We start from the raw sequence: 115,343 nt of genomic DNA, 5'->3' as shown, positions 1-115,343 counted from the left end.
GCACCTCTCTCTCAAATGAGCATTTCAGCGTTGTATCTGACGGCTCAGGCGTCACTAGTCTGAAAAAAGTCGGCGATCCTCACGCTCCCAATTTCATCGCTGAAGGAGCTTCTCTTGGAAGTGCTATGATGCGTTATCGAATCGGTTCGGGACAGTGGATAGATTATGACAGCACATCCGCTGAAAAAAAGATCGACGTGACAAGCGACTTTAAGATCGTCGGCGATACCTTAACCCAAAAGATTACTGTATCGAACAATTCTGACAGCGAAATCGAAGTTGGCGATCTTGCCATTGCTCTGCCCATGAATACAGAGTACAAAAATCAAGATGTGGTCAACACTTTTAACAATGCCCTTTTCAGGCACAGTTTTATATCCGGCCATGGCTCTTTCGTATTCTGGTTGCCGGTTGGCGGCACAGGAACCCATCTTGTTATGACCCCCGAAGCCGATACTCACCTGGAATTTTTTAAAGAACAGAGAGCAAGTTACTCAACCGGAGGTGTCGGATACATGGCTTACATACATTCTCTTGCGGAATCCGAACTTCAGCCAGCTGGCACATGGCGACAGAAGCATACAAGCCTAAATATAAAACCAGGCCAGAAAGCTTCATACGCTTTCAATTACCGCTGGGCAGATGATTATCAGGGCGTTCGGGATGTGCTGTATGAAAATGGCGGAATTGATGTTCGCATCGCTCCCGGAATGGTAGTGCCTGAAAATCTTTTCGTAAAGGTGGCTCTTAGAACCAAAAATAAAATCGACTCGCTTAATCCTGAATACCCAAAACAGACTAAAGTTGAATATCTCGGTGAAAAGAGCAGGGATACGCATATTTACAAGATCGAGTTTGCAAAGCTTGGTGAGAATTTGGTAACTGTTGAGTATTCTGGCAGCAAGCATATGGTTCTTGAGTTCTTTGTTATTCAGCCGCTTGAGACGCTGGTTAAGAAAAGGGCTGCTTTCATTGCTGAAAAACAGCAGTACCGCGACACCTCTCTCTGGTATGATGGCCTTTACAGCTTGTGGGATGTTCGCAATGAAGAGGGCAAGAACCTGCTCGGTCCTGACAACCTCTCTGGTCAGCATGAATACGCCGTCAGCGGTTCGGACGATCCTTCAAACAGTAAATGCATGTATCTCTCCGAGGCAAATGTTGCCTTCCCTAATGCTGAACAAATTGAATCTCTTGAGTATTTCATCGAAAATTTCGTATGGGGGAAACACCAGCGAACCGATAAGGAGATCCCATATCCATACGGGATCTATGGCTCTGAGAACTGGAAGGAAAATCGAGAGGCGACGCGAGACCCTATCGAAGAGGGAAAGAGCAGACCCGGGCAGGGAGGCAGTCAGTGCAGAATGTGGCGGACGTTTGACTATACTACATATTTTGCATTATACTATAATATGTACCTCATTGCTAAAAAGAATCCCGAAATGGTGAAATATCTTGATGCCGATGAATATCTCGAGAGAGCTTATGGGACAGTTAAAGCGTTCTTTGAAGTTCCGTATAATATCTATATGGAAGGCGGCTGGGCTTTTACCGGCTGGACGGATTGGGCCTATACCCTTGGCAATTTCCATGAGAAGTATATGTTAAAGATAATTGATGCACTTGAAAAATCTGGCCAGCAGGAAAAGGCCGATTATATCCGCGGCGAATGGGAAAAGAAAGTTAAGTACTTTATCTATGACGATCCTTACCCCTTCACTTCCGAGATGCCCGTTGATTCTACTGCCTATGAGTCCACCTACGCTATCGCCAAATACGCGATGAACAATGAGTTAAATCCAGACAAAAAACTCTGGAAGAACAAAAACACCGGCCAGTGGTATTCTCATCCGGTTATCGACAAGACCAAGCACGCCGAATTTATGGAGCGACAACTTATGGCCAATCTCGCTTGCAGAGGCTGGCTTGAGGCGAGCTATTATTTTCTCGGCAGTGATTTTCGCGGTCTTGGAAGCAGCGGATATACGCTTAGTTATATGTCTCAGATGGGCGGATGGTCCGTACTGGATTATTCGTTATATTTCGCTGAAAAGCCTGAAGAGTATTTGCGGCTTGGTTATGCTTCTATGCTGAGCTCATGGGCACTTGTAAATGCAGGCGAAAAAGAGAGCGGGTATGGTTTCTGGTATCCAGGTAAGATGCATGATGGTTCTGTTGGCTGGGGATTTTGTCCGCAAAAGGTTGGCCAAGAGTGGAATCATGGCTGTTGGGACAAAGACGCTGGCGGCGTTAAGCGAGGCCCATGGCCGGTTTGTGGCGAGATCGACCATGGCTTGACAGCAGGTGTCGAAGTTGCTTGTACGGTTCTTCTTGATGATCCTCTGTTCGGACTTTTCGCATATGGCGGTGAACTTGATGAAAAGGCCGGTAATGTAAATGTCATACCAAGAGATGGCGTAAGACGCAGACTTCATGTGCTCGTCGGTGACACTCGTATGCATATGCGTTTTGATAGAGATGGCTTTGCTAAAGACAAGGCCATTATTTTTGACAAAGATTTTTCGGAAATCAGTTTCAATGTTGAAAGCAGATCAAAAAACAGACATTTGACGAGCCTTATCATCACCGGCCTGAAAGACGGAGAGTATAAGCTTCTCGTAGACGGTAAAAAGACTGGAGCCAAGTCTGTGTCTAACGGCAATAAGGTTGTTTTTGATATTCCTGTTGAGGCCGCTGGCAAAGATGCTTCGGTAATTATTCAAAAATTGTAGAGTTTTTCTTCGTATAACTTATCATTCAAAGGAGTTTGAATGTTAAAAAAGGCGACAGGGTTAACAGCAGTCTTAATAGCGATTCATTTTAGGCAACCTCAGGTGACAGTATGTAGATAAAGGTCTGATAGATATCAAATAATAACAAAAGAATCGTATTAGTGTAGAATAATATTGATATCAAAGCCAAAGATTTGAAATGAGAAGTTATCTGACATTTTTATTGCTCAGCATTTTTTTATTGCTTAGTAGCTGTTCTGCTAAGGTAGAGCCTTCCCGCACTGACTATTGCAAAATGCTCGGTCGGGATATTCAGGGCAAACAGCATGGCTTTCTTGCAGGTCGCCACATGTATTATATTGGCGGTAATGCTAACACCGAATGGCAAATGCGGGAGCATGAGACCATTGGCTTTACGCATCCGATGTTCCGGGATGGCAGGGCACGCGGCTATGGCATAGTAACCGATCCCGAAAGCGGCACAGGCCATGATAAATGGGGCTGGAATTTCTGGACTGATGTTCGTTGCGCATATGGTACCGTTATCGTCGACGGTAAACGCTACGAGTATCCAAAGCCTGTCAAAATGATCTGGCGTCCTGATCGGCAGATTTGCAAATACAAAATCGCAGGTGTCAATATTGAAGAGGTCAAGTTCATAAATCTCGACGATGTACTCTGTTCGATAATTACCGCATCTAAGCCCATAAAGTTAGAATTTGACGGCAGGAGCTTTTACAAAAAGGGTACAGTCCCAACTTTTGACGGCGACAAGCCCGGTCCTCACCAGATAAGCTCAACCGCTAAAGCAGAATATGATAGGGACAAAGGTGTTTTGCATATTGCAGAGGGCGGCACTATCATGACCAAGGCGAGATGGGGCAAACCCGTTAAAGAAGGCAAAATCATGTATGACGGCATGCATGGAGTTATTGGTGCAAGCGTTGATTTTGCTAACAGCTGCAAAATACGCAAGGACGAAAAGGGCGTTTGTCATTACAACTTGAAGCTTGAATGTAACGGCAAAACCGCAGTCGTTTTGACATATGCTCTCGGCGATGACTATGACGAAACCGTCAAAAACACCAAGAGCCTGCTCAAAGATGCCAAAGGTGGGTTAGCTGCCAAGACAGAATTTATTAATGACCTACTTAATGAACAGGTTCCTTATTTTAGGTGCAGTAATGAAGATGTCGTAAAGACATACTATTATCTCTGGTCATTGTATTTTATGTATTTTACCGATACACCAAAAGGCTGGGAGACATATCCGCATACACAGACAGCTGTGAATAATTTTATGGGTTTGCATTTGTGGGACTCATGGGCCTATGCTGCTATGGGCAAGCATATCGCCGATAAATGGGAGTGGAGCTATGGCAATATTCTTTCATGGAAACATATGGTGCCATATAAAAATCATCAAAATGCCTTGCCCGATAATTTTGGCATTGGATGGTATTCGCCCGGCGTTTTCATGAATTTTGTTGGAGTCACAGAGTTTGCATGGCAGCAATATGAGCAGTCCGGTGATAAGAAGTTTTTGCAGGAGGCTTACGACGATCTTTTTAAAAAACTTTATTGGTCCGGCCCTCAAGATGTTGCCGGCATAGAGCTTAATGCGGCAATTACTCTAAGGCGAATGGCAGAGGAGCTTGGCAGAGACAAAGATGCTAAACATTGGATTAACTGGCTTGAAGGTAGAGTGCAGAAATATCAGGCTAAGCAGAGAAAAATAGCCAACGATGAAAATTTCTTCTGGAAGGACATTTGGCTTCCTGCCGCTCTTATGAGTTATGAAATGCCGAGTTATGCAGCGAAGAAACTTGTTGATCGGGCTGTCATGGATACCGAAAAGGGTTTTGTAGGCCCGGTCGCGCTGGATGTTCGTCCTCCTACTCAGCCAGAAAATGGCGTTTTTGCAGTCTCGACTATAAGTACCTGGCAGGTTATTGAAGGTATGTTCCGCCATGGTTGTGATGCTGAGGCGATCTATTGTACCCTGAGCCACCTAAAAGGTATGATACGAGATTATGGCTACCCAATCGCCCCTGAGTGCTGGGATCCGGACTATAAACCCTGGGGCTCAATGTATTACAATTGGGACGGGCCTATGGTTTGCCTGCTGATACAGAGACTTGCTGGTGTAAGCTATAATTTAGTAGATGGCATGCAAACAAAGTTTACTGTAAGTGATCACTTGCCCGATGAGTGGGATTTTATTGAAATTGGAGTCCCGGTGGTATTGGATGGCAAGAAAAGCTGGACAATGGTTAAGATTGAGCGTAAAGATCTCAAAGATGGGCGATTCAGGAAAAATGTCAGTGTAAAGAATAATATCCTCGACAAACTTATTATCTGCCCTTGGGATGAGGATAGAAAGGTTGAAAAAGCAGAAGGTATTAACAGGGCAAAGAGAATTGGTGGGATTACCAATCGTTTTTATAGCGGTGCCGCAACTGATAAGTCAGTTGAATTCACCCTTGGCCAGCGCAATCGCAAGTTCAAAACACTTGCATATCTTCTGCCGCACAGTTGTGATTTTGCCAATTCGATTTCTGTCAAGATCGACAATTTAATCGACAATACCACCTTACGTTATACTACTGACGGCAGTGAACCGTCAGATAAATCCCCGATCTGTACCGAAGTTTTGAAATTCGATAAAAGTGTTGATTTGCGTATAAGGGCATTTGGCCACGATGGTACGGTCTACAAGCCGATGCAAGCCCAATATTCCAGAGTAAAGCTTAGCGATTCCGTGAAAATTAAAAATCTGAGCCCCGGACTTTATTACGAATATTATGAAGGTTCATGGAGTAAATTGCCGCATTTTGACAGCCTAAAGCCTGTCGCCACCGGTGTCGCCCCTGACCTCGAAGTCAGCAATTACGCAAAACGCAAAGATAACTTCGCAATGCGTTTGAAAGGTTATGTCAATATTCCCGCTGACGATGTCTACAACATAAAACTTCGCTGCAACGATGGCGCTAGGCTCTTTATTGATGGCCAAAAAATCGCCGAATTAGATGGCACCCGATTTGAGGCAAGATTTAGGGATGGGAAAATAGGCTTGGAAAAAGGCCTCCATTCCATAGAAATAGAGTATTTCCAACTTAAAAAAAGATTTACTCTTCAACTTTCTTACAGAAGTGTTACTCAAAACTGGAAGAAGCTTGGAGAAAAAGATTTCCTAGTCGAGTCAAACTAAAGACATTTGTATTTAAGTTGTTTTTTAATATAATACGCTAAATATGTTGGACTGGATTTTTGATTTAAGCGATCGGCGAGTATTTGATGGCTAAGAATGAACAAAAAGAAAAATTAAATGAAATACTTCGGATCGGCGATCAGTGCCAGGAGAAATTTCTGCCAATTTCCTCGTCAAAACTTGAGTTTATTAAAAGTCATGGTATATGTTTTGCGGGTACAAGCATTTTAAAGGGAGATTACGAAATTCGCCGAAAGACCAACAATGCCCATTTAATCCATTATACCCTTTCAGGCACCGGCTGGCTGGAAATTAACGGCAAACAAAGAACACTTAGTCCCGGCGATATTTGGATTTCTCCCGATGGTACTCAGCAGCACTATGGCTTAAAAGGCCCTAAATGGCAAGTTGTCTGGTTCGACCTTAAGGATCAGGGACCGTGGGCGATTTTGAAGAATATCGGGACTTGTGTTAGAAAGTCAGTGATGGGCGCCCGATTCAAGCAGCTTCTGGAAATGCTAATATGGGAGTTCCAAGACAATAGACTCCATTCCGAGAATGTGATCCAGCACGGCTCCGAATTGCTTTTAGCTTATCTTGAGCGAGAATTTAAAGTTGAATATGACTCTAAGAATTTCGATGTTGTAAATAAACTTCATAAACTCTTTTATGAGAAGGTGAAATCACGTCTGCGGTATTCATGGACAGTTGATTCTCTTGCCGATGAATCAGAGATGTTTATATCTGCCGACTATTTCAGCAAATTGTGCCTTAAGCATATGTCAATGTCTCCTATGAAGATAGTAACACGTTTGCGTATGGAAAGTGCAAGGGATCTTCTGCACAGCACATATTATTCGATAAACAAAATATCAGAACTTGTCGGCTATACGAATTATTTTGCTTTTTCAACAGCGTTTAAAAAACGTTATGGATTAAGCCCACGCGCATTTCGGTACAAGTATTCTATTTGACCGGACATTTATTCTTAAATTTTTTCCGAAAGTAACCCATGTCAAGAGTTTTGCTCGAAAATATTGTTAAGGTATATCAGGGAGGCTTTGAAGCAGTCAAAGATGCCTGTCTGGATATTGCTGACAGAGAGTTTGTGGTCATTGTTGGTCCTTCAGGGTGCGGCAAAACAACCACACTCCGCATGATAGCGGGTCTCGAAGAGATAACTTCCGGTCAGATATCAATCGGCGACCGCATCGTAAATGACATCGCGCCTAAGAACCGTGATATAGCGATGGTTTTTCAAAATTACGCTCTCTATCCGCACATGACAGTTTTTGATAATATGGCATTTGGTCTTAAGCTCCGTAAAAACTCAAAAGCAGAAGTGGCCAGTCGTGTAAAAGATGCCGCCGAAATACTCGGGATAGAAAAGCTGCTCAAACGTAAACCAAAGGCTCTTTCAGGCGGCCAACGCCAGAGAGTTGCACTCGGCAGGGCGATAGTCAGAAAACCGAAGGCCTTTTTATATGACGAACCGCTTAGCAATCTTGATGCTAAACTTCGCGTGACGATGCGTACAGAGCTTAAGTCTTTGCATCAAAGGCTAGAAACAACCAGCATTTATGTTACCCATGACCAGGCCGAGGCAATGACACTTGGCGACAGAATATGCGTTATGCATGAAGGCATCATCCAGCAAGTAGATCAGCCTATGGAAGTATATAACAGGCCTGTAAATAGATTTGTCGCAGGCTTTCTTGGTACTCCTCATATGAACTTTGTCGAGGGTAAAATCGAAACAGTTGGCAATTCGGTGTTTTTCAATTTTTCTGCTGGAAAAATTGAATTGCCTGCCCGAATGAATGAATGTTTAAATGCAAAAAATGGCAGGGATGTTGTTTTTGGATTCAGAGCCGAGAATGTTAGCATTGCAAGTAAGGATGATAAGAAAAGTTCAATAAATGCAAAAGTTGAAGTGGTCGAGCCACTTGGAGACAGATTAAATGTGTATTTTAACATCAAATGTATGACTTCAGAAAAATGGCTGGTCGCCAATCTTGACCCGCATGTTCGATTAACTCCCGGCCAGACTCTCCGATTTAAATTAAACATGGATAAGACGCATGTTTTTGATAAGGGTGATACAGGCAAGAATTTAACACTGCAGGAACGAGCAGAGATGTAAAATGAATAGTTCCAGACGTCAATTTTTAACAACATATGCGAGTCTCGCTGCAGGTGCAACCTTTGGCAGCAGCTTGTTTTTGTCTGGCTGCAGAACCAAAAAAACAAAAAAAAGATCGTTGAAATTAGGTGTTACCGGCTGGTCAGCTCAAGGTTATAGGAAAGTCATTGAAGAACTCGGTTTTACTGAACAAACCGGCATCGAAGTCGAGGTGATCGTTCGGCCAAACGCCACAAATGAACTGCTTACTCAGATGGCAAGTTCTGTCCTCGCAGGGACTAGTCCTTATGATCTGATCGATCTCGAAGACAGTGCCGCAATGAGCTTGAGCCGCTCCAGATGGCTAATGGGGCTGGATAATCTTATCGATCAGTCAGTCTGGGATGACTTTACGCCCCAGCTTATGGAGATGACAAAGGTTTGGGACCAGTACGAGGGGCAGACTTTTCGTGTGCATCATAATTTTGAGATGTGCTACTGGTGGTACCGAAAAGACTGGTTCGAGCAGAAAGGGATAGCCTTACCTAAGACTTGGGATGAGGTTAAGGAGATGGGAGAAATTTTCACTGATAAAAATAGAGGCATCTGGGCAAGTGAAGAGGCCCTTATGAAAAACAGCTATCTTTCAGTTTATCTTGAATGGCTGGGCTGCCAAGCCGGTTCAAGCCCTTATGAACTTGATGACAATTTTCGCGATTGCCTCAAGTATGCCCATGATCTTATTTTTAAACATAGAGTGATGAATCCGGCATGTACCCAGAAAAATTACGATCAGCAGAACAATGACTATATTGCTGACAGGGTGGCATTTATGAGGCAGTGGCCTTTCTTTTATGACGTCTGCAAACAACATAAAGATTGGTACAGCGATGAAAAGGTCGCCTGCGGCTTGCCTCCGGTCGGCCCGGGCGGAAAAACTGTTAGTACTTTCGCAGCTGGCTGGGGTTGGGCAATACCAAATACCTCTTTGATGAAAGAGGAAGCTTGCCAGCTTTTGAAGTTTTTTATTAATACTGAAAACGCCTCAAAGATGCCTCAGTATAGTGATTGGTTTTTAAATGCCAGAAAATCTGTTCTGGCATCAACCAAAGGCAGTAAACTCGCCGAGTACTTGAAAATGTATCTTGACGCAGGCGTTGTCGGCACTCGCCCGTTTCATCAAAGTCGCTACACTGAGGCACTTGCAAAAGTCGAAAACGTTGCCTCAGCCTACCTGACAAACCAGATCAACCTTGACCAGGCGATGGCATCAAGGAAATTAAAATTGGAAAGGCTTTAATTTTCATGAAAGCATTGTACGGCTCAAAAAGAAAGGCACTTACGATCTTTGCCTTGCTCGTTACGCCTGTACTTTTGCTCCGCCTGGCAACTGCTGCGTATCCGATATGCAGAACCATCTGGTTAAGTATGACCGATACTCACCTCTTTGACAGCGAGCATTCGTTCGTGGGCATGGAAAATTTCAGGCTATTGTTTACTGATCCTGCTTTCCTAATGATTCTCTCCTTTTCAATAGTGTTTATTATAATTTCTACTATCCTTGAGCTTGTTTTCGGGCTTTTGATTGCATCACTTCTAAACTGCAGTTTCAAGGGGCGTTTTCTTGCACGAACAATAAATCTTATACCCTGGGTGATACCAACTATCGTTGCAGCTTATGCTTTCCAGTGGCTCCTTGACGAGCAGTTTGGGATGTTTAGTCATTGGATATCCGATATATTTGATGTGTCCCCTGCGGTCCTCAATACAGCCTTAGGTGCAAGGATCACTCTCATACTTGTAAACGTCTGGAAGAATTCATCATTTATGGCGATCATCTTCCTTGCTGGTCTCCAGGGAGTGCCTGAAGAATTCTATGAAGCTGCCAGAGTCGACGGAGCAGGGCTCGTAAGGCGTTTCTTTACAATCACGCTGCCAATGCTCATGCCCCTTATGATAACGATGGGCATGTACTTTTTGATCTGGCAGCTTGCAAATTTCGACCTTGTCTATGGTCTCACAAGGGGCGGCCCCGGCATAGCTACAACAATACTTCCCTTAAATGTTTACCACGAGGGTCTGATATTTTTCAAGTTCGGCTACGGCTCTGCCGTCAGCGTAATTCTAATGCTAATAGTCTCAGCCTTAGGACTTTTCGGAATGCTGCAGTTTAAGAAATGGAGTTATTGATTTTAGTGAGATCTTCAAAAGTAAAATTGGATAACAGGTTTTTGTTTACAAAGCGTTCTTTGCTGCTGTATCTTGCTCTGGCAGTTTTTGTACTCATCGTCCTCATTCCATTCTATTGGCTGATGAAAGCAGCAGTCTCAACTCCCGATCAGCTTGTAAAGATACCTCCGATATATTTCCCTGAGGTCGGGCTTAATAATTTTTATGAACTGGCAAAACAGATCCCTTTGGGAAATTACATTTTCAATTCGCTCATCTTTTCTACATCTACAGCAATTGCGACAGTGTTCTTTTCCTTTTTAGCTGCCTATGCATTTGCCCGGATAAAATTTAGAGGCAGCGCCTTAGTCCTGTGGGCGCTGGTCGTTACAATGGCACTTCCGGAAATCGCTACCATTATCCCGCTTTATAAAATGCTCGGAGCCGTCGGCCTGCTGGACAAGCTCTCAGGCCTAATATTTGTTATGACAAGCGCTCTAGCTCCGTTTACGGTTTGGGTTTTTGTTCCCTTTATTCAGCAGGTTCCTGAATCAATGGAAGAAGCAGCCGTCATCGACGGTGCAAAACTCTGGACAATTCTATGGAAAATATTCCTGCCGATCTGTAAGCCAGCCATTGTAACAATGCTGATAATCAACTTTGTAAACGCCTGGAACAACCTCCTCTACCCGCTTGCATTTTCGGTAACCGCAAGCTCAAAGTGCCTGAGCGTCGCTATCACTGAAGTCTTCCAGGCCCAAGTCCCTTGGGGCAAGCCATGGCACCTTATAAGCGCATTGGGGGTAATAATGGTAATCCCAGTGATAATACTAATATTGTCATCACAGAAGGCGGTAGTGAAAGGTCTGACCAAAGGAGCTGTAAAATAAAAGTCTTGATTTCGTTTTTTTGTTTATCGGATTTATTTTTAAACCTGGATTAAGGCTTTTAATCCTTCCGCCGTAATTCTGCAGGTGTAAAATTGTAGACGAAAGACCCGCTGTTTTCGATTATAATAACCTTATCTAGTCGTTCCTGAAAAGTCAAAGTTTTCGGGGAAAAGTACAAGAGAGTACTTATGAAAATCATAAGGAGCTTGCATAAATAGAATATACTCTACTTTTTTATTATCACTATTTTGAATGCTAAATGAAAAATTGGGGTTAATTCAAACTAGCCAATTTGCCGCATCACCTTCTTGGCTTGTTTTATTTCCTCCTCGATTATTGCATCCCGCGTGTATCTATCGGTTATTCCCGCAGGGTTGGAGTGCCCTAAGATTATCCTCGCAGCATCAGCACCGAATTTTTTGCGTACTCTCGTGCCGCAGGAATGTCTCAACTGGTTTGGCGACCAGTGGGGGACATCCTCGTCTTCAGATTGATTGATTTTGTCTATTGCCTTCCTTATCGCATAAGAGATAGCGGTCCTGCTGTAATACCCTCCTTTTTTGCCTGGAAACAGAAACTCTTCTGATTTCTTTTTGTATTGCAGCATAAATGGCTTGATAATCCTAATCGCTCTTGGCCCTAAAACAATGAACCTGTGCCGGTTTTTATGTTTGTTCTTATGCTGAAAAGGCCAATAAACCCAGCACTTGGCAGAAAGCCTTTTGATGTCGCAGGGGCGGACAATAATAGCTTCCCCTGGTCTCGCCCCCGTCAATTCTATAAATTGCACGAGAGCCTTCATATTTTCGCTGAGATAAGGTAAAACCTTCTTAACCGCCCAGTGAGGGGCAGGGTGTACTGGAGAGCTTTCAGCGGCCACACAGCGGTTCTTTTTGAGCGAGCCGATTGCCCATACTTCTGATTTTACGGAGGCGGAGCAGTATCGGTTTTCCAGTGCCCAGGCAAACATCCTTTTCCAAATGCCTACTCGCTGATTTATGTAATTCCTGTTGTATTTACGGTCTATTAAAAGTTTTCTTGCCGCTAAGATGTCGTGATAGGTTATGCTGTCAATATCTTTAGCTCCATACAGCATTTGCAAGTCTCTAAGGGCTATGTTGCAATTTTCAGCCTCTCTGGTTGGTTCGCCGGCAGCATTGATGTAATAGCCTTTCGCCCATTCGAGGAACAAGCCAATCACTTCATCAACGCTAAGGCTCTCGCTTTGCTTTGGGCCTGCCTTCCGCTTAGCTTGTCTGTAAATCTGCCAAGCGATGTTTTGGGCTAAGCTGATATCCTTCTCAGCAGAGAGGGCTTTATCCTCTCCAGGCGGACAGATCTTAATCATCTTCCTTTTTTCTTTTCCGGGAAGTTTGACCATCCAGTAGTAACGCCCTCGCTTAACTTGAATTGTCCCTGGAAGTTTGTTTTTAGCCTTCATAGATAGCCTCTTATTTGTTCTACGCTTTGTTCTACAATTGCCTCATTGTATTTCATTTTAACGCATTTAATCTCATATTCAAGTGCGAGATGGAGTAGAGCGGTTGAGAGTTGTAAGTGCTTGCTATAAAAGAAGAAACCCTGCCAGAGAAGCTCTCGGACGGGGTTTCTTGTATAATGCGGGTAGAGGGAATCGAACCCTCATCTCCAGCTTGGGAAGCTGGCATTCTACCACTGAACCATACCCGCTGAACAGTGAAACAGGAATTATAGCTCAACGCAGCAAATTTTCAAGCGGATAGAACCCTCTTTTATATTTTTATACACAGCCATCCCATAGGTCCATAGATTTATCGTTGAGGGCTTGTTTATTGTATTAAAACGCCCTTTTCCTGAAGGATTTCAATCACCCCAGTTTGCATTTTTTTGGCTATTGTTCAATTGTCAGTTTTTTGCTCAATACTGCCCACTCTTTTTTCACCTCTTTCTTTGCGTAAAATCTTGCTACATATTAAAACCTGGCAAATAAGCCTGCTGAGGGCTTGCAACCATACGCGGTGAACCACGTGCTGACCCACAGGCAGCCATAACGCTAAAAACATCCAGCCGGCTGAATAATACACCCCTCAGCAAAGTAAACAATCGACTGAATGTTCCTTTCCATTTGCCGAGGAAACCTATATACCGTATTAAAATATAAGCAAGCATTGCCGTCCATACTTGCCATAGAATCGCTTCTTGGCTATGCCCTAGGAAATCGCTTAGCTGCAAAGTCTGCTTTATTTGCTTGAAAAACACCTCTATGCCCCATCGGCATTTATATAGGCCGCAGATACTGCTCGGCGCCCACTGAGTATTGTTAGTGATAAATTTCATAAGCTTTTTCTCGCCGTTAACTTCCACATAAGCCTTAACCAAACGGAGCTGCTTCGGGTAGGCCTCATAGCTTTTCGGCATTTCAAGTTCAATTAATGCATCGTATTGGATATCACCTTTTGGTTCTGTATTCTGTTTAACAAAACGATATTTCATATTGTCTTTGGCTCTGGTAACCCAGAATAATTCTCGCCTGTCAAGATCAGCCAGATGCTTAAAATCCACGTAAGCCTTGTCAAAAACCGCTATTTCGCCGCTTTTAAGGTTCTGACAGAGCTGATAAGCCTCTGTCGAATCATGGGTTGAGGCTTCTTTTACAATAGCAAATTGAGGCAGGAATGTCTGGAGATTAAGCTGCATGTGGCACTTTGCAGCGGCTTTGCGTCTGCGATGTTTAGCCCAGTCAATACAGTTGGCTACAAGCTGAATCGTTGTTGAATCAACCGCATATATTGCTCTCTTAAAACGCCTTGGAAGGCCGGAGTATTTATGACCTCTGCCAAAATTAGGATGCTGGGCTTGGATATGGGACAGCACCTCCCAGAAGAGAGTCTCTGCCATACGAGGATCTCGAACCCTGTTTGCATGAGAAAGCCCATTCCTGCTTGGTGGGGTTGCACGGCGAATAGGAATCAAAGCTCCGGAATGATTACGCAATGTGTCGGCAACGTCGTTCAGCGAGAGGCTGTGAGCAATCTGGACATGAAGCATAGATACAATGTGAGACCAGCAAGAAAATGTTCGTGATTGCTTGTCAATACCGTAAAGCCGGGATAATTTTGAAACAAGATAAGCAGGAATATATTGGCATATCTGCTTGAGAACTGTATATTGATGCTTAGCGGGTGTCATGAGTTACTCCTAATTTTTGGTTAGTTTGTTGAAATTAGTGTAACTCATACCCCGCTATTTTCAAAGAAACATCTTATATTTTGTTCTTCTATGGGATGGCTGTGATTTTTATAACAAAATGACAACTTTTTTGTTTTTTGCTATTCTATGCAGTCAATTTGCTTTGACAGCCGGCGAGGCTTTCATATAAATATATGTTCACCCGAATTTCAATGTCCCCGTGGCTCAATTGGATAGAGCGTTGGCCTCCGGAGCCAAAGGTTGCAGGTTCGAATCCTGCCGGGGACGGTTCGCTTTCATCCTCTCTCAACGGCTGCAAAAAGCCGTTTCGGCTTTTCTGAATATTCGCTGCATTCGCTTTTTACCGTTCGCACTGTGCCGCCGAAAGACGTTTTCGGGCGGAGAAACTGCGTGGAAATCTGCGGAATGCGCATCGGCTCAAGGAATTACTGATTTGAACCTGTATAAGGCTTGCTTGCGGACGATTTAATAAAAAATAATTTACGGTTAAAATCATAGCAGCAGTATGTTATAATAACCCTGCATTGTAAAGAAGGGCTTCTAAGCCTTTGCTTTTAAAATGAAATGTCTTTGATTTGCCAAGTATCTATTTTTCGAAGGGGGAGTAATTTATGAAATTACCTTCTATATATTCGGGTTTGTTCTTTAGAACGAACCGTTCATTCGTCCTTTTTTCGGCGGCATTGATTTGCTTATTGCCGTTTGCGGCCGTCTTTGATAAGTCCGTTTCAAATCTCCGTGCCGCAGAAAGCAATCCCGGCAGCGAGGCTTCCCCCCAAGGCGGCCAGCCCTCAGAAAAGCCCGCCGGCCCCACCTTGAAAATGAGCTACAGCAATAAACCGATAGATAACCCGATAGCCTCTTTTATGTATTTTGTCCCGCTGATATCGCCTACGCCTGTTGATAATATATCCAGCGCCGGCAATGAGCAGCAGGTGGATATAATCTCGCGTGAGATAAAGAAAAATTCGAATTCTTTTCATGTTACCAGCGGATTTGAAATTTCAGGCAGCGGCTTTCATATGAACACATTTGAACCTTCCGAGATGATAGCAGAGAATTCAGACGGGCTCAAAAAAGGCAAAAACCTCGAAAAAATCTTGGATTATATCAAGCTTGAAGGAAATGGTTTTGGCACTATTGAGGCTAAGGGGAGAATAACCGGCACTGGCCCTGCTGTTACTGAGGTAAATTTGAGGTTCAATAACAGGGGGAAGAAGAGCCCCGTAACAATTGGTCTTTATGATGTTGTACCTGAGGGCGGCAAATACAAATATCAAAACCGCAAAAATGAGATAGTTGCCAGAGTTAATACGCTCAGTTTTGAGAAAACTGACAAGACCCCCAAAATGGGCATAACAATAGCATCTGTCTCTGAGAAAAACAAATCTGCCGGCCTGTTCGGTTGGATTAAGGGAGCGATAGCAAATCTCTTCATAAAGCCCTTGAAGATAACAAAGCTTGGCAACAATACGATGCTCGATTTTGGAGAAACTTTGCTTCACAAAGAGCCCGCCTTCACTTTCCCAAAGGCTGAGAATATTATGGAGCGTAAAGAAATAGATGCCTCGAAGCAATAAAATCCAGTGGCGGAGGTTCCGCTGCAGACTGTATTCAGGAATTGCCATCTCTCTAAAGGGCAAACTAAAGGTTCCATTTTTTAAGGTGTTTTGCGTGCATCCAATAGCTATATTTTCAAAAAGATTGTGCCGAAAAGGTTAGAGAGTAAACGGCCGTTGGATTTGCAAAGCTTATAAGAATAAATGCGGTTTTTCAAAGGTTAAAGGTTAAAATATGGTAAAGCGTAAGTTTGTATTATTTCTTTTATCTGCGGCGGCGTTTTTTGCCTCAGATGTACAAGGCGGCAGACAGGCTGTTGACTGCGTTAACCCGCTCATTGGCACCCCATTTGCCGGCTTTGAAGATGGCCTTGAAGGCGGCGGGACAATGCCCTGCGTGAATGCTCCCTTCGCCATGACCAACTTCGTCCCCCAGACCTGCCAAAACCGCATTGGCCGTATGCCTTACGTTTACGAGGATGATAAGATTATCGGCTTTTTGGCAACCCATCAGCCTACTGTTTGGATGGGCGATTATGGATACGTATCTGTTATGCCGCAAATCGGAGATCTGGAGGTCCAGCAGGACAGGCGGGCTCTTTCATTTTCCCATGAGAATGAGCAGTCATCGCCGTATCGTTATTCTGTTGAAATGCAAAAGGCCGGCAAGGTTATAAAAGGCGAAATTGCCGCTGCTTCCCGCTGCGCTCTTTTTAGGTTTACCTTTCCCCGTTCAGACAAGTCTCATTTGGTTATTCAGGCTATAAATGCCGAAAAAGACAAACCCTTTAAGGGTTATGTTAATATCAGCCCCGACAAAAAGGAAATTGTAGGTTACAACCCAGATCAGAAATGTTCCCACCTTGTCCGAACTCTGAAAAACTTCAAAGGCTGGTTTGTTATTCAGTTTGACAAACCGTTTGAAACTTATGGAACTTGGACAGAAGGCCAGATCAATGAGGGATCAGCCGAAGAGCGGGGATCTTGTATGGGGGCCTATATTACTTTCCCAACTTCCGAAAAAGAACAGGTGAACGCTCGTATTGCAACGTCATTTATAAGTTTAGAGCAGGCACGCCAAAATCTTGAAAATGAGGTGCCCCATTGGAATTTCGACAAGCTCTCCCAAAGCACTCGCAAGCTGTGGCAGGATAATTTGAGCCGTATTGAGGTTGGCGGAGTGAGCGAGGAGCAGAAAGAAATCTTCTATACTGCAATGTTCCATACGATGCTGTTTCCGCGGGAGTTTTCCGAATACGGTCGGTACTACAGCGCATTTGATGACAAAATACACAAAGGCGTTTCTTACAATGATTTCTCGCTTTGGGATACGTTTCGCGCAGTGCATCCGCTTTTTCATTTCATCCAGCCCGAGCGAGTGAACCCGATGATACAGTCTCTAGTGCAGATGTACGAACAGGGCGGCTGGATACCGAAATGGCCCAACCCCACATACACAAACATAATGATAGGCACGCATGCAGATTCAGTTATTGCTGATGCCTATATTAAGGGATTCCGCTCGTATGATGTTCATAAAGCTTATCAGGCAATTCGTAAAAATGCCTTCCAGCCTCCCGATTGCGACACCAAGCGGGGGTGGGGCGACCGAGAAGAGATTCCGCATTACGAGGCTCGCGGCGGGTCATCTTATTATAATTCGCTCGGCTATGTACCCTTCGACCGAACTCAGGAATCTGTTTCGCGCACAGTCGAATTCAGTTATGGAGATTTCTGCGCAGCTCAGATGGCCGGGGAACTTGGAAAAAATGATGAGTATCGCCGCCTGATGCGGCGAAGCAGTAACTACAAAAATCTGTACAACCCCGAAACTGGTTTTTTAGCCCCTCGGCTTTTCAATGGCGAATGGGCTGGTCATCCCAACTGGGGCTTCACAGAGGGCTCCCCGTGGACGTATCGATTTGGGGCGATGCATGATATAGAAGGTATGATAGAAATGATGGGCGGCGATGAGAAGTTTGCAGCTTTGCTCACCAAAAACTTTGAAGACGGCCATTATCGCCACGATAACGAGCCCGGCCATCATTACATTTATCTGTTCAATTACTGCGGCAAACCATGGAAGACTCAGCAGCTTGTTCGCAAACACACTTCTGAGGAGAATTATCGCAATGTGCCCCTCGGAATCAACGGCAATGATGACTGCGGCCAGATGTCTGCGTGGTATATATTCAGCGTTATGGGTTTTTATCCTGTTTCGCCCGGTACAGACCATTTCACATTCGGTGCTCCGCAATTTCCAAGATTCAAGCTGCACCTTACTCATAATGGCCGCCCAAAAACTTTTGAGATAATTGCAAGGAACCTCAGCGATGAAAATAAATATGTTCGCTCAATTACTCTCGACGGCAAAACTATAAACAAACCGTATATCACATATTCGCAAATTATGAATAGCCGGAGGCTCGTTTTCGAGATGACCGATTCGCACGGGTATAAAAACCGCTGATTTTCTGTTTTAGATGAATTTTTTGCTGTTCATAATGTTATTTTAAGTATAAAATTATCTGCTTGAAATATGTTTGTTTTATAATGAAAATTGCTTAATAAACAAGGCTCAAAAATGGAATTAGGGAAATACTCATTCGGTGTTGGAGACCGCTTTGGCTGTCAGGGTAAATGGCAGCTCAAAGCAGTTATGCAGGCAAAAGAGGCGGGGATTGATATTGTGCCGGTGTGGAATAAATCGCACCGTGAACACAAGGCAATCGGCAGCCGCCCTGAGGATGTAAGGCTTGAGGCGGATAAAAGCGTAGAATCTCTCGGCTGGCAGGGGGCTTATCACGTGGATGCAGACCATATCAATATGGGCAGCGTATCGGAGTTTATCGGATGCAGCGACTTCTTCACGCTCGACATTGGCGACTATATCGGAGCGGCCCCGCAAAAGCAGGCAAAGGAGAAATTCACCGAAATCGCCTTTGAGTATGCCGGCAAACTGACAATCCCTATGCTCGAAGAAGAATATCAGATTACGCCGCAAGATATAGAAGCAATTGCAGATAAGTATCTCTACGCGGTAAAAGAGGCTGGGAAAATCTATCGCACAATAGAGAAGGCCAAGGGCAGAGACAGCTTTATCACCGAGGTTTCTATGGATGAAACCAAATCCCCTCAAACCCCCGCAGAGCTGTTTTTCATAATGCTTATGATTTCTCAAGAGGGCATCCCTGCGCAAACGATAGCCCCGAAATTTACCGGACGCTTCAACAAGGGAGTTGACTACGTGGGAGATGCCTCAGACTTTGAGAAAGAATTCAATCAGGATATAGCCGTAGTTCAGTTTGCGGCTGAGGAATTTGGCCTGCCGAAAGATATCAAGCTCAGCGTTCATTCCGGCAGTGATAAATTTTCGATTTACAAACCAATCAATAAGGCATTGAAGAAATTTAATGCTGGCGTTCACGTTAAAACTGCCGGCACAACTTGGCTTGAAGAGCTTATTGGCCTTGCTGAAGCCGGCGGAGGCGGCCTTGAAATTGCAAAACGCATTTATAAGGAGTCTCTGGAGAGATTTGATGAGCTAACTGCCCCATACTGGTCTGTTATCGATATAAGCAAAGAACGCCTGCCTACCGCAGAAGAGATTCAACGCTGGAGCTCGGATAAATTCGCTGATGCTATCCGCCATGAGCCCGATTCGAAGGGTTTCAATCCAGATATGCGTCAATTGCTGCATGTTGGCTATAAGATTGCTGCTGAAATGGGAGAAGAATATACTCTTGCGCTGGATCAATACGAAAACTGCATTTCCAGAAATGTTACGAACAACATATATAATCGCCATATTCTTCCGCTGTTTGGCTGATTATAGCAATTATGGCCTGATTTTTTCGCTGTATGCGAAAAAAATCCAAAAAATTTTATTTTTTTCTTCTTAGGTGTGAAAAATAGCCCTCCTTAAGATATTAACCTATTTCTGTATTTGAAAATAGGGATTGAAAGTATTTTTTGCGGGTTGAGATACTCGCTAAATGGCTTTTTTAAGTTGGTTCCAATGCGGTATTAGGAATCAGTTTTAAGATTTATTTTTAATTTTAAGGAGTTTTTTATGAAAAAGTATTTATTTGTACTACTCATGGCCATGTTTGCGGCTGGCCCGGCTTGGGCGGACAGTGTAAACGGCCCCGGAAATCTGGAGTGGGACGACCCTCTAACTTGGGGCAGCGGCACTGTTCCGGATATCACCACCGAAATCTGGTACAATGTCAGCGATGATAACCTGACTACCATTCATGTTAGAGACGGCGTTGATGCGGTTTGTAATCACCTTTATATGTCTAACGGTGGAAACAGCAATGTGTCGGCAACGTCGTTCAGCGAGAGGCTGTGAGCAATCTGGACATGAAGCATAGATACAATGTGAGACCAGCACGAAAATGTTCGTGATTGCTTGTCAATACCGAAAGACCGAGACAATTTTTTGAAACAAGATTAGTAGGAATATGTTGGCATATCTGCTTGAGAACTGTATATTGATGCTTAGCGGGTGTCATGAGTTACTCCTAATTTTTACTTAGTTTGTTGAAATTAGTGTAACTCATACCCCGTTAATTTTAAAGAAACATCTTATATTTTGTTCTTCTATGGGATGGCTGTGATTAATTTTTTAAGGATACAAGTCAATGAATATTAATAAAAATTTGTCACGACGCGATTTTGTAAAAATGGCAGGTTTAGGTGGTATTACTGCAGCTTATGGATTCAACAGTATGGATTCGGTTTTGTTTGGCATGGAATCAGCGTCTGATGCTGTTTTGACATATCGTAAGATTATCAAAACAAAAGATGTTAAAATCTATTCATACGCTGCAAGGTCTTTGCGGCAATGGTTTCTGAAAAACGATCCATATCGTCCCATTTACCATTTTACCGGGCCGGAGAGTTGGATCAACGACCCGAATGGTCCCATTTATCATAAAGGGAAATATCATCTGTTTTATCAGTTTGACCCGCAGGTTCTGGATGAGAGGGGCCACTGGAAGCGCAGCAAACGCTGCTGGGGACATGCTGTCAGCGATGATCTGGTTTACTGGGAAGATTGGCCGGTGGCTTTATGGCCAGACACGCAATATGATTACAATGGCATTTATTCTGGAAATACGTTAATCCATAAGGGTAAAATCTATGGTTTATACACAGGCAATTGTGGTAAAAGAGAAACTTATGGTATGCTCACGTGGAGCGACGATGGTGGTGTGACATTCAAAAAGAAGATGGTCATGCACAACGATCAGCGCCCTAATAAACACTCACCGGTTCACTGGGATGCACAGGTCTGGAAAGAGGGCGATACATGGTGCCAACTCATCGGAGGCTGCACAAATGAGGAACCAAGACAGGGGGCGGCATGGCTATGGAAATCTAAGGATTTAGCAAACTGGACGCTCCAGAAAAACATCGCGCCGTCTATCAAGCATGGTGATTACTGGGAACTGCCGTACCTGGTGCCGCTTGGTGGCAGATATGTCTTCATGGTTGGCGCCGGTAATCCGTACTGGATCGGTCACTATGATGCAGAAAACATGGAATTTACACCTGAGACACCGAGGCGTGATGTGGATACGGGCCACTATTACTCATTCAATCCGCAGATGGTTGATGACAAGGGACCCAACGGATCGGAACGTCGTATCATGCATGGCTGGGCAAAAATCGGCAAACCACCATCGGTTGACGGTGTACCCTATTGGGAATCCGCACATTCGATCCCACGCGTGATTTCGATTAAAGATAACCGCCTTTGGCAAGATCCGATCCCGGAGTTACAGTGCCTGCGTTATGGGAATAAGAAGATTGAAAAACAGTTTTTACTTGTGGACAAGGCTGTACATTTGCAATCAATCCGGGGTGATGCCTTGGAGATTATCGCCTCTTTTGACAGGCAAGCTTCTACGCGTTGCGGTCTGATTGTCCGTGCAAATGCTGAGAAGGAAGGAATGAGGATATGGGCTGATTCCGGTAATCGCTTCGGAATCGAAGGACGTGCCAATACTCATTTTTTGAATCCTAAAGATCCGGTCGACTTGCATGTTTTTGTTGACCGGGGTATCCTTGAGGTTTACTGTAACGGAGTGGCGGTTACGCATAAATGCTTTGTTCCAGCTGACCGGATCGAGCTATTCGCGTTTGGCGAGGGGACAGAGGCTACGCTGAAAGGCTTGGAGGCCTGGACGATGAGATCCATGTGGGGCTAAAAAAGGGAAAAGGCATGAAACGCAGAGGCTTGTTTGTATGGTCGATTACAGCAGCGATGGCAGGATTTCTGTTTGGATTTGATGCGATTGTCATTTCAGGTGCCGAACAAAAAATTCAATTGCTCTGGAATCTGAGACCAGGCATGCATGGATTGTGTACGAGTGCCGCCTTGCAGATTACCAGAACCTATGGAGACAAAGATGTTTCCACTTTCATACAAAAGGTATCTTTGGATTGCAGCAGCTCTGATGGGCAGGTAAATGTTGAAAATGTTATTGACTGGAGAACATCAGGGACGCTTCTAAAAGCATCCTTCCCCCTTGCAGTATCGAATTCTTATGCTTCTTATGATCTGGGAATGGGAGTTATAGAGAGAGTAAATAATCACGGCAGCAGCGACAAACGTGGCCGGATACCGGAGAGAGCTCCGATCAGTGAACGTCCGGCAGTTGTTGATAAACGCAGCCGCATTGGCGACTGGGAAGGTGATACCGTAAGCGGCAAGGGGCACGGTTCGTTTGTTGCCACCCATGTAGAGCGGAAAACCCGCTACCTGCTGGTCGGTAAAATGGACGACAAGAGTGCAGCCAGTATGAACGTTACTACCAAGAGAATATTCAGGAAAATTCCTAAGTTCAAACGAAAGACGCTAACGGTTGATAACGGCAAGGAATTTGGCGGATTTAAGGAGATCGAAAGAATGGTTGGTCTATGCTGCTACTTTGCTGATCCGTACTGCTCATATCAGCGTGGTACGAACGAAAATACCAACGGACTGCTGCGTCAGTTTTTCCCAAAAGGTACTGATTTTAAGAAAGTAAGCAAAGCAGAAATTGACAAAGCCGTCTCCTTAATCAATAATAGGCCAAGGAAATGCTTAAACTATCGGACACCAAATGAGATGCTCTCGAGCGGATGAAAATGTTGCGCTTCAGATTATATTCTAAGTAGCAATTATGGCCTGATTTTTTCGCTGTATGCGAAAAAAATCCAAAAAATTTTAATTTTTTTCTTCTTAGGAGTGAAAAATAGCACTCCTTAAGATATTAACCTATGACTGTATTTGAAAATAGGGATTGATAGTATTTTTGCGGGTTGAGATACTCGCTAAATGGCTTTTTTAAGTTGGTTCCAATGCGGTATTAGGAATCAGTTTTAAGATTTATTTTTAATTTTAAGGAGTTTTTTATGAAAAAGTATTTATTTGTACTACTCATGGCCATGTTTGCAGCTGGCCCGGCTTGGGCGGACAGTGTAAACGGCCCCGGAAATCTCGAGTGGGACGACCCTCTAACATGGGGCAGCGGCACAGTTCCGGATATCGGCACCAATATTTGGTACAATGTCGGCGATGATAACCAGACCACCATCCACGTTAGAGATGGCGTTGATGCGGTTTGTAATCACCTTTACATGTCTAACGGTGGAAACAGCAATGAAGAGGTTATCGTTTATGAAGGCGGCACCCTTACTATAGACAAGTATAGCTGGCTTGGTCGATGGGGCGACAATGCCGGCAACCACACCAACCACGACCTCAAGATCTTCGGAGGCGAGGTAACTATCAACAATGCGAACGGTGATACCTACGGTCTCCGTGTTCCCGAGCCGAACAAAGGCGGCAGCTGGGATAACGATTTAGTTATCGACGGCGGTTCACTCGAAATCCTCAACGGCGGCGGAATTATCCTCGGTAATGACGCTCAGAACCTCAAGGAGTCATTGGATCTTGATGTATCGACGTTGTCGGTAACCAACGGCTATATTGATGCAGAAGGTGCGATTTACTGCGAAGAGAGCAACGCCTCAATTGCATTGAATTACGGCTACGTCACATCAGGCGGCAGGTTCACATTTGACGATCAGGGCACAAATTCCCCTGCGACAGTCGATGTTACATACGGCCTTATTCAGGGCAGCCCTGTTGAATTCGGCGGAAACGGCGCTTCCACAGTAAACTTAAACAGCGGCTACATTATTTCCGAAGGCGAATTGCTCACTACAAACTATGGGACATCAGTTGCTAACTTGAATGGCGGTATGCTATGGTCTAAGGGCGGAATTGATCTTATTAATTCCAGCCAGAACACCTTCAATATCGGCGAAGGTTTTATGGTTATTGATGCTCTTACTGAGTCTCAGAAACTCATTCTTGACAGCTGCATTACAGAGGGCTACATCTCTGCATCAGACGGCGTGAGCGATGTTTACTATGTGGAGTATCCTGAAACATCAGCAGGCGCCGAAGACGGCTTCCATGCGGTTTCAGTTGTAGAGCCGAGCTTCGCCCTTCCCGATACAGTCGAAGACGGGCAGACAGGCGTTTCAATCGACGGCACGCTCACTTGGCAGACAGGACGCGATATCGGAGCACCCTCTACAGACGGCTCTATGATCACAGCTTCCTACGCTTCAGCAAACCCAGACATCACAAATCATACGCTCTACCTCTCAGAATCTTTCGGGAAGCTTGCAGCCTGCGAGCCGAACGATGCTTCTGTAGGCGAGGTTGATACTGGAATCGTGCAGGGAACTTTCCCCGCCTCTACAACAAGCTATTCGCTTGACGGCGTTGTCGAGAGAGACAAAACCTACTACTGGAGAGTTGATGAAACACTCAGCACAGGCGAGGTTATCCCGAGCAAGATCTACTCATTCGAAACAGAGAAGAGCTTCCCGTCTTTCGTTGAAGGCGAAGAGCTTGAAGACGTATGGGTTGACGCGGGAACAAATGTGGAGTTCAGCGTTGCCGTGGATTCTATATCCCCTGAGACATATCAGTGGTATAAAGACGGCGCAGAGCTTACAGGCGAAACCTCAGCAACTCTGTCTCTGCCGGCAGTTAGTTTGGCAGATGAAGCAGTTTACAAGTGCGAGGTTACAAACGCAGCGGGAACTGTTTCTCAGGAGGCAATGCTTACTGTGAAGCGTCAGGTTCTTGACCTCCCATTTGAGGGAAGCCTTTCAGAGCTTGCAAGCGGATACGATGCATTCGTAAACGGCAATGAAGGCGAAACAGGAAGCGCAGCTTACGATACTGGTAAAGTTGGTCAGGCATACGACTTCCAGAGAGTTGACACGGCCGGCGACCCGAACAATCCGCAGTTTGTTTACAACGCCCTCGAGCTTGCAGACAGCAACGACCTGAACTTCTACAAATACGGCTATACCATTAACTACTGGGTTAAGGCTGATTCTGTTGTGCCGTATGAGCAGGATGTAACCGGCTGGTGGCAGACAATTTTTGCCAAAGAATGGAGATTCGACGGCGAAGGCGAAGGTTCAGGAAGATTCGGTCTTGTTAATCAAATCAATAGTTTCGAGTTATACCATCAGAGGAGAGATACTTCAGCATGGACTTTTGCAGACATTGATGATCTCTACGATAACTGGCATATGGTAACCTTTGTGTTTGACGGCGATCCCTACGCAGACGATCCTGAGGATCCTGAAAGCGAACCGGTGAAACACGCGTACCTATATGTTAACGGAGAGCTGGTCAGCACAGATACTGAGCCGGCTGATGAATACACCGAGACCCATCCAATTCCGTTTGTGCTTGGGCAGGAGATACACCTGAATTCCAATGATGAATTCGACAGAGAATACACGAGCGAGTTCTTCGGTGCCCTCGATGAATTCCAGGCTTGGAACTATCCGAAGAGCAGGGAAGAGATAGCCCAGATGTATGTGGATATCGAAGGCGGAAATATCTGTACAGAGCAGCTCGAATACGACTTCGACGACGACTGCAAAGTCGGTCTGAGCGATCTGGCTGTATTTGCTGCGGACTGGATGAGATGTAACCTCGTACCGCTGTGCGAATAAGCTGCGGTTAGAGTTTTAGTGATTTGATAATTAAATAATGGAGCATAAATTATGAAAAAATATGCATTAATGATACTTGCCTTAGGGTTTGTTGCTGCCGGAGCGTTTGCTCTTGGCTGGACAGGCGATAATACCGATGAGAACCGCGAGGCTCTATGGAACGACCCCAACAACTGGGGCGGCACTTTGCCGACAATCAATAGCAATCTTTGGATTACCAATAATGCCCCTGTTAACATCATTATTGAGGACGGCGTGGATGCTGTTGGGCAAAGAATTATGCTCGGTAACGGCGGCGGCGACTGGGTTGCTACTGTTGAGAGCGGGGCATCTCTTACCATTAAAGAGCACGGCTGGGCCGGCAAATGGTGGAATGAACAGCACAATGGTCTCAGAGTAAACGGCGGCGATGTGAACTTTATGGGCACAAATCCGTTGGATGGCTATGTCTTTCAAGTAAACCCGCATGGAAACAGCTCTGGAAATTTCCTCGAGATTAACGGTGGGTATTCATTCTTCAACGGCAGCGTAAGGTCTGCTGCTTGGGGGAATTCCACTACTTTGTTTACAATGACCGGCGGAGAGCTGGAAGTGAATGGGGATTTCTATGGTCAGTCCGGCGTTATGACAACCGATATCAGCGGCGGACATATGGATGTTCAGGGCTCGTTCTGGATAAAACAATGGGATGGCGACGGCAGGACAGGCGTTGCTAATTTTACAGGCGGGCTAACCGAGGCATACGACTTTCAGCTTGCCCCTAACGACGCAAATGTAGATGCTGTTGTTGACGGAGCCTATCTTCTCGGGTCCGATACTTTTAAGGTTACAAGCGGCGGCGACTGCACTCTTGATCTTCTGAGCGGCGTTATAGATGCGAGCATCTTCAGGTATGATGAGGCAGGCGAGAGCAGCACCTTCACCACCTCGCTTGGCGAAGGGATTATCTATGCAGACCGCTTCGGCTACGACAGCGAAGAATATCCAAGCTACGATGCTGAGCTTACAGACGACTACACTGATGTAGTTGGCGATATCGTTGACGGCGACATCTCAGCAGGGGCCGCTGGAGATGATGTTTACTTTGCATACTACCCCGAAAGCGCAGAAGGCAGGAGCGACGATTTCTACGTACTCAGCGGCAAAGAGCCGGCAGTTGCTCAGGCTGTTTCGCCTTACGACGAACAGAAATATGTAAGCACTGCTATGACCACGGTTCAGTGGTCTAACGCTCCGGCAGTATCGCCGGTTGGCGCAGGCGGTGAGGCAGTTACTGTTGACACCTCTTCTCAGAGCGCAAACGTTATCAGCTATGAGGTTTACCTCGGAACTGACAAGATGGCGGTTGCAACAGACAGCGGATCAGGCTCATCTACCTATCAGAACAACGTTATGGGCTCTACAAGCCTTGACATCAGCTCTGTTACCCTCGAAGATAATACTGTTTACTTCTGGAGAGTGGACAGCGTTATGTCAGATGCCTCTGTGGTTAAAGGCAGGCTCAACAAATTCGTTACAGGCACCGAGCCTGCAGGCGAGCTGGCCTACCACTGGAAGTTTGACGGCTCTACAACAGATGAGATTGAAAGCGTTACAGCAGCCCCGTTCGGCGGCGGCGCTCCTCAGTTTGTTGACGGCTTCGACGGACAGGCATATAAGTTCGAGCCGGACTTCTCTGACCCTGAGAACCCGCTGTACAACTTCCTTACTGTTGGCGGAACTTCAGATGATAATCTGTTCAGATTCGGCTACACAGTTACCGCTTGGGTTAATAAGCTCCCGGGCAACTGGAGCGCGATTTTCCAGAAGCAGGATAGAGTTGAAGGCGAGCCTTGGAAGGGCTGGGTATGCTCTTTGAACGGTTCAGATGTGCCGGTAACAGCAGTCAGAGATTACGGCGAGATTACAGCTGAAACCGCTGTGAACGACGGCGAATGGCACTTTGTTGCATGGTCGTACGATGCTGTTAAGAATCAGATTGCTGTTTATGTTGACGGCCAGATTGAGAATAAGGCTCAGGTGAGCGACAGCTATGCCGACCCTTCAGAGTCTAACTTCTTCATAGGTGCTGCAATCAATGATGGCGAACCTGCATCTCTGTTTACCGGTAAGCTTGATGATCTCAAGATCTACCACAACGCCTTAGACGTTGTGGAAGTAGCTCAGGTGTACACTGAGGCCAAGCCGGGCGAGACAATCTGCCTCGGTCCTGTTGGCCCGATGGACTTCAACGAGGACTGTCAGGTGAATCTGGAAGACTACGCCATGATGGCTATGGATTGGCAGCTCTGCAACCTTATACCGGTTGAAGACTGCGAATAACCGAATAATCTAAAATTCAATGCGGGGCTGAAATCTCGGCCCCGCCTTAATTTTTATTTGGTTTTACAGATTTTTATGGTAAAGTAAAATTAGGCATTTTGAGGCATTCGGGTATTAAGCCGGATGGAGAGAGTTATTAAAGTAAAGGAAAGATGAAATGAGAAACAAATTTATTACAGTTGTTATACTGGCCTCGCTTGTTTGTATGCCGGCATTTGCTCAGATTGAGCTCAGGGTTGATTTAGGCAACAGCTCAGCAGATCCGTCCGAAGCGGGCTGGAACACTCTAAGCCTCGCACAGCTTGAGGCCGGAGCAGGGCTTATAGATTTCAACACAGAGCTCAACACAGGAGTTTCTGTTTCAGCAGACGACTTCGATTATAAGCAGGCCGGCGGCTGGAACGACAGCACCATTGACTGGGTTGATCAGGCGGCAGCAGAGGATTTTGTGTATTCAATAAGCAGCTCCTCACAGATAGATTTCGACGGGCTCGACAGCGAGAAGGTGTATCAGGTGGAAGTGCTTTCATCATGGGTGTCTCAGTATTCTGTTGCCGGTATAACCGTGCAGGGAGAATACGCGGACGACAACTACAACTCCGGCGCAACACAGCAGGAGCTGGAAAGCTGGAGCTCCAAACAGGCCTACGATAATTCTGACTGGCTTGTATGGGAGGCTGTTTCACCGGAGCAGAACGGCCAAATTTCTGCTGCGTTTACGGTGGATTCCGGAGCAGGGGCGTTCTATTCTAATGCCAATGCTGTTAGGATTACTGAGATCCCTGAGCCGGCAAGTATGATTATGCTTGGTGCAGGCGGTATTGGCTTGCTTGCAAGAAGGAGAAAAACACATAATTAAATTAGGAGTTTTACAATGAATGTAAATTTAAAATTGGTTTTGGTTGCCGTTTTGCTTGCCTCGGTGTGCGGCTTTGCGGCAAACATTGAGATCTGGTCTGACGATATGTCGAGCTTGGACGACTGGACAGTAAGCAGCCCCGATAATGTCGGCCTGATTGATGGCAATACCAAAGTTCAGTTGAACAGCTGGTGGGGTGCTAACGGGAATACTGGTTATTTATCCCGCGGTACCGGCGAATTAATACAAGATGAGACTGAATATGTGGCCATCTTCCTTGTTGATTCGTTCAGTGATGGTAAAGACATAACTATTTCAGTTACTGATGTGGATAACGGCGGCGCAGATATCGCCACAGCTGCTGCAACCCTTAATGGGAATGGGGCAGAGTATACTTTGGATTTTTCCACCGTTGGGACTGAAAACGATGCTGTCGTTGGCAATGAGATGGGAGTTTATGTCAATGGCGGCTGGTGGAAAAACTTTGCTGTTGACAACATCAAGATTGAAGAAGTTCCTGAGCCGGCCAGTATGATTATGCTTGGTGCAGGCGGTATTGGATTGCTTGCAAGAAGAAGAAAATCTTAAAAAATAAAAAACACTTTTTCCAATAAAGCGGCTTTACGGCCGCTTTTTTTTGGCTTTATATTATTGAGAATTGGGCTGACGTGCAGAATTTGAGCCGTCGGAGCTGTATTTTGCAAGCTCTGCAAGGCGGAGGATCATCTCGGCTTTTTTGATTTCATGGCTTCTTATCTGCTGGGTAAACTTATCACCCTCAAGCAGATTTTTCGCCTTCTCAACCATCTCATCCACCTTCTCCATCGGGATCTCATCGAATCCTGTTACATCGTAAGCTATTACAGCCACGTTATTATCTGCAATGCGAACGAATCCGCCGTCAAGCAGGAAGTGCCTGTCTTCCAGCGGGTTATAATCGAAATCCGAGAGCCCTTTGGCAGTCATTATTCCAAGGCCTATCTCGCAGAGCATCGGGCAATGCCCACGCATTATACCCATCTGTCCTTCAACACCCGGCACAACGACAGAGTTAGCCATACATTCCAGCAGGGTTCTTTTTCTCGTTTGCAGAACGCATTTGAATCTCGAGAGAGACGCCATTACATCCCCTTTGCCTTTTCTGCGGCATCTTCCACATCACCAACATACATAAATGCCTGCTCGGGGAGGTGGTCCCATTTGCCTGAGCATATCTGTTTGCAGCTTTCCACGGTTTCCTGGGCGGTAACGTACTTACCCTCCATGCCGGTAAACTGCACTGTAACCATAAACGGCTGGGAGAAGAATCTCTCGAGCCTTCTTGCTCTTGAAACCACCTGCTGATCCTCACGGCTGAGCTCGTCCACACCGAGGATTGCTATAATATCCTGCAGGTCGTTATATCTCTGAAGAATCTCAAGAACCCTCTGAGCGGTTTTGTAATGCTCTTTGCCCACTATATTCTCATCGAGAATTCGAGAAGAGCTCTCAAGCGGGTCAACAGCGGGGTAAATTCCCTTCTCTGAAATCGCCCTTTTCAGCACTACTGATGAATCAAGGTGGGTGAATGTGGTGGAAGGGGCGGGGTCTGTCAGATCGTCCGCAGGCACATAAACAGCCTGAACGGATGTGATAGCCCCGTTTGAGGTGGAGGCTATGCGTTCCTGAAGCTGTCCCATTTCCGTGGCGAGGTTCGGCTGATAGCCCACCGCCGAGGGGATCCTCCCAAGCAGCGCCGAAACCTCCGAACCCGCCTGCGAGAAGCGGAAAATATTATCAATGAAAAGCAGAGTATCCCCGCCGCCGAGTTCGCATAGGTTCTCTGCCATTGTCATAGCGCTCAATGCCACCCTCAGCCTCGCCCCGGGAGGTTCATTCATCTGCCCGAATACAAGGCAGGTCTGATCAAGTACGCTCTTATCACTGCTGCCGATCTTCGTTTCCTTCATCTCACGCCAGAGGTCGTTTCCCTCTCTGGTCCTCTCGCCCACACCAGCGAACACCGAATATCCGCCGTGTTTTGTGGCGATTCGGGCTATCAGTTCCTGTATGAGAACGGTTTTTCCAACGCCTGCACCGCCGAAAAGGCCGGTTTTCCCGCCTTTAACGAATGGGCACAGCAGATCAACCACCTTAATCCCCGTTTCGAACATCTCGCTCTTGGCCGAGAGATCAGTAAATTCCGGCGGCTTTCTGTGTATTGAATGCTGCTGGGCGTTTTTTAAAGGTTCTAACCCGTCCACTGGCTCCCCGAGCAGATTAAACACCCTCCCTAGCGTTTCTTCGCCCACCGGTACAGTAACCGGTTTGCCGGTATCTATCACCTCTTCGCCGCGTTTGAGCCCTAGCGTTGAGCCGAGGGCTATCGCACGCACTTTCCCGCCGCCGAGGTGCTGCTGCACTTCGCCTATCAGCTTGTGTTTTGTGTCATTGCATTCGAAATTCACCTCAAGGGCGCTGTACACCCCGGGGATGCGGTTTACATCAAACTCAGCATCAAATGTGCTTCCGATAACCTGAGTAACTTTTCCTGTATTCATAACGTTCGTGCTCATTAAAGTTATTATTTAGCCCAGCGCCTCAACGCCGCTGACTATATCGGTTAGTTCTGTTGTAATCTTATTCTGTCGTGCGCTGTTGTATTGAGAATTAAGTGCTTGAATCATATCTTCTGCGTTGTCTGTTGCGCTCTTCATCGCCACCACTCTCGCTAAATATTCGCTCAGCACCGAATCCACAAAGCACCCTGAAACTGCTGTTCTCAGCATCATCTGAACCATGCCCTCGAACATCTGGTTTAAGTCTGGTTCGAGCTCGAATTCCCCAGCCTCGCAAGACCACGGCCATATGACTGTTGAACGAGTTGTTAAATCGTCTATCAGCTCGGAAACGGGAAGTATTGTCAGCGTTTGCGGCTTTTGGCTCGCAACCGAGAAGAATCTTGTATGTACAATGCCGAAGTAGTCAATTTCGCCGTTGATATAGAGATTCATAAACTCATCAGCCATATCGTCGCTCTGCCTGCCGGAGGGCATCTCCTCAAAATCGGAGAATTCCTTCTTCACTTTAACGCCCTTATGCCTGAGAAACGCAGCAGCTTTCTTCCCGGATACATATACAACAAGCTTCTTCCGCAAACGCTTCGCACGCTTGATATGCACCTCAATCATATGGTTCAGAGCGCTGTTGAAGCCGCCGCAGAGGCCTCTGTTTGCCCCGATAACGAGGATCGCTAAGTTCCCCGATTCGTTTTCCTGCATAAGCGGATGTTCGATTTTCTTCTCGCTTGTGAGCATAAGGTAGGCAAGCTCAGCGAGGTAGTTGTAAAACTTCTGCCCGCTCTGCCACATTTCGAAATACTGGCGGTAACGCGAGGTTGAGATCATCTCCATGGTCTTTGTAACCTTGCGTATATTCGCTACAGCTCGTTTCCTTTGTAGTATTTGCCTTATACTCGCCATTTACTTGTCTAATATCCCTTTTATGACCCACGGATTACACAGATTTCACGGATTATATTTTCCTTATTCTGCTGTTATCTGTGAATCTAATTTATCCTATTAATATATCAATCTTTTACTCTGAAGACTTGATGAACCAAAATTCAAGATTAATCCTAATTTTATTTTAGCAGCCTTAAAGTAATTTATTATTTGGGCTTCTTCTAATTCTGTTATATTTTTTGAAGAGCCTTGAATTCAGTCAAAATCTTATTTAAAAAATCTGTGTCATTTGTGTAATCTGTGGGTTATATATCATTAAAACGTTATCCGCCGAAGGAGAAGCGGTAAACATTTTTGTACATCTCTATAACGCTCATTAGTCCTTCAGCGAGCTCATCGGAGATCTTTCCGGTGTCTTCAATTTCCTTTACATACTCATTCGCTTCAAGACGCATCCAGGCGAGAAGCTCGGTTAGAAAATCGGATACCCTGTTAGCCTCAATATCATCGAGAGCTCCTTTCGAGCCTGCGAAAATTGAAATCACCTGATCAGCGCAGCTCATCGGAGAGAACTGCGGCTGCTTGAGCAGCTCCACCATCCTGTAGCCTCTGTCGAGCTGAGCCTGCGAGGCATCATCAAGCTCGGTGCCAAGGCGGGCGAAGTCTTCCAATTCTCGGAACGAGGCAAGATCGAGCCTGAGCCTTCCGGCCACCTTCTTCATCGCCGGAACCTGAGCATCTCCTCCAACCCTCGAAACGCTTATCCCCACATCAACAGCGGGGCGCACGCCCGAGAGGAAAAGATCTCTCTGAAGGTATATCTGGCCGTCTGTGATGGAGATTATATTCGTTGGGATATAGGCTGAAACCTGTCCTTCGAGAGTTTCCACAATCGGCAGGGCGGTAAGCGAGCCGCCTCCGAGTTTGTCGCTGAGCTTAACCCCTCTTTCAAGCAGCCTGCTGTGCAGATAGAAGATATCCCCCGGAAAGGCCTCTCTTCCCGGCGGCCTTCTCAAAAGAAGACTCATCTCACGATATGCCACGGCGTGCTTTGATAGATCGTCGTAAACGCAGAGGGTGTCTCTGCCGCTCTTATACATAAAATGCTCCGCTATTGCGCAGCCGGTGTAAGGAGCGATATACTGAAGCGGTGCGCTGTCTGAGGCGTTCGCCGCAACAACCACTGTATGCTCCATAGCGCCTTGTCTTTCGAGCATATCAACTACTTCTGCAACTGTGGATTCCTTCTGACCGATTGCCACGTAAACGCAGACAACATCCCCGCCTTTCTGATTAACTATCGCATCCAGAGCTATTGCTGTTTTGCCGGTTTTTCTGTCTCCGATAATCAGCTCTCTCTGTCCTCGTCCAATCGGGATCATCGCATCCACGCTCTTAAGGCCTGTCATCAGCGGCTGATTAACCGGCTGCCTGTCTGCAATCCCGGGAGCAGAAGAGTCCACAAGCCGCATACTTTCAGATTCAATCTCACCCTTGCCGTCCAGCGGCTTGCATAGCGGATCTACTACGCGTCCGAGCAGTTTCTGCCCTGTAGGCACTGTAAGCACCCGTCCTGTCGCTTTTACGGCGCTTCCTTCGCTTATCTTGCTGTAGTCGCCGTAGATCACTGCTCCGATGCTGTTCTCGTTCAGGTTGAAAACCTCGCCCGGGACGCCGCCCTCAAACTCAAGGATTTCTCCTGCCATCGCATTCTCGAGCCCGTAAACGTGAGCAATACCGTCGCCCACTTCAGTTACTCTTCCGACAGTAGAAACATCGATCTCTTTATTGTACTGGCTGATCTCTTTTTTGATCAGCGAACTTATTTCCTGAACGTCAAGTTTCATATTACTTCCTGCATTACTGATTAACCCGACTTTAGCTTTCGGCTGCGAATGCTGCCGGTAATCTTGTTTACGGCCTTGTTTAAATTATTTCGAACTGAGTTGTCCACAACTTTCCCGTTGTGCTCTATCACAACCCCGCCTATCAGATCCGGGTCGAACTGGTATTCGAATCTCGTTTCTTTACCTATTGCCTCTTTGAGCCTTTTTTCAATATGCTCTCTGATATCTTCGCTCGGCTCTGAGGCGAGAGTGAGCTTAACGAATTCAACGCCTCTGCTCTTCGCCTCCAGCACCTCGAATGCCTTTATAATTTCCGGTAAAAGGCCGATTCGCCCTCTTCTGGCAAGGCTTACTATAAGACCAGTTGTGAAATTATCTGCCTTCCCCGCCAACGCGCTTTCGGCAGCTTTTATCTTCTCGCTGGTTTGAACGAAAGGGCTGTCGAAAAAGCTTAGCACGTCTTTCTGCCGCGAAAAACTGTCTGCGCAAACCTCAAGCTCGCTGAAAAGCAGCTGGATTTTGCCGTTTTCCTCTGCTATTTCAAAGAAAGGCTTGGCGTAAATCTCTGCTGTTGCTGAAAAATCCTTCATACAAGACCGCCGTTTCAGCTGTTTCCGGAGATATAAGACTTCTTAAATTCATCCACGGCCTGATCAATAAGCTGCTTATTGTCTTCCGGCGTAATCACTCTTCCGATAATCCTGCTTCCAAGCGAGCAGACAATCGTGCCGGCCTCATCCACAAACGAACCCTTTGCAGATTCCGCAGCTTTTTTGGCATCTTCTCTTGCCCTTGCCTTGATCTCGTCCGCTTCAGACATAGCCTTGGAAAGGATCTCCTGACTTTTCTTTTCAGCCTCGCTAATATGTTTCTGAGCGGCCTTTTTGCCATCTTTCTCTGCGTTTTCAAGTTTGCTTTGATACTGCTCAAGCTTCTGGCCGGCCTCTTTTTTCATCTCTTCGGCGCTGTTTATCTCGCCGCTGATATGGTCTTCACGGGCCTTCAGCCCTGCGAGCATAGGCTTCCATACAAATTTCCCGAGCATAAATACCAGCACAGCGAACCATACAAGCGTCCAGATGGATTCGCTGAGGTATCCGCTGAAGATATTAACCTTCTCGGATTCGCCTTCTGCCCCGCCAGCTGCTGTCTCAGAAGCCAGCAGTACAGCATTCACGGAAAAACAGAGAAGCAGGTATCTGATTTTTTCGAATAAAGCCAATTTTGCAGCCCCTTTTTAATCTTACATAAAGAAAAGAGGAAGCAGGCAGATAATAAGCCCGATAAGAGTAACGCCTTCAATCAGTGATGCTGCAATGAGCATACACGTGAAGATTCTGCCTCCGGCTTCCGGCTGTCTTGCAATAGCTTCGGTAGCCCTGCCGGCAAGATTCCCAATGCCGAGCCCTGCGCCGATTACTATAAGCCCGCAGCCCAGAAGGCCGCCAAGCATTACAATACCCTTATCGTCAATATCAATGTTGACTGTGGAGAGTATTGCCGGCAAAACTGTAAGTAGTTTTGTCATCACTTAGTTCCTTTCAATATTAGTGGTCCTGATGGATTGCCATTCCAATGTAAATAGTAGTAAGAAAAGCGAATATGTACGCCTGCAAGAACGCAACGAACAGCTCCAGCATACTTATCAAAGCTGCGAAAGAGATTGAAACTGTTGCCGCGAGTATATTCTTGAAAAAGAAGATGAATCCGAGTATTACAGCGAGCATCATATGTCCTGCAAAGAGGTTCGCAAAAAGCCTCACAGCAAGCGAAAACATCCTGATGAATGAACTCAGCACCTCAAGCAGGAATATAAGCGGATATATAGGCCCGGGCACTTTAGGGCAGAAATTGCGAATGTAGTTGCCAACGCCGTTTTCGAGGATTCCCGCTGCATGGAAAAATATGAAAGAGAAAAGTGCAAGAGCACCTGTAACGAATATATTGCCGGTAGCAGCACCGACTATGTGGTTCTTCTCGCCTGTAAATATATATATAATCTTATCAAGAGGTATCATCCCCAGAAGATTCATCGAGAGAATAAAGAAAAACAGTGTCCATATAACAGGTACGTATTTGTCTGTCTGCTCCTTGAGAAAAGGCCTTACAACTTCATTGCGGAAGAATACGCAGATTGTTTCGATTGCGTTGCCGAATCCATGCCTTACCAGCCGCACTTTCCGGCAGCTCAGCGGCAGAACAATAAGCAAAACAGAGGCAGCTAGCGCCACCATAACCATATGATTAGTGAAAACGAACCCGCCGAAGCTGAAGAGCTTCTTAGAGAGCACCTCTTCGAGGGGATTCATTGTCGCTAATGCAAATTTCATTTTCTTCCTTTTCAAATGGGTTTTCAGGGGCAAAATTTAGCCGCCTGATACGCTTTACGCACTTAAATGTCTCGAACGCCAAAAACATTATATACAGCAATCCTACCCAGAAGATAAAGTAAAGTTTATGTTCGATTACAAAAAGCGAAAGTATAACCGCACCGCCCAATATTAGCAAGAGGCGAATGAAAAATCCGATGAGAAAAAGCGTGAGAAAGAAACCTGTTTTCTTCGGTCTTGCTATCCAGATGGGAATCTGCGATATAATAATGCACCCTGAAACAAGCCCAAGGGCGTAGAGGTATTCAGTTTCTGTCCCGCCCTTAAACTGCTCGCTGACGCGGTAGAATACAGCAAGCAAAGCTGCAATCAATGCTAATTTGACAAGATTAAGCGGGGATAAGATGTTTGGTAAGCTGTTCAATATTAAGGAAAATCCTTTTTCTAATGTATATCAGACTGCAATGCCTGCTCAAGGTCTATATATTGATAATCAAGCCCGTGTTTATCGCAGATTTCTCGAAATCTCTTAACTGCAAACTCGCTTATCTCAGACTGAAGCTCTTCGCTCATCATACAGTTGAAGACACGGCATCCTGCAAAACGGTACTTATGTACGCTGCATTTGCTGTCTTTAAGGTACGGGCATTTTCCGTTTACTAGTTCAGTCTTAGCCGGCACATAATGCCTGAAATACATGATCTCAGGCGTAGAAACATACAGCCTGTGTCCGAATCTTGCGAAATTGCAGCAGCTCCCGCATTGCCTGCAGGGCGGGATATTTTCGCTGGAGAGCCTCCGTTCGATCGAGGCGTACACCTTTACAACCTCCTCTAATACCTTACGCTTATCTGTCATACAGCAATCCCCTCGTTGTTTCGTATGCTTTCAATCTCTTCGAAGGTGTAAAGACGCCCGCGGTTGATTCCCGGGCACCTTTTTGCCGCGAGATTCCATGTCTCAGGGCTCTCGAGATTGCAGTCCCAGAATGGCCATGTCCGGCATTGAAGCGGGCGAACGCTGTATATACTGCAGCCGTTTTTGGTGAGAAATTCACAGTCTTTTGTGAGCTCGTCTTCCAGAAGGCTCATACCTCCCTGTGCCTTGCGGGAATGGAATTTCTTAACCTTATCAAAGCTTTTGCCAAGCTTCTCAGCTATTTTGGCAAGCTCCTCTTCGCTTACCCATACGTAACCTTCACCCGGCCCCGAGCAGCAGTTTCTGCATTGCATGCATTCAAAGTGCAGACCCGCCGCATACCAAGGATAATTGCTCATTTCTTATGCTCCCCGCCGGCTTACCGACGCATTACTGTATAATTTGACCCGACCGCCTGAAAGATTATACCACATTAAATCCCGATTTTCAATTCTTGTAACCCCGAGCTTGAGATAATCTCCAGATGACGCAGATTACACAGGATTTTATCGTTTTTTACGGAGCCATCCCGCCGCATGCAGTAAGCGGGAAATCTTCTCGCCACTTGCCAAAATATCTCCGTGTAATATGCGGATTAGATTTATCTGCCTCTCTTCGTAGCCTCCAAAACCGTTCGCCAAGCGGCGAGTTTTTTTTCGTATGGTATTGATGCGTTTGCGGGGCTTGTTGAGGGCAGGGTGATTTGCTCAATTCTTTGGGTTTGAGGGAATTTGCAGGCTGCGAGTTTCCTGAAAAGTTCTGCTGCTTTCCGGCCGTTAAAAAAGATGCTATGGATATTCGGAGCAGCTCTCAGAAGGCAGTCAAAATCATTCGGCTGTGCATTTTTGATATTGTTATCGAGGCTGCCTTCCCGTAAGCAGCTCCGGGCAGCATCCCACAAAGCCACGCCGCTGCTTTTGAGCTTTTCAAGCCTGTCTTGGTATGAAAGCTCCCTGCCAGCACCAAAAAACTCACCCATAAAGTGCCAAAACAGGTTTTGCGGGTGGGCATAATACTGCTGCTGCCTGAGCGATTCGCCTCCAGGCATAGACCCGAGAATAAGAACTCGGCTGCGGGCGTCTGCCGAGAACGGAAAGCTTCGAAGGGTGTATTCAGCGATTCTTTGCTTTGTGCTGCTTGATTTGCAATCCATCTGCCTAACTTATGAATCCCTGCCGGGCAGTTTGCACGTTCCTATCCAGTACTTCTCGAGCGTTGAGATCACTTCCAGAAATCCCTTCAGCGAAACCGGTTTTTTAATGTATCCGGCGGCCTGAAGCTTATAGCTCTCAACTATATCTATATCCGAGTCGGAAGTGGTGAGCACAACTACCGGAATATCATTAAATTCCTCCATATTTTTGAAATGCTTCAAGAAGGCCTTCCCACCCATACCGGGCATATTCAAATCGAGGATGATAAGATCCGGCCGGATGAAATTTTTGTCTTCATTTGCTGCTTTGAAATACTCCACAGCCTCCTCGCCGGTATCTGCTGTTACAACCTGCGAATCAATCTCCTTCATCTGCAAAGACTTGCTGAAAAGCTTCTGATCGCCCGGATTGTCTTCTACAAGCAGGATTGTTGTATTAATTTTTCCGGCTTCTGCCATTTCACTTCTCCAAATGTTACCATTGCTTTTTCTAAAGTCCCTATTTTCGCTAAATCTCGCATGAGGGCAAGTAGAATTACTAACTGAAGTACGTTTGTTTTTGTGAAATGTGCTTTTCAGGCTTATTTTCCGCCGATTTTGTACTCTTTCGGCGGCTGAACACCTCTTAGATGCTCGGTGAAGTAATCCCATCTCCGGCGTTCATAATACAGTTCAGGGCAGCCGTGGCCGGAATTAACTGCCGCTATGAGGTCGAAGTCTTTATTCGCTTTAATCAGAGCCTCAGCGAGTTGTAAGCTTGCGCTTATATGCACGTTTTTATCCATATCCCCGTGAATCAGCAGCAAATCGCCTTCAAGATTTTCCGCTGCTGTTACGTTGGACTGTGCCTTGTAATGCCCTTCATCCGGATAGCCCATCCATGCCTCTGTCCACCAGGCTTTGTCGTTGCGGTGGTCGTGATTTCCGGATACCGCTACTGCGGCGGAGTAAAATTTCGGCCTGATAAGAAGGGATCTTGCCGCATCGTACCCGCCGGCGCTCCCGCCGAAACACCCCACCTTCGAGGCATCAATGCAGGGGTATTTTTCCGCCATATGCTTTATTGCGGCTATACGGTCGTCAATGCCGCTCCCGCCCAGATTCTTGTAAGAGTAGTCGTGGAATTTTTTGCTCCTGCAGCCTGTTCCGCGCGGGTCAACCCGAATCACAGCAAAACCCAGCTTCGTGTAAACCTCTTCCCAGCACCATGGGCGGAAATGTTTCCTTGTATAGTAGCTGTGCGGCCCGGTATAAACGTGCTCCAGCACCGGATAGGCCTTCTTGGGGTCTTTATCTTTGGGCAGAAAGAGATTTCCGTAGATATCAGTTTCCCCGTTTGCCGCTTTTGTCTTGAATTTGATTGGAGGCTCCCAGCCGGTTTCAAGCAGCTTGCTGGTATCTGCCTTTTCGAGCCCCAAGACTTTTTCTCCGTCCATATTCCGCAGGCAGATTTCTGGAGGATTTTGCACAGTGCTTGATGAATCAATGAAAAATTTGTGCTGAGGCCCGAACTTCACCTTATGATTTCCCGGCTTGGGCGTCAGCTGCTTCATTCCCTTCCCGTCCAGGTCCACTTTGTATATGTACCTGTAATACGGATCGCCCTCTTCGTGCGCCGCTGCCCCTACTACTGCAAAACGCTCCTTTTCATTCACGAAGTAGATTTTCTTCGTGAAAAAAGGGGCAGGGGTGAGAAGGGTAACCTCGCCGGAGTTTCTGCTTACGCTGTAAAGCTGATTCCAGCCGTTCTGCTCGCTTGTCCAAAGGATTTCCGCTTTAGTTTTGAGCTTGTAAACCTGCCGGTACATCGGCGGCAGGGTGGTATCTGTCTTCTCAGAGATGATTATTCGGGGCTCAGCGGTTTCTGCATTTACCTCAATGTACCTTGCCTCTTTATAGCCTCTTGCCCTCCAGAGATAGGTGAAAGTTTCTGAATTCCTGTCCCAGTTTATCCCCGCTGCGCCGCCGTAGTAGAGCCTGTAAACAGGTTTAACGCTGCATTTTTTCGCTGTTTTTTCGGAGGGGCAGAATACATAAGGGCTGCATTCCGGAACGTTTTCATCCGCTCCCATCGGATACACAAACGAATAGAGCTCAGGCCTCGCTGAATCCTTAGGGGCATTCTTAACTATGTGCAGCCAGCCGCAGTCTTCAAGATTTACCCTGTAGCAGGCGAAATATTTGGAATCGGGGCTCCAGCTGCCGGTAAAATTTGTTTTTATTGCTTCCCCGCCTCTTAGAAAATCTTCATCCGTGATTTTTTGAGGAGCAGGAACGCTTGAGGCGTATGCATTGAGAAGCTTTCCATCTTCGCTGGCGGCGAATTTTTCCCCCGTTTCCATATTTTCGAACCAGAGATTGTGATTCCTCCTGAACGCCCGCCACTTGCCGTTTGGAGAAACCTTTCCTGCCGATTTGCGGTGTTTCTTCTTTGTATTCTTCTGTTTCTGTTCCGCCTTGTTATCTTCGCTCTCAACCTTTTTCAGAACGGAAGTCTCAAGGTTGTAGGCGAACTTTTCGCCCTCAGCCCTGAAGCTTATCTGCTTGAAGTCCTTGGAAAGCGAAATCTGGTTGAAGGGAAGTTTGAGAGGTGAATATTCCTTGCCTGTTTCTTTGCTGAGCTTCTCAGCGAGGTCTTTATGGTTGAAGGCCTTCTTTCGGAGCTCCTTATCAGGACGCACCAAGATATATTCATTTCCATCAGGCAGATTCCTTTTATACCAGAAATTACTTGTCCCGCGTATCCAGTTAGGATTCACCGAATCTGTGAAAGAAAGCCCTCTGTTGCGTTTAGTAATGCTTTCATCCGCCTTTTTGTACATTTCAAGAACATCGCCTGCGATGCAGACAGCCGTCAGCAAAAGCAGGAAATTAAAAATTATTCTCATAAAAGATACCTTAAAAGAGTGTTGTAAATTGCGGTAAACAGAAACTAAATGCTTTATTGTGATATAGAAAGGCGAATTCTACAGCTATTCAGCGAAAAGTAAAGAAGTGTGATTGCTGAGTTGTTTGAATTTAATAGGACAGCTGCCATTTTATTATACAAAAAACGTGTGCGACAATATTGGCAAAGCTTTTTAAAGCCGAATCTATCCGCGTGTTCTTAGTGGCTGAAAAATATATCTCTCCGTTTCCTCCGATAGCTCTCCGCCGAAGGCGGAGAGAAATCGGAGCAATCGGAGGGAGGCAAGAAATTAGACAGGATTAACAAGATTTACAGGATGAGATAAAGATAGTGGCCTGTGGCTCGTGGCAAGCAGCTCCTGGCAAAATCATTAGCGAGAAATTAGTGCCGATTAGCGGCTTAAAATCTTTCTCATATTCAATAATCCTGTAGATCCTGTAAATCCTGTCTAAAAAAATAAAACTTCGTCTCCTCCAAATCATTAGCGAAAAATTAGTGGGGATCAGTGGCTAATAAATCTCGCATTAAAAAAACCTTAGTGAATCTTAGAGTTGCTCAGTGGCTGAAATATCTCAGCGCAGATTAGTGGCTGCCTCTCATATTCAATAATCCTGTAGATCCTTGCCCCGCAGCCAAAGCGGTTCGGGGCTGTAAATCCTGTCTAAAAAATAAAACTCCGTCTCCTCCAAATCATTAGCGAAAAATTAGCGGGGATTAGTGGCTAAAAACCCCTCTCTGCCTTTTCCTTATTAAATATTTATCCTGTGAATCCTGTAAATCCTGTCAAAAAAAATAAAAAAATCGGCGAAAATTTTATTTTTACCCTTGAATCAAACCTCTTATCCGCTATTTTAGATTTATATAAACACAATACGGTTGGCAAATGAAATTTCAATAATATTTATGAGGAGAAAAATGAATACTTTTAGGCTTCCCATTCTCGCAGCGATGTTTGCAGCAAGCTTTGCTTTCGCCTTCTCAGGCGGCGACGGCAGTGCAAGCAATCCCTACCAGATTTCCACCCCCGACCACCTTGAAGCGGTGAACGACGACCTCTCAGCCCATTACGTCCTGACGAATGACATCGACCTCTCCGGCAGAACATACGACAGCGCTGTTATCGCTCCTGATACTGATTACAGCGACAATGGTTCATATGAACCTATATTTACTGGCACTCCCTTTTCCGGCTCATTTGACGGGGCTGGCTATAAGATTTTGAATCTCACCGTTGACACATCAGATTTAACAGATGACAATATCGGATATCTCTCCCTTTTGGGAAAAATAGATGGCGGCGATGTTCGCAATCTTGGAGTTGAAAATGTCCAGATTATTGGCGGCAATGATTCAGGAGGTCTCGGAGGCCTGTGCGGATATAATGAAGAAGGCACAATCGAGAACTGCTATGCGACCGGCTCTGTTTCGGGAGATAAACGTGTCGGCGGCCTGTGCGGATATAATGGCGGCACAATCACAAACTGCTTTGCGGAAGGCTCTGTTTCGGGAGATGAACGTCTCGGCGGCCTGTGCGGAGATAATGATGGCGGCACAATCGAGAACTGCTATGCGACCGGCTCCGTTTCCGGAGATGATTATCTCGGCGGCCTGTGCGGAGATAATGATGGCGGCACAATCGAGAACTGCTATGCGACCGGCTCCGTTTCCGGAGATGATTATCTCGGCGGCCTGTGCGGATATAATGATCACGGAACAATCACGAACTGCTATGCCACCAGCGATGTTTCAGGGAACAATAATTCATATCGTCTTGGCGGCCTGTGCGGAATAAATCTAGGAGGCACAATCCAGAACTGTTATTCCACGGGCTCTGTTTCAGGCGGCAATGATTCTTATTATCTCGGCGGCCTGTGCGGAAAGATTGAAGGAGGCAAAATTACAAACTGCTATGCGACAGGCTCCGTTTCCGGAGATGGTTATCTCGGCGGTTTGTGCGGATATAACAGAGATGCTACAATCGAAAACTGCTATGCTACTGGCTCTGTTTCAGGCGGCGATGATGCTGATTATCTCGGCGGTTTCTGCGGCGAAAACTCGGGAACAATCAAACACTGCTACTCTACCTCTTGGGTAGGGGCTGGCAATAATTCCCATGGTGGATTTTGTGGTAGAAAGATATACAGCACAGAATCGGAGTGTTTCTGGGATATTGAAACATCAATGATGGATATCGGGTATGGCAAAATCAACGGATTAGACGGCACCGACGATATCTACTGGATTTTGCTCAATATGGAGGAATTTCCGGGCGTTCGAGGCAAAACCACCGCTCAAATGCAGGATATAAACACGTTCCTCGATGCCGGCTGGGATTTTGCAGGCGAGAGCGCAAACGGCGATGAGGATATCTGGGTTATGCAGGAAAACGGATACCCCAAGCTCGCCGGCAATGCAGGCAGCACCACGGGGAGCAATCCTGCCGATATGAACGAAGACGGCATTGTTGATATTCTCGATTTTGCGGTATTCTCGGAGAACTGGCTTATTGCGGAGTGAGGGGATTTGGCTGGGCAGAGAGCCTCTCCTTCTCCGCCGCAGGCGGACTAATCTCTGATTTAAAAGAGAGTTATACCGAGCCTGTCCGCCGAAGGCGGAGAGGAAGCGGAGACAGCGGAGAGGATGTGATAAATTAGACAGGATTAACAAGATTTACAGGATGAGATAAAGATTTCATATTAATTTTAAATTGGCTTTCTCCATCAAAAAAACTTATCTTAAATCATTAGTGAAAAATTAGCGGGGATTAGCGGTTGAAAATTTCGCATTAAAAAACCTTAGTGAATCTTAGAGCTTCTCAGTGGCTGAAATATCTCAGTTCTGCTTAGCGGCTGAAATGTTTTGCTTGAAAGTTTGTTTTTGACAGAAGACTCAGATTGCCTTACAATTACAATGCCGGAATTATGGGATCACTTAAAAATGATTCCATAAATTTAATCGAACAAACAGCGGGGCGGTGCGAAAAGGGTTACTAAAAGTAACAAAAAGCCGATTGCTTGTTTGTTCGCTGTTATACTTGCGGAGAACAGCTATGCGTTCGGGTTTTAAAAAATACTATGCCCAGCAGCGTTCGAAGAATGCGAATGCTGAAGAAGGCCACTTTCTGACAATCTCGCGGGAATACGGCTGCTGCGGAATTGACCTTGCAGAAAAGGTGGTTGATTTAATTGAGCAGAGGTGCTCGGTTAATTGGAAAATATACCACAAAGACCTTCTTCAAAGGCTTGCCAAGGAAGCAGGCGTGGATTTTGAGACAATCGAAAAACAGAGACTGGCAAAGCCCGGGATAGTAAATGAATTTTTGAGCAATCTCAAACAGACAAATATCCCGGACGGATACGAGATTCGCAAGCGTGTTGCCTTTATGGTGAGAGATATTGCCGGAAAGGGGAATGCAGTGATCGTCGGGCAGGGCGGAGCTGCCGCTACAGGCGATATGGCCGGTGGACTGAACGTACGCGTGGAGGCCCCGAGGCAGTGGCGGGTTTTAAGAGTCCGCAATCAGGAAGGACTGAGCGATAAAGAAGCTGAAAAAAGGCTTGATGAACTGGAAAAGTCTAGAATACATCTGCACAGGGCTTACGAGGCGATGTGCCCAAGGCGGCCTGCTTTTCATCTGCTGTTCGATAACAGCAGGTTTACAGCAGAGCAGATATCAGAACAGATATTTTACGCCATGAAGCTTTGCGGGATGATTAAAATATAATGAGCTTTCTGATAAGCTTTTAATGTGAGGATATAGACAATGGAGCTCATAAAGAAAATCAAGGATGCTGAAAAGAAGGCTGAAGAGATTGAATCAAAGGCAAGAGCCGATGCTGAGGCCGAAATGAAGAAGGCTGAATCTGAGCGTAAGAAAAAACTCAGTGATGCAGAGTCTTCAAGGAAGCAGAAGATTGATAAGGCTGTAAAAGATGCTCGCAGCGAAGGTTACGTTGAGGCGGATGCCATAGAAAAAAACTCCAAGTCTCAATGCAGTGAGCTGGAGAATGTGAGTCAGTCGAGCGTGGAGGCTGCTTCCGATATGATTGTAAATAGAGTTCTCTCAATGGCGGATAAGCAGGAGTAGAGGCTTATGGCCGTTGTAGATATGACAAAAATTTTGATTGCCTCGCACAAGAGTGAGGCAGACAAACTCCTCGCAGAGCTTCAGGAAACAGGGCTCCTTCATCTGCTCTCAAGCAAGGATTCTGCTGTATGCAGAAATTACGACCAGCTTGCCTGCAGAGCCGAAAAGCCGAGAAAGCTTGAGGAGAAGATAAGCGAGCTTCAGAAAGATATTAGTTTCCTTGAGGAGTTCAGCGAAACCCCCACATCTCTGATGCAGCCGAAAGTGCCTGTATCCAGAAAGCAGTATCGCGAAGTAGCTGAGAACAGCGAGCTTGAAGAGGCAGCAGAAAAGGTTAATTCAGCGAGAAAACAGATAGACAAGCTCAGGGCAGAAGATTACGAGCTCAAGCTCAAATACGATGATCTGGTGAAATGGAAGGATATTGATATCCCTCTTGATGAGCTTGAGAAATTTGAAAATGTAAAATTTTTCATCGGCACTCTTCCTCCCCGCAATTTCGGGACTGTACAGAAACAGCTTGAAGAATACGACGTTGTTTTGGATGTTGTATGCAGTGATAAAAAGTGCGTCAGGTTTGCTGCAGCAGCGGATAAATCGCAGGCGGCAGACGTGCAGAAAATCCTCAGAGCTTCGGAGTTTGAGGCATTCGTTCACACTGACTATCGAGGAACGATAGCCGAGAATCTTGAGTATATTGAACAGAAGAGAAGCACGATCTCAGACCGCATTAAGGCGGAGCGGAGAAAAGCCGAAGACCTAGCAGATAAAAATACAGATTTCCAGATCCTTCACGACTATCTTAGAAACAAGGCCGATGCTATGTATGCACGCTCAGATGCTCCCGGGTCTGATTCTGTAAGCTTTTTTGAGGGATGGATAAAGACAAATCAGCTTCATTGCCTTGATGCAATGCTCGAGAAGTTTGAAAGCACCGGCTACACAAAAATTGAGCCGGAAGAGGGCGAACAGGTGCCTGTGGCGATAGAGAATTCCAAGTGGGCAAGGCCTTTCGAGGCGATTCTCGGCCTCTACGGCAGCCCCCAATACAAAGACGTAGACCCAACAGCATTTATGGCACCGTTTTTCGCTGTGTTTTTCGGGCTATGTCTCACAGACGCCGCTTACGGCATAATTATGATTCTCGCCAGCGTTTTCTTTATCAAAAAATTCCAAGGCGATAAAAAATTCTTCAGAGCTCTGGCTATATGCTCTGTCTGCACGGTAGTTGCAGGTGCGATGACAGGCGGCTGGTTTGGAACTCTGATATACGATTTTGCGGTGAAAAATGATGTAGGCTGGCTCAGCGGTGCGATAGACAGTATGACGTGGTTCGATCCTCTCGTAGAACCGATGACATTCCTGTATCTCTCGCTTGCAATGGGCTACATCCAGCTTATGTTCGGCCTCGGCGTTGGCTGCTGGGATTATCTGCGAAAAGGAGATGTGGCAAGTGCAGTGATAAACAAGCTCTGCTGGATACTCCTTCTCAACGCCTTGATAATAATGGGCGGCTTCTCTGAAGCCATCAGCCCTGCGATGGGCAGCGTTCTTAAATGGATCACAATAGCTCTGCTTGCAGTGATAGGGCTGTTCAGCGTCCGTGAAGGCAGCTGGGTGGTTCGTATAGCAGGCGGCTTATTTGAGCTCTTCGGGCTCATTTTCTATCTCGGCGACCTGCTCAGCTATCTGAGGCTCATGGCCCTCGGTATGGCAACAGCAGGCGTTGCGATGGCAGTGAATATTATGGCAGAGACAACCAGCCAGACCCCGCTTATCGGATGGCTTGCAACTCTGCTGATACTCGTTATCGGGCATACTTTCAACCTCCTGCAGTCCGGGCTCGGGGCGTTTGTCCATACGCTCAGGCTTCAGTTTGTTGAATATTTCCCGAAATTTTTCTCAGGCGGAGGGATGGAGTTCTCTCCGTTCAGCAGAAATACAAGATACGTTCATATCGAAGAATATAAAAATTGAGTTTAAGCAATAGTTACTAAGGAAATTTAATTATGGAAGAAATGGTTAACAGTGGTGCAGCTCTAACAGGAACGGCTTTAGCGTTTTTGGGAATGGCCTGTGCGGTATTCTTCGGAGGTACAGGTTCAGCGATTGGTCTCAGCTTGGCAGGCAGGGCAGGTAACGGTGTGCTTACAGACAAGCCCGAAAGATACGGTACACAGATGCTTCTGGTAGTACTCCCGAGCTCTCAGGGGATTTACGGGCTTGTGGCAGCTCTGCTTACTCTGAAAAATATGAACGCCTTTACTCAAGGTGCTCAGATTTTCGAGCTGAGTATGACACAGGGCTGGATCGTACTCGCTGGTGGATTGGCCGTGGGGATTTCCTGCCTGTTCAGTGGAATTTTCCAGGGGAAGGTGTGTGCAGCCGGTATTCTTATGGCTGCTAAACGTCCGGAAATGGCTACTAAGGCCGGTGTTATGTATGGTATTTTTGTTGAGCTGTATGCTCTCTTCGGATTCCTCGCATGGTTCTTGATTGTGAATAACGGTATCGACTGGGCATCTTTTGCGGGCTAAAGCCGACAGGAAGACCAAATGAATACAGAACAGGTTGTAAATAAAATTATCTCTGAGGCAGAGAAGAATGCCGAAGAGATCAAAGCTGAAAACGATAAGAAAATATTCGCTTATAATCAGAAAACCGATGAGCTTGTTCAGCACCATGAGCAGCATTCCGATGAGCTGGCGCAGAAAGCCGGCGAAGAGGAAAAGCGAAGAATACTCGCTACTGCACGTATGAAGAGCAGAACGGAGATTTTGAGCAAAAAGCAGCAGATCGTTTCCAAGCTTAATGATCGCGTTCATGATAAGATGGAAAACCTAAGCAAAGAGCAGTTTCAAAAGCTCTATGCAGGGCTTATTAAAAAGAACGCTGTCAACGGGGATGAAGTTATTTTCCCTGGAAGCGAGGAAAAGCTCGTTGATGAGGATTTTGTTAATTCCATCAATAAAGATGCAGGGCTAAAGCTTACTCTCGCAGAAGAGAAGGCTTCTTTCAAGAGAGGCGTTTCTCTTTCAAGCGGTCAGGTGAGCATCAATCTCTCATTCGAGGTGCTGGTGGAAATGGCTCAGTCGGAGCTTGAAGGCGAAATACACTCTCAGCTTTTTACTGAATAAAGGATTATCCAGCAGATGCAGGAAATATACGAAATAATCCAAACGCCCAGAGCGGGCAAAGAGAATTGGGATTACGCCTATCATGCAGGTCTCGTGCGGGCAATGCAGACAAAACTTCTGCCCCTTAATGTATTTGCTGATATGGCTTCCGCTGGAAGCTATAAAGAAGCAATAGAATGCACGGCCGGCAGTGATTACGGTTTCCAGCCCGATGAGCCTATTGAGAGGATATACAGCATCCTTGCAGATGCGAGGAACGAGCTGAAATCCTTTTTCAAAGATATGGCCTCGGGCAGCCCGATAGCCTCTCTGCCGGAGGTTGAAGCGGATATGTCTAACCTGAGGCTCGCGGTGAGGCGGTTTGCCGCCGAAAGACCCATAGGCGAGGACTACTCCAATGCCGGCACAGTGCCGCCTGAGCAGTTTGAGAGTATTTTCGAAAGCGACGACTACAGCGACCTTCCATCCCATTTCAGGCAGGCCGCAGAAGAATCAGTACTCGAATATTACGCCACCAAAGACCTGCGTTCAATTGATTATGCCATAGACAGAATCGAGTTTCAGTGGCATAAGAAGCTGGCGCAAGACGCAAAGCTCGTTTACCTCTCAGACCTTACCGCAGCGCGAATCGACCTTACCAATATCGGGATGGTTATTCGTTCAAAATTTGCAGGCAGCGAAGAGGAGCCGCCGTTTATAGCGGGCGGCTTTGTCGATATCGACAAGCTCAAAGGAGCAATGTTCCAGAGCTTTGATGTGTTCGATCAGATCTTCTATTCCACTGATTACGAGCCGATGATTGTATCCAGCGTGGATTATCTCAACAATAACAGCTCGTTTGTGCGGTTTGAGGCTCTTTGCGAACGTCATCTGCAGCGATGCTGCGATGTGGCTGATTATATAGCCGCAGGGCTCCAGCCCCTTATTGCCTACTACTACAGAAAGATTATTGAGCTCAGATGGCTGCGGATCGTGATAACCGCAAAGAAAAACGGGCTTTCAAAGCAGTTTATTTCAGACAGATTGGGGGTTTGATGCAGGGTAAGGCAGCAGTACTGGGAAGTTCGGATTTTGTAATGCCGTTTTCTGCGCTTGGGCTTGATACCCATCCAGTCCATGAGGATGACGATGTGTCTCAGGCAGCGGAAAATATGCTTACAGAAAACTACAGCCTGATTGTGGTATCCGAGGATATCGCACATAAGGCAAACGAGGTTTTCGAAAAGAAAAATGCAGAAGCAACGCCCTGCGTGCTTGTTCTTCCGTTTGTTTCGGAATCTGAGGGGTTTGCGATGGAATCTCTCGGAAAGGTGCTCAAGCTCGCAACGGGAATCGATATACTGAAGAATGGATAAGTGCTTACGCCTGCTGGAAGCGGGCATTTTTGTAAAGCAGTTTAGGAAATAGAAATGACAGAACTTGGACAGGGTAGAGTTATCAAAGTTGCCGGACCGGTGGTTACCGCTGAAGGTATGACCGGGGCAAAAATGTACGACGTTGTCAGGGTTGGCGAGGCCAACCTCATAGGCGAGATCGTAGAACTGCATGCCGGCAGGGCAAACGTGCAGGTTTACGAGGATACTGTCGGGGTAGGCCCGGGCGAACCTGTAGTAAATACAGGCAGTCCGCTGAGTGTTGAGCTTGGCCCTGGGCTTATTACGAACATTTATGATGGTATCCAGCGTCCGCTGAGAGACCTCTATGAAACCGAAGGAGCATTCATACAGAGGGGAAATGACACCCCCGGGCTCGACCGTGAAACAAAATGGCAGTTTGATGCCTCAATGAATGAAGGCGATGATGTCTCTCAAGGGGATATTATAGGAACTGTTCAGGAAAGCTCCCTGCTCGAACATAAGATTATGGTGCCTCAGGGTGTCAGCGGCAAGCTCGAAAGCGTAAGCTCCGGTGAGTACACCGTTACCGATACTGTCGCACAGGTTAAAACCGAATCCGGCAAAACGGTAAATATAACGCTGATGCAGGAATGCCCGGTACGTTCTCCCCGAAAGAGCCGCCAGAGACTCACGCCGGACAGGGTGATGGTTTCAGGGCAGCGGGTGATTGATACGTTCTTCCCGATCGGTGTAGGCGGTACGGCCTGCGTTCCCGGCCCGTTCGGTACGGGCAAAACCGTTGTGCAGCATCAGCTTGCCAAATGGATTGATGCTGAGGTTGTGGTTTATGTAGGCTGCGGCGAGCGCGGCAACGAAATGACAGACGTGCTCACTGAATTCCCTGAGCTGAAAGATCCGAAATCCGGAAAGCCCCTTATGGAGCGTGTTGTGCTGATTGCCAACACTTCCGATATGCCTGTAGCAGCGAGAGAGGCTTCGGTTTACACCGGAATTACAATTGCTGAATATTTCCGTGATATGGGCTATAAAGTTGCCCTTATGGCAGACAGCACGAGCCGCTGGGCTGAGGCGATGAGAGAAATTTCAACCCGTCTTGAGGAAATGCCCGCAGAAGAGGGCTATCCCGCATATCTCGGTTCAAGGATTGCTTCATTTTATGAGCGAGCAGGGCGGATTCAGTGTCTTGGAAGCCCGGATAGAGAAGGCGCACTGTCAATTATCGGAGCTGTAAGTCCTCCTGGCGGCGACCTCTCAGATTCGGTTGTGCAGGCAACTCTTCACGTGGTTAAGGTGTTCTGGTCATTGCAGTCCAGCCTTGCCCAGCAGAGGCACTTCCCGGCAATCGACTGGCTGACCAGCTACTCGTTTTACAAAGAGTATCTCGGCAAGAGCTTTGATGATGAGCAGGTGGCAGAAGAGATGATGGAAATGATAAATACCTTTATGTCTCTGCTTGAGAAAGAAGCCGGACTCCTTGAGATTGTAAGGCTCGTTGGTGCTGAGGCGATCAGCTCGGCAGACAGAGTTTCACTTGAAACAGCTAAAACTGTCCGTGAAGACTTCCTCCACCAAAATGCCTTCCACAGCGTTGATACATACACCTCCCTTGAGAAGCAGTATGAAATGCTCAAAACCATCCTTCACCTGCATAACGTTTCCCTTGAGGCGGTCAATTCAGGTGCCGATATAGATGAGATCGTTGCTGCGGAAGTGAAGGAAGATATTGCAAGAAGCAAATATACGCCGGAAGATGAGCTCGATAAGTTTGCTCAGATTCGTAATAAAATTGATGAACAGGTTGGCTCTTTGAAGAAGGAGCAGGTGAATGCTTAAAGAATATAAAACAGTATCCAGTATTGCAGGCCCGCTGATGGTCGTCGAGGGTGTCGAAGACGCAAAGTACGGCCATATTGTTGATATAGAGCTTGGAGACGGCTCTATGAGGCATGGGCAGATCCTGCAGGTTGACGGCAAGAAAGTGCTAGTGCAGGTTTTCGAAGGCACAGAAGGCATTGATATTGATGAATCGAAAGTTCGTCCTCTGGGCAAGCCCCTTGAGCTGGGCGTATCACCCGATATCCTCGGAAGGGTTTTCACAGGTATCGGTGTACCGTCCGATGACGGGCCTGATATAATCCCCGAAAAAAGGCTCAATATTAACGGCAGTCCGATCAATCCATACAGCCGCGATTATCCTAACGAGTTTATTCAGACGGGAATCTCAACCATCGACGGGCTCAATCCGCTTGTGCGCGGCCAGAAGCTGCCGGTATTCTCCGGTTCCGGCCTTCCGCACGATGAGCTCACCGCCCAGCTTGCAAGACAGGCTACTGTATTAGGCGATGATGAGCAGTTTGCGGTTGTATTTGCAGCGATGGGTATTACGTTTGAAGCCGCTCAGTTCTTCATTAAAGACCTAACAGACACCGGAGCGATTGAGCGTGCTGCACTGTTTATCAATCTCGCCAACGACCCGGCTATCGAAAGAATTTCCACGCCGCGTGTTGCACTGACTGCCGCTGAGTATCTCGCTTTCGACAGGGGGATGCAGGTGCTTGTAATCCTAAACGATATGACAAACTACTGCGAAGCACTTCGTCAGATTAGTGCTTCAAGGCTCGAGGTGCCCGGAAGAAGGGGCTACCCGGGATATCTCTATACAGACCTTGCAACGATTTACGAACGTGCCGGCAGGGTTAAGGGCAATCAGGGCTCTATTACTATGGTGCCTGTGCTTACAATGCCCGAGGACGATAAAACTCACCCCGTTCCCGACCTTACAGGCTATATTACCGAAGGGCAGATTATTATGTCCCGCTCGCTTTACAGGAACAATGTTACACCGCCTGTGGATGTAATGCCAAGCCTCTCAAGGCTGAAGGACAAGGGTATTGGCGAAGGCAAAACGCGAGACGACCACGCAGACGTTTACAACCAGCTTTACGCAGCCTATGCAAGAGGTAAGGAAGCTCAGGAGCTTGCTACAATCCTCGGTGAGGCAGCTTTGAGCGAAGAGGATCAGAAGTATATGAAGTTTGCAAATGAGTTTGAGGCCAGATACATCAAACAGGGCTATCGCGAAAACCGCTCTGTCTATGAAACCCTTGATCTCGGGTGGGAGCTTCTGACTATGTTCGAGGATGCAGAGCTCAAGCGTATTGATAAAGAGCTTATCGATAAGTATATGCCTAAGTTCAGGTCTTCAGCAGGGCAGAATTCAGAATAACACTAAATTTAATCGGCAGAGCAAATGCAGGCAAATGTCAGTGCTACAAGAATGGAGATGCTCAGGCTTCGAAGGAAGGTTGAGCTTGCAGAAAGAGGCCATAAGCTTTTAAGTCAAAAGCGTGATGAGCTTTCAAGGCAGCTTGTGCAGATTTCACGCGGGATCGCTCCGCTTCGAAAAGAAGTGGAAAAGGCCCTGAACAATACTTCAAGGCGGTTTATGCTCGCAAGAGCTTCCATGGAGCCTGAAGATGTGGCAGCGGCTCTGGAAGTTCCTGTGAAAAAATTCAACCTTGCTGTGCAGTTTGCCAGCATAATGAATGTTAGAGTTCCTTCTCTTGAGAAGAAGCTTGAGGGGGATGTCATATGCTATGGATATGCAAAAACAAGCCCTGAGCTGGATGCCGCTTTGTATTCACTTGAGAAGGTCTTTGATATGATTATTGAGCTTGCCGAGAAGGAAAAACAGGCATACCTGCTCGCTACAGATCTCCAGAAGACAAGGCGGAGAGTGAACGTTCTTGAACACGTGGTTATCCCTGAGACCAAAGACACAATCAAGTATATAGCATCAAGGCTGAGTGAAAACGAACGAGACAATACCAGCAGACTTATGATTATCGCTGATATCATCAGGGGTGATCAATAGGTCTTTTGCAAGGTTTTCAGAATGAGTGGTTTTTGCCTGCGGCTTAATATCTTCAAATTTGCAGGAACAATTCAGCTTTTTTCAGTTTTTTTGAAAAAAAGCATTGATTGCTGTATTTTCAGTATAGAGCAAGCTTTTTACTACTTTACTGGAGATACTGAATATGAAATACGCATCGGCGTTTCTGTTTGCAGTTTTCCTTTCTGCTGCCTCCTTAGGGCAGTGGGACACAGCCTTAGACCACGACGGCAACGAGATTATTGATCTGTCCGATTTGTCCTATTTCGCGCAGCACTGGCTCGAAACCTCTGATGTAGAAGTTCCTTCTGTTTGGGGTTTGAGCGAAGTCGAGGCTGAGGAAGCGATATTTTCTGCCGGCCTTTCCGTGGGATCGCTTACCCAGCAGCACAGCCTTTCATTCCCTCAAGATACGGTTATAAGTCAGTATCCGGCAGCGGGAGAGAGTGTCCCTTACGGCTCTGGTGTGAATCTAACGGTATCATTTACTCAGGATGGATTCAGCGGTATGTCTTGGGTGTATATTGATGAAGCTGAATTAGTTGGCTATATGAGCAAATACGAAACCACCAACGCCCAATACTGCAAATTTCTAAGCGATGCCCTTGATGCCCGAAAAATAGAAGTGCGAAAAGACGGGATTTACGGCGTTCGAGGTGAGTATAACGGCCAGCTTTACTATGATATAGATGATCCGCACGCCCAGATCTCTTTCTCAGACGGCTATTTTCACGTAGAATCCCGCAGCGGATATGATATGAACAGTCATCCTGTGGTTGAGGTGAGCTGGTTTGGAGCGAAGGCATTCTGCGATTTTTACAGCTATGTGCTTCCCAGTGAAGCCCAGTGGCAGGCAGCGGCAGATTACAACGCATCATTCCACTACGGCTGCGGACTAAACATAGACAGCTCAAAAGCTAATTACGATTTAAACAATCCCCAAGGCCTTCCCAGCTTCCCGCACACAACCCCCGTAGGCCAATTCGGTGAATACGGATACAGCCTTTGCGATATGGCAGGAAACGTTTGGGAATGGACGGATTCGACTAGCAGTGAAGGCTCACGAGTACTGAAAGGCGGAAGCTGGTGCGATTCGGCCCAGAACTGCAAGGTTTCAGAAAGTTTATCAAGTTCCCCTCTGCCTACCCATTTCAATTGCGGGTTCCGTGCGTTTATACCGAAATAAAATATGCCGCACCAGATTCAATGTGTTCATTTCTTTTAGCCAAGCAAAGGCATTAAGATGATTGAAATCTCGGATTTATAATATTCACGAATATCTTTGATTGAATTTTTCTTGTATTGCCCTTTTTTTTGTGTAACATAAATCTCAATACAGTAATTTGAAAATTGTTTTAATTGACAGAAGGCTTTAAGGCTGGATGTCTTTTTTTTTGCGATATTGTTCCGTTTTCGGAAAGGATATAAGTGAGCAGTTTCAGCATAGACGGCATCCGCATCGGTTCTCAGGAGGATTTATTCGTTTTCGCTGGCCCCTGTGTTATCGAAAGCAGGGATTTGTGTTTTGAAGTTGCTGAATTTCTTAGAGAACTCTCCGATAGACTCAAGACAGGGATAGTTTTCAAGGCCAGCTTCGATAAGGCAAACCGTTCAAGCATAAACAGCTTCAGAGGCCCGGGCATAGATGAAGGCCTTAGGATTCTTCAGGAGGTTAAGCAGGAGTTTCAGCTTCCTGTAGTTACTGACATCCACCTGCCATCGCAGGCCGCCACGGTTAGCGAAGTTGCAGACTGCCTCCAGATACCCGCATTCTTATGCAGGCAGACAGACCTGCTCGCAGCAGCAGCTGAAACAGGGGCGGCAGTCAATGTTAAGAAGGGGCAGTTTTTGAGCCCTTGGGAAATGAAAAATGTTGTCTGCAAGCTCAGAGAATCGGGCTGCGAGAAGGTTCTCCTCTGCGAAAGAGGCACATTTTTCGGTTACAACCGCCTCGTAAATGATATGACAGCCATAGGCGAGATGAAAAATCTCGGCTGCCCTGTGATATTTGATGCCACCCACAGCACCCAGCAGCCAGGAGGTTTGGGCACGTCAAGCGCAGGTGCAAGGGAGAGCGCCCCAGTTCTTGCTGCCTCTGCTGCAGCCGCAGGCGCAGACGGAATGTTCTTTGAGATACACCCAAACCCCGAAGATGCTCTTTGTGATTCTGCATGTATGATGAGGATGAACGATTTTGAGAAGACCATCAAAAGGTGCCGGGAAATTTTCAAAATAGTCAGGCAGAATGATGAGTGAGCAAAAACACGAAAAATTCAAGTACGTTTTCGGCCCGGTAAACTCAAGAAGGCTTGGTTCAAGCCTCGGCGTGGATATACTGCCGCTGAAAACCTGTACGCAAAATTGCATATACTGCCAGCTTTGTATGGACGAGAAGCCGGTAATTGAGATAAAAACCTATGCCGAGCCCGAGAAGGTGATTGATGAGGTTTGCAGGCGGCTGGAATCTGGGGTTAGAGTTGATTATGTAACATTCAGCGGCTCCGGCGAGCCGACACTCCACAAAGACATAGGATACATAATTCAAAAGCTCAAAGATAAGACAGGCAAAAAGATCGCCGTAATCACAAACGGAACAATGCTTTGGAAGCCTGAGGTGCGCAGCAGACTCCGCCAGGCTGATTTGGTTATGCCATCGCTCGACGGCTTTGATGAGGAGTCTTTTAAGACAATAAACAGACCTCACGAGAAAATTACATTCGATAAGCTGGTTTACGGTCTTCAGCAGTTCCGAGACGAATTTTCAGCTCAATACTGGCTGGAGGTTTTCCTGATCAAGGGTATTAATGCCTCTTTAGAGAGTCTTGAAAAGCTCAAAAATCTTGTGAACAAAATAAAACCTGACAGAATACAGCTTAATACAGTAGTACGCCCAGGGGTAGATCCTTCTCTCAGGGCTCTGAGTGAAAAAGAGCTTATTCAGACAGCCCAAATTATGGGCATAGGCCCCGAGGGAATAATTCATTATGAACCAGCCCAAACAAGCTCTAATGCCGAGGGTATTGAAAATCAGGTTACAGAGCTTCTCAAAAGAAGGGCTTGCAGAAAGATTGACATCTCTGAAGGGCTTGGTACGGATTTGTCTCTCTTAGAGCCTGTTGTTGAAAATCTTGAGAAGCGGGAGATGCTTGAATCTTTTGAATACAATGGTGAGGTTTTCTATAAGCTGAAAAGCTCAAAGTAATTAGGTAATAGAATCAATTAGGAAGGAGACATTAATGAAATTGACTGCAAAAAGCAGATATGGTATTCGAGCGGCTATTGAGCTTGCCTTAAGATGGCAGAAAGGGCCTGTTCAGATAAAAATCATAGCTGAAAACGAAAATATTTCTTTGAAATATCTCGAACAGCTCCTAACTCAGATGAAATCAGCTGATCTTGTCCAGAGTATCAGGGGGGCAAAAGGCGGATACTACCTCACTAAATCTCCCGATCAAATTACTCTTTACGATATTATTCGCGTTATTGAAGGACCTATCGAACCTGTTGAATGTATGTCTGGTATGAATATATGCGGAGACTGCGAACGATGCGCAGTTAAAGATATTTCGCAGTATATGTCAGATATGATTGCTGATGAATTAAAAAAGCATGACCTCAAAACCCTTGCAGAAAAAACTTTGGAATTGAGAAATGCTGAAAGCGAGAAAGCAAATGGCTGAATATCGGGAAAATATTACAGAAACCATAGGGAATACTCCTCTTGTTGAATTGAAAGGACTCGGCGATTTTAACGGCCGCATCTTCGGCAAATGCGAATTTTTCAATCCCTGCGGCAGCGTTAAAGACAGAATAGCCCTTTATATGATAAATGAGGCTGAGAAGAGCGGCAAAATCACCCCTGAAACTGTGATTATAGAGCCCACCAGCGGGAATACAGGTATTGGGCTTGCATTTATCTGCGCCTCCAGAGGATACCGCCTTATGCTCACAATGCCCGAATCAATGAGCATTGAAAGGCGTAAACTTTTGCATATGCTCGGGGCAGAGATTGTGCTTACAGAGGCCTCGGCTGGAATGAAGGGTGCTGTTCAAAGGGCTGAAGAGCTCGCAGAAGAACACAAACCAAGTTTTATACCTCAGCAATTTAACAACCCCGCAAATCCCAAAGCCCATCGCGAGACTACTGCTCTGGAAATCGAGCGTGATCTTGGCGAGGGCATCGATTATTTTGTCGCGGGCGTAGGAACCGGCGGAACAATAACAGGCTGCAGTGAGTATCTGAAAGAAAAGAACAAGGAAATGATTTCTGTTGCTGTAGAGCCGGAAGGCTCTCCTGTGCTTTCGGGCGGCAAGCCAGGACCTCACCGAATTCAGGGAATTGGTGCAGGTTTTGTCCCGGATGTATTGAACCGCTCTGTAATAGACAGGGTTGTGAAAGTAAATGAGCAGCAGGCAGTTGAAACCGCTAAGCTTCTTGCGAAGAAAGAAGGAATTTTAGTGGGCATAAGTGCAGGTGCTAATGTCTTTGCATCAATGCAGGTTGCTCAGGAGCCTGAGGCCAAGGGCAAAAATATAGTAACTATCCTTTGCGATACCGGCGAAAGATATATATCAACAGAGCTTTTCTCATAACAAAGCAGGAGAATCATAATGGGCAATACTTCTGAAATGGTAAAAAAAATCGTAGATTCCTGCCTAGATAACAGGGCGGTGAACTTCTGCGAAAACAAGAATCTTCCGCACAGAAGAGAAATCGAATTATGTCTTGCGGATATTCTTGAAGTATTGTTCCCGGGATATTCAGGCAGATACAGCATACGCAGCGATAACATTGAATACGTAATTGGCGGCCTGCTCTGCTCGATTAAAGAAAAGCTCTCTCGCCAGACACTGCTCGCTTTGAAGTATCAGTGCCCGCATGAGCCTGAGGATATATGCCAGCAGTGCGTGAGTGCATCGAAAAAGGCAGTTGATGATTTTATCGAAAAAATTCCCTCGATACGGGAAGTGTTGAAAACGGATATCGAAGCTGCCTATGAGGGCGATCCGGCAGCCCAGACAAAAGAGGAAATAGTGATCAGCTATCCGGGGCTTCGCTGCATAGCTGTACACAGGGTGGCTCACGAATTTTATAAGGCTGGTGTGCCGCTTATTCCGAGGATTATGAGCGAAAACGCCCATCAGGTTACCGGAATAGACATTCATCCGGGAGCAGATATAGGAAATTATTTCTTCATAGACCACGGCACCGGCGTTGTAATCGGCGAAACGGCTGTAATTGGAGAGCACGTAAAGATTTATCAGGGCGTTACCCTTGGTGCTCTAAGCTTCAAGAAAGACAGCGAAGGCAATATCATAAAGGGGGGCAAACGCCATCCCACAATCGAAGATAACGTTACAATCTATGCAGAGGCCACAATACTCGGTGATGTAGTGATCGGAGAGGGCTCTGTGATAGCTGGTAATACGTGGGTCAAGGAATCTGTGGAGCCTGGGCAAACGGTAATGAGCGTTAATCCGGAGCTGGTGATAAGGGGAAAACGAAAGAATAAGAAGCCCTGAATTTTCAAAGACGTTTAATTTTTCGTTGATACCGTCCTTTGAAAGGATAAAATTTCCAGCAGGTACAGCAAAACATTTTGCTTTTATTGAAGTATTAACATCATAGATTATGAATATAGCAGATAAGATAAACAAACTCCGGCAAGAAAAAAATGCCGTTATATTAGCGCATAACTACGTTCAGCCTGAAGTCCAGGATTTAGCTGATTTCAGCGGGGATTCTTTAGGCTTGAGCCGCAAGGCAGCGGATACTAAAGCGGACATTATACTTTTCTGCGGCGTGCATTTTATGGCCGAAACGGCAAGTATCCTTTCGCCTGATAAGAAAGTTTTAATACCAGACCCTTCAGCGGGCTGCCCTATGGCAGATATGGTTACAGCCTCTCAGCTCGAGGAATTCCAAAAACAGCATCCGAATTCTCTTACAGTCTGTTATGTAAACAGCAGCGCCGAGGTTAAAGCCCTGAGCGACTATTGCTGCACAAGCGGCAATGCTGTTGAGCTGGTTGGCAATCTCCCGGAAGATAAAGAGATCCTTTTTGTGCCGGACAGGAATCTCGGGGCTTATGTACGAGAGCAGACTGGCCGCAATATCATCACTTGGAACGGATACTGCCCTCCTCACGAGGATATGACAAGTGAAATAATAAAAGACCGCAAAAAGCAGTATCCCGAGGCGGTGGTAATGGCGCATCCGGAATGCCCGCAAGATACCCGTGAGCTTTCGGATAAGCTTTTAAGCACCGCACAGATGATTCAGTACGCTTCAAACAGCTCAGCCGAGCAGTTTATAGTGGCAACAGAGCCGGGGATAATTTATGCCCTTTCAGAGAAATGCCCTGATAAAGAGTTTATTCAGGCAAGCCCCAGGATTTGTTTTGATATGAAGAAAATCACCCTCCCGGCAGTTCTTCGCAGCCTTGAGAATGAGCAGTTTGAAGTGAGGGTGCCTGAGCAAACTGCGGCAAAAGCCCGGAAGGCTCTTGAGCGGATGCTGTCTGTCTTGCCTGAGGCCAGCAAAAGCACGGGCAAAAGATGAACATTGGCTTATGAGCAGACTTTGCTTTTTGGGATGAATTAATAATAGTAAATTAAAACTAAGAAGTTTTTTATGTTTCAAAAAAATAATTTTCGGAGTGTAAGATGTTACAAAATATAAGATTTTTTGCTTTGGTTTCGGCTTTTGTTTTTACAGCTTTACCCGCAGCGCATTCAGCGCAAGCAGGGGAGGCCAAGATAAAAGTTGAAAAACCGGTTAAAGATTTTGGCGAGGTTCGCCCGCATCAGGTTTTTAATTTCAGCTATAAATTCAAAAACGCAGGGACATCAACACTGAAGATCAACCGTGTTCAAAGCACTTGCGGCTGCACTGTTCCTGAACTGAACAAAAAGGAATACGCCCCTGGCGAGGAAGGCGAGATAAAGGTTCGCTACACATCTTCACAGAGAGAAGGCCCTGTTACCAAGCACCTTTACATCCATTCAAATGATGAATCTAATCCTCGTTTTGCATTAAAGATAAAGTCCAACACGGTTCTGAAGATAAGCGTTCAGCCCAAACGCGTGGAGCTTTCGCTCGTAGAGGATAATGCCGGTTTTGAGTATATAAAGGTTACCAGTAAAGACGGCAAAAAATTCAAAATAACGGGCATCAAATGCAGAAACAAAGCCTTTAATTTCAACTACAGCAAGGATGCTTCAAAGGAGCATATGATAACTGCTGATGTGGATTCAAAGGCTTTGCAGGACAGCTTAAACGGCGTAATAACTATCAACACAGACCATCCGGACTGTGGTGTGGTTTCAGCTACTTTTCAAACCCTCCCGCTCTATTCAGCCTCGCCTGCAAGAATAATAGTGCAGGACGCTGCGCCCGGTCTTATAACCAAAAGAGAAGTCTGGATAAAGAGCAACTACGGCAAGAGCGTAGAGATTGCAGAATCGCAAAGCAAAAACGGATATATGTCCTGCAAGACAAAGCAGAAAAGAGATGCCATGACTAAGCTTATGGTGGAGATTGAAGCGCCCGAGGAGAAGGGCGGTTCGAGATACTTTACCGATGAGCTGGAACTGAAAATCAACGATGAACACACGCTGGATGTAAAGTGCAGCGGGTGGTTCAAGAGGTAAATTTTCTTATACATTTTGCAAATCAAAAAAGCCGCAGAATTGAAGGTCTGCGGCTTTTAAACGTTGGTAATTAAAGTTTTTAGAGGTGTTTTCTAGGGTCGGTGAGTTTGCCTTCTACTGCGCTTGCTGCTGCTGTTGCAGGGCTTGCCAGATAAACCTCGCTCTTTGGATGCCCCATTCTGCCCACGAAATTGCGGTTTGTGGTGCTGATGCATTTTTCGCCTTCAGCGAGGATTCCCATAAATCCGCCAAGACACGCCCCGCAAGTTGGAGCGGCTACAACGCATTCAGCTTCGTAGAAGATATCCAGCAGACCTTCATCATTCGCCTGTTTCCAGATTGAGGGGGTAGCGGGGACAACGATTGTTCTGCTCTTCACCTTCTTGCCTTTGAGGAATTTTGCTGCGAGGCGAAGGTCTTCAATTCGCCCGTTTGTGCAGCTTCCTATATATGCCTGATCCATTGGAATTCCTTCCTGTCCGCTCACAGTTTCGCCGTTGCTCGGCAGATTCGGCATAGCCACCATCGGTTCAAGCTCGGAGCAGTTGAATTCCTCCACATTCGAATACTCCGCATCTGCGTCTGATTCGAAAACCTGATAGTCCTTTTTGCCCTCAGGCAAAACCCTGTCGAGATATTCTCGTGTAGTATCATCAACGGCAATAATTCCGCTTTTCCCGCCGGCCTCAATAGCCATATTGGTGATTGTCATCCTTGCTTCCATGCTCAGGGATTCAATCGTGCTGCCGGTAAATTCCATCGCCTTGTAGAGAGCACCGTCTGTGCCGATTCGTGTGATTATTGCGATTATCATATCTTTGCTGTAAACGCATTCGCCGAGCTCGCCGTTCATTACAAACTTGATGCTCTCAGGCACCTTGAACCAGAGCTCGCCCGCTGCAAGGACAGCTGCAAGGTCGGTGGAGCCGATGCCGGCACTGAATGCACCGAACGCCCCATATGTGCAGGTATGCGAATCTCCACCTACGATAATCTCGCCCGGACGGATATGCCCTTTCTCAGGGAGGAGCGCATGGCATACTCCCGCTTTGCCCACCGGGTAGTAGTGCGTTATATCGTTGCGTTTTGCCCATGTATCGAGCCTTTTTAAGAGCTCTGCGCTTTTTATATCCTTAGCAGGCTGGAAGTGGTCCGGCGTAACCACGATTTTCTCTTTGTCGAATACGCCCGTGATGCCTTTTTCCTCCAGCATTCTGATAGCCGGAGGGGTGGTTACATCATGGCACATAGCTACATCGATATCGGCATTTATTATATCGCCCGCTTTAACAGCGTCTTTATGCGCACCTCTTGCTAATATCTTTTCGGTGATTGTCATACCATGCTTCATAATCTTTTCCTGATGTTAGGGTTAAATCGAACTTTCTTTCATTTCAGTTATTTTCTGCCTGCGAACAAGACGGTTTATAGCATCCACATAGGCCTTAGCGCTTGCTTCAATAATATCCGTTGATGCCCCGCGGCCGATAATTCGTTTGCCGCTGTCATCAAGAATCTCAACGGTAGCCTCGCCGAGGGCATCTTTCCCGCCGGTTACAGCACGTATTGAATAGCTCTCAAGCTCTGGACTTATCTCTGTTGCCATTCGAACTGCCTGATAGGCCGCATCTACTGGTCCGTCCCCGTGCGCCGCCGCCACAAGTGATTTGCCTTCATGGATTATCCTGACGCTAGCAGTCGGTATTGTACTGGAACTCGACCCAGATGCAACCTGAAGATGGTCGAGTTTGAATATCTGTTCTTCTTTTCTGATATCATCGCTGATGATTGCAGCGATATCTTCATCGAACACTTCCTTCTTCTTGTCAGCAAGCTGGCAAAACTTATCGAATGCTGTCTTGAGCTCATCCTCTGAGAGCTTGTATCCCATTTCCTCGCATCTCTTCTTGAAGCCTGCTTTTCCGCTGTGCCTGCCCAGAACCATACGATTCCCTTCAAGCCCGATTGTTTCGGGGGTCATAATTTCGTATGTCTCGCGGTTTTTGAGTATTCCGTGAACGTGTATCCCGCTTTCGTGGGCAAATGCGTTCGAGCCTACGATTGCCTTGTTCGGAGCCACAGCAAACCCTGTGAGCCTGCTTACCAGTTTGCTTGCCTTGGCGATTTCTGTGGTTTTGATGTCTGTCTCTATGCCCTCGAAAAAGTCGCTGCGAGTTTTAACCGCCAGCACAATCTCTTCCATAGCAGCGTTTCCTGCCCTCTCTCCGATGCCGTTAATTGTGCATTCCACCTGCCTTGCACCATTTTTTACGCCTGCAAGGCTGTTCGCTGCCGCCATTCCGAGGTCGTTATGGCAATGCGTGCTGAGCACCGCATTATCTATATTGGGCACTCTCTCCCTGAGCGTTGCGATTATTTTCCCGTATTCCTCCGGCAGCACGTATCCCACTGTATCGGGGATATTAACTGTCGTAGCGCCCGCTTCGATTACCGCCTGCACTATTTCCACGAGAAAATCCATGTCGCTCCGGCAGCCGTCTTCTGGAGAAAACTCTACTTCATCAGCAGCGGTTTTGGCGTGCGAGACCGCTTCAACAGCCATTTTCAGCACCTCATCCGGCGTTTTTCCGAGCTTGTATTCCATATGTATCGGGGAGGTAGCTATGAACGTGTGAATCCTTTTTCTGTTTGCAGCTTTGAGCGCTTCGCCAGCTTTGTCTATATCAGACTTGCTCGCCCTTGCAAGGCCAGCTATCGTGGGATAATTGAGCTCACGGGAGATCATTTCAGTGGCCTCGAACTGTGCCTGCGAAGAAACGGGAAACCCTGCTTCTATTATATCAATCTTCAGAGCCTCAAGCTGATGAGCCACTTGAAGCTTATCCTGAATTCCCATAGCTGCCCCCGGGGCCTGCTCGCCGTCGCGAAGTGTTGTGTCGAATATGTAAATTTTGTCTTTCATTTTACTACCTGTTTTTTCAAGCGTTTAGATATTATGATACAGTAAGTCTATTATAATAGATTAAAACTTATTGAGAAAATTAAAGGTCTGTTTGTGGTATGTTTGATTAAAAAGTAAGCGCCCTACAGGCGCAGTAGGAGAAGGCTGCTGAGGGTGTCAGCAGAAAAAGCATTTGTGATAGCTGTGTTTGATAAACTTCTCATAACACCGAATATTTTAGCAGCAGTAAATTGAATTTCAAACGAAAAACAAATTTTTAGCAGAGTTTTCACCGCTTAAAATAAAAAACGGGCAAAAAATTCTGCTCTGCCCGCTTTTCGTTTTACTTTAAATCAGAAATTCACTCAACATGAATCACCTCTTCCTCGATTAGCTTCAGCTTTGCCATACCAACGTTAGCGAATTCACTTTTGGTGTAGGCGGTATGGAAAACTGTGTATATCCCCTCACCTTCGGGGATGAGGCAGAGCGGGGTTCTCATAGCGCTCCACCATCTCCTTCCGTGCCTCTCCAGCGGCACTCTCACAGCTCTTGACCAGTGCAGACCGTCGTCAGATACAGAATATTTAAATCCGCCGCCTCCGCCGTCAACCATTGCAACCCAGCGACCGTCCTTGAGCCGTGTTACAACAGGATTCTCAGCAAATTGCGGATCAAGCTTTATCGGGTTTCGCTCGCTCATACGTTCCCATGGCCCTTGGAGGCTCTCTGCCTTGGCAAGCCCTACGCACCATTTCGGATAGTCCATATTCCTGTCTGCCTGAGTTTGAGCGCTGCCGTAAAAACCGTACCACGTATCGTCGATTTTATAAGGAAAGAATGAATCGGTGCCCTGAAGCCCTTCCCAAGGCCCTGAATTCTCATCCGGCTGAAGAATTATTCCCAGATCCTTGTATGGCCCGTCGATTCCGTTTCTTCCTTTCTGCTGGGATTCAGCAAGCCATATTTTACCCTCGTGATTCAGGTACCAGCCTGTTTCGTCGTTGGGTTTCGCCCTGTATGCCACATAAACCAGATACCACCGGTTCTTGCTTTTATCGAATATCGGCATCGGTCCCCAAAGCGCTGCACGCGGATCTTTTCCTTCGAATTCTCCGCTCGATTCGTAAAGCGTTGAAACTCTTTGCCAGCTGATTCCGTCTCTGCTTTTCCAGTGAGCGAGGCGCATCTTAACAATTTTGGGATCTCCAGCCCTCTCAGCTGTTACGAGATGATAATCCTTGTTTATTCGTACTACTCTTCCGCCTTCAAAACCGTATTTGTTGTCTTCAGTGCCCGGGTCGCCTTTTTCAATAACGATCCTGCTGCCGGGGCTTACAATCTTGAATATCTTTCGTTTTGGAAGTTGTGTGAGATTTGCCTTGGAAGCAAATCCGCAGAAAGGTGCTGATAAAACAGCGATAATAACAATTCGTAAACCTAGGTTTTTCATCATAGCTCTCCTTTTCAAATTTATAAAGCTTTTTAATCTAATGTTGGCCGGAGGCAGATTTTTTCAAAAAAAACTGTCATTATATTCAGCGCACGTAATGTTTGTCTGATTAAAAAAAGCCTCGAGGGGTTTCTCGAGGCTTAGTAAGCAATTTCAGGCGTGCTAAATAATATCCCGCAACCTGTTATGATATTCTGCCAAGGGATTATTTTATCTCGTCGTCAATCCAGCTGAGCAGGTCTTTGAGGTCGTCGAGTGTGATATCGCCCATGTGGGCTATACGGAAGGTTTCGCCTTTGAGCTTTCCATAGCCGTTACCGAAGGCGGCGTTGTGTTTTTCCTTCACAGCCTCAATCACAGCAGCCACATCAATGCCCTTTGTGTTCTTAACGGTAGTGAGCGTGTTGGAAGCAAATTTTTCATCTTCTGCGAAAAGGGCGAAGTTTTCCTTTGCCCAGCCCCGCACGAAGTCGGCCATCTGCTGATGCCTTTGCCAAACGTTCTCCATTCCCTCTTCCAGAAGCAGCTGGCAGCGGTAGTTCAGAGCCATAATCTGCGGGACGGCAGGGGTAGTAGGCGTTTGGTCTTTCTTGGCGGTCTTAGCAAACTGAAGAAGGTCGAAGTAGTAGCCGCGGTTTTTAACGGTTTCAGCCTTCTGCATAGCTCTGTCGCTCACCGCAAAAACAGCAAGTCCTGGCGGAATGGCAAATGCCTTCTGTACTGAAGCAAAGGCAAAGTCCCAGCCGAGTTCATCAAATTTAAGCGGCAGGGCGGCCATTGCGCTCACGCAGTCAACAAAGATAAGCACATCGGGGTACTTCTCTTTCATCATAGATGAGATTTCTTCCACAGGGTTAGTTACGCCCGTACTCGTTTCGTTGTAAACGAATGTAACAGCGGAATACTCCCCTGTGGCAAGTTTTTTGTCTATCATTTCTGCTGTTGTAGCCCGGCCCCAGTCAACCTTGAGTTCGTCGTAAGCTACCCCGCAGCCCTTCGCCACGGATGCGTATTTATCGCTGAAAGCCCCGCACATACAGCAGAGCACCTTCTCGCCTTCACCCACGAGGTTTCTCATTGAGCATTCCCAGCCGCCTGAGCCGCTGGAGGTAGAAAGAAATACGTTTTGATCCGTGAAGAGAACTTTCTTCAGCATATCCACTGTTTCGCCGTGGAGCTGAGAATATTCCTTGGCTCTGTGGCCAACAGTGTACCTTGAGAGCTGCTCAAGGACTTCCGGAGTGGAGTGTACCGGCCCCGGGATGAAAAGTTTTGGAGGATTTTTCCAGTCTGTCATAATTACTCCTTATTAATTCTTTCAAATCTGCCTTGCTGTATGCAGGCGATTTTTGCATTTATATTTTGTTTATTGTAAGCCCTGTATAGATTTTAGGGTAGAAGAAAGTGGATTTCTGCGGCATTTTCTCTCCCGCATCTGCCACATCCCTAACCTGCTTAACAGGTGTCGGGTTCATAAAGAATACCACCTGCTTCTCGCCTGAATCCACTCTTTCGATAGAATCGTCGGCAGCGCTTCCTATCCCCTTAATATATTCCAGATTCGCTTGGCTTGCAAGCTGGGCATCTCCGATCCCGAGAATATTCTCGAGAATAAGCCTGTGCAGGATTGTAACATCAAGTTTTCTTGATGCCTCGCTGAGCTCAGGTGCGCAGCTTTCCATAAAGCTTATGTCTTTGAGAGTAATCTTATAGAAAGCCTTGTCCGCTGCGTATATCCCGAAGGAATTCCTGCCGCTCTGGTAATCTCTCTCAAGAGCCTCGAACATCCTTGCTTTTGCGTTTTGCTTTTCGCCTTCATCTGAAAAACCGAATTCTTCAATCTCAAACTGCTCTCTCAGATCGGTGATGAGCTTTCCGATATCGAAGCCTTCAATGCTTCCTGCAAGCCGGTGAGTAGGCAGAACAACGAGCCCTTCGTTGTACATATTAACGAACGTCATCATACGGTACTGGGCGTTAGGATTGCCGGATTCCTTGTAGTAATTCAGAGAGGTTTCGTATCTGTGGTGACCGTCTGCTATTACGGGGTCCTTATCCTGCATCATCGAGATTGCAGCAGCGATATCTTCCTCAGCATCGATAGAATAGAGGCTGTGCTGAACACCTTCTTCATCGCAGAATTCTACCAGCGGTTCACCCTGTACGCATTTATCAATGATACTTTCTATTACTTTCTCAGGGTCGTTGTAAAGCATAAAAATCTGCCCGAACTGAGCCTTGCAGGCGCGGGTGAGATTGAGGCGGTCTGCCTTCGGCCCGTCGAGGGTCTTCTCATGCGGCTGAACACCTTTGCCGAAATCTGCAAGCTTGCCCAGAGCAATAAAACCGCTTCTGGCAAATTTCTCTCCTGCGGCCTCGAATCTCTGCACGTAGGCGTATATGCTTGGTTTTTCATCCTGCCTGAGAGCATTTTCCTCTATCCAAGAATTGAGGTAGTCTCGTGCTCTTGTGTAAACGTTGTTGTTTTCGCTGTCCTCTTCGCCCTGTTTGCCCTTTATGATTCGAACGATGTTGTGGTCATTGAGCTTGTAAAGGGCATCCTGAAGCTGGTCTTTGATAACATCGTACGGAGGAGCTATGCAGTCTCCGGCCGTTCCGACAACTTCCGGGTTAAAACGATAAGCCTTAAATGCCTTAATTTCCATATATAAAACCTGATTATTAAGATTTAATAAAATACACTAAAATGTTTTAACTGTCTTTGAGCAGATAAAACTGCACCAAAGTTATTCTAAAAAGTAACATTTTATCACAAAATTTGCAGTCTGTAAACACCGCCGGCAGGTAAAAATAACTCGGACGAGAATATAATCATTACCCTGCAAGCTTCAAGGCAGAAAATTATTAATTTTTCTGTTAATCATTAGTGAAAATTGAGCAGCTGTACAAAAGCGTTAAGTCTCGTGTACAGCTGCCTCAGAAAGATTCTATGTTAACTGTTCAAATCTCTCTTAAAGCCTTCAGCCATCTCATGCCATTTTGAGGCTAATTCATTTACTTTCTCAGGGTATTTAGAGGCAAGGTTATTCATTTCACATCTGTCGAACTTTAAGTTATAAAGCTCCCAAGGCCCTGTATTTCCATTGCTTGCCCGCCTGGCTGATATCTTCCAGTCGCCCTTGCGAAATGCTCGATTGTTGGCATGTGCCCACCACAAACACTTATGCTTTAGAGCTCCATCTTCCCTGAAGGACGCAAGCAAACTTTTCCCGCTGCGTTTTGGTACTGCTTTGCCATCTTTGGTTTTATCAGGGAATTCTAAGCCTGCAGCATCCATACAGGTTGGCAGGATATCAATGAAATGTGAAGGGTCGTGCCTTAATTCGCCTGAATCTTTGATTCCTTTCGGCCAGTGAGCAATAAGAGGCGAACTTATCCCGCCTTCATGATTCCAGTGTTTATGCAATCTAAAGGGTGTGTTTGCCGCTGTTGACCAGCCGGGGCCAAGGCATAAATAGCTTTCTGCAGACCCCAATGGGGCATCAGGGTTATGTCCGTCTCCGCGAATGAACTGCTCCGCGCTCGCTCCATTGTCGCTTGCAAAAAGGATTAGCGTGTTTTCATAAACCCCCATTTTCTTAAGCTGCCTTACCACGCGGCCAATCTCAATATCCATCCGAGTAATCATAGCTGCGTGGATAGCCATTTTCTTTGCTTGAAATTCTTTCTGCGTTTCGGTAAGCCTATTCCAAGCTACTGCGTACGGCGCTTCACCTTCACCTATTTTTTGTTTCAAACCCTTTTCCGACATATTCCAATGGGGGAGGATATTGGCTTCACGTTCAGATAGGCCGCAATTAACTATCCCCATTTCCTTCATTCGTTCCCATCTCTCATGGCGGATAGCATCCCAGCCTTTTCGGTAAACACCATGATATGATTCGATGTCTTTTTGGATTGCCTGCAATGGGAAGTGCGGCGAATAAAAAGCCATATACTGGAAAAATGGTTTGTCAGGGTTATTTTTCTTGTGCAGTTTTAAGCAGGCGATAGCGTGGTCTGCAATTGCTGTAGTGGAATAATACTTTTCGCCTTTCTCTACAGGGGCTTTCAGGTCGCCTTCCTGCCATTGTTTTGAGTCAAAAAATCTGTCCCAGTCGCAGCCGTTATTGTGGTTTCCCCAAGTACGGTCGAAGCCGCCTTCCTCAGGACTTCCGTCAATGTGCCACTTCCCGCTGTGGTAAGATTTATACCCACCGTGCTTCAAGAAATGAGGTGCTGTCGGTGCCCAAGAGGGTCTTTTCCCTTTTTTAATGCCCGGAAGGCTGTCGCGGCGTATATGTTGTGCATAGTATCCAGTTAGCAGGCAAGCGCGGGAAGGCCAGCAGCGGCCGGAAGAGTAGTGCTGGGTAAAACGCAGGCCGTTATCGGCAAGGGCAGATAAATTCGGCGTGCGAACTTCACCTCCATAGCATTCGGCATCAGAATAACCCATATCATCTGCCATAATCAGCAGGATATTTGGCTTGTCTTTAACTGGGGCTTCAGAAGCTGCGGCTGTTAGAGCATAAGAAGCTAAAATCCCAGCTGTACTTTTCATAAATTCTCGTCTGGTGCTCATTTGATAATTCCTCATAAAAATTAAAACGTTTACTTGCCGCGTTCATATAACATCCTCGCCTCTTCCGGCAGAAGAATATACATTCTCTCATTCCGTTTTCTCTAACTCCGGCCATACAGGAAGGCTGTTGAGCTTTTCAGCAGTTTTATTTGATACCGGCCATCCCCAGCCGCGGAAGAATGGGACTAAATTCTTTTCTACAGTTTGCGAGAAAAGAAGCACCCAGCGGTTTATCCTCTCGGAATCATTTTTCGGTAGATCCTCGGGGTTCATCTTTTCATACTTCCTGAAAACCTTTTTATAGGGCTCCCAGCCGAATTCCTCCTGAAGCTCCATATAGCATAAAAGCCCCACGAAGGGGTTTTTCTTCCAGTATTCGAATGTTCCGCCGTTTTCTTTGAATTCATCCTTTAGCTGCTGCCTTTTGCGGGCATTCATTCTGCCCTCAAGGGGGTCAATCCCGCAGACCTTATCAAACACGTAAACCGTGAAAATATTTACCGTAACCTCGCCGGCCCCGGAAAAAGTCCAGGCCTTTCGTTGGTGATTATGTCCAATTTCGTGGAAAAGCCCCCAGCTGCCGTTTTTTAACGTGTTGATATCTGCAAGCGTATCGAACTGGTCGGACTGTGTCATTATCGGGTATCCCGAATGCATATAACCTGCGCTTATCTGCACGTCCGGCACGATTCTCTCCGGGCTCTTTCTTGGAATTGGAGCTCCCCTCAGCTCTGCGCAGGCATCAAGAACCTCATCCCATTTTTTCATAAGAGCTTCAGGATTTTCCAGTTTCCTGAGCCTGTCTGAGGGAACGGTTATTACAACGTTCTTACCCTCAAGCTCGCCCCATGGAGCAGGCCTTTTGCGAAGTTCTTCCCATTGCTTACCGCTTGTCTTGCCAAGCTTGAAGTATGGAGCCCGAGCTGGGCCTTTCAGAATAATTTTCGATTTACCATGAGCATCTTTCGGTACTTTTATATAGATAAGCCCGCCAAAAGCGGAGGCGCATTTTGTATTCTCGGAGCTGAGACTGAAGCTTCTGCTTATATCGGGAAATCTTTTCCAGGCATCCTTGTGCCAGAGCTTGTCTTTATGGGAGCCTATCCGAAGGCTCAGTCCTTTCTTGGTGAGCTCAGCGGGCAAAACCGCCTCTATTACTTCGCCGGCAGGGGCGTACAGACCAGTAGAATGCCACCTCGGGACAGAAAGATCAATCTCCAATTCTTGAATTACTTTGCCGGCAGATTCTTTTACAGCCCCCGGGAATTTTTTGGCGGAAGGGTGCGGCTTAATCTGCTCTGGTCTGCTTTCTTCCAGTGTTCGGCTGAATACTGTAATCGCAGCTCTCGAAGCCACATCATTCGCTGTTACTGGATTTTCGCCTGAGGGTATTACCGAACGTGAGCGGGCAATACGTTTTAGTTCACGCATCAGAGCAGGTTCCTCGCTCGGAAGGGAAAGAGCTGCAAGTTCGATTGATTCCCCGATCTGACGGATTTTGAGCTTATTTTCGCTCTCTTTGAGCTTTTTCATCTGTTCAAAAGCCAAGAGGCTGTTGTGGCTCTCTTTGAGTTCATCCGCTGCCGCCATATGCCCGTTTTCGTTCGGCTCGAGATATCCGTCCGCCCATACAACCCCATACTGAGAAAAGAACTCGTTGGCAGGGCAGTCTTCCCTCAAGTCTTTGCCGCCGTGAATCTGTTTCCAGCCCCAGCCCAGCATTGCGGTCATAATTCCGTTTCCCTGTTTGAGGTATTTATCCAAAAGCTCGAATTGCTCTTTCTTCAGCTTTCCCGCATCAAAAACGAGCAGGTCTGAGTCCATAATTTTTTCGGTATCTGAAAAGTTGAGGTTTCTCGCATCGTAGTGTGATTTCTCAAAAAGTTCGCAAAGCGGCTTATTCCCCACCACCGCAACTTTTGCCCTGCCTTCCGTGCTGGCGAGCCATTTAACGCAGTTCTCAAACAGCACAGAAGTATCTGCCTTCTCAATCTCAGATGGGTTGAGGTATCCTCCGTGGCCGAAGCATACAAACCGGCCTTCCCTTGTACGTCCGGCCGCTGCTGCCACCTTCTGCCCGCCGTAATTTCCGCTTAAGCAAAGCGGAATCGTGTATGGACGGAATATACAAACAGGCCCCGGCACGCCGGGAGAGGCAACCTCCTCAACGTTTTCGGTGAGCTTGGCAAAATCCTGCTTGAGCAGCTCTCCATAACCCCCTAAACATACTGCAGAGAGCAGTAGAGACGCTGTAATCGCTTTCTTTATCATATTTCGCCCTTTATTCATAAATTTAGATTTAAATCAATGATGCAAACCAGCGGTAAATTATAATCCATTCAGCACATTATACCACTCACCGGCTCATTGCAAAGAATCGATTTTAAGCAAGAGTTGTTGTTTATCTCCATTTTTCTCTTGCAGACAGGTATAGTATCTGTTAGATTAACCTCAAACATCAATTAGGGAGAATATTATGAGATTAACATTTGCAGCTTTAATACTAACCGTTTCTGCAGGCCTCGCCTCCACAGACCGTTCCGCAGACATGGCAGACTGGGAGAGTTTTCTGTCTGACTCAAAGGTATCAGTAGGCGTTGGAGCCGTGGTTTATAGAGACCTCTACAAAGGTACAGACACCCGCGGCGAGCCGGTGCCGGCGATAACAGCCGAGTTCGGCGATGTTTTCATCAGCGGACGATCCTTCGGCTATACCTTCGCCAAAACCAGGGAAATGCAGCTTGATGCGGTATTTAAATACCGAGGCGAGCCTTTTGAGACATACTACAGCGACGCCCTTGAGGGGCTTGACCGCAACTCCACGCTTGAAGGAGGCCTTGCAGCTAAATTCACAACGGGCAAATATGTCCTTGGAATTTCGGCGTTTGCTGATCTGCTCTCAGAGCATCAGGGCTATTATGCGGATATATATGCAGGCAGGCTTTTCAGGCAGGCGAACCTTATGGTTCTCCCAAAGCTTGGGTTAAATGTTTACGACGACAACTACAATCGCTACTACTATGGCGTGCTTGAGGGTGAGGCAAAGGCTGGCAGGCAGGAGTATTCTCCGTCTGGCAGTGTAAGCCCATACGGCTCTGTTTTCGCCCAGTATTCATTAAACGAGAAGTGGTCTGTATTCGGCTCGGCATCAATTCAGTTTGCAGATGATACCGTTCGCGAGAGTCCGATAGTTGGCAGGGATTATTCTGTAAGCACGATGATGGGCGTAAGCTACAGCTTCTAAGCCTGCTCAGCCGCAGTAGCTCTTCAGCTCACAGGTCCCGCAGTATGTGCAGCCTGAGCCGTTGCAGTTTTCAACGATACCGATTCTGCTGAGTGCAAAGTCGTATTTTACGGGATCTTCAGGGCAGATAAGGGCAAATTGTTCTGTAACTTCCCTTGCGGTTTTCAGAGTAGGATTGTTGCTTTTATGAAGGCATAGGATCCTGCACAGCCTGATTAGATGGGTGTCCAGCGGGATTATAAGCCTTTCAGCCCCGATTTTTTCCCAAGGCCCGGGATCAACGCCGTCTTTGCGTACTGTCCAGCGAAGAAACATATTCAGCCGTTTGCAGGGGCTCTTAGATTCAGGATCTGCGATTAGATAGCTGAACCCCCTTGATTTCTTTTTGCCTGCTCTTTCCCTAAGCAAATGAGTGAATTTTGTTAAAGCCGGGATAACGTTTCGATCGTCTTGTTCAATACAGTGGTTAAAGGCGTTTTCCAGGCTTGCGAATTGAGCAATAAGTTCCTTGAATCCGCTGAACAGCAAGGCAAAATCCTCGCCTGTATTAAATCTGTGTTTGAAGCCTGAGAGCTTATCTGCCTCTTTCCTGCTGAAGCTTTCAATGAAATCTCTCGGGCTTTTGCCCATCCTTGAGAGAAGATTGTCCACAGATTTTTTCACCTGCGCAACACGTCCGTATGCAAGTGAGGAAGCGATAAAAGCAGCTATTTCCATATCTTCCCGACTTCTGTAACGATGGACAAACATAACCGGATCAGAGCTGATATATTCTGGAGTATTGTATTTCTGGTATAGACCTTCAAGGATTTTTCTGAGCTTCTCGGGGTTATTCATCTTTTCGCTTATCCTCCAGATCAGGCTCAATGTGGATGGTAATATTTACAGGCACAGTGAGACTCTCAGAAATCTTTTTCTCAATGCGGTCTGTAATTTCGTGGGCTTTTCGTACGCTCATCTGAGGGTCAACGAGCATATGGAAATCAAGAAAGATTTCTCTGCCTATGTTTCTAGACCGAAGCTTGTGTATCTGGCCTACCTCGGGGTCTTCTCGGCTGATTTTCTTTACGGTTTCGAGGGTTTTTCGTCCTGCTGCTGTGTTTGAAAATTCCCTGAAAACCCCGCCTATAAGCTTCAAGGAGGCGATTATAATCATAAGCCCCACAAGACCTGCAGCTATGCTGTCTGCATAAGCTATGCCCATATTTGTCATAATCAGTCCCCCAAGCACAGCTATAGAGCTCATAGCATCGCTTCGGTGGTGCCATGCATTTGCGTGGAGGGCGGAGCTTGAGGTTTTCCTGCCCGCCCGCTCAGTTATTCTGAAAAGGGCCTCTTTAACGCCTATCGAAAACAGAGTTACTGCATAAACCAGCCCCGGGCTTTCGAAACTGCTCACTTTGCCGGAAGAGAAAGCCTTAACCACAGCCGCTAAGCCTGCTGCAAACAATACAAGCGAGATCGCAAGCGTGCTGAGCGTTTCCCACCAGCGGTGACCGTATGGGTGCATCTTATCCGGAGCCTTTTCGCTGAGCTTTGCACCTGCGAAAACTGCCCCGTCAGTTGCAAGGTCGCTGAGCGAATGCAGCCCGTCTGTGAGCACTGCGGCGGAGCCTCCGATTATTCCTGCGGCGGTTTTGCACCCTGCAAGCAGGAGGTTCCCCGCAGTTCCCCAGATGGTAACGCGGTATATTTCTGCAATTGCATTTTTGCCTTTCATAGCTATTATTATATCGATTTTGAAGTATTGGAAAAACTAATAATATCACGCTCAGCGAGGCCTTTTGAGCTTTCTGGGTTTATCGGAGCATTTATTGAAAAGCAGAATAATAACGATCGACGGCCCAGCAGGGAGCGGTAAAAGCACAGTTTCAAGAGAGCTTGCCCGAAGGCTGGGCTGGAGTTTCCTCGATACTGGAGCAATGTATCGCGCCCTGGCATTCGCTGCGGCTGAGGCAGGGCAGGACCTTGCCGATGAGAAGGACGTTGCTAAGCTTGCAGGCAGGCAAAATTTCGAATTTATGCCCAAAAGCGAAGGGATAAAGGTTTTCCTTGACGGCAGAGATATATCCTCTGAAATAAGAAGACCGGAGGTTACTGCTTCTGTGAGCCGAATAGCTTCAAGCCCTCTTTTGAGATCTCTTATGGTTGAGATGCAGAGAGAGTTCGCCAAAAAGGCAGGAGATGTTGTTACTGAAGGCAGGGATCAGGGCTCGGTGGTGTTCCCGGATGCGGATGTGAAATTTTATCTCGATGCGGCGGCAGAGATTCGTGCCAAGAGAAGAGCCGCCGAGCTGGAAGCTGCAGGTCAAAATGCGGATTTTCAAGAGGTGATGAAGGCTATTGAGCAAAGAGACAGGGCCGATAAATCGCGAGAGGTCGCTCCCCTTGTATGCCCGAAGGAAGCGGTGATTATTGATACCGGCAATATCAGTATTAAACAGGTAACAGAGAAAATGCTCTCGGAATTAAAGGAAAAAATATGAATAACATTGGAGTGCGTTTTAAGAGAACATTTTTCTTTTATTGGATTGCAAAGCTCTCTACAACATCATTTATGCGAATTTTTTATCGTGTTCGCGTGAAGGGCAAGGAAAATTTTCCCGAGAAGGGTGCATTTATTATGGTTTCAAACCACCAGAGCTTTTTGGATCCTATGCTTGCTGTGATGTACACATGGAGGGTTTTATTCTTTCTTGCAAGGGATACGCTTTTCAAAGGTCTTTTCGGCCAGCTCCTCTTAAAGCTCAATACAAGGCCTGTAAAAAGAGGCGAGAGCGATCTAAAGGCTATGCGCACAATGATAGACATACTCCAGAGAGGATACGGAACCTGCATTTATCCCGAAGGCACAAGGACACCCGACGGACGAATTTCAGAGATAAAGCCCGGCTTTCTGCTGCTTGCCAGAAAAACCAAGGCTCCGGTAATACCCTTTGTTATTGAGGGTCTCCACGAGATATGGCCTAAAACCCAGAGCAAACCGAATCTTTCAGGCAGGGTTATGGTGGAGATTGGCGAGCCTGTGCCTTATGAGAAGATTCAGGAGCAGGGGGCAGAAAATTTCGCCAAATGGCTTACCGATAAACTTCGGCAAATGCAGAACGATGCAAGGGTTGAGCTGGGAAAAGAACCTTTTGATTATGAGCGGCTTAGCTGAATTTATGCTGCAGGGCATCTTGCATTTTTTCTTTTTTTCAATAAAATATCAATTTTGAAGGCTTGGAGATGATATGGCATTGCTAAACGTAAATATAGACCACGTGGCTACGATTCGTCAGGCACGCGGGACAGACGAGCCGGACCCAGTCTGGGCAGCTTCAATATGTGAGCTTGCAGGTGCCAACGGGATTACAACGCACCTCCGGGAAGACCGGAGGCATATATGCGACAGGGATGTAAGGCTCCTTAATGAAACCGTTGCAGCGCTTTTCAATCTTGAGATGTCCATAGCTACGGATATTGTTGAGACAGCCCTTGAGCTTGTTCCTGATCAGGTTACGATTGTTCCCGAACGCAGGCAGGAGCTCACAACTGAGGGCGGCTTGGACTGCGCCGGAAATTTTCAGAATATACAGAAACAAATCCAGAAAATTACTGATAAGAATATTTCTGCAAGCGCTTTTATTATACCTGAAAGGGAGCAGATTAAGGCAGCTTTGGATTTAGGATTTGATGCTGTGGAGCTTCATACCGGCCCTTACGCCGAGGCAGAGTCGCCCGCTGAGAAAAACGGTGAGCTGGATAGAATCAAGGCATCCGTTGATTATGCCAGAGGTCTTGGTCTTACGGTTCACGCAGGCCACGGGCTTACATACCGAAACGTTGCTCCTGTTTCGGCGATTGAAGGTATAAGCGAGCTGAATATAGGACACAGCATCATTTCAAGGGCGGTTATATCCGGCATGGAAAGGGCTGTTAGGGATATGACAGCTCTGCTGTAAATTGTAATTAGTTTATTATAGAGCTTAATGGAGAAGAATATGTTTAAAGGTTCAATGGTAGCCATCGTTACTCCTTTCAAAAATAATCAGGTGGATTTTACGTGCCTCGAAAAGCTTATTGAGATGCACGCTGAGGCAGGTACTGACGCCCTTGTTCCCGTTGGAACTACAGGCGAATCACCCACTTTAACTAATGCTGAGCATAAAAAGGTGATCGAATTTGTTGTTAAGAAATCAGCAGGCAGGCTGCCTGTGATAGCGGGGGCAGGCTCAAACAGCACGCAGGAAGCCGTAGAGCTAACTGAGTTTGCATCAAGTGTTGGCGCTGATGCCACGCTTCAGGTATGCCCATACTACAACAAACCAACTCAGGAAGGCCTCTATAAACACTTCGAAGCAATTGCAGAAAATGTAGATCTGCCGGTTGTGCTCTACAATATACCGGGCAGAACAGGAGGCAGCGGACTCAGCCCCGAGACCATCGCAAAGCTCAGCGAACTGAAGAATGTGGTTGCTGTGAAAGAAGCTACCGGAAGTATGGATCAGGCTAGCAAAATAAAATCGCTCTGTGATATAACAATCCTCTCAGGCGATGATTCCCTCACTCTCCCTCTTTGTTCTGTTGGAGGTGAGGGGGTGATAAGTGTTGCAGCTAATATCGTTCCAAAGGATGTAAAGAGGTTTATGGATTTCGTGCAGGAAGGCGATTTTGCAAGTGCGAGAAAGTGGCACTTTAAGCTTTTCGAGTTGAGCAAGTCTATGCTCGGGCTCGCTACAAACCCGATACCAGTAAAAGCTGCTATGGCTATGCTCGGTATGATTGAAGACGAGATCAGGCTGCCTATGACCCATCTAGATCAGGAAAGCTGCGGAAAACTCAAGCAGGCCCTTAGCGATTACGGGCTTCTGTAAAGAGGAAAAGGTTATACTGCTGGAAACTCTTATTTTTGGCGGCAAGCTTTATGGAGAGAGTACTAACTCTAACATCCGGAGATAATTATATTTATCTCTATATGTATAATAATGATGAGGCATTTGTTGTGGACCCGGGCAGTCAAAGGCCTGTTTCTGAGGCGGTTGAGTCCTGCAGCCTGAGACTGCGGTATATATTCCTCACACACCACCATCTCGATCATACAGGCGGGATAGGCAAACTCAGAAAAAAGACTAAAAGCTGGATTTTCCCAGACGAAATCGATTCGCCGCCACAGCTGCCTGAATGCAGAGTGGAGGTGATACCTGCTCCAGGTCATACAAAAGACTCGCTTTGTATTCTTGTCAGAAGCCGTGATAACAGTCCTGATGTGCTTTTCACTGGCGATACTCTGTTTATAGGCGGCTGCGGCAGACCAATCGAATGCAAAGCGAAGACCCTCTGGCAGTCTTTGGAAAGGATTGCCTCGCTCCCTGAAGACACCCTCATCTATCCCGGCCACAACTACACGGCAGAAAACTGCCGATTTGCCCTTTCTGTTCAGCCTGATAATGAGCTGGTCAGGCAGAGGCTCCAGAAGGCAAGAAAAGCCGATATTGAAGGCATTGGTCTTGTGCCCTCGACAGTGGGCGAGGAAAAACGCACAAACATTTTTCTCAGGGCAGTTGATGATGATGTAAAGGAGGCTTTGGGTATGCCCGAGGCAACTGCCCTTGAAACATTTGAGGCCCTGAGGAAGAGGAAAAATCGGTTTGGATGAGTTAAGTCCTCAGATAAAGGCAAAATTCTAAAGATGCCTCTCTACAACTAGATTGCCATCAAGTCCGATAGTTACCTCTCTCAAAACAGTTCCCGTTTCTGCAGAGTTTCTTGCATTTTCCGCTAAAGCGGTCAGTCCGCTGCAGCAGGGCACCTCCATTCTTGCAATTGTTATACTCCGCGGCTGGGCTTGTACAAAGAGCTCGGTTAATTTCTCCTCGTAGCCTTCGGTCTTGTCCAGCTTGGGACAGGCAATAACAAGCGATTTGCCTCTGAGCAAGAATTGATGGAAGTTCCCGAACGAGAAAGCTGTGCAGCTTGCCGCTATTAGCACGTCTGAATTTAAAAACTGCGGGGCGTCAGGGCGGATTAGGTGAAGCTGTATAGGCCATGCCCCGAGTTCGGATTTTCCGCCGCCGGCAGAAGGCTCAGTATCTCCGCGGCCTCCGGATAAGGTCTTATTTTGCATAGATGGACAGCCCCCTTCTTCAGGGCGGATTTTTGATTTTTTATTGTTTTTATTATCAACCTTCTCCTCTTCAAAAGTAATTGCTCCTGCGGGGCATTTGCCGATGCAACGCCCGAGATGGTCGCAGTAGTCTTCTCTAACCAGCTTGGCCTTCCCGTTCACCATCTCAAGTGCCCCGCCCTGACATACATTGACGCACTGCTCGCAGCCAATGCATTTTTCCTCGTCTATAACAATTCTTGTTTTTGCTGCAGTCATTTAAATTTTCCTCTGTGGGTTATAATTAGATAATATTTAAGTATTACCAATTCAGTCATACTTCTTTGGTATACTAACATTTTAAGTACATTGTTCAAGCTTTTTCCAAATTATAAATCAACTGGTGTGCGACAATTTTTTGGGCAAAATGCAAATCATCAAGCTGCAATACTTTGCAGGATTTATTGCTATCTATTAACTGAGCCAATCCGCCGAAGGCGGAGAACAAGCGGATAGATCAACTTTAAAAAGCTTTGCCAAAAAATATTGTCGAACACATCAACTGAGCCAATGGAAGGTTTGCCATAAAAATTCTTCATATGAACAAATACTTTTAGAGTTTTATGAACTTATAAAGAAAAATGTTAAAAATTATATGTTTGCTTAAAATGCTCTTTTATAGTTTGTAAATATAATCTATTAAACAACTTATATTAAAATATTATGTCCTTCCTTTTGTCTTTATGTGAAAATATAGAACAACAAAATAAAAAATTCAAACAAAAAAGTGTTGCGTACGAACATATCATTGATAAGATATTATCAAACTTATGAAGAAACAGCCAGCTTATCGATAGAATTTGAACTTAGCAGTTATGAAAGGAAGAAATAGAATGAGTGAAGCACTGAACAAAATTATCGCTAAAGCCAAAAAGGCTCAGGAGACCTTTGCCGACTTTGATCAGGAAAAAGTTGACAAGATCTTCCACAAGGCAGCAGTTGCTGCAAACGATGCAAGAATCCCGCTTGCCAAGATGGCCGCCGAGGAGACGGGCATGGGTGTGTTTGAAGACAAGGTTTTGAAAAACCATTTTGCCAGCGAGTTTGTTTACAACAAATTCCGCGATACCAAAACCTGCGGCGTAATCGAAAGGGACGAAGACAGCGGTATCGTGAAGGTAGCGGAACCTGTGGGCGTAATAGGTGGGATTATCCCAACAACTAATCCCACATCTACAGCCATCTTCAAATCTCTTCTGGCGCTTAAAACCAGAAACGCCATCATCTTCTCTCCGCACCCCCGTGCGAAGAAATGTACTGTAGAATCAGCCAAAACCATTCTCAATGCGGCAGTTTCAGCAGGCGCACCGGAAGGGCTTATCGCCTGGATCGAAGAGCCCACAGTTGATCTCAGCCGTGAGCTTATGACTCACCCTGATATTGCTATGATCCTCGCAACAGGGGGTGGCGGAATGGTAAAGGCCGCTTATTCTTCCGGTAAACCTGCGATCGGCGTGGGCAGCGGAAATACTCCCGTGGTAATAGATGAAACCTGCGATATCGAAATGGCAGTGAGCTCTGTTCTGTTGAGCAAAACCTTTGATAACGGGCTTATATGTGCATCAGAGCAGGCAATAATCGTTTGCGATGAGGTTTACGATAAAGTGAAGAAGGAGCTTGAGATAAGAGGGGCTCATCTTCTGAGCAAAAAAGATAAAAAGCTAATGGCTGATACCATCGTAATTGACGGGAAACTCAATACGAAGATTGTAGGCCAGCCTGCGGCAAAAATTGCCGAGATGGGCGGTGTGAAGGTAAACGAGGATGCCAAGGTGCTGATTGCCGAGGCAGAGAAAATCGGAGACAGCGAGCCCTTCAGCCGCGAAAAGCTATCTCCTGTGCTGGGTATGTTCAGAGCCAAAAACTACGCTAACGCCCTTGAAAAGGCAGAGGCTATGGTTCAATACGGCGGCATGGGGCATACCTCTGTTCTATATACAGACCCCGCAAATCAGGACCGCATCCAGCAGTTCGGCCGGCGGATGAAAACAGGAAGAACGCTTGTCAATATGCCCTCTTCTCAGGGTGCGATAGGTGATCTATACAACTTCAAGCTTGAACCTTCACTAACCCTTGGCTGCGGAAGCTGGGGCGGAAACAGTGTCAGTGAGAATGTGGGTGTAAAGCATCTGTTGAACGTGAAAACTATTGCTGAGAGGAGAGAAAATATGCTCTGGTTTAAAGTGCCGCCGCAGGTTTACTTCAAATATAACTGCCTTGAGACAGCCCTTGGAGAAATCGCCGACCATAAACGTGCGGTGCTCGTTACAGATAAACCTCTTGTTGAGCTTGGCATTACCGATAAGGTAACAAGCGTGCTCGAAAAGCTCGGGATTGAATGCGAGATCTTCTATGATGTTAAACCCGACCCAGATCTTTCTACAGTACGCAGGGGGCTGGATGTATTCAACAGCTTCAAGCCCGATACAGTAATCGCCTTGGGCGGCGGGTCTCCAATAGATGCTGCAAAGATTATGTGGATGATGTATGAGTATCCCGATATTCAGTTCAAAGACCTTGCAATGCGGTTTATGGATATCCGCAAGAGGATTGTTAAATTCCCCGAGATGGGCAAGAAGGCAACTATGGTGGCCATCCCAACAACCAGCGGCACCGGCTCTGAGGTAACTCCGTTCTCAGTTATCACCGACGATACCGAAGGGATTAAGTATCCGATTGCCGACTACGAGCTCACGCCGGATATGGCGATTGTGGATGCGGCGCTCGTGATGAGTATGCCCAAAGGACTCACGGCAGCATCAGGTATTGATGCGGTTACTCACGCAATTGAAGCGATCGCTGCGGTTACTGCAACAGACTATACAAACGGCCTTGCGATGGAGAGCCTGCGTATTCTGTTCAAGTATCTGCCGATTGCATATAACGAAGGCAATACCAACGTTAAGGCAAGGGAGAAGGTTCACAACGCTGCTACTATGGCGGGTATGGCCTTTGCAAATGCCTTCCTCGGTCTGTGCCACTCTATGGCGCACAAGCTGGGCTCTGCCTTCCATATACCGCACGGTGTTGCAAATGCGATTTTGATACCGCACGTAATCCGATATAACGCTACCGATAAGCCGCTCAAGCAGGCAGCATTCTCTCAGTACACCCACCCGGTGGCTAAGATGCGGTTCGCCAAAATTGCCGATTACCTCTGCCTAGGCGGAAAGAGCGAAGATGAGAAGATTGAAAAGCTTATTGCTAAAATAAAAGAGCTCAGCAGGGCGGTTGACATCCCTGAAACAATCTCTGACTGCGGCGTGAGCGAGAAAGACTTCAACAGCCGAATACAGAAGCTCAGCGAATCTGCTTTTGATGATCAGTGTACCGGAACGAATCCGAGATACCCCCTTATCAGCGAGATAGAAGAACTTTACCGCTCTGCTTACAAATAACAGCAGACTGATTCGTAAGATTCAGAGAAAATAGATTCTCCACTAAAAAAGCCCCGCTTTCCGGCGGGGCTTTACTTGTTTGTTTTTGGGAAATATTTGCAGCTTTTAGCCGCTGTAGCCGTTTGGGCGGGCAGAGTGGAATTTCCAAGCGGTTTCTACGATATCCTCAAGATTTGTCCATTTGGGCTTCCAGCCAAGCTGGGTTTGTGCCTTCGCAGAATCGGCTGTGAGCACGGCAGGGTCTCCCGCTCGGCGGTCGGTTTCAGTTACCTTGAAATCCTTCCCTGAAACTTTCTTCACAGTTTCGATAACCTCTCGAACTGTATAGCCGTTTCCGTTTCCAAGATTGAAAACAATCTCGCTTTCTGTTGAGAGTTTTTCCAGAGCCAAAAGGTGCGCAGAGCAAAGATCTTCAATGTGAATATAATCACGAACACAAGTTCCGTCTTTAGTGTTGTAGTCTGTGCCGAAAATCTTGATGTCTTCTCTTTGCCCGAGTGCTGCCTGAATGATAAGCGGAATAAGATGAGATTCGGGTTTGTGGTCTTCGCCTAACTGGCTGTTTCGTCCTGCGCCGCAGGCATTGAAATATCTAAGTGCAGCGTAATTCAGCCGCCCGGTTTGGCTTTGGAAGTGGCACATCCTTTCAACTGCCCACTTGCTCTCGCCGTAAGGATTTATCGGCTCTTTAGGGAGCGTTTCTACAATTGGTACCTCATCGGGCATCCCGTATGTTGCTGCTGTTGAGCTGAACACGAACTTATTAACACCCATAAAGTCCATTGCCCTGAGCAGGTTGTGTGTGTTGCAGAAGTTGTTGTTGTAGTAGCCGAGCGGGTCTTTAACGCTCTCGCCAACCTCAATAAAGGCTGCAAAGTGCATAACGGCATCAATTTTTTTATCACGAATAACCCGAACAAGCTTGTCATAGTCTGCAAGGTCTCCATAGATAAACTCCGCTTCGGGTACTACTGCTTCGATGTGCCCCTTGCTCAGGTTATCGTAAACATAAGCCTTATGCCCGTTTTCAGCGAGCATTGCTGTCATATTACTGCCTATATAGCCGGCTCCGCCGCATACTAATACATTCATAAATCTATCCGTTCTCTAAAGGTTAAAAACAAGTCAAAAAGCGTTTTTCGAGGGCCTTATCCCTGCCTACGATGCTCCACTCAACACCTTCTTTAGGCAGTTCAAGGCCTGCAAGCATTCCGCTTCTTTGCGTGAAAACGTTATTAATATCTGAAATAAGGCCTTCATAATCCTTATCTATCCGAAGCTGTTTAACAAGGACATTGCCCTGTACGCTGCCTTCTGCAAATTCAAATTCACCTATCCGAACAATGCTCTGGATATTGCTGTAACCTGCAGCTTGAAGTGTCATGTTGTCTCTGCGCCAAAGCTCGAAAAACTGACCGCCGCGAAGTGGTGCTGTGAGCAGGTAGCCCTTTTCAGTGTCGAATTTGTCTATCTTAAAGCCCGTCTCTTCAAGTTCTTCCTTAAGCTTGTTCATCGCTTCTTTCTTGGAACAATTGTAGTTGTTTGCAGCCTCGCTCATCTCCGCGGGCTCTTCAAACCTTAATCCCTGCGAGCAGCCGGAAGCCGCAAATATGGCTGCTGCAATAACCGCTGCGGTAATAGCTTTCAGGAAAACGCTGAATCTTGTTTTTAGGCTTTCAGGCTTCATAACAAATTCCTTACTCTAAATAGTAAGTTTTGCCCGCTTCGAATTCGGGCAGTTCGCTCTTCTTTTCAATTATATCATTTATGCAGGCTGCAAAAAGGGGGCTCATCTCAATAATGCAGTCTGCCTTGCCTTCGGGGGTGCGTGGAATATCAACGCCCGCTGCTTCGAGCCATTTGGCTGCCCGTTCGGTCATCATCTCTCTTGTAACAGCGGGGCTGTCAACGCCTTCCTTGTTCTTAACCGGAGCGAATTCTTCCTCTCTGAGCGTTTCAAGGATCACAGATTCTCCCGCCATCGGCAGGGCATCAAATACGAATGTTTCGAGTTTGATACCGTTCTTCTCTTCGGGCTTAACCTTCTCGCCAACTTTATTTACGTGGGGAATCTTCTTAACCGCTCTGTGGAACGGAAGAGCAAAGCCCTCGGAATTGATATCCTCAATAAAGCTTCTGCTAATGATGTGTATTGCAATAGAACCAAGCTGGAAAACAAGGCTTCCGTCTGGATTTTTCTTCTCGGCTTCTTCATCCGGCAGGTCGCTGTATTCAATTACATTAACTCGGCCGTTTACAAGGCAGAAATTGCCTACCTTTTCCTTGGGATAGCCCTTAATCAGAGCCTTTGAAGACATCTCCGCATCCGCTTTGGCATGCAGCCCGATAAAGAGCGGATCCATAATTTGGATAAGCGGATTATCCACCTGAAAATAGCTCAAATGCTCAATTCCCCGTTTCTGCATATCCGCCACAGCACCTCTTGCGTAAAGTGCTTTGAGGCTCCCGCCGTGGCCGTCGGGGCTCTTGGCGATTTCATCTTTTTCGGAAAGGAAAATCTTTCCGTCAAACTGGAAATTAGGCATTGTTCCCTGCTCAAACATATATACATCATTTTTGTCCAAGCCGAAGTAGTTGTTTTCTTCAAATGCCTGAACAGTGGCGTTATGGTTGAGCGGGCTAGTCATTACATACCAAGGAATCTTAGCCCCGTATTTTCGGTTTGCAAAGAGTATTGTTTCAGCAAATATCTGGAAAAGGGTTTTGTTTTTAACCGGGCTCACTGGGTAGCAGCCTTTCGGCCCGCCGAAGCCGAGCCTTGTGCCCTGGCCGCCGGCTACTACAAACGCACCAACTTTACCTTGGCGGATTAAGTCCTCGCCAACAGCTTTTGCATCCGCATAAGTTTCTTCTTGACCTTTCGGGGGCTCCGCTTTGAAATAGGGGGCAGGATCGAATTCGCTGGGCAATTCCACAGAATGCTCCCGCTTCACGTATTTTTCAACCCATCTGGGGATATTTTCAAACTCAAGCTGTTCAATATCTCTCAGAAGCCTTTCTCTTTTGGTTTCCTCAAGTTCTTCCCAAAACCTAAGAAGCTGCTCCTGGCCAATCCTGTTCAGTTTGTGTTTAAGTTTTTCGTATTTCTCAGTTAAGCTCATTGATTAAACCTCATAATTGCTATAACGATCGTTTGACGGCTCCAAATCGGTCGTTATTATATTAAAATAAGCACCCAAAAAAAGCCAAAAATTAGTTCTTCTTTCAGTAATGAAATGAGGACATAAGGTTTATATCTTAAATTAGTTTTTTACTGACGTGATAAATTCCTGCGTTTCTTCTTTTAATTTTACCTGCTTCGAATAAAATAACCTGCCAAATTGAAAATGTTATCAGGGCTTGAAAATGATTGATGAAGATACACCTAAAATAAATCTTAAGAATGTGATCTATCCGGCTGCTGCGCTGGTGATTCTTGCAATTGCCGGAATATTTGTCTATAACAGGGCTGTTTCTGATCCTTTTGCTATATCTTACAATTTTGCAGAAAGTAAGGTTGTAGGTGCGTTTATAGCAATGTTTTTTATAGTATTCTTCACCGAACTCAAGGTTGCTAATAAGCTTCGAATGATTATCGTGTGCATTACGGGGATGGTGGCGATTGGTATGCTTCTCTGGCCAATTGCAGCCGGTAGCAGCAGATTCGATGCAATCTGTTTTATAGGAGGAACGCTTACCCTGAAGAGCTCGATCCTTGTTATAGCCGCAGCTTTTCTTGCTGGTATGGCAGGATGCGCTTTAGGCTGGCCTTCAACTCCGATGTACGGAAGCCTTGCAGCTCTAACCGGCTTCGGCCTCTGGGGACTAAGGACTGGCGATCTGAGCAGTCTTTTGATGTACAGCAGTTCTGCTGAACAGCAGGCACAGGTATATACCTCATTCCGCTGGGAGATATTCTTCTGGCTCGCTGCAGTGCTTGCAGCTCATTACGGAAGTTTCTTAACCGCCAGGCTCTTTGGCTCGAAAAGACTGCATACACCTCAGCCGGAAGTAATGTTCAACTGGACAGAAAAGGCCTTTATAGTGCCTCTTGCGGTATGCTCGATAGCAGGCTATATTATTTCCAGATACCTTGTTTTAGGCATTATGCTGCCCGTGGAAAATTTCGGAATTGTTCATCATCAGCCGCTGGCTCAGCAGATAGCTTTCGGCCTGATAACCGGTTTTGGAATAGCTGCATACCTTGTAAGAAAGCATTTCAAATCTTCTGTAGAGATTCTATATCTCTCGGTAGCAGTAGCTGCATTTTTTACTTACGTATTTCTAGCAAAGGAATCAAATCTGGAAACTATAAATAAATTCCTCCCTCCAAACTACTTTAATTCTCCGATGACCGCTGTTCTTCCTTTTCAGTTTATAATTTACGGCTGTCTCGGCGTGTGGGGAGGCTGGTTTACCAGTATCTGCATGGATAAAAAGCATGAGGAAGAAGAAGCCTTTCAAAAGCAGGGCTGATTATAGATCTCGTCTCAGATTAGAGAATTCCCCAAGCATTGTTGAAGCTGTTTGAAGGAAGTATATCAGCATACCAAGTTTGTATTCAGTGAGCTCATCTATGACAAGATTTATATCGCTTTGCCCGGGTTCTTTGATCCCAAATGAAACAGACAGTGCCTCTGTGCCGCTGCAGTTTATGTAATTTTCCATCATGGCATTGCACATTTTGCAGATCCCCTTTAGGCTGTCGTTCTTGCACTCAAACTTCACGCCGTTTTTCTCCGGATTGCTGTGAAATATTTTCGATGCGAAAATAGCGGCAGGGTTTTTTTGCGGATATTCCCTGCCAAGGAAACTGTCTATCCGCCTTGCGCCGGAAAGGAGCTGGTCTATGTCAATTCCTGAAAAGGCTCCAGCAAGAAGCCCTGGAAGCCCGAGGGGGCTGAAGAGTCTTATCTTTTTCAGAACAATCTTTTTGCTTTCAAAGCTTTTAATCCGCTCTGAGAAGTTCTCAGAGAATACGAAAGTATTTGAATCGAGCTTTGCAAGTCTTTCGAGAATGGAAAAGGCCTTCTCATTGCCTGCAGGGGGAATATATATTATCCCGGCCTCGTTGTCTGCTGACGTAAAATTTTCTGCCTTCTGTTTCGCCTCTTCTTCGCTGCTGTCCAGTCTGATTGCGGAAATCCTGCTTAACGGCAAGCCCATCATCTGCTCGATTTCTTTTGAATATGCAAACAAGAGCATCCGTTTGCCCTTTAAGTTATACTCATCGGAAATTCTCAATACCCAGTCAAAGTTGTCCTGATTGTAGGGCATATCACGCAATGGGGACTTGTCTTCATTGCGGTTTTTGTTGCAGTTGTAAATCACATCCTTTGCCGGCTCCAGTATTCTGTTTTCCTTGCCGGCAAAAAATGAATTAATGCTTATCGAAGAGCTGTAACCTGTGCCTGAAAATCTTATCTCCAATTGAAGCGTCCTTACTTGCCAATACAAAAGTTCTGAAAAATACTCGATAAAACTCTCTCGTCTAGATCCTTCTGCTGGTCTATATCGGCTATTTTGCTGTAACCCTCGCGAAGGCATAATGCCGCCAGCTCCTCATCCCCTCCAGCAAAGAGTTCAGCAGCCTTGTCCAAATCTTTAAGGCATTGGAAAACTGAATCTCTGTGTCTTTTGTTTACTGCTGTAATCTGCTCACCAGCAGGAACGAGCTCGCTTAGCCGGTTCTGGATTTCAGTTTTCATTGCTGTCAGTTTTTCCCGCTGCTTGATGCTGAATTCCACAAAACTTATTCCAAAAATATCCTCAAGAGCCTCTTTGCTGCTTGCTAAGTCACATTTTGTCGCAACACCGAGGATATTCTTATTTCTTATCTTTTCAAATACCCTTTTCTCTTCAGTATAGTCCATCTTACCCGATTCTACACAGAACAGTATCAAATCCGAAGAGAGTATATACTCGCCCGCAAGTTCCTGGGCGGCAAGCTCAATCTTATCATCGAAAGAAGCCGCCATCAACCCGGCGCAGTCGCTCAAAACGCAATCCTGATATTCCAGCGAACATACAGCGCTCAAAATATCCCTCGTTGTGGCCTGTTTTGCTGAAACAATAGCCCTTTCAGAGCCGAGCAGAGCATTCACCAGCGAGCTCTTTCCTGCATTAGGCGGTCCCGCAGCAGCAACAGAAGCCAGCCCGAGCATCCTTTCGTAGGCGAGGTTGCTGTCTATAATTTCACTGAGAGTTTTCTTTATCTCTTCCGTTCTTTTTTTGGCCTCTTCAGGCTGAATAAACACAATATCTTCGCTGGAAAAATCAAGCCCGGCCTCGAATAGGCCGAGAAGCTCCACTATAGAATTTTTTATTTGTTCAAGGCGGTTTGTCAAATCGCCTTTCATAAGTTTCTGAGCTGCTTGAATATGATAAACGCTGCTCCCAGAGACAATCTGCGAAACGGCCTCTGATTGTGCTAGGCTGAGCCTGCCGTTCATAAATGCCCTGTATGTAAACTCGCCCGGGCCGGCAAGTCTTATCCCATCTACCTGTGTTATGGCATTGATTATTTCTTCCGCTGCGGGCAGGGGGCAATACGCGTGAATCTCAATAAGCCTTTCAAGCGTGTATGAAGCACCTTCAGGGAATGAATATACAAATGCTGAAAACTCTATCTTGCCTCCCCTGAAGCTAAGGGCGGCATTTCGTTTCTCAATTCCACGATCCAAGATTCTATTATCAACGAGTTTATCAAGGCCGATTTCACATTTAGAGCCGGATAGCCTGATTATATGCCTTGGCGCATCAAGGCTGCCGCTGCTCAGTGCGCAGATCGTATCTCTCAAATCATACATTACTGTTATATCCCAAAGCAAAAGTTAGCAAGACTGCGTATATTTTATCTAACTTTGCTCAAAATAAAACGGGGAAAGCCTTATCTTCAGCTTTCCCCGTAGATTTGCGTGTTTTAATGCTTATTCTGAGTCTTCTTGAGAGTTTTCCTGCGAATTTTCGCCCTCGCTTTCCTGCTGGTTTTCGTCAGTGTTTTCTTCCGGCGACACTTCTTTAACGTTGGCTTTTTCGATGATCATGTCAATACACTTCTGCTCTCTTGCCTGCATAGTGAACTCCTGAAGAGAGCCGTCTTTATAAAGCTCTTCCCGCACCTTCTCAGGTCTTCTTCCCTGCTGTGCTGCGGTTTGAGCGATATATCCGTTCATCTCTTCCTGTGTAACTTCTATATCGTACTTGTCAGCAATTGCGTCCATTATAAATACAGACTTAAGCATATTACGTGCGTTATCTTTGCTTCTGGCTTGAATTTGCTCAAGCTGGCGTTTGAGCTCTTCCTCGCCGTATCCCTGCATCATCAGCCTTGTATATTCACGCTTCATCACAGAATCTGCTTGCTCGGAGACGAGATTTTCCGGCAGCTCAAATTCGCAGTTTTCAAGCAGATAATCCTTAACGTTCTGACTGAGAGCTGATTGGGTTTGTCTCTCTGCATCCTGCTTTCCATATTCGGCTATACGTTCTTTAACCTGATCCATGCTATCAAAGCCAATCTTAGCGGCAAACTCATCGTTCAGCTCTGGGAGTTTGTTGTATTTGATCTCTTTGATCTTGATCTTAACCTTGCACTTCTTGCCTTTGAATTGATCGTTGAAGAAATCTTCCGGTACATCTGTTTCGGTTTCAGCTTCCTCGCCGATTTTTTTTCCGGCGAGCAGTTTATCAAGATCTTCCACCGGCACCTTGCCTGAAAATCCCTGTCCGCTTGAAACAAACAGCTCAGATTCTTCCGCAGTAACCGGCTCTTCTCCTTCAGGGGTAACCACAATATCAGCGATTATCTGGTCGTCTTTTTCAACCGGTTCATTTTCATCTCGATTTACCCATTCAGCAAACCTCTTTTGAATCTGCTCAAGCTGATTGTCAACGAAATCATCTGCCATCTTGTGTACAGGTTTTTCAATCTCAATGCCTTCAATCTCCGGCAGCTCAATTTCAGGCCGCACATTTACCTCAAAATCGTATGTAAAAGCCCCTTCCTCCGGGAGCTCAAGATTTTCGTGGTCTATATCAGGCTCGCCGAGTGTTTCAAGATTCTCCTCTTCAAGTGCCTGGTCGGTGCAGTCTGAAAGCAGCTTCAGCTTTGCCTGCTCTTGTATCTCGCTGCCGAAACGTTTCTGAATAAGCCTTCTCGGGGCTCTTCCCCGCCTGAAACCAGGGAGAACAACCTCTTTCTGAAGGTCTGAATACTGTTCTGAAAGAACATTCTTGATTGTGTCTTCCGGAACCTCAATCGTAACCTTCATCCTGCACGGGCCAACTTTTTCAGTAGATACGTTGATATCTAATTTGTTAGCTGTTTCTTCTGACATTTCAATTTTCCCTTCAATAAAAAAAAGACTGCGGAGACGTCCGCAGTCTTGGTTTAACCTATCTGAACATCCCGCCGACCAGCGCCAGGCAAACGCTTTGCCCGATAACTCGTCGAGATTATTTTAATCTAAAAGCGGGTGATGAGATTCGAACTCACGACATTCACGTTGGCAACGTGACGCTCTACCACTGAGCTACACCCGCATTCAGGAGCTTTCTGCTGCCTGAGAGAAAGAGAATTCTATATTTCAACTTTTGGAATGCAAGAGTTTTTTCTTCAATTTTTTGTTTTTTTTATCTGTGCGTTTAGCTATGTTATGTAAAATATTTTTCTTAAGCATTGCAGCTATCCCATAGATATGGAAACTGTAATGATTTGGTAAATTTGTCAGAACTTTTAATATTTTGTTTTCAGAGGATTTGTGAGATGTATTTTCTTGCATTTATTTTGTGTATAAATATCCTTTGAGCATCGGTTAGAAATTAGAGATTACTATTGTAAGTACAGGATTAATTTATGGGAAAAATTGAAAATAAGTGCGTTGAAACTGTAAGATTTTTAAGCGCAGAAGGCGTTCAGGCGGCCAAGTCCGGTCATCCCGGCATGGCGATGGGAATGGCAGCTCTGGGAGTAAAGCTCTGGACTGAGCATATGAACCACAGCCCCCAAAATCCGCAGTGGCCAAACAGAGACAGATTCATACTTTCTGCCGGGCACGGCTCTATGCTGCTTTATTCGCTTCTTCATCTAACTGGCTACGACCTGCCTCTTGAAGATCTCAAGAGATTTCGCCAGCTGGGCAGCCTTACCCCGGGCCATCCGGAATATGGGAAAACTGCCGGCGTAGAAGCTACGACAGGTCCTCTCGGACAGGGTCTTTCCAACGGGGTTGGAATGGCAATCGCCCAAAAGTATCTCGCATCAAGATACAATAAAGAAGGCTTCAATCTATTCGATTATAATATATACGTCGTTTCAGGAGACGGCTGCATGCAGGAAGGCATTTCCAGCGAGGCTTGCTCGCTTGCCGGCCATCTCGGGCTTGATAATCTCGTGCTGATTTATGACGACAACAGCATCACTATTGATGGAGATACAGGCCTTTCTTTCACTGAGGATGTGGCAGAGAGATTCCGTGCCTACGGCTGGGATGTTCAGGAAGTTACCGGTGACGGCGGCGATTTAGATAAGATAAGCCAAGCTCTGGAGAATGCGAAAAAATGCAAAGGAAAGCCGAGCATGATAAAGCTTCAGACGAAAATCGGGTTCGGGGCTCCAACCCTTGAAGGCACAAGCAAATCACACGGCGCTCCGCTGGGTCATGATGAGATAACCCAGATGAAATCCAATCACGGCTGGGATCCTGATAAACATTTCCATGTGCCTGAAGAAGTTAAAGAATATATGCACGGCTGCATTGAGAAGGGCGAAAAGCTCGAGAAAAACTGGAACGAGCTCTTCCGCAGCTACAAAGAAAAATACCCGGAGCTTGCTGAGGAATATGAGCAGGCAATGAAGGGCAATCTTCCTGTTAATATTGATGATGTGCTCCCTGAATTTGAAGCAGGGAAGGCTCTTGCTTCGAGGAAAGCTTCGGGTAAGGCTATTGCCGGATTTATGCCGAAGATGCCGCTGGTACTTGGAGGATCCGCGGACCTTACCCCTTCAAACAACACAGATTTCCCTGATATGGTGAGTTTTCAAAAAGATGCTCCTAACGGAAGGTATATTCGCTACGGCGTTCGCGAGCATGCAATGGGGGCAATCCTCAACGGCATCTCTCTTACAAAGCCGCTCCGGTGCTACGGAGGAACGTTCCTCGTTTTCAGCGATTATATGCGGGGTTCATTGAGGGTGGCAGCAATAAGCGGCTATCCTTCAATCTACGTATTCACGCACGACAGCATAGGCGTTGGCGAAGACGGCCCGACACATCAGCCCGTCGAACAGCTGTCGGCTCTGAGGGCAATGCCAGGGCTTACCTGCATTCGTCCGGCAGATGCAAACGAAACTGCTATGGCATGGAAATATGCTCTTACTCACAATGACGGCCCTGTGGCTATGTTTTTAACAAGACAGAAGCTCACAACCTTGGACAGAATAAAATACGCTCCTGCGCAAGGGGCGATGAAAGGGGCTTACACTCTGAACTGTCCTGAAAACCCAAAGGCGATAATTTTTGCAAGCGGCTCGGAGGTGGAGAAAGCCCTTGATGCTGTCGATAAACTCGCTGCAGAAAGTATTGAAATTAGGGTTGTCAGTATGCCGAGCTGGGAGATATTTGAGCAGCAGGATGAAGAATATAAACGTTCCGTGCTGAGCCCTGAGATTAAGGTAAGAATCGCAATGGAGGCGGGCGTTGAGATGGGCTGGCGCAAATATATCGGTGAAGACGGAATCTTCATCGGTATGAAAGGCTTCGGAACAAGCGCACCGTGCAATCAGTGCTTTGAGCATTTCGGCATCACTTCTCAAGCGGCGGTTGAAGCCGTGAAGAGCAATTTATAGCTCAATTAAAGCAAATGAATAAAGCCCGGGAAAGCAATTAGCTGCCTCGGGCTTTTTTACTTACCTATTATTTTTTTGACAACCTGCTTGAACTCAGTGTACGCCTTGAAAAGATGAGCTGAGCCGTAGGCTGCAGGTTTAAGCGATTTGCGGAAAGTCCAAGGCAGATTTTCAGGCAGCTCAAGACCCTGCTGCTTTACCCATTCAAGAGTTTCAATAACAAGTGAATAATGCCTTATCTGTGAGTTTGTCCATATAGTCCATGGTTTTTTTCGTTCGTAGAAATGTACTACAAGAGCTTCCGGGTCGTGTGAGAGAAGGTGCGGATGGATTTCCGGGGCATCTTCAGCAAAGGCCAGAAGGGCGTTCAGGGCAAGCTCATCGCTCATTCTTTTTCCGCTCATACCAAGCGAATATGCTGGAGACTGGCTGCCGCTTTCCCTAATCTGTTCCATAAATTTATTCCACTTATCCACAAAACCCATACTGGAGGCGTGAATTGTAAAAGCGCAGTTTGAAGCAACTGATTCAGTGCGGCGCAGATCAAGCTCGCCCACATCTTTACGCCAGTTGTCTGTGTAAATCTTTGGCACAGTCCCGTGGTTTTCGCCGGGCTGGTAGTCGCCTTGGAAGCGGTGGATATTTTCTTCTTTGCTTCTAAAGCGTATCCTAATCCCGTCTTCAGGCACGTTAAGATAGCCGGTAACATCTCCGTTAACCATGCAGTCTGCATCCATCCATGTTACAGAGCCCTCACTCGCTGTTTTTAATGCTGCTATCTTCCCGTTGAAGGCCATATCTTCGTTGCCCTGAATTACTCTCACCCTTTTGAACTGCTCAAGAAGAGAGGCTGATATGCTGGGAAGGTCAAAGCCTCTTATATTTATATCGCAGTCAACATTGAACCTTCGCAATGATGCTGTGAGCAAAAATGCGCCCCACAGATAACCTTCATCGCAGGCAGTAACTACAGTCCTTTTATCGGGCTCTCCTGACTCTGTCATATTTAAAACCTCTCTTTGACTTTAACTAAAGAGTTTTTCACAAAAAACTTGTTCTAATCTAAAAATCTACACCTATGCTGAACATATACTTTTTGTCTGTGCTTTCAGTGCCTGCTGCTGGAGATTTATCATAATCAAGAATAGATTTGAAGCTCGCAAATATTGCATCTGTCATCTGATATTTCAGCTCTGCGAATGTTGATACATAATATTCATCGCTCAGGCTTTCGAAGCTTGGGTAAAAGGTAAGCTCGTGGATAAACATAAGATTATCCATCATCTGTTTGTCGAAGTGATAGCTTGCCTGACCTGAAAGCTCTGTGCTGCTGTCGGGCTCATTGTCGTATTTTTCGTATCTCGAGGCAACACCAAGATCTGTGGAGAAATTCATTGCAGCGGACTCTATCCACTGATAACCAAGACCGCCGCCTATTAGAACTCTCCGGTCCAGGTCTGCGATTTTGTCGGTTTCGTAGCGTCCGTCTATAAATGCATAAAGCTTCTTACTCAAGAAGTAGTCGAATTTGGCACGTGTCTTCCACCATTCCTCAGTAGTTCTTTCCTCGCCGGTATCATCATTGGTCTGTTCGCTCTGTGCGTAGTCCGCTGAAAGGGTGATTCTGTCCTGCTCTGTGCGTTTCTGCATATAAGCGCTTAGATTGTAGTCAGTTTTGTCTGTGTTGCCCCTGCTTACAGAAACACCGCCTGAAATGCTTCCCTTCCATCTTGGTTTCTCAGGAGCAGGCGGATTAACGGAAGATATCGAGTCAATCTTGAGTTTTTGCGGCTTCAGAAGTTCTGTCTCTTTGGTTTGAATGCAGCCTTCCGAGCCCTTTTCTACAGGCTGATTGAGAGTGCTTCCGTCTTTCAAATGCATATCTACAGGCTCTTTTGTTTCAAATGAGGAAACATTTTCCAGAGCAATTTCGATATCCCCTGCAAGTTCTGAGGCAATTTTCATTTTTCCGCCGCCAACAGTTTGCACTTTTCCGCTGATCTTATCACCGTTGGTTAAATACACTACATCTGCATTCACTGATGCTGCAAACAGAGCCAAGGCCGCGATAGTTAGCAATTTTTTCATAAATTTCCCCTTATTACTTTTAAATTAGTAATTCTTGAATGAGCCTACTGCTCTTCGTCCATATCTGTAGAGTTTTCTCTTTTACCCTGCATTTGAGCATTTGGCCGAGATGATTCATTTTTATTCTTTTTCAGTTCGCTGTATAGATGCACATCTGTTTGAGGGAACGGGATGCTGATACCCGCCTTATCAAACTCTTCTTTCACCGTACGCATAAGGTTCCAGTAAACCGTCCAGTAATCGCCTGTTTTCACCCAAGGTCTGCAGATAAGATTAACTGAAGAGTCAGCGAGTTCATGAACCTGAATATTCGGTTCAGGGGTGTCAAGAACGAGGCTGTGCGATTTTACAAGGCTCAGCAGTATTTCCTGCGCTTTAGAGATGTCTGAATCGTATGAGATTCCAAAAACCATATCCACACGCCTTATATCGCTGCCGGTAACATTTGTGATAACATCACCCCAGATTGAACCGTTCGGCACAACGACTATCTGATTGTCGAAGCTCTTTATTGTTGTTGTATTGAGGCTCATTGATTCTACCACTCCGGAAACTCCTGCAGTATTCACAACGTCTCCGATATCGTAAGGGCGGTGGAGTAGTATCATTATCCCCGCGGCAAAATTGTTCAAAGTCCCCTGCAGGGCAAATCCAACAATAAAACCGACAGCCCCGATCCCTGCGATAAGCGGAGCAACGTTTAAGCCCAGCGTTGAAAGAGCAACTACCCATCCAATTACCACTACAATTTTCTTTACCATATTTACAAAGAAATTTCGCAGCAGTTCAGAAGCCTTTTTGTTCATCTGTGCAGCACGTCTTACTATACCCCCGAGAAAGGCGGCTAGGATGTAAAAGGCGATCAGCACAGCAATAAACGAGCCTATTCGAATTCCCCAGCGAATTCCCCCGTTTGGTGATTTGAGCCAGCTCATCAGCATTTTGGATGTTCCGTTTACATCTGATACATCCACATTGGCCTTGGAAACGGCAGAAATGTATTTTTCGTATTCTTCAGCTTCTCCGCCTTTTTGCTTCAGCTCTTGTAAGACTGTTGAGAGACGGTCGATTATGTTTGTTCTCTGCTCGTGAAGTTTAGAGAGCTCTTCGGGCGGGGCATCAGCAATTTCTGAAGTTGAAATCTGCTTTATGTTATTCTGAAGAATATTCATCCACCCTTCAGCTTCTTTTTCTATCTGTGCTTTTCTAAGAGGTTTTAGAAGGCTTTTGAGGTTGGCAATTGAGATGTCCGGTTTGGTGGTTTTGAAATCCCCGACAGTCTCAATTTTTAATTCACGTTCTTCCTTATGAGTGTTATGATTATCACCATACAACCCGCACGCTGCAGCAAACACCACCAGCAGTACAAAAAGCTTACTCATAAGTCTCCTTTCTAACATTTAACAACCTCGGTATAATTTTCAAGCATTATACTATTCTCACATTTTCCTTGGCCGTTCTCATAAATCTCACTGCTAATTATTATGCGGCTGAGTCCATTTCTATAAATTATTCTGCACATATTCAGCAGCATTTTTGAAAATTGTCATTCCGTCTGCTTCAATATCTTCAGGAAGCCTTGTCCATTGCGGGTGCTGTATGCGTCTTATAAACCTTTCCGGATGCGGCATAAGCCCGAGCACTCGCCCTGTGGAATCGGTTAGGCCTGCGATAGAATCTACTGCTCCGTTGGGATTGATCGGGTAATCGCCTGTTTTGCCGTCTTTATCCACGTATCTGAATGCAATATGCCCGTCTTTCTGCAAAGTGCTGAGCGTTCTTGCGTCTTTGGTTACCACTTTCCCCTCACCGTGTGCCATGGGCAGATAAATCCGCTGTTCGGGATTTATAAAAACGCACTTTTCTGTGCCGGGCTGAAGATAGACCCAGTTATCGTAAAATTGGGGGATATCGTTGTGTGTAATGCTTACGCTGCGGCAGCCAATCTGAGGCGAGGCGGGAAGAAGGCCGGATTTTACGAGCACCTGAAATCCGTTGCAGATTCCGAGTACCAGCTTGCCTGCTCCCACAAATTCTTCAACCTTTTCGAACAGATGATGCTCAATCTGGTTCGCCAAAATTCTGCCCGCAGCTACGTCGTCTCCATAGCTGAAGCCGCCAGGAAAAACGAGAATCTGATTTTCCTCCAGTATCGATTTATTTTTCAGCAGCTCGTTTATATGTACTCTCTCGGCCTCAAAGCCTGCAAGCTCAAGAGCGTATTGTGTTTCTACATCGCAGTTAATCCCTGCTGCACGCAGAACTAAGCCTTTAATCTTACTCATTTTTTATCCTGTAGTTTATAAATGCTTATCCAAAAAAAGGATTATATCTCCGGCTCACTTTTATTCAAGTTTTCCGAAGATCTCTCGCTTTTAAAAATCACGGCACAGGCCGCATTTCTGATAATTCTCTATCTGTTCATCCGCCCAGCTCGAGAAGTTCCCCTCTTCTATTTTCTCTCTTATAGAATGGATAAGTCTCTGGAAGAAGCGAATGTTGTGGATTGACACAAGCGTCGGTCCGAGCATTTCGCCAACGTTAAAGAAGTGCCTGATTGCTGCTCTTGAGAAATTTCTGCAAGCATAGCAGTCGCAGCCCTCTTCTATTGGTGATTTATCTTTAGTGTGTATAGAGTTTCTTAGTCGTACAGCTCCCGATTGCGTGAAAGCAAATGCGTTTCTGCCGTTTCGAGTGGGCAGGACGCAGTCGAACATATCCACGCCCGCTTTCACTGCTGCGATTACATCCGGCGGCATACCAACGCCCATAAGGTAGCGGGGTTTGTTTTCCGGGAGCAGGGGCGCAGTGTGGTTAACTGCGCGGATCATATTCTTATGTCCTTCCCCGACGCTCAGCCCTCCTATCGCATAGCCGGGGAAATCCATGGATACAAGCTCCTCTGCGCATCGGCTGCGAAGGTCGAGATCAATCCCGCCCTGTACTATCCCAAAAAGCAGCTGTTCTTCTCTGTCGTGAGCATTGAGGCTTTGCTCTGCCCACCTTATGCTTTTTTCTACTGCTGTCTTCAGTCTGTCCTCAGGGCAGGGGAAGGGAGTGCATTCATCAAAGGCCATTATAATATCAGCGCCAAGCTTGTTTTGAATTCCGATTGAATCCTTCGGCCCAAGCATATATTTTTTCCCGTCTATATGACTTGCAAACTCAACCCCGTTATCGTTTATCTTGTTGAGGGTATTCAGGGAAAATACTTGATATCCCCCACTGTCGGTGAGGATGGGTTTATCCCATGCCATGAGCTTATGAAGGCCGCCGAGTTCAGCAACAATATCCGCTCCCGGGCGGAGCATCATATGGTACGTATTGGCCAGGATAATCTGAGAGCCAGTTTCGGTAATCTGATCAGGGGTGAGCCCTTTAACGCTGCCCCTAGTTCCCACCGGCATAAATACAGGCGTTTGTATCGCTCCGTGGTTAGTTTTAAGAACGGCTGTTCTGGCATTAGAAGATTCGTCTCTCGATTTTACTTCAAAAATTTTTCCCAACTCAGTAAATCCTTTCAAGATCCGCCTTGGGATAATAGTGTTTTAATATCTGCCTGTAATTCTTCCCCTCGTCTGCCATCTGCTTTGCTCCATACTGGCACATACCCACGTTATGTCCGAATCCTTTGCCGTTTGATGCTTTGAGTATGCCGTCTTGAATTTCAAGCGAGCATACTGTGCTGCGAAATTTTACGCCGGTAGGGTCTGCAGTGAGGCGGAGGTCTTCACCGCGGAGAATCTCGCTGTCGTTCTCGCATATAATTCGAACTTTAGTTATCTTTTCAATGCCGGAGTTTTTGATCGTTTCAGCAGGGCGGATATCCTTGATTTTCCCGAGCTTCTCCATTGAAGGGTAGTTTCTGATTAGTTTTTTTCTAAGCTCTTTAAGGCTGATTTCAAATTCCGGCCAGTTCAGGTAATCTTCTTTTGCTGTCTTCTTGCAGTAAGGGCATTTAACACCTAATATACTGAAATCCTCTCCACCGAAAACTTCTGAAGCCTTAAAGGTTGCTCCGCCGCAGGTGGAACTGAAATATGCAGGGAGAACTTCTTCGCTTTTTTTCTGGAGCAAGGCTTCTCCCTGAGTTTTGAGAAGAATTCTCCAAATCTTTTTCTTTTCAGCTTCAATCCCCCTGTAAACCTGATTTGCCTGAGTAGTTCTCAAATGCCAATTTTCGTTTTTCCTGTGATTTGCCTGAAAAAGGGCGTAGCTTCTCGAGGCCACAGCCTGCGCTTTGAGCGTTTCTTCAGGCCATCTTGCCGGCATTTCCGAAGATATGACCCCTGCGAGATACAGCTCCAGAGGTATCTCGTTAATCGCAGCAATTCTACCGCTTTCAGGGTATTGTATTATCTTGAGCCGGCCCCGATAATCTCTGCTGTTTACTGAAAAACTTTCCTTATGAGTATAGAGTTCTATTCCTGCTTCAAATTCTGCTTTCCCGCCAACATCTATTCGGCCGTCATTGAAGCGGATAGTTATGTTCGAAGCTGATTTTGGGAACATTACAATCTTATCCCCGTTAATATCGCAAAGCTGAAAACTTCCCTCACAGTTTATCTCAATCGTTTTTGATTTCGTGAGAAGAACCTTTACGACCCTGCCCTTGCTCTCAAATTCCTTACGCACATCCTTAAAATCTTTCGGCTTGGGTTTACAGCTTTGAAAGTTTAGTATGCAAAAAAACAGGCTGCCGTATAAAAGCAGCCTGAAGGTTTTCTTTATTCTAATGCGGGCGGTCATTCTTCGGATTGTTTGAGTGTCAGATTGTATTTTGCAAGCTTCTCTTTTATCTCGGTTAGGCTTGTAACACCGAAATTCTTGCAGTTGAGCAGCTCTTCTTCAGTTTTTTCAACCACTTCACCGAATGTTTTCAGGCTGAGTCTGTCTATAGCTCTTCTTGCTCTAACTGAAAGCTCAAGTTCTGAGATCGGCTTGGATAGCAGCTCATTATCGGCCTTTTTCTTCTCTGATTCGCTTTTCTGGGAGGTGTTTTCTGTTCCGTCTTCATTAAACTGCCCAAGCCTCAGGCCTTCGCTTTCGAGTATTGCCCTAATTTCTGTAAGGCTTGTTTCTCCGAAATTCTTGTAGGAAAGAAGTTCCTGCTCGCTGATTCTAAGCAGATCGCCTATCGTGTTTATATTCATCTTCTTGAGGCAGTTTCTGCTTCTCACTGAAAGCTCGTATTCGCTGATCGGCTTTTCGAGAATCCTGCTTCTCGTGCTCTTTCTCTGCTCCTGCTCCTCGTCGTAGAGCATATCTCTTGAGCTCTCAATATCCTTTTTGTACATCCTTGCCTGTTCGTGGTTTGGATAGTACTTCAGTATAAGATCAATGCAGTTTGCAGCGTTGTCGTATTCTTCGTTGTCCTCATATATTACTGCCATATTCAAAAGCACATTAACGCTTATCGGATTATTCTGAACAATTCTCTTATAGAGCTTCATGGCCTGAACAGGGTTTCCGTGCAGGTCAAGCATATATGCAAAGCTCAGAAGGGTAGGCTCATGCTCCGGATCTATGTTTAGAGCCTTTTCATACTCACTAGCGGCCTTGTCAAATTCCCCTTGAGCATCGTAGAGGTTTCCGTAAACGCAGTGATACTTAGCGTTTTTGCCCTTTAAAACCTTGGACAGATTCTTGAGGGCATTTTCTCCCGCGCGGTAGTCTCTCCCATCTATAAGAACTTTAATCCTCTCAAGCTCAGCAATAGTGGGATTGTCTATCTCGTTAACTGCTTTCTGGAAATGTTCAACAGCTTCGGATTTCCTGCCTACTCCAAGGTAAGATTTGGCAATGCAGTAGTTTTTGATCCCCGAATCGCCTGCCTTCTCGAGGTTTTCGATAGCGTCCCTATATCTGCCTGCAATGCAGTATCCGATTCCTGCTTTCAAAGCGGAGTTCTTTTTACTGCTGCCTGCAATTTTATCGACCTTCTCAACAAATTTCATTTTGTTTCGCTCAGAGTTGTTCACCGAGAGGTTGATTTGATTGTAATCCTCTAAAGTAGGTGCAGATTTAGAGGAAAATAGATTGTCCCAAATTTTTTCTGTGTTTTCTTGCATATTTAATGTTCGCCCGTAATTATTCGCTGATAACGAAATTCTTTTCTTTCTTCAATTATAAACAATATTGCGATTGATTATAATAAGCCGCTGATCTTTTGCAACCGTTTTGTAAGCCTCTGCTGTCGGCTTGAACAAAAGGCCTACCCAACTTCCCTTCTCTGGAAGAAGGATGCTGCCAACGCTATAACGCCAGCTGCATAACTCAGTGAATATGCCCCGCATTTCAGTACGTATTGAAAAGGTACGGTGCTGTCGAGGTATATGGCGTCGCTGATCCAGAATACCTGAAGGTTCGGTACTGCTGAGTAAGCGATTTTTGCAAAGATATTATCTGCTGCGAATCGGCCGAATATGTAGTCGCTTATGAGACCGAGAAGAAATACGCCAATACATAAAAGCAGTGTTAGCACCATATTGCAGCGGGTGGAGAATAGCACTGCAAGAGACACCAGAACGATTATTGCTAAGAAAATCAGTGCAGAGCTGTATAAGTCGAATGCGGAAAAGTTATTTTCAGCCGGGTTAAACTGCCACTGCTTATCTATGAAGCTGAGTGTTATAAATGCTGCCGCCGCTGTGATTGATGATGTCAGGATTGCAGTCGAGGCGAAGTTCCAGTCCCAAGAGTAGTTTGCGAGAGCGCCCACGATAATCCCCAGCAGAAAAATTACCGAAAGGGCGGTTATTACCGTCCAGTCAACCTCGTCTCTGGCGGTTTGCAGTACACCGTGCCTTATAATCATCATCATTACTGCAGAGCTTAAGAAGTGGCACAAAGCCACAGCTCCGGATATTCCAAAAAATTTACCCAGCACAAAAGTTATACGCGAAACAGGCTTGCTCAAAACTGTTGCAGCAGTTTTTGATTCCACTTCCTGCGTAATAGCACCTGATGCGGAAAATACTGCTATGAACAACCCTGAGATGAAAATCGTAGAATACGAAATTTCTCGCAAGAGTTTGTTATCATCGTCAATCGAAAACATTGTTAAGGAAGGGCTTATAAGCAGCATAATCAGGCAGATTAGAAGAATAATCGAAAATACAGGCTGCCTGAGCGTTTCTACCAAGGTGTTTTTGGCGATAGTGATAAGCTTTATAAACATTTATAAATCCTAAAATTAAATTTTAACAAGGTTGATTTTTTGATTGTATAATATAAACTTTCGAGCTTTGCAAGCGGTTAATTTATACGATTTAACTTTTTAGTAAAGGCTGAAGTCAATTTTTGCCGCTTCGTTTAATACGGTTTCTTTGCAAAACTGTTTTTAACAATTACAGTTAGCCAACATTTAAGGAATAAAAATTAATTATAACATTCAGGAAATAAAATGAAAGACTCCTCCAGAAAGGCGATGAACGTTGCTCTCGGCGGACTGATCCTGTCTTTGATAGGCTTTTTGGGATGCCTGCTTACCGGAATTATTACAAGCATCCTTCCGGTGCAGTTTATAGCCTGGCATCTGCTCGGCGCAGCAATTATATGGCTCTACTTAATTATCTATTACCACAACTTTGGCCTTGCAGAACGTGAAAAGCGCGATGAGGCTATCCTAAAATCTCAGGATGAGACAATCTTTCAGGATTCCCAGCAAAGACAGGCTATGTTCTCTGTCGCACGCAAGCGGTTCAAAATATTTCAGCGGTGGGGAGGCATCGTTTTTTCCGTTCTCTCAGCCGCATACAGCATAACAATCGGCCTCTGGCTCATATCCAGACTCAGAGAAACGAGTGAATTAGTTGGAAAGAACCCCCTTGCAGGGGCATCGGCTATGATAGTAGCATGGTTTGCAAGCTTCCTTCTCGCTAAGTACGCCTCAGGGATGTCTTCTGAAAAAGACTGGCAGCCATTAAGGGCAGGAGGCAGCTATCTGATTTCTTCCTCAGCCGGCTCGCTTATTGTGGCAATAGCCCTTGGAATACGGTTTTTCCATTATGATCTGCCCATAGTTGCAGCAAGCTGGATTGTACCTGTAATTATGCTCCTTTTTGGAGCCGAGACTATTTTGAACACAGTTCTGGATATCTATCGTCCAAGAATCAAAGGTGCCTATCACAGGCCGGGCTTAGACAGCCGCCTGCTTGGTATTATCAGCCAGCCGGGGAGTATGCTTCATACAGCGGCAAGCACAATTGATTATCAGTTCGGCTTTAAGGTATCCCAGACTTGGTTCTACAGGCTTCTTGAAAAGGCAATCCTTCCGCTTCTTTTCCTGCTTATTTTGTGCATGTATCTGATGAGCTGTTTTGTGGTTGTAGGTCCGGGTAAAAAGGCAGCGATCGAACATCTCGGCTCTACAGACAACGGCAGAAGGATAGTAGGCCCGGGGATGCACTTCAAATGGCCTGCGCCTTTCGACAAGGCATATATTCACGATACTGAAAGAATTCAGCAGCTCAATATCGGCATTATGAATGCCCCAGATATAAATGAAGAAACCGATGAGATTGTTAAAAAGCCCCTTCTTTGGGGACAGAAGCACCAGGAAGTCGAATTCCGTCTCGTTGTTGCAACCGAATCTTCCAAGAATATCAGCAATGAGGATGCGCCCCCTGTAAGTTTGATAGTAGCCGCAGTTCCGGTACAGTACAGGGTGAAAGACCTCTACCAATTCTTATACAACCATAAAGATCCCGAAGTTATCCTGAAAAATGTGTCTTACAGAGAGATTGCACGATATATGGCAAGTGCCAAGCTCGAAACGGATATCTTCGGCGGCGATATACAGGATAATGAAAGCGTGCTCGGTGCTGGCAGAAAAGAAGCCAGCGAAGAGCTGACACAAATTATACAGACAAGAGCTGATGAGCTCGGGCTCGGTGTTGAGATTGTAACAGTGGGCCTTCAGGGCATTCATCCCCCGCTCGATGTGGCCTCAGATTATGAAGAGGTTATAGGGGCAGTCCAGAAGAGGCAGGAATCAATACTTTCAGCCCTTGCCGAGAGGAACAAAACACTTACCGAGCTGGGCGGATCACTAGAGCAGGTAAATGGTCTCTATAAAATGCTTTCTGATTATGAGCAGGAGAAGGACGAGTTGTCTGAGTCTGCACGTAAAGAAAGGCTTGCTGAGCTCGATAAGGCTTTCCTTGAGGCTCGGGGACAGATTGCTGAAAAGATCTTTGATGCAGAGCAGTATGCTTTCAAGAAGAAGCGTCTTTCAAAGGCCTCCGGCGAAAGGTTCAAGAGCCAGCTTAAGGCTTACAGGGCAGCGCCAAAGATTTACCTGCAGAATGAAAGACTGCTAACTCTGGAAAGGTCTCTTGAAGATGTCAGGAAGTACATCGTTGTTTCCGGGGAAGGCGACAGCGAGGTTATGATTGTTGATCTCAAGCAGAAGCTCAACCCCGATATATACGACTTAGAGCTACCTGAGGAATAATTGAAATTGAATATTGATACTAAGGTATTTAAGGCAGAATAAAAATGAGAAGATTACCAAAGCTGATTCTTGTAACAGCAATCGTAGTGCTGCTTGGATTCAAGCTGTGCAGCTATCAGGTCAGGGAAACAGAGTCTGCATTGATAACGAGGTTCGGAAAACCTATAGCGGAAAAAACCGAACCCGGGCTCTACTTCAAACTCCCCACGCCGTTTGATGTTGTCCATAAATTCGATTCCCGCCTGCAGGTCTTTGAAGGCCAGCAGGAGGAAACAACAACTAAAGGCGGCGAGCCGGTTATCATTACTCCTTATATGATCTGGAAGATCTCTCAGCCCCAGCACTTCTTTGAGAGAGTTTCAACTGACGTTGAGGTGCAGAAGTTTCTTTTGAGCCAGCTTCGAAATCATGCCAATGCAGTGGTAGGAAAGCATTATTTCAGCGAGTTTGTGAACACTGATCCGGACAAGATCAAATTCGATCAGATTGAAAATGAACTTCTCCAGGCACTCAAGGAATCCACCGAAGACGAATACGGCATTACTGTGGATTCAGTGGGCATTAAGAAGCTTGAACTCAATGAAGAGGTAACACAAGCAGTCTTTGAGAGAATGCGTGCGGACAGGCAGCGCAAGAAGGAAGATATTCTTGGCGAAGGCCGCTCAACTGCTACGAGAATCAGAACTGATGCCGACAAGAAAAAGCAGCAGCTTCTGGCCGCTGTTGAGTCCCGCGTGATTGCTATCAAAGGTGAGGGTGATGCCGGAGCAGCAAAGTATTATAAGATGCTTCAGGACGACCCGGAACTTGCCATGTATTTAAGGGATCTGGAAGCTCTTGCCAAGATTCTTGAGAATAGGTCAACTGTTGTTCTCGGGGCAGAAACTGATCCAATGAAACTGCTTCGCGAGGTGCCCGAGCTAGAGTCTTCCAAACCAAAAGACTCCAAGGCGTCTCAGCAAGATAGTGAAAACAAAGAAAAGTAAAATCTCGGAGCTGTCTTGATGAATGAGATAGAAAATAAAAACCCTGAAAATAAGCAGGACATTACAGCTGGTATGGATTCAGGCAGCAAGGCGCTCGCTGATGCGCTTAAGATAAGCTTTGCTGTTCTAAAGCTCATAATGATTGTTCTTATAATCCTGTTTTTTGCCTCAGGAGTTTATACAGTAGAAAAAAATGAAAAGGCAATAGTTCTGCGTTTCGGCAAGGTGGTTCGTGACGCGTCAGGAACTGCTCTCAAAGAACCCGGACTTCACTGGGCTCTTCCCTATCCGATTGATGAGATTGTCAAGGTTCCGGTAACAGCTACGCAAAAACTCGAGATCGATGATTTCTGGTATTTTGACCCCGAACAGGGCAGCAGGCCCGGACGAACCCTCAATCCGATAAGAGACGGTTACTGCCTCACGCGAAATGAAGAGGTGCAGGGCTATGAAGACCAGCTTGCAACCGACTATAACATCGTCCACTGCAAATGGCAGCTGAACTGGACAATCGAAGACGACCCTTACGCATTTTTCAGAAATGTAAAAGTACGCCCTGTAAAGCCAGGAGAGCTCTATAGAGACGTTATCTCCGAGAGCGTTGAGCCGTTGCTTACAACAGTAACTGATGATGCAATAGTGCGTACGCTGGCAAAATACAGCATTGATCAGGCCGTTACAACATCGAAATCCAATATCACACGGGAAGTTACTGCACTAGTCCAGGAAAGGCTCAGAGAGCTTTCAACGGGCATTAGAGTTCGAGATATGCAGATCCTGAAAATAACTTGGCCACGTCAGGTTGATCAGGCTTTCCTTGCATCGATAAAGGCCGGACAGAACCGAAGCAGCATTGAAACTGAAGCTTGGACCTATTACGAGAAGACCCTCAACGAAGCAGGCGGCCCGAGAGCGGAAGAATCGCTTGAGGTGCTTCTTGATGAAAGCTCCACAGAGGCAGAAATTCGTATGGCGTATTCAGACCTCACAGGTCAGGCCAGCAAGAACCTCAGCGAGGCACGGTCTTACAAGACTAAGGTGATTGAAACCGCAAAGGCAAACGCAAATTATCTAAGGCAGCTCCTTCCAGAATACAGGAAGAGGCCGGAGCTCGTGATAGAGAGGATCTATCAGGATAATATGGAACAAATATTGGACACTGTTGACGAAAAGATTATCGTTCAGCCCGCAAAAGAGGGCAAAGAGAGAGAATTCAGGGTGCTGATAAACAGAAACCCCTCAATCAAAGATAAGAAAAGCGGCAGTGATGAAAACCAGAATGGCAATCAGTAATAAATAAGGCGCAATCTACAATGGCACATGACCACCTTCATATAGAACAATTAGAGTTTGATAATCAGGAAGGGCTCAAGGAAGCGGGAAAGGTTCGCAGAGTCAGCCTTGCACTGATTGCTACCTTGGCCGGCGGAGTGCTCCTGCTGAACAGCTATCTCAGCGGCCTGCCTTTCTTATACGGGGCAGACAGTCCTGTTGTTGAACTAAGCGCAATGTTCGGCGCTATCCTGCTCGGTCTTCCGGTGATAATTCATTCCGTGAAGAATATAATCAAAGGCCAAATGCATATGGATGAGCTTGTTGCGCTTGCGATTATCGCTGCATTTGCAACAGGTCAGTATAAAGAGGCTGGTATTGTATCTTTCTTCCTTCTGCTCAGCGAGCTTATGGAAACAAGAACTGCCCTCGGGGCAAGAGCCTCAATCGAATCCCTGATAAAGCTTACACCGAAAAGGGCGGTTAAGGTAGAATCAAACGGCGAAGAGAAGGAAGTTAAGGTATCCGAGCTCAGCAAGGATGATGTAATACGTATCCGTCCGGGCGATAATGTAGCCGCAGACGGCGAGGTTATATCAGGCCTTACAAGCATAAACGAAGCCACTATCACTGGCGAGTCTCTGCCTGTTGATAAAGTTCCGGGAATGCAGGTCTTCGCAGGTACAACAAATCTTACTGGCGGGATTGATGTTAAGGTTACTAAGGTAGGCTCTCAGACCACTCTTGGCAAGGTTCAAGAGCTGATAATGCAGGCAGAGAAAACCAAAATCCCTATTATGAGGATTATGGATAAGTATATAAAGTGGTACATACCCACGATCCTGATGATAGCAGCTATAGCTTGGTTTTTCACCAAACACCTTGACAGGTCTATAGCGGTTCTTGTTGTCTCCTGTCCGTGCGCCCTTATTCTTGCAACACCTACAGCTATGGTAGCAGCAATATCAGCTGCAGCAAGGCTCGGTATTTTCGTGAAAAACGTTGCAGACCTTGAGATTGCCGGTAAGCTCACTTCAATGGTGTTCGATAAAACAGGTACGCTGACCACAGGCCGGCTGTATGTAACAAAGCTTGAGCCTGCTGAAGGGGTGGAACCGGCAGATCTGCTTCGAACCGCAGCCTCTGCCGAGAAGATGAGTAAGCACCCGGCAGCAAGGGCCTTGATGGGGCTTGCTAAAGAGGCTAACGTTTCTCTGCAGGAAAGCGAGAGCTTTGAAGAAGTTCCGGGTAAAGGGGTTCAGGCTGTCGTAGAGGGCAGCAAGGTTCTTATTGGCAGAGACAGCTTCCTCAAAGACAGCAGCATTGATCTTTCGGTTGTATCCGACCCTGCCCTTCACGAAGAAGAGGGCTTCAGCACACTTTACATAGCTAAAGATGGGGTTTGCCTCGGCTGGATAGGTATGCAGGATAAGACAAGGCCCGAGGCCAGAGAAGCTGTAAAAAAACTGCTCGATTCAGGCCTCAAGCGAGTTACTATGCTCACTGGAGACCGTAAAGAAGTGGCGAACAGAGTGGCATCTGAGCTGGGTTGTACAGATTTCAGAGCCAGCTGCCTGCCTCAGGACAAGCTCTCAATCGTTCGTAAAATCAGAGATGAAGGCCATGTGGTTGCGGTAATCGGAGATGGAATCAATGATGCCCCAGCTCTTGCTGAAGGCGATCTGGGAATCGCAATGGGAGCAGCAGGAAGTGATGTGGCGATCAACTCAGCCTCCATCGCACTGATGAACAACGACCTTGAAAGGCTTCCTTTCCTTGTGAACCTTTCCAGAAAAACAAGGACAGTTATCACGCAGAACCTGCTTTTCGGGAGTCTCTTTATTGTTATAGGCATCGCCCTTACACTCTCAGGCATTGTTTCAGCGGCTCTTGCAGCTCCGCTTCATTTTGTCGGTTCACTTTTCGTAATCTTCAACAGCGCCCGCTTAGTTCGCTACGGCGAATATCTAGACACACACGAAGCTGTTGTGGCCCGTGATAAAATCAGCGTCGGGGAAGAAAATAATAATGAATAATCACATTTGCTCTTATTTTGTGATGAGGAGTAATTTTGAGTGAGCAATATGCAATAGAAACAATATCTCTTACCAAGGCTTTCAAAGACTGGTGGGGCAGAACCAAGGTTCTGGCAGTGGATGATCTGAACCTCAAGATAAAACGAAATGAGGTTTACGGTCTGCTCGGTCCCAACGGTTCCGGTAAGAGCACAACAATAAAGGTTCTCTTGTCTCTGCTTCATCCGACGAAGGGCAAATCCTTTATACTCGGCGGAGACAGCAGGGAGAAACGCATTGCAGAGCGTATAGGATTTCTGCCTGAAGAATCTTATCTGTACAAGTATCTTTCGGCAAAAGAAACTTTGAAATTCTATGGCAATCTTTTCGGCATACCTTCAAAGGTCCTTAATATGCGTATTGAATCCCTGCTGGATATGGTAGGGCTTTCGGCAGTTGCCAACAGGCCTATAGGTACATTTTCAAAGGGAATGCAGAGAAGGATCGGTCTCGCTCAGGCTTTAGTAAATGATCCTGACGTTCTGATCCTTGATGAACCAACTTCCGGACTGGATCCAATCGGTACAAGACAGATAAAAGATTTGATCAAAAAGCTGGCCGGACGCGGGAAAACAGTGCTTATGTGCAGCCATCTGCTTGCTGATGTTGAGGACGTTTGCGATAGGATATGTGTTTTGTACGGCGGAAGAGTGCAGTGCGAGGGGATTGTTAAAGACCTTCTCAGGCAGACTGGAAAGAAACAGATTATAGCCGAGAATATTCAGGAAGAAGCTTTGGAGCAGGCTTGCAGTGTGATACAGCAGGCCGGCGGGTCTTGCGAGGTAAGCTCTCCTCAGTTCCGCCTTGAGGATCTCTTTATAGAGGTTGTAGAGAAGGCGCAGAATGAAAAAGTGGCAACAGGCGGAGCGTACAGCACTGGTAAAATCGGCAGCTTCCTTGGGGAAAAACAGCAGGAAGATAAAACTGATAAAGTGCTTGATGAGCTTGTCTCAGCAGATGTTGCAAAACAGGAAGAAACCGAAAAAACACGCCCTGAACCAGAAACAAGGCAGGCCGAACCTGAGGAGAATAAGCAGGTGTTGAGCGAACTTGTTAAGGAAGATGAATCTAAAGAAGAAAAGACAAAACAGGCAGATGATGAGCTAACTCCCGCCAAGGAAGAAAAGAAAAAGCAGAAACCGGTAAAAGATGATGTTTTGAAGGATTTGATGGGGGATGATGATGCGTAATATTCGCATTATTGCTCTTAACACCTTCTCGCAGCTTATCAGGATGAAGGTGGCGGTAATTGTTATTCTACTGCTGCTCGCACTTATCCCGTTTATGGCTGTACAGGCGGTCGGAGACGGGACGCTTCTCGGTAAGCTTCAAACCTTCTCGAGCTACGGCATTTCGCTTGTGAGCCTTCTTCTTTGTATGCTTACAATCACCCTCTCCTGCTACGCCCTTTCAAGCGATATCAGGAATAAGCAGATATTCAGCCTCGCTACAAAGCCCGTTCAGAGATATGAAATTCTCCTCGGCAAATTTGGCGGGGTAATGATTGTGAATCTGGTATTTTTATTAGTGTTCGGGAGCATATCATATTTCCTTACAGTGAGCCTGCCTAAATATACTGAAGCTGACGCGCAGGAACTTGAGCAGGTAGAGGATGAATTCTTCAATGCAAGAACCGGTGTTACGCCAAAAATGGATGAAACGAAGTTCCGCGAAGAGGCCAGAAAAGAATACTCACGCTTACGCAGCGAGGGGCAGGTCCCGCAGGATAAAACCATGCGGGAATACATAAATGAGTATGTTAATCAGAAGAAGTATCAGGCGGTTTCTGTTGCGGCCGGAGAAATGAAAGACTGGACTTTCACAGGCTTAAATCCGCAGGACAAACAAAACGGTTCTATTTATCTGAGATTTAAGTACGAAGCCTCTACGCCGCCGCCGGATAATATGATAGCGGGCAGGTGGCTGATTGGTGATAAACGACAGCTGGAACAGGCTAAAAAGGTGCAGACTCCGATTTATGACAGCTATGTGAGGAAAGATGCAGTTAAAACATTCCACGAGATCAAAATTCCTGCATCGGTTGTGCCGGAAGACGGGCAGCTTACGGTTGAATTCCAGAATTTATATTTCAATAAAACAACAGTAATACCGAGGGAAATAGAGCTGCTCTATAAATCCGGCTCATTTGGAATGAACTACTTCAAAGCCAATGTTCTGATTTTAATCCGGCTTTTCTTCCTCGCAGCCATGGGAATCTTCCTTACAACATGGCTTTCGTTTCCTGTAGCGATATTCGTATCTCTTGTGGTATATTTTACCGGAATGGTAAACGGATTTATAGTTGGGGCGATAGATTCGCTTACTCAAGGAGTAGGGCTTTTCTATATGTTTACCGTTAAGCCCCTGCTTCACCTTCTGCCCAGTTTCGACGGGCAGAGCAATCCATCCGGCAAGATACTCTCTGCACGGATGATAGGCTCTCTGTTCCTTTTGGAGAAAACAGGCATAACGATAATTCTTAAGTCCGGCGGGCTTTTGGCTGCCGGCGCACTTGTATTCAACAGACGCGAGCTGGCTAAAGTAACCGTGTAAGGTTTTTATGGCATATAAAAATATAATAATAACTATAATGCTCTTTGCAGTGGGATGCAGCATACTGTTTACATCCTCCCTGCAGCTTGATGATTTAAATAAATCCCGCAAAGACTTGGATTTAGTGGCAAATAAGCCGCTTGAGAATGCTCCGCCTGCCCTTGCTTTTGCAACGGTAGCAATGGGGGCATTTCGCGGCCTTGTGGTTGACATCCTCTGGATGAGGGCTGATGCCCTGAAGGAGGAAGGCAAGTTTTTCGATGCCAAGCAGCTTGCTGAATGGATTACAGTACTTCAGCCCCGCTTCAGCGCGGTATGGGATTTTCAGTCTTGGAATATGGCCTACAATATATCGGTGGCTATGCCCGCCTCCCAGCCGGAGGAGAGATGGAAGTGGGTGCGAAACGGTTATGAGCTTCTAAGAGACAAGGGCATACCGCAGAACCCAAATTCTATAATACTCTACAGATCTCTTGCTTGGATATTCCAGCACAAGATCAGCGGAGTTACTGATGATGTGCATAAGTACTACAAGATTCAGCTCGCATTATCGATGCGGCCTTTGATCTCGCCTTTAACTAATGAGCATTTCAAAAAGCTCTCAAACACCCCGGACTCGCTTTCTGAGCTCATTGGATCTGATGAGCAGGTCGCTGAACTTGTCTCTAAGATGAGAGAGTTTGCACCTGAAGTTTTCAGCGAAGAACTTACTGATCTGGAATTTGCAGGCGTTTTCTTTGCTCTGCTGGATTCAGCAGGAGAGGGATACCCCGAAAAGCTCGTTGAATTTGTGCGGGCAGAGATAGAAACGCAAAGATTTGAAAAGCTTCGAAATTTCTGCCAAGCCTGCAAACTCAGGCAGGAGTGGAAATTCGATATAGACCTTATGAGAAAGGTGAATGAACGCTATGGCCCTGTTGATCTCAAAACAGGCGACAGGCTCCCATTAAACTGGGAGCATCCCGATGCGCATGCTATTTTCTGGGCAGAAAAGGGGCTGGAAACGGCCGGTCGAAAAGGCGATTATTCAACAGACGAGCTCAATACAGACAGAATTGTGTTTCACAGCCTCAAAAATCTTTACAGAATGGGCAAGTATGTGATATACAATGTGCCGCTAAAGCTGCCGCGCTCTGATACAGACAAGCAGCAGGGCAATTTAGATAAACCGCAGGAGGAGCCTGAATATAAGGTGGGCAAAACGCTTTATATGCTTCCCGATCTTCGAATGTTTGATGCATACAATCAAGCCCATTTAGACCGTATTGAAAAGTACAGGGAATTTGAAGAGGCGAATCTGAGACCGCTTAAAAACGGCCACAGAAATATCTTGAACGATGCTATCTTTACGCTCTATATGGCAGGGCACCGCGAGAAGGCTGCCGAGGCGTTCAAGCAGCTCAAAGAACTCTATCCCAGAGAAGAAAATGACATGCCTCTCAAGCAGTTCTGCCGAAACAGAATGCAGAACGAGCTCGACGGGCTCACTATAACAGATGCCCGCGAAATGGTAACGATGATGCTCAAGGAGTCTTATTTCCGTTTTGCTGTGGGCGATGATGATATGAGCTCAGCAAGAGAGAAGATGGCCAGGTCAGTAGCAGACTACTACCAGAAGACATCCGGCCAGGAAGACGTTGACAGGGCAATGCTTGCAGATTTCCCGAAGCTCAGATATATGGCGCTGATGGATTTTCTAAACGACGGCCGATACCCGGACAACCTCAAGCAGAACCTGCTTGCCCGAATAAAAAATAACAGACCTGATCTCTACGAGAAGCTTACTTCAGAGCGAGAGAAAGTGCAGAAGGAAGCTCCCCCGGAAGGAAAACTGAAAAACGAGTAAGGTCCTGTATTGATTTGTTTGCTGAGGAATTTATGTCCCACTCATTCTCTTTTGACCAGCTAACCCAATCACAGAAAGAAGCAATAGAGCACAAGGATGGCCCTCTTCTGATAATAGCCGGCCCGGGCAGCGGGAAAACCCGTACTGTAACCTGCCGCATTGCAAGGCTTGTAGAGAAGGGCGTTTCGCCTTGGAGCATCTGCGCTATTACATTCACCAATAAAGCGGCTGATGAGATGAAGCAGAGGGTTCGCGAGATGGGCGTCCCGAGAGGCACGCAGATAAGCACGTTTCACTCACTTTGCGTTAGGATTCTTCGGGAGTTTGCCGATTACGCGGGCATTAAGAGTACTTTCAGCATTTATTCAGATGCCGAGCAGAAAACTTGTATCAAAGAAGTAATCAAGGCTAGCAATCAGTCCACAAAGAATTTTCCGCCTGCCAAAATCCTGTCATATATTTCAAACTTCAAAAACGACCTCTTCGATCCTGACGAAGCCCATAAAATGGCAGACAATTTTCAGCAGAAGATGGTGGCAAAATTATACAAGCGATACCAGAACCGCCTCGTACAAAACAACGCACTTGATTTTGACGATCTGCTCACTAAAACTGCATTTCTCATAAAGAATTATCCCGATATTCGAAAGCGTCTCAGCGAAAG

General features: G+C 46.2%; 94 protein-coding genes, 3 tRNA genes and 1 pseudogene (2 of these 98 cut by a window edge). 55 read left to right on the top strand and 43 right to left on the bottom strand.

Annotated elements, in window-relative coordinates:
- From STSP1_RS02665 to STSP1_RS02635, 7 genes are all read left to right on the top strand, one after another.
- A protein-coding gene (locus STSP1_RS02665; protein ID WP_085754873.1) for a DUF5695 domain-containing protein crosses the window boundary here: on the top strand, positions 1-2,735 show its 3' portion. The gene continues 55 nt to the left of window position 1, outside the view; the window shows 2,735 of its 2,790 coding nt (coding positions 56-2,790); its start codon lies off the left edge, out of view; its stop codon occupies positions 2,733-2,735.
- A 199-nt stretch (positions 2,736-2,934) separates the two neighbouring features.
- Complete coding sequence (locus STSP1_RS02660; RefSeq protein ID WP_085754872.1) at positions 2,935-5,946, top strand: PA14 domain-containing protein; 3,012 nt, start codon at positions 2,935-2,937, stop codon at positions 5,944-5,946.
- A gap of 86 nt (positions 5,947-6,032) precedes the next feature.
- Positions 6,033-6,920 (top strand): AraC family transcriptional regulator, encoded by an 888-nt coding sequence (locus STSP1_RS02655; protein WP_085754871.1) that lies wholly within the window; start codon positions 6,033-6,035, stop codon positions 6,918-6,920.
- Positions 6,921-6,958: 38 nt separating this feature from the next.
- Complete coding sequence (locus tag STSP1_RS02650; protein ID WP_085754870.1) at positions 6,959-8,089, top strand: ABC transporter ATP-binding protein; 1,131 nt, start codon at positions 6,959-6,961, stop codon at positions 8,087-8,089.
- Between the two features lies 1 nt (position 8,090).
- Complete coding sequence (locus STSP1_RS02645; RefSeq protein ID WP_085754869.1) at positions 8,091-9,368, top strand: ABC transporter substrate-binding protein; 1,278 nt, start codon at positions 8,091-8,093, stop codon at positions 9,366-9,368.
- A gap of 5 nt (positions 9,369-9,373) precedes the next feature.
- Positions 9,374-10,258, top strand: coding sequence for a carbohydrate ABC transporter permease (locus tag STSP1_RS02640; protein ID WP_085754868.1), 885 nt, complete (start codon positions 9,374-9,376; stop codon positions 10,256-10,258).
- Positions 10,246-11,127 carry a carbohydrate ABC transporter permease gene (locus STSP1_RS02635; RefSeq protein ID WP_085754867.1) on the top strand — a complete coding sequence of 294 codons (882 nt, stop codon included), beginning with the start codon at positions 10,246-10,248 and terminating at the stop codon, positions 11,125-11,127. Before STSP1_RS02640 ends, STSP1_RS02635 begins: the two co-directional genes overlap by 13 nt.
- Positions 11,128-11,410: 283 nt before the next feature.
- On the opposite strand, the gene STSP1_RS02630 is transcribed toward STSP1_RS02635, so the two are convergent.
- The 3 genes from STSP1_RS02630 to STSP1_RS02620 all read right to left on the bottom strand — a co-directional run bounded on the left by STSP1_RS02630 (position 11,411) and on the right by STSP1_RS02620 (position 14,295).
- Positions 11,411-12,568: a tyrosine-type recombinase/integrase gene (locus STSP1_RS02630; protein WP_085754866.1), complete on the bottom strand. Its 1,158-nt coding sequence runs from the start codon at positions 12,566-12,568 to the stop codon at positions 11,411-11,413.
- A 177-nt stretch (positions 12,569-12,745) separates the two neighbouring features.
- A tRNA-Gly gene (locus tag STSP1_RS02625) sits at positions 12,746-12,816 on the bottom strand.
- Between the two features lie 255 nt (positions 12,817-13,071).
- A complete protein-coding gene (locus STSP1_RS02620) occupies positions 13,072-14,295 on the bottom strand; it encodes an IS4 family transposase (protein ID WP_085754865.1) in 1,224 nt (407 codons plus the stop codon).
- A 214-nt stretch (positions 14,296-14,509) separates the two neighbouring features.
- Here STSP1_RS02620 and STSP1_RS02615 point away from each other — a divergent pair.
- The 5 genes from STSP1_RS02615 to STSP1_RS12375 all read left to right on the top strand — a co-directional run bounded on the left by STSP1_RS02615 (position 14,510) and on the right by STSP1_RS12375 (position 20,229).
- Positions 14,510-14,583, top strand: a tRNA-Arg gene (locus STSP1_RS02615).
- A 416-nt stretch (positions 14,584-14,999) separates the two neighbouring features.
- Positions 15,000-15,896 (top strand): hypothetical protein, encoded by an 897-nt coding sequence (locus STSP1_RS02605; RefSeq protein WP_123806959.1) that lies wholly within the window; start codon positions 15,000-15,002, stop codon positions 15,894-15,896.
- 214 nt (positions 15,897-16,110) lie between these two features.
- Entirely contained in the window at positions 16,111-18,345 is a 2,235-nt protein-coding gene (locus STSP1_RS02600; protein ID WP_085754862.1) for a GH92 family glycosyl hydrolase, read from the top strand.
- Between the two features lie 114 nt (positions 18,346-18,459).
- Positions 18,460-19,704, top strand: a complete 1,245-nt coding sequence (locus STSP1_RS02595; RefSeq protein WP_085754861.1) for a tagaturonate epimerase family protein — start codon at positions 18,460-18,462, stop codon at positions 19,702-19,704.
- Positions 19,705-19,947: 243 nt separating this feature from the next.
- Positions 19,948-20,229 carry a hypothetical protein gene (locus STSP1_RS12375; protein ID WP_123806958.1) on the top strand — a complete coding sequence of 94 codons (282 nt, stop codon included), beginning with the start codon at positions 19,948-19,950 and terminating at the stop codon, positions 20,227-20,229.
- On the opposite strand, the gene STSP1_RS12800 is transcribed toward STSP1_RS12375, so the two are convergent.
- Positions 20,169-20,315: a DUF4372 domain-containing protein gene (locus STSP1_RS12800; protein WP_085754860.1), complete on the bottom strand. Its 147-nt coding sequence runs from the start codon at positions 20,313-20,315 to the stop codon at positions 20,169-20,171. The genes STSP1_RS12375 and STSP1_RS12800 overlap by 61 nt on opposite strands.
- A gap of 206 nt (positions 20,316-20,521) precedes the next feature.
- Between STSP1_RS12800 and STSP1_RS02585 the strand changes: the two genes are divergently transcribed.
- From STSP1_RS02585 to STSP1_RS02560, 6 genes and pseudogenes are all read left to right on the top strand, one after another.
- On the top strand, positions 20,522-22,093 hold the full coding sequence (locus STSP1_RS02585; RefSeq protein ID WP_085754859.1) for a glycoside hydrolase family 32 protein: 1,572 nt from the start codon (positions 20,522-20,524) through the stop codon (positions 22,091-22,093).
- A gap of 212 nt (positions 22,094-22,305) precedes the next feature.
- A pseudogene (locus STSP1_RS02580) lies at positions 22,306-23,013 on the top strand (IS30 family transposase); the annotation flags it as partial.
- A 269-nt stretch (positions 23,014-23,282) separates the two neighbouring features.
- Entirely contained in the window at positions 23,283-25,922 is a 2,640-nt protein-coding gene (locus STSP1_RS02575; RefSeq protein ID WP_085754857.1) for a LamG-like jellyroll fold domain-containing protein, read from the top strand.
- A gap of 51 nt (positions 25,923-25,973) precedes the next feature.
- A complete protein-coding gene (locus tag STSP1_RS02570) occupies positions 25,974-28,244 on the top strand; it encodes a LamG-like jellyroll fold domain-containing protein (protein WP_085754856.1) in 2,271 nt (756 codons plus the stop codon).
- A 157-nt stretch (positions 28,245-28,401) separates the two neighbouring features.
- Positions 28,402-29,103, top strand: coding sequence for a PEP-CTERM sorting domain-containing protein (locus STSP1_RS02565; protein ID WP_085754855.1), 702 nt, complete (start codon positions 28,402-28,404; stop codon positions 29,101-29,103).
- 15 nt (positions 29,104-29,118) lie between these two features.
- A complete protein-coding gene (locus STSP1_RS02560) occupies positions 29,119-29,691 on the top strand; it encodes a PEP-CTERM sorting domain-containing protein (protein ID WP_085754854.1) in 573 nt (190 codons plus the stop codon).
- Positions 29,692-29,751: 60 nt separating this feature from the next.
- On the opposite strand, the gene STSP1_RS02555 is transcribed toward STSP1_RS02560, so the two are convergent.
- The 14 genes from STSP1_RS02555 to STSP1_RS02485 all read right to left on the bottom strand — a co-directional run bounded on the left by STSP1_RS02555 (position 29,752) and on the right by STSP1_RS02485 (position 41,682).
- On the bottom strand, positions 29,752-30,225 hold the full coding sequence (locus STSP1_RS02555) for a F0F1 ATP synthase subunit delta/epsilon (protein WP_085754853.1): 474 nt from the start codon (positions 30,223-30,225) through the stop codon (positions 29,752-29,754).
- A complete protein-coding gene (gene atpD, locus STSP1_RS02550) occupies positions 30,225-31,658 on the bottom strand; it encodes a F0F1 ATP synthase subunit beta (protein ID WP_085754852.1) in 1,434 nt (477 codons plus the stop codon). Before atpD ends, STSP1_RS02555 begins: the two co-directional genes overlap by 1 nt.
- A gap of 12 nt (positions 31,659-31,670) precedes the next feature.
- Positions 31,671-32,564, bottom strand: a complete 894-nt coding sequence (gene atpG, locus STSP1_RS02545) for an ATP synthase F1 subunit gamma (protein ID WP_085754851.1) — start codon at positions 32,562-32,564, stop codon at positions 31,671-31,673.
- A gap of 99 nt (positions 32,565-32,663) precedes the next feature.
- A complete protein-coding gene (locus STSP1_RS12795) occupies positions 32,664-32,780 on the bottom strand; it encodes a GxxExxY protein (protein ID WP_226997521.1) in 117 nt (38 codons plus the stop codon).
- A gap of 89 nt (positions 32,781-32,869) precedes the next feature.
- On the bottom strand, positions 32,870-34,393 hold the full coding sequence (gene atpA, locus STSP1_RS02535) for a F0F1 ATP synthase subunit alpha (protein WP_085754850.1): 1,524 nt from the start codon (positions 34,391-34,393) through the stop codon (positions 32,870-32,872).
- A 20-nt stretch (positions 34,394-34,413) separates the two neighbouring features.
- The gene (gene atpH / locus STSP1_RS02530; RefSeq protein WP_085754849.1) at positions 34,414-34,983 is read right to left on the bottom strand and encodes an ATP synthase F1 subunit delta; all 570 of its coding nucleotides are present in this window, start codon (positions 34,981-34,983) and stop codon (positions 34,414-34,416) included.
- Positions 34,984-34,997: 14 nt separating this feature from the next.
- Positions 34,998-35,615: a F0F1 ATP synthase subunit B gene (gene atpF, locus STSP1_RS02525; protein WP_085754848.1), complete on the bottom strand. Its 618-nt coding sequence runs from the start codon at positions 35,613-35,615 to the stop codon at positions 34,998-35,000.
- A gap of 21 nt (positions 35,616-35,636) precedes the next feature.
- The gene (atpE, locus tag STSP1_RS02520) at positions 35,637-35,921 is read right to left on the bottom strand and encodes an ATP synthase F0 subunit C (protein WP_085754847.1); all 285 of its coding nucleotides are present in this window, start codon (positions 35,919-35,921) and stop codon (positions 35,637-35,639) included.
- Positions 35,922-35,940: 19 nt separating this feature from the next.
- A complete protein-coding gene (gene atpB, locus STSP1_RS02515; protein ID WP_085754846.1) occupies positions 35,941-36,723 on the bottom strand; it encodes a F0F1 ATP synthase subunit A in 783 nt (260 codons plus the stop codon).
- Between the two features lie 444 nt (positions 36,724-37,167).
- On the bottom strand, positions 37,168-37,581 hold the full coding sequence (locus STSP1_RS02505; protein WP_085754844.1) for a YkgJ family cysteine cluster protein: 414 nt from the start codon (positions 37,579-37,581) through the stop codon (positions 37,168-37,170).
- Positions 37,578-38,000 carry a YkgJ family cysteine cluster protein gene (locus STSP1_RS02500; protein ID WP_085754843.1) on the bottom strand — a complete coding sequence of 141 codons (423 nt, stop codon included), beginning with the start codon at positions 37,998-38,000 and terminating at the stop codon, positions 37,578-37,580. Before STSP1_RS02500 ends, STSP1_RS02505 begins: the two co-directional genes overlap by 4 nt.
- A 242-nt stretch (positions 38,001-38,242) precedes the next feature.
- Positions 38,243-38,794, bottom strand: a complete 552-nt coding sequence (locus tag STSP1_RS02495) for a DNA-deoxyinosine glycosylase (protein ID WP_085754842.1) — start codon at positions 38,792-38,794, stop codon at positions 38,243-38,245.
- A 9-nt stretch (positions 38,795-38,803) separates the two neighbouring features.
- Positions 38,804-39,253 carry a response regulator gene (locus STSP1_RS02490; protein ID WP_161491572.1) on the bottom strand — a complete coding sequence of 150 codons (450 nt, stop codon included), beginning with the start codon at positions 39,251-39,253 and terminating at the stop codon, positions 38,804-38,806.
- Positions 39,254-39,375: 122 nt separating this feature from the next.
- Positions 39,376-41,682 (bottom strand): S9 family peptidase, encoded by a 2,307-nt coding sequence (locus STSP1_RS02485; protein WP_085754840.1) that lies wholly within the window; start codon positions 41,680-41,682, stop codon positions 39,376-39,378.
- 935 nt (positions 41,683-42,617) lie between these two features.
- Between STSP1_RS02485 and STSP1_RS02480 the strand changes: the two genes are divergently transcribed.
- The 19 genes from STSP1_RS02480 to STSP1_RS02390 all read left to right on the top strand — a co-directional run bounded on the left by STSP1_RS02480 (position 42,618) and on the right by STSP1_RS02390 (position 61,829).
- Positions 42,618-44,219: a GLUG motif-containing protein gene (locus STSP1_RS02480; protein ID WP_161491571.1), complete on the top strand. Its 1,602-nt coding sequence runs from the start codon at positions 42,618-42,620 to the stop codon at positions 44,217-44,219.
- A 532-nt stretch (positions 44,220-44,751) separates the two neighbouring features.
- On the top strand, positions 44,752-45,426 hold the full coding sequence (locus tag STSP1_RS02475) for a cytidylate kinase-like family protein (protein ID WP_085754838.1): 675 nt from the start codon (positions 44,752-44,754) through the stop codon (positions 45,424-45,426).
- 39 nt (positions 45,427-45,465) lie between these two features.
- A complete protein-coding gene (locus tag STSP1_RS02470; protein ID WP_085754837.1) occupies positions 45,466-45,789 on the top strand; it encodes an Hsp70 family protein in 324 nt (107 codons plus the stop codon).
- A 6-nt stretch (positions 45,790-45,795) separates the two neighbouring features.
- Positions 45,796-47,766, top strand: coding sequence for a V-type ATP synthase subunit I (locus STSP1_RS02465; RefSeq protein WP_085754836.1), 1,971 nt, complete (start codon positions 45,796-45,798; stop codon positions 47,764-47,766).
- Between the two features lie 32 nt (positions 47,767-47,798).
- Positions 47,799-48,326 (top strand): V-type ATP synthase subunit K, encoded by a 528-nt coding sequence (locus tag STSP1_RS02460; RefSeq protein ID WP_094759208.1) that lies wholly within the window; start codon positions 47,799-47,801, stop codon positions 48,324-48,326.
- Between the two features lie 18 nt (positions 48,327-48,344).
- A complete protein-coding gene (locus STSP1_RS02455; RefSeq protein ID WP_085754835.1) occupies positions 48,345-48,926 on the top strand; it encodes a V-type ATP synthase subunit E in 582 nt (193 codons plus the stop codon).
- 15 nt (positions 48,927-48,941) lie between these two features.
- Positions 48,942-49,961 (top strand): V-type ATPase subunit, encoded by a 1,020-nt coding sequence (locus tag STSP1_RS02450; protein ID WP_085754834.1) that lies wholly within the window; start codon positions 48,942-48,944, stop codon positions 49,959-49,961.
- Positions 49,961-50,281: a V-type ATP synthase subunit F gene (locus tag STSP1_RS02445; protein ID WP_161488063.1), complete on the top strand. Its 321-nt coding sequence runs from the start codon at positions 49,961-49,963 to the stop codon at positions 50,279-50,281. The genes STSP1_RS02450 and STSP1_RS02445 overlap by 1 nt, the downstream gene beginning before the upstream one ends.
- A gap of 54 nt (positions 50,282-50,335) precedes the next feature.
- Positions 50,336-52,117, top strand: coding sequence for a V-type ATP synthase subunit A (locus tag STSP1_RS02440; protein WP_085754832.1), 1,782 nt, complete (start codon positions 50,336-50,338; stop codon positions 52,115-52,117).
- A complete protein-coding gene (locus STSP1_RS02435; RefSeq protein WP_085754831.1) occupies positions 52,110-53,510 on the top strand; it encodes a V-type ATP synthase subunit B in 1,401 nt (466 codons plus the stop codon). The genes STSP1_RS02440 and STSP1_RS02435 overlap by 8 nt, the downstream gene beginning before the upstream one ends.
- Positions 53,511-53,534: 24 nt before the next feature.
- A complete protein-coding gene (locus STSP1_RS02430; RefSeq protein WP_085754830.1) occupies positions 53,535-54,158 on the top strand; it encodes a V-type ATP synthase subunit D in 624 nt (207 codons plus the stop codon).
- A 163-nt stretch (positions 54,159-54,321) separates the two neighbouring features.
- A complete protein-coding gene (locus STSP1_RS02425; protein ID WP_085754829.1) occupies positions 54,322-55,362 on the top strand; it encodes an SUMF1/EgtB/PvdO family nonheme iron enzyme in 1,041 nt (346 codons plus the stop codon).
- A gap of 242 nt (positions 55,363-55,604) precedes the next feature.
- A complete protein-coding gene (gene kdsA / locus STSP1_RS02420; protein WP_085754828.1) occupies positions 55,605-56,432 on the top strand; it encodes a 3-deoxy-8-phosphooctulonate synthase in 828 nt (275 codons plus the stop codon).
- Positions 56,422-57,378, top strand: a complete 957-nt coding sequence (locus tag STSP1_RS02415) for a radical SAM protein (RefSeq protein WP_085754827.1) — start codon at positions 56,422-56,424, stop codon at positions 57,376-57,378. The genes kdsA and STSP1_RS02415 overlap by 11 nt, the downstream gene beginning before the upstream one ends.
- Positions 57,379-57,412: 34 nt before the next feature.
- Complete coding sequence (locus tag STSP1_RS02410; protein ID WP_085754826.1) at positions 57,413-57,856, top strand: RrF2 family transcriptional regulator; 444 nt, start codon at positions 57,413-57,415, stop codon at positions 57,854-57,856.
- Positions 57,849-58,769, top strand: coding sequence for a cysteine synthase A (gene cysK / locus STSP1_RS02405; protein ID WP_085754825.1), 921 nt, complete (start codon positions 57,849-57,851; stop codon positions 58,767-58,769). The genes STSP1_RS02410 and cysK overlap by 8 nt, the downstream gene beginning before the upstream one ends.
- Positions 58,770-58,787: 18 nt before the next feature.
- A complete protein-coding gene (epsC, locus tag STSP1_RS02400; RefSeq protein WP_085754824.1) occupies positions 58,788-59,699 on the top strand; it encodes a serine O-acetyltransferase EpsC in 912 nt (303 codons plus the stop codon).
- Positions 59,700-59,808: 109 nt separating this feature from the next.
- A complete protein-coding gene (gene nadA, locus STSP1_RS02395) occupies positions 59,809-60,738 on the top strand; it encodes a quinolinate synthase NadA (protein WP_085754823.1) in 930 nt (309 codons plus the stop codon).
- A gap of 104 nt (positions 60,739-60,842) precedes the next feature.
- Positions 60,843-61,829: a DUF1573 domain-containing protein gene (locus tag STSP1_RS02390; RefSeq protein WP_085754822.1), complete on the top strand. Its 987-nt coding sequence runs from the start codon at positions 60,843-60,845 to the stop codon at positions 61,827-61,829.
- A 79-nt stretch (positions 61,830-61,908) separates the two neighbouring features.
- On the opposite strand, the gene STSP1_RS02385 is transcribed toward STSP1_RS02390, so the two are convergent.
- The 7 genes from STSP1_RS02385 to STSP1_RS02355 form a co-directional block, all read right to left on the bottom strand.
- Positions 61,909-63,180: a 3-isopropylmalate dehydratase large subunit gene (locus tag STSP1_RS02385; protein ID WP_085754821.1), complete on the bottom strand. Its 1,272-nt coding sequence runs from the start codon at positions 63,178-63,180 to the stop codon at positions 61,909-61,911.
- A 21-nt stretch (positions 63,181-63,201) separates the two neighbouring features.
- Entirely contained in the window at positions 63,202-64,752 is a 1,551-nt protein-coding gene (locus STSP1_RS02380) for a 2-isopropylmalate synthase (RefSeq protein ID WP_085754820.1), read from the bottom strand.
- Between the two features lie 340 nt (positions 64,753-65,092).
- On the bottom strand, positions 65,093-66,187 hold the full coding sequence (locus STSP1_RS02375; protein WP_123806956.1) for a glycoside hydrolase family protein: 1,095 nt from the start codon (positions 66,185-66,187) through the stop codon (positions 65,093-65,095).
- A 202-nt stretch (positions 66,188-66,389) separates the two neighbouring features.
- A complete protein-coding gene (locus STSP1_RS02370) occupies positions 66,390-67,481 on the bottom strand; it encodes a pyridoxal-phosphate-dependent aminotransferase family protein (protein ID WP_085754818.1) in 1,092 nt (363 codons plus the stop codon).
- Positions 67,482-67,539: 58 nt separating this feature from the next.
- On the bottom strand, positions 67,540-68,850 hold the full coding sequence (locus tag STSP1_RS02365; protein ID WP_085754817.1) for a DUF1015 domain-containing protein: 1,311 nt from the start codon (positions 68,848-68,850) through the stop codon (positions 67,540-67,542).
- A 287-nt stretch (positions 68,851-69,137) separates the two neighbouring features.
- Positions 69,138-70,766 carry an arylsulfatase gene (locus STSP1_RS02360; protein WP_085754816.1) on the bottom strand — a complete coding sequence of 543 codons (1,629 nt, stop codon included), beginning with the start codon at positions 70,764-70,766 and terminating at the stop codon, positions 69,138-69,140.
- A gap of 87 nt (positions 70,767-70,853) precedes the next feature.
- Entirely contained in the window at positions 70,854-73,037 is a 2,184-nt protein-coding gene (locus tag STSP1_RS02355) for a M60 family metallopeptidase (protein ID WP_161491570.1), read from the bottom strand.
- 205 nt (positions 73,038-73,242) lie between these two features.
- On the opposite strand from STSP1_RS02355, the gene STSP1_RS02350 reads away from it, so the two are divergent.
- Complete coding sequence (locus tag STSP1_RS02350) at positions 73,243-74,010, top strand: MipA/OmpV family protein (RefSeq protein WP_085754814.1); 768 nt, start codon at positions 73,243-73,245, stop codon at positions 74,008-74,010.
- A 6-nt stretch (positions 74,011-74,016) separates the two neighbouring features.
- Here STSP1_RS02350 and STSP1_RS02345 read toward each other — a convergent pair whose 3' ends face one another.
- Together STSP1_RS02345 and STSP1_RS02340 are read right to left on the bottom strand one after the other, a co-directional pair.
- Positions 74,017-74,847, bottom strand: a complete 831-nt coding sequence (locus STSP1_RS02345) for a TIGR02757 family protein (protein WP_085754813.1) — start codon at positions 74,845-74,847, stop codon at positions 74,017-74,019.
- Positions 74,840-75,730, bottom strand: coding sequence for a cation diffusion facilitator family transporter (locus STSP1_RS02340; RefSeq protein ID WP_085754812.1), 891 nt, complete (start codon positions 75,728-75,730; stop codon positions 74,840-74,842). The genes STSP1_RS02345 and STSP1_RS02340 overlap by 8 nt, the downstream gene beginning before the upstream one ends.
- A gap of 94 nt (positions 75,731-75,824) precedes the next feature.
- Between STSP1_RS02340 and cmk the strand changes: the two genes are divergently transcribed.
- The 5 genes from cmk to gloB all read left to right on the top strand — a co-directional run bounded on the left by cmk (position 75,825) and on the right by gloB (position 79,648).
- On the top strand, positions 75,825-76,496 hold the full coding sequence (gene cmk, locus STSP1_RS02335; RefSeq protein ID WP_161491569.1) for a (d)CMP kinase: 672 nt from the start codon (positions 75,825-75,827) through the stop codon (positions 76,494-76,496).
- Positions 76,493-77,170: a lysophospholipid acyltransferase family protein gene (locus STSP1_RS02330; protein ID WP_085754810.1), complete on the top strand. Its 678-nt coding sequence runs from the start codon at positions 76,493-76,495 to the stop codon at positions 77,168-77,170. The genes cmk and STSP1_RS02330 overlap by 4 nt, the downstream gene beginning before the upstream one ends.
- A gap of 73 nt (positions 77,171-77,243) precedes the next feature.
- Complete coding sequence (locus STSP1_RS02325; protein WP_085754809.1) at positions 77,244-77,954, top strand: pyridoxine 5'-phosphate synthase; 711 nt, start codon at positions 77,244-77,246, stop codon at positions 77,952-77,954.
- A gap of 39 nt (positions 77,955-77,993) precedes the next feature.
- Positions 77,994-78,866, top strand: a complete 873-nt coding sequence (gene dapA / locus STSP1_RS02320; RefSeq protein ID WP_085754808.1) for a 4-hydroxy-tetrahydrodipicolinate synthase — start codon at positions 77,994-77,996, stop codon at positions 78,864-78,866.
- 50 nt (positions 78,867-78,916) lie between these two features.
- Positions 78,917-79,648 (top strand): hydroxyacylglutathione hydrolase, encoded by a 732-nt coding sequence (gloB, locus tag STSP1_RS02315; RefSeq protein ID WP_085754807.1) that lies wholly within the window; start codon positions 78,917-78,919, stop codon positions 79,646-79,648.
- 27 nt (positions 79,649-79,675) lie between these two features.
- Here gloB and STSP1_RS02310 read toward each other — a convergent pair whose 3' ends face one another.
- Positions 79,676-80,374, bottom strand: a complete 699-nt coding sequence (locus STSP1_RS02310; RefSeq protein ID WP_085754806.1) for an ATP-binding protein — start codon at positions 80,372-80,374, stop codon at positions 79,676-79,678.
- Between the two features lie 614 nt (positions 80,375-80,988).
- Between STSP1_RS02310 and adhE the strand changes: the two genes are divergently transcribed.
- Positions 80,989-83,553 (top strand): bifunctional acetaldehyde-CoA/alcohol dehydrogenase, encoded by a 2,565-nt coding sequence (adhE, locus tag STSP1_RS02305; RefSeq protein ID WP_237141808.1) that lies wholly within the window; start codon positions 80,989-80,991, stop codon positions 83,551-83,553.
- Between the two features lie 105 nt (positions 83,554-83,658).
- Here adhE and galE read toward each other — a convergent pair whose 3' ends face one another.
- The 3 genes from galE to STSP1_RS02290 are packed head-to-tail and all read right to left on the bottom strand — an operon-like array spanning position 83,659 to position 86,675.
- On the bottom strand, positions 83,659-84,645 hold the full coding sequence (gene galE / locus STSP1_RS02300; protein WP_085754804.1) for a UDP-glucose 4-epimerase GalE: 987 nt from the start codon (positions 84,643-84,645) through the stop codon (positions 83,659-83,661).
- Positions 84,646-84,667: 22 nt separating this feature from the next.
- Complete coding sequence (locus STSP1_RS02295; RefSeq protein WP_085754803.1) at positions 84,668-85,240, bottom strand: hypothetical protein; 573 nt, start codon at positions 85,238-85,240, stop codon at positions 84,668-84,670.
- Between the two features lie 10 nt (positions 85,241-85,250).
- Complete coding sequence (locus STSP1_RS02290) at positions 85,251-86,675, bottom strand: UTP--glucose-1-phosphate uridylyltransferase (RefSeq protein WP_085754802.1); 1,425 nt, start codon at positions 86,673-86,675, stop codon at positions 85,251-85,253.
- Between the two features lie 244 nt (positions 86,676-86,919).
- Between STSP1_RS02290 and STSP1_RS02285 the strand changes: the two genes are divergently transcribed.
- Complete coding sequence (locus STSP1_RS02285; RefSeq protein ID WP_085754801.1) at positions 86,920-88,029, top strand: hypothetical protein; 1,110 nt, start codon at positions 86,920-86,922, stop codon at positions 88,027-88,029.
- Here the strand turns inward: STSP1_RS02285 and STSP1_RS02280 are convergent, their stop codons facing one another.
- The 4 genes from STSP1_RS02280 to STSP1_RS02265 all read right to left on the bottom strand — a co-directional run bounded on the left by STSP1_RS02280 (position 88,030) and on the right by STSP1_RS02265 (position 92,097).
- A complete protein-coding gene (locus tag STSP1_RS02280) occupies positions 88,030-88,983 on the bottom strand; it encodes a hypothetical protein (protein WP_085754800.1) in 954 nt (317 codons plus the stop codon).
- Positions 88,984-88,994: 11 nt separating this feature from the next.
- On the bottom strand, positions 88,995-90,362 hold the full coding sequence (locus tag STSP1_RS02275; RefSeq protein WP_085754799.1) for a tRNA modification GTPase: 1,368 nt from the start codon (positions 90,360-90,362) through the stop codon (positions 88,995-88,997).
- A 120-nt stretch (positions 90,363-90,482) separates the two neighbouring features.
- The gene (tig, locus tag STSP1_RS02270; RefSeq protein WP_085754798.1) at positions 90,483-91,892 is read right to left on the bottom strand and encodes a trigger factor; all 1,410 of its coding nucleotides are present in this window, start codon (positions 91,890-91,892) and stop codon (positions 90,483-90,485) included.
- A 133-nt stretch (positions 91,893-92,025) separates the two neighbouring features.
- A tRNA-Gly gene (locus STSP1_RS02265) sits at positions 92,026-92,097 on the bottom strand.
- Between the two features lie 313 nt (positions 92,098-92,410).
- Here STSP1_RS02265 and tkt point away from each other — a divergent pair.
- Positions 92,411-94,402 carry a transketolase gene (gene tkt, locus STSP1_RS02255; RefSeq protein ID WP_085754796.1) on the top strand — a complete coding sequence of 664 codons (1,992 nt, stop codon included), beginning with the start codon at positions 92,411-92,413 and terminating at the stop codon, positions 94,400-94,402.
- 56 nt (positions 94,403-94,458) lie between these two features.
- Here tkt and STSP1_RS02250 read toward each other — a convergent pair whose 3' ends face one another.
- The 8 genes from STSP1_RS02250 to STSP1_RS12370 form a co-directional block, all read right to left on the bottom strand.
- Positions 94,459-95,406, bottom strand: a complete 948-nt coding sequence (locus STSP1_RS02250) for a hypothetical protein (RefSeq protein WP_085754795.1) — start codon at positions 95,404-95,406, stop codon at positions 94,459-94,461.
- Between the two features lie 58 nt (positions 95,407-95,464).
- Positions 95,465-96,490, bottom strand: coding sequence for a DUF481 domain-containing protein (locus STSP1_RS02245; protein ID WP_085754794.1), 1,026 nt, complete (start codon positions 96,488-96,490; stop codon positions 95,465-95,467).
- Positions 96,491-96,534: 44 nt separating this feature from the next.
- On the bottom strand, positions 96,535-97,872 hold the full coding sequence (locus tag STSP1_RS02240) for a mechanosensitive ion channel domain-containing protein (RefSeq protein WP_161491568.1): 1,338 nt from the start codon (positions 97,870-97,872) through the stop codon (positions 96,535-96,537).
- Between the two features lie 120 nt (positions 97,873-97,992).
- Positions 97,993-98,775: a phosphoribosylformylglycinamidine synthase I gene (gene purQ, locus STSP1_RS02235; RefSeq protein ID WP_085754792.1), complete on the bottom strand. Its 783-nt coding sequence runs from the start codon at positions 98,773-98,775 to the stop codon at positions 97,993-97,995.
- 90 nt (positions 98,776-98,865) lie between these two features.
- Positions 98,866-99,996 carry a tRNA guanosine(34) transglycosylase Tgt gene (gene tgt / locus STSP1_RS02230; protein WP_085754791.1) on the bottom strand — a complete coding sequence of 377 codons (1,131 nt, stop codon included), beginning with the start codon at positions 99,994-99,996 and terminating at the stop codon, positions 98,866-98,868.
- A gap of 1 nt (position 99,997) precedes the next feature.
- On the bottom strand, positions 99,998-101,125 hold the full coding sequence (locus tag STSP1_RS02225; protein WP_161491567.1) for a SpoIID/LytB domain-containing protein: 1,128 nt from the start codon (positions 101,123-101,125) through the stop codon (positions 99,998-100,000).
- Between the two features lie 110 nt (positions 101,126-101,235).
- Positions 101,236-102,561 carry a DNA-directed RNA polymerase subunit alpha C-terminal domain-containing protein gene (locus STSP1_RS02220; protein WP_085754789.1) on the bottom strand — a complete coding sequence of 442 codons (1,326 nt, stop codon included), beginning with the start codon at positions 102,559-102,561 and terminating at the stop codon, positions 101,236-101,238.
- Between the two features lie 143 nt (positions 102,562-102,704).
- Complete coding sequence (locus tag STSP1_RS12370; RefSeq protein ID WP_237141812.1) at positions 102,705-103,481, bottom strand: ABC transporter permease subunit; 777 nt, start codon at positions 103,479-103,481, stop codon at positions 102,705-102,707.
- Here STSP1_RS12370 and STSP1_RS12790 point away from each other — a divergent pair.
- The 9 genes from STSP1_RS12790 to STSP1_RS02175 all read left to right on the top strand — a co-directional run.
- Positions 103,402-103,683, top strand: a complete 282-nt coding sequence (locus STSP1_RS12790; RefSeq protein ID WP_123806954.1) for a hypothetical protein — start codon at positions 103,402-103,404, stop codon at positions 103,681-103,683. The genes STSP1_RS12370 and STSP1_RS12790 overlap by 80 nt on opposite strands.
- Before the next feature lie 212 nt (positions 103,684-103,895).
- Positions 103,896-105,947: an SPFH domain-containing protein gene (locus STSP1_RS02210; RefSeq protein ID WP_085754787.1), complete on the top strand. Its 2,052-nt coding sequence runs from the start codon at positions 103,896-103,898 to the stop codon at positions 105,945-105,947.
- A gap of 44 nt (positions 105,948-105,991) precedes the next feature.
- Positions 105,992-106,933 carry a protease modulator HflC gene (hflC, locus tag STSP1_RS02205; RefSeq protein ID WP_085754786.1) on the top strand — a complete coding sequence of 314 codons (942 nt, stop codon included), beginning with the start codon at positions 105,992-105,994 and terminating at the stop codon, positions 106,931-106,933.
- A gap of 18 nt (positions 106,934-106,951) precedes the next feature.
- Positions 106,952-108,226 carry a protease modulator HflK gene (gene hflK / locus STSP1_RS02200; protein ID WP_085754785.1) on the top strand — a complete coding sequence of 425 codons (1,275 nt, stop codon included), beginning with the start codon at positions 106,952-106,954 and terminating at the stop codon, positions 108,224-108,226.
- A gap of 20 nt (positions 108,227-108,246) precedes the next feature.
- Positions 108,247-110,241 carry a heavy metal translocating P-type ATPase gene (locus STSP1_RS02195; RefSeq protein WP_085754784.1) on the top strand — a complete coding sequence of 665 codons (1,995 nt, stop codon included), beginning with the start codon at positions 108,247-108,249 and terminating at the stop codon, positions 110,239-110,241.
- 35 nt (positions 110,242-110,276) lie between these two features.
- Positions 110,277-111,470, top strand: a complete 1,194-nt coding sequence (locus tag STSP1_RS02190; RefSeq protein ID WP_204844987.1) for an ABC transporter ATP-binding protein — start codon at positions 110,277-110,279, stop codon at positions 111,468-111,470.
- Entirely contained in the window at positions 111,457-112,833 is a 1,377-nt protein-coding gene (locus STSP1_RS02185) for an ABC transporter permease (RefSeq protein ID WP_085754782.1), read from the top strand. Before STSP1_RS02190 ends, STSP1_RS02185 begins: the two co-directional genes overlap by 14 nt.
- A gap of 7 nt (positions 112,834-112,840) precedes the next feature.
- The gene (locus tag STSP1_RS02180; RefSeq protein WP_085754781.1) at positions 112,841-114,679 is read left to right on the top strand and encodes a hypothetical protein; all 1,839 of its coding nucleotides are present in this window, start codon (positions 112,841-112,843) and stop codon (positions 114,677-114,679) included.
- A gap of 32 nt (positions 114,680-114,711) precedes the next feature.
- A protein-coding gene (locus tag STSP1_RS02175; protein ID WP_123806953.1) for an ATP-dependent helicase crosses the window boundary here: on the top strand, positions 114,712-115,343 show its beginning. The gene runs 1,549 nt beyond the window's last position; 632 of the gene's 2,181 nt are visible here — the first part of the coding sequence; the start codon lies at positions 114,712-114,714; its stop codon lies off the right edge, out of view.

Origin of the sequence: Sedimentisphaera salicampi (genome assembly GCF_002117005.1) — a bacterium.
Lineage (GTDB): Bacteria > Planctomycetota > Phycisphaerae > Sedimentisphaerales > Sedimentisphaeraceae > Sedimentisphaera > Sedimentisphaera salicampi.
Note: the sequence above shows the minus strand (reverse complement) of the source record. Positions and strands in the feature narration are given on the sequence as shown.

What these genes read in the sequence shown, in the direction of transcription:
- STSP1_RS02290 (WP_085754802.1), bottom strand. Translation starts at nt 86,675, where the DNA reads ATGAGCTTAACTGAGAAATACGAAAAACTTAAACACAAACTGAACAGG.
- STSP1_RS02505 (WP_085754844.1), bottom strand. Translation starts at nt 37,581, where the DNA reads ATGACAGATAAGCGTAAGGTATTAGAGGAGGTTGTAAAGGTGTACGCC.
- STSP1_RS02620 (WP_085754865.1), bottom strand. Translation starts at nt 14,295, where the DNA reads ATGACACCCGCTAAGCATCAATATACAGTTCTCAAGCAGATATGCCAA.
- purQ (WP_085754792.1), bottom strand. Translation starts at nt 98,775, where the DNA reads ATGAGTAAGATTAAAGGCTTAGTTCTGCGTGCAGCAGGGATTAACTGC.
- STSP1_RS02310 (WP_085754806.1), bottom strand. Translation starts at nt 80,374, where the DNA reads ATGACTGCAGCAAAAACAAGAATTGTTATAGACGAGGAAAAATGCATT.
- hflC (WP_085754786.1), top strand. Translation starts at nt 105,992, where the DNA reads ATGAGAAGATTACCAAAGCTGATTCTTGTAACAGCAATCGTAGTGCTG.
- STSP1_RS02285 (WP_085754801.1), top strand. Translation starts at nt 86,920, where the DNA reads ATGATTGATGAAGATACACCTAAAATAAATCTTAAGAATGTGATCTAT.
- STSP1_RS02220 (WP_085754789.1), bottom strand. Translation starts at nt 102,561, where the DNA reads ATGCAAGAAAACACAGAAAAAATTTGGGACAATCTATTTTCCTCTAAA.
- STSP1_RS02245 (WP_085754794.1), bottom strand. Translation starts at nt 96,490, where the DNA reads ATGAAAAAATTGCTAACTATCGCGGCCTTGGCTCTGTTTGCAGCATCA.
- STSP1_RS02470 (WP_085754837.1), top strand. Translation starts at nt 45,466, where the DNA reads ATGGAGCTCATAAAGAAAATCAAGGATGCTGAAAAGAAGGCTGAAGAG.
- STSP1_RS02385 (WP_085754821.1), bottom strand. Translation starts at nt 63,180, where the DNA reads ATGAAGCATGGTATGACAATCACCGAAAAGATATTAGCAAGAGGTGCG.
- STSP1_RS02325 (WP_085754809.1), top strand. Translation starts at nt 77,244, where the DNA reads ATGGCATTGCTAAACGTAAATATAGACCACGTGGCTACGATTCGTCAG.
- STSP1_RS02180 (WP_085754781.1), top strand. Translation starts at nt 112,841, where the DNA reads ATGGCATATAAAAATATAATAATAACTATAATGCTCTTTGCAGTGGGA.
- STSP1_RS02410 (WP_085754826.1), top strand. Translation starts at nt 57,413, where the DNA reads ATGAAATTGACTGCAAAAAGCAGATATGGTATTCGAGCGGCTATTGAG.
- STSP1_RS02350 (WP_085754814.1), top strand. Translation starts at nt 73,243, where the DNA reads ATGAGATTAACATTTGCAGCTTTAATACTAACCGTTTCTGCAGGCCTC.
- STSP1_RS02195 (WP_085754784.1), top strand. Translation starts at nt 108,247, where the DNA reads ATGGCACATGACCACCTTCATATAGAACAATTAGAGTTTGATAATCAG.
- STSP1_RS02370 (WP_085754818.1), bottom strand. Translation starts at nt 67,481, where the DNA reads ATGACAGACTGGAAAAATCCTCCAAAACTTTTCATCCCGGGGCCGGTA.
- STSP1_RS02595 (WP_085754861.1), top strand. Translation starts at nt 18,460, where the DNA reads ATGGAATTAGGGAAATACTCATTCGGTGTTGGAGACCGCTTTGGCTGT.
- STSP1_RS02295 (WP_085754803.1), bottom strand. Translation starts at nt 85,240, where the DNA reads ATGAAGCCTGAAAGCCTAAAAACAAGATTCAGCGTTTTCCTGAAAGCT.
- STSP1_RS02380 (WP_085754820.1), bottom strand. Translation starts at nt 64,752, where the DNA reads ATGAAAGACAAAATTTACATATTCGACACAACACTTCGCGACGGCGAG.
- cysK (WP_085754825.1), top strand. Translation starts at nt 57,849, where the DNA reads ATGGCTGAATATCGGGAAAATATTACAGAAACCATAGGGAATACTCCT.
- STSP1_RS02570 (WP_085754856.1), top strand. Translation starts at nt 25,974, where the DNA reads ATGAAAAAATATGCATTAATGATACTTGCCTTAGGGTTTGTTGCTGCC.
- atpA (WP_085754850.1), bottom strand. Translation starts at nt 34,393, where the DNA reads ATGAAACTTGACGTTCAGGAAATAAGTTCGCTGATCAAAAAAGAGATC.
- atpG (WP_085754851.1), bottom strand. Translation starts at nt 32,564, where the DNA reads ATGGCGAGTATAAGGCAAATACTACAAAGGAAACGAGCTGTAGCGAAT.
- STSP1_RS02330 (WP_085754810.1), top strand. Translation starts at nt 76,493, where the DNA reads ATGAATAACATTGGAGTGCGTTTTAAGAGAACATTTTTCTTTTATTGG.
- atpD (WP_085754852.1), bottom strand. Translation starts at nt 31,658, where the DNA reads ATGAGCACGAACGTTATGAATACAGGAAAAGTTACTCAGGTTATCGGA.
- STSP1_RS02585 (WP_085754859.1), top strand. Translation starts at nt 20,522, where the DNA reads ATGAATATTAATAAAAATTTGTCACGACGCGATTTTGTAAAAATGGCA.
- STSP1_RS02495 (WP_085754842.1), bottom strand. Translation starts at nt 38,794, where the DNA reads ATGGATTGCAAATCAAGCAGCACAAAGCAAAGAATCGCTGAATACACC.
- STSP1_RS02485 (WP_085754840.1), bottom strand. Translation starts at nt 41,682, where the DNA reads ATGAGAATAATTTTTAATTTCCTGCTTTTGCTGACGGCTGTCTGCATC.
- STSP1_RS02340 (WP_085754812.1), bottom strand. Translation starts at nt 75,730, where the DNA reads ATGAAAGGCAAAAATGCAATTGCAGAAATATACCGCGTTACCATCTGG.
- atpH (WP_085754849.1), bottom strand. Translation starts at nt 34,983, where the DNA reads ATGAAGGATTTTTCAGCAACAGCAGAGATTTACGCCAAGCCTTTCTTT.
- STSP1_RS02500 (WP_085754843.1), bottom strand. Translation starts at nt 38,000, where the DNA reads ATGAGCAATTATCCTTGGTATGCGGCGGGTCTGCACTTTGAATGCATG.
- galE (WP_085754804.1), bottom strand. Translation starts at nt 84,645, where the DNA reads ATGAATGTATTAGTATGCGGCGGAGCCGGCTATATAGGCAGTAATATG.
- epsC (WP_085754824.1), top strand. Translation starts at nt 58,788, where the DNA reads ATGGGCAATACTTCTGAAATGGTAAAAAAAATCGTAGATTCCTGCCTA.
- STSP1_RS02640 (WP_085754868.1), top strand. Translation starts at nt 9,374, where the DNA reads ATGAAAGCATTGTACGGCTCAAAAAGAAAGGCACTTACGATCTTTGCC.
- STSP1_RS02555 (WP_085754853.1), bottom strand. Translation starts at nt 30,225, where the DNA reads ATGGCGTCTCTCTCGAGATTCAAATGCGTTCTGCAAACGAGAAAAAGA.
- gloB (WP_085754807.1), top strand. Translation starts at nt 78,917, where the DNA reads ATGGAGAGAGTACTAACTCTAACATCCGGAGATAATTATATTTATCTC.
- STSP1_RS02240 (WP_161491568.1), bottom strand. Translation starts at nt 97,872, where the DNA reads ATGAGTAAGCTTTTTGTACTGCTGGTGGTGTTTGCTGCAGCGTGCGGG.
- STSP1_RS02435 (WP_085754831.1), top strand. Translation starts at nt 52,110, where the DNA reads ATGCTTAAAGAATATAAAACAGTATCCAGTATTGCAGGCCCGCTGATG.
- STSP1_RS02655 (WP_085754871.1), top strand. Translation starts at nt 6,033, where the DNA reads ATGGCTAAGAATGAACAAAAAGAAAAATTAAATGAAATACTTCGGATC.
- STSP1_RS02475 (WP_085754838.1), top strand. Translation starts at nt 44,752, where the DNA reads ATGCGTTCGGGTTTTAAAAAATACTATGCCCAGCAGCGTTCGAAGAAT.
- atpB (WP_085754846.1), bottom strand. Translation starts at nt 36,723, where the DNA reads ATGAAATTTGCATTAGCGACAATGAATCCCCTCGAAGAGGTGCTCTCT.
- STSP1_RS02355 (WP_161491570.1), bottom strand. Translation starts at nt 73,037, where the DNA reads ATGATAAAGAAAGCGATTACAGCGTCTCTACTGCTCTCTGCAGTATGT.
- tig (WP_085754798.1), bottom strand. Translation starts at nt 91,892, where the DNA reads ATGTCAGAAGAAACAGCTAACAAATTAGATATCAACGTATCTACTGAA.
- STSP1_RS02430 (WP_085754830.1), top strand. Translation starts at nt 53,535, where the DNA reads ATGCAGGCAAATGTCAGTGCTACAAGAATGGAGATGCTCAGGCTTCGA.
- STSP1_RS02440 (WP_085754832.1), top strand. Translation starts at nt 50,336, where the DNA reads ATGACAGAACTTGGACAGGGTAGAGTTATCAAAGTTGCCGGACCGGTG.
- STSP1_RS02365 (WP_085754817.1), bottom strand. Translation starts at nt 68,850, where the DNA reads ATGGAAATTAAGGCATTTAAGGCTTATCGTTTTAACCCGGAAGTTGTC.
- STSP1_RS02635 (WP_085754867.1), top strand. Translation starts at nt 10,246, where the DNA reads ATGGAGTTATTGATTTTAGTGAGATCTTCAAAAGTAAAATTGGATAAC.
- STSP1_RS02565 (WP_085754855.1), top strand. Translation starts at nt 28,402, where the DNA reads ATGAGAAACAAATTTATTACAGTTGTTATACTGGCCTCGCTTGTTTGT.
- STSP1_RS02210 (WP_085754787.1), top strand. Translation starts at nt 103,896, where the DNA reads ATGAAAGACTCCTCCAGAAAGGCGATGAACGTTGCTCTCGGCGGACTG.
- STSP1_RS02390 (WP_085754822.1), top strand. Translation starts at nt 60,843, where the DNA reads ATGTTACAAAATATAAGATTTTTTGCTTTGGTTTCGGCTTTTGTTTTT.
- STSP1_RS02375 (WP_123806956.1), bottom strand. Translation starts at nt 66,187, where the DNA reads ATGATGAAAAACCTAGGTTTACGAATTGTTATTATCGCTGTTTTATCA.
- STSP1_RS02445 (WP_161488063.1), top strand. Translation starts at nt 49,961, where the DNA reads ATGCAGGGTAAGGCAGCAGTACTGGGAAGTTCGGATTTTGTAATGCCG.
- STSP1_RS02450 (WP_085754834.1), top strand. Translation starts at nt 48,942, where the DNA reads ATGCAGGAAATATACGAAATAATCCAAACGCCCAGAGCGGGCAAAGAG.
- STSP1_RS02250 (WP_085754795.1), bottom strand. Translation starts at nt 95,406, where the DNA reads ATGACAGAGTCAGGAGAGCCCGATAAAAGGACTGTAGTTACTGCCTGC.
- STSP1_RS02650 (WP_085754870.1), top strand. Translation starts at nt 6,959, where the DNA reads ATGTCAAGAGTTTTGCTCGAAAATATTGTTAAGGTATATCAGGGAGGC.
- STSP1_RS02600 (WP_085754862.1), top strand. Translation starts at nt 16,111, where the DNA reads ATGGTAAAGCGTAAGTTTGTATTATTTCTTTTATCTGCGGCGGCGTTT.
- STSP1_RS02275 (WP_085754799.1), bottom strand. Translation starts at nt 90,362, where the DNA reads ATGTATGATTTGAGAGATACGATCTGCGCACTGAGCAGCGGCAGCCTT.
- STSP1_RS12375 (WP_123806958.1), top strand. Translation starts at nt 19,948, where the DNA reads ATGAAAAAGTATTTATTTGTACTACTCATGGCCATGTTTGCGGCTGGC.
- STSP1_RS02465 (WP_085754836.1), top strand. Translation starts at nt 45,796, where the DNA reads ATGGCCGTTGTAGATATGACAAAAATTTTGATTGCCTCGCACAAGAGT.
- STSP1_RS02415 (WP_085754827.1), top strand. Translation starts at nt 56,422, where the DNA reads ATGATGAGTGAGCAAAAACACGAAAAATTCAAGTACGTTTTCGGCCCG.
- STSP1_RS02575 (WP_085754857.1), top strand. Translation starts at nt 23,283, where the DNA reads ATGAAAAAGTATTTATTTGTACTACTCATGGCCATGTTTGCAGCTGGC.
- adhE (WP_237141808.1), top strand. Translation starts at nt 80,989, where the DNA reads ATGAGTGAAGCACTGAACAAAATTATCGCTAAAGCCAAAAAGGCTCAG.
- STSP1_RS02630 (WP_085754866.1), bottom strand. Translation starts at nt 12,568, where the DNA reads ATGAAGGCTAAAAACAAACTTCCAGGGACAATTCAAGTTAAGCGAGGG.
- STSP1_RS02645 (WP_085754869.1), top strand. Translation starts at nt 8,091, where the DNA reads ATGAATAGTTCCAGACGTCAATTTTTAACAACATATGCGAGTCTCGCT.
- STSP1_RS02490 (WP_161491572.1), bottom strand. Translation starts at nt 39,253, where the DNA reads ATGGCAGAAGCCGGAAAAATTAATACAACAATCCTGCTTGTAGAAGAC.
- STSP1_RS02560 (WP_085754854.1), top strand. Translation starts at nt 29,119, where the DNA reads ATGAATGTAAATTTAAAATTGGTTTTGGTTGCCGTTTTGCTTGCCTCG.
- STSP1_RS02360 (WP_085754816.1), bottom strand. Translation starts at nt 70,766, where the DNA reads ATGAGCACCAGACGAGAATTTATGAAAAGTACAGCTGGGATTTTAGCT.
- STSP1_RS02425 (WP_085754829.1), top strand. Translation starts at nt 54,322, where the DNA reads ATGAAATACGCATCGGCGTTTCTGTTTGCAGTTTTCCTTTCTGCTGCC.
- STSP1_RS02480 (WP_161491571.1), top strand. Translation starts at nt 42,618, where the DNA reads ATGAATACTTTTAGGCTTCCCATTCTCGCAGCGATGTTTGCAGCAAGC.
- STSP1_RS02660 (WP_085754872.1), top strand. Translation starts at nt 2,935, where the DNA reads ATGAGAAGTTATCTGACATTTTTATTGCTCAGCATTTTTTTATTGCTT.
- STSP1_RS02185 (WP_085754782.1), top strand. Translation starts at nt 111,457, where the DNA reads ATGATGATGCGTAATATTCGCATTATTGCTCTTAACACCTTCTCGCAG.
- STSP1_RS02345 (WP_085754813.1), bottom strand. Translation starts at nt 74,847, where the DNA reads ATGAATAACCCCGAGAAGCTCAGAAAAATCCTTGAAGGTCTATACCAG.
- atpE (WP_085754847.1), bottom strand. Translation starts at nt 35,921, where the DNA reads ATGACAAAACTACTTACAGTTTTGCCGGCAATACTCTCCACAGTCAAC.
- nadA (WP_085754823.1), top strand. Translation starts at nt 59,809, where the DNA reads ATGAATATAGCAGATAAGATAAACAAACTCCGGCAAGAAAAAAATGCC.
- dapA (WP_085754808.1), top strand. Translation starts at nt 77,994, where the DNA reads ATGTTTAAAGGTTCAATGGTAGCCATCGTTACTCCTTTCAAAAATAAT.
- hflK (WP_085754785.1), top strand. Translation starts at nt 106,952, where the DNA reads ATGAATGAGATAGAAAATAAAAACCCTGAAAATAAGCAGGACATTACA.
- STSP1_RS02455 (WP_085754835.1), top strand. Translation starts at nt 48,345, where the DNA reads ATGAATACAGAACAGGTTGTAAATAAAATTATCTCTGAGGCAGAGAAG.
- tkt (WP_085754796.1), top strand. Translation starts at nt 92,411, where the DNA reads ATGGGAAAAATTGAAAATAAGTGCGTTGAAACTGTAAGATTTTTAAGC.
- STSP1_RS02460 (WP_094759208.1), top strand. Translation starts at nt 47,799, where the DNA reads ATGGAAGAAATGGTTAACAGTGGTGCAGCTCTAACAGGAACGGCTTTA.